The following is a 111,717-nucleotide window of genomic DNA, read 5'->3' on the forward strand; positions in this document are numbered from 1 at the left end:
CTCTCACACGATCATGGGACCTAGACACTCACATGATCAACAAGAGCCGTGCCCGCCCTGCAACCAACCCCAAAAGACTTTGCCGGAACCCTGCCCACCCTGGGGGCGACCCCGAAACCAGTCTACCGCCGGGGTACGACAAAACCCCGCGATCAAGGGCCGGCACCCGGATTCATCCACAACGCGAAACCCCTGTGGACAACTCACCCCGACGGTAGCGAAAGCGGCGTCAGAGCCCGTAGGTCTTCCCGATGATGTCCCGCTGCACCTCGCTCGTCCCACCGTACACAGTGGACACCACGGTCGCGCGCAGCAAGGCCTCCATGCCGTACTCCGTCGCGTACCCGTAGCCGCCGTGCATCTGCATCCCGTCCAGTGCCATGGCTTTCGCGAACTCGGTCGCCTTCAGCTTCGCCATCGACGCCTCGCGCGGGAACAGCTTTCCGGGATTCTCGTCGATCTTCTCGGCGACGTCGTGCACCAGCAGCCGCGTGCATTCCAGCTCGACGGCGTGATCGGCGAGGCGGTGCCGCAGCGCCTGAAAAGTCCCGATCGGACGGCCGAACTGCTTGCGCTCCTTGACATACGCCAGCGTGTCGTCGAACGCCCGCCGCGCGGTGCCGAGCATCACCGCGGCGAGGATCATCCGTTCCAGGTTCAGCCCGGCCATGAGCTGCCCCCACGCCTGGCCTTCGACCCCGACGACGGCGCCGGCCGGCAGCACGCAGTCGGTGAAGTAGAGGTCGTTGACCTCCTTGCCGCCCATGGTGTCGATGCCGTGCATCGTGAGCCCTTCGACGTCGGCCGGCACGACGAACATCGTGAGCCCGTCGTGTTTGCCGCCGCCGGTGCCGGTCCGCGCGACGAGCAGGATGTGATCGGCGATGTGGGCGTTGGAGCACCAGGTCTTCTGGCCGTTGACGACCCAGCCGCCGTCACGCTTCTCGGCCCGGCAGGTCAGCGCGCCGACGTCGGACCCCGCACCCGGTTCGGACATCGAGATCGCGAGCACCGAACCGTTCACCACCGCGGGCAGCAACGCGCGTTTCTGTTCCTCGGAGCCGAATTTCTCGATCGCCGCGGCCACAATGATCGTCGTGGTGAACCCGGTGATCGGCGCACGCCAGTATCCCGTCTCCTCCAGGAACAGGACGAGATCGACCATGCCCTGCCCGGAACCGCCGTACTCCTCGGGCAGCGAGATCCCGAGCCAGCCGAGTTCGGCGAGCTTGCCGTACAGCTCCCGGCTGTGCGGACCGTCCTTGGTGAGTTTCGCCCGCTGTTCGCGGTCCCCGGCCTCACGGCGGCAGAACGCGCCGAACGCGGAGACGAAATCCTGCTGTCCTTCGGTCAGCCGCAAAGCCATTGCCTTCCCTTCGGGCTAGACGAGCGGGCGCCCGGTGCGGATCCGCAGCCGGACGTCCCAGAGGTAGAAGTTGAACGGGAACTGCCGCAACGGCTTCGGCAGCCGCCGCACCACCGCGCCGATGGCCGCCATCAGCCGGTCGAACCGACGCTGCTGCCGCGAGGTCCACGAAAACCGCATCTGCTCCCGGAACTCCGGCGGCAGAAAGCCGATCGTCACGAACCTGACGAAGGGTCCAAAAAGGACACTCAGTGGTTTCGGCTGGAAGCGAAGTTCGGCGACGGCGGTGAGATGCTCACGGACGGTGTCGTCGATCGACACCCGTTTCAGCCCGTCCTGCCAGTATTTCCCGAATGCGTCCAAATCGGACGGCCAGCGGTCAGGCGGAACCTGCAGGGTGGTCCCGAACGTCGCCGAAGCGCGGTAGAACTCCTCCGCCAGCGCGCGATCGGGTTCGCCGACGAGTAGCCGATAGCTGTCCTCGAATCCTTTGTAGATACACGCCGCAACCCACAGCTGCAGCTCTTTGTCGAAAGCGTTGTACCGGACCGGGCTCGCGTCGGTCGAATACACCTGCGCGTGCGCCTTGTTGACCCCTCGCCGGAATGCCGCCTTGTCCTCGTCACTGCCGAGCGCCGCGACCGCCAGATAACTCAACGTCGTCCGGGTGCGCTTCGCCGGATGCTTGAACAGATTCCCGCTGTCCACCCGGCTTTCCACCACACCGTGGCCGACCTCCGGCCAGCTGAGCTGCATGATCACGTTCGCGCCACCCGCGAGGAACGCCGCCGCGCCGATGACGGCGTCGTCGAGGACATCCGTTCGTGTCGTCGTGCGCATCGGTGCGCCTCCCTGGCGGAATTCAGGACACGTTTCGCCTGCCATCCAGCTAACGCGCTTGTTGACGCCCTGTCAAGAGGTGCCGCTACAGCGGTAACGTCCGCCTCGCGAAATCGATCAGCGCCCGCCCCGCGGGGGCGATCGGCCCCTCCGCACGCCACGCGAGCGCGAGGCAGCCCCGCAGGTTCGGCCCGGCGACCCGCACCGTGCGTACCTGTTGCGCGTAGTACGCGGCGAGCGACTCCGGCACGATCGCCACACCGAGATTCTGCGCGGCGAGCTGCGCCAGCAGATTCGGGTCCCCGGCTTCGAAGGTGATCTTCGGTTGCAGTCCCCGGGACGCGAACCCGGCATCGAGCGCCGTCCGCAGCCCGGTCCCCTTCGGCAGGCTCATCAGCGACCGCTCGGCCAGCTCGGCGATCGTCACCTGCTTCCGCTCGGCGAGCGGATCGCGCGGCCCGGCGATAGCCACGAAGTCCTCTTCGCGCACCACCTTCGTCTCGATCCCCGACGGCGGATCACCGGCGATCCCGACCACCGCGACGTCGAGCTCGCCCTCGCGCAGCGACTCGATCAGCAGATCCGAATTCCCTTCCCGGAGCGTGATTTCGACCGCCGGATGCCGCTCGTGGAACATCGCCAGCAGCTCGGGCACCCGGACCGGCCCCGGCGAGGTCACCATGCCGAGCGCGACCTGGCCGCGGACCAGCCCGGCGAGCTCGTCGACGGCCTGCCGGACGCCGGCGACCGCGGCGAGCGCCGCCCGCGCGTGCGGCAACGCCGCCAGCCCGACGTCGGTCAGCCGCACGGACCGGCCGGACCGGTCGAGCAGTGGCTGCCCCAGCTCCCGTTCGAGCCTGCGGATCTGCGCGCTCACCCCTGGCTGCGCGACGTGCATCCGGGCGGCGGCCCTGGTGAAGTTCGCTTCCTCGGCCACCGCCACGAAGTACTCGAGCTGATGCAGTTCCATAAGTGTTCATTATAGCTAGTAGATGAACTAGATCTTGGACTTCTAGGTCGCGACTCGCGAAGCTGGAGGGGAACAAGGGAACGACAGGAGCAGGTCATGACGCAGGTTTCGGAGATCACGACGCTGACCGGGCAGGTGCACGGCCCGGTGTTCCAGCCCGGCCAGGACGGCTACACCGAGGAGGTCGCCGGCTTCCAGACGGGCGTGCCAAGCAGCCCCGCGGTGGTCGTCGGCGCGACACGGCCGGAGGACGTCGCCGCTGCGGTCCGGTTCGCGGCGTCGCACGACCTACCGGTCGCGGTGCAGTCCACCGGACACGGCCTGGTCACCGGCGCCGACGGTGGCGTGCTCATCAGCACCCGGCGGATGACCGGCGTCGAAATCGACCCGGCGACCTCGACCGCGCGAGCGGAAGCGGGCGTGCACTGGGGCGCGGTCATCACCGCGGCGGCCGAGCACGGACTGGCGCCACTGAGCGGGTCCGCCCCCGACGTCGGCGTCGTGGGCTACACCCTCGGCGGCGGTTTCAGTCTGATGGGCCGCAAATACGGCCGGGCGGCCGACCAGGTCCGCACGCTCGACGTGGTGACCGCGGACGGCGAACTCCGGCACGTCACCGCGGACACCGAGGCCGAGCTGTTCCAAGCTCTTCTGCTCGGCGGCCGCGACAACTTCGGGATCGTGACCTCGCTGGAGTTCGGGCTGGTGCCGGTGACCACGCTCTACGGCGGCGGTCTCTACTTCGGCCCCGAACACCTCGGCGACGTTCTGCGCGGCTGGCGCGACTGGGCCGCCACGGCGCCCGAGGAGGTGACGACGTCGGTCGCCATGGTCCCCATGCCGGATCTGCCGATGGTGCCGGAACCGTTGCGCGGCAAGCACATCGCGCAGATCCGGATCGCCTACCTCGGCGACGCGGACGCGGGCGAACGCCTCGTCGAGCCGCTGCGCGCGATCGGACCCCGGCTCATCGACTCACTCACCGAGATGCCGTTCACCAAGTCCGGCTCGATCGCCAACGAGCCGCCGCACCCGCACGCCTACCGCGGGGACAACACGACCACCCGCGAGCTGACCGACCCGATGATCGACACGATCCTGGAACTGGCCGGACCGGACGCGCCGGTCGAAACGGTCCTGCTGGTCGACCTGCTCGGCGGCAAGCTCGCCCTGGAGAACGACGCGGCGCGGTTCACCGTGCGCGCACTGTCCATCGTGGACAGCGAAACGGCGGGTGAGGTCAAGGCGGCACACGAGAAGCTGTTCACCGCTCTGCGTCCGTGGAGCACGGGCAAACTGCTCACGTTCGTCTACGGCGAGCACGACCCGCACGAGCAGGCGCCGGCGGCGTTCGGGGAACCCTGCCTGCGGCGGCTCACCGAGGTCAAGGCGAAGTACGACCCGTCGAACGTGTTCCGCCTCAGCCACAACATCCGTCCCAGCTGAGCGGCTACGCGGTCTCCGGCGCCCCCAGGAAACCGGAGACCGCGTAGTCACTTCTCCAGAACGACGACCGGGATGATCCGCTCGGTCTTCTGCTGATATTCGGCGAACTGCGGCATCTCCTCGGCCATCCGGGCATACAGCCGGTCCCGCTCCGGGCCTTCGGCATGGACGACGGCGGTGACAGGGAAGGCACCATCACCGAGATCGACCGTGACCTTCGGGTTCGCCAGAATGTTGTGGTACCAGGCCGGATGCTTGTCGGCACCGCCGTACGAGGCGATGACGACCATCCGCTCGCCGTCGCGCTGGTACGCCAGCGGCGAGATGCGCTCCTGACCGCTCTTCGCCCCGACAGTGGTGAGCAGCAGCAGGTCACGACCCTCGAACATCCCGCCGACCTTGCCGTGGTTGGCGCGGAACTCCTCGATGATCCCCTGGTTGAAGTTCTGGATCTCCTCCGACATCAGGCCTCCCCAGGGACACGATCGCCCGGATAGTTTTGATTTGCTTGCAAAACTACTTGCCTCCCCGCACCCTGTCAACGTCGTACTCATCGGACAGCAGCTGACGCAGGAACCACCTGATCTTCCCGGGTACCGCCGTCGACCCAGGTAGGCTCAAGTCGCTGGTGAGATGGTGGACGACGAACGCACCGAGGAGACAGGGGATCATGTCGACGGAGGCCGGACCGAGCGTCGAGGACGGGGTGCGTCAGCTGCTCCTGCTGATGCCACGCCTGATCGGCCGCGCGAAGCGGACTCCCGTACCGGAGGAGCTCAGCGGCCTCTCCCTGGCACCCCGGCATCTTTCCCTGCTGTGCCATCTCCTGTTCGACGGTCCGACGACCGTCACCGAACTCGCCGGGAAACTGGAGCTGGCACCCACCACCGCCAGCCTCATGGTCGGCGACCTCAGCCGCCAGGGCGTCCTCGAACGCACCGAGGACCCCGCCGACCGCAGGCGCACGATCGTCAGCATCGCCGAGGACAAGCGCTGCGCCGTCGATGCCTGGCTGGCCCGCGGCGCGCACGCGTGGACCCGCGCGCTGACCCCACTGTCCCCTGCCGAACGCAAGCTCGTGATCGACACCCTGCTCGCCTACGAACAGGACGTCTCCGGCTGCTGCCCGGAGTAGCCGGCGCTTTCAGCCCTCCCCACGTTTTTCGCGTGCGGCACGACGCTGCGCTTCGGCGCGCTCACGACATTTCCGGAGGAATTCCTCATCCGCCGCGGGATCCGTCGCGGCGAACCGCCCTGGACGGTTGTATTCGGGATACTCGGGCGCGTCCCTTTCGAAAAGCCCACGCGACGCCCGTGCTCGTCCTGCGGTCTGCGGCCGTCCGGCCACCAGCCAGACGATCGAACCGACCAACGGCACCAGCAGAACCAAGAGCAGCCACAGGCCTTTCGGCATGTTCCGGCACGACGACTCGTCCGTCACCACGACGTCGACCACGCAGAAAATCCACAGCCCGAGTGTGAGGAACCCGAGTAATCCATTGAAGTACCACATGGAAAGACCCTCCCAGTACGCCGGACCCTCCGCCGACGACGCGGTAAGTCTTAGCACAGGCCCCCGACAGAATCGTCTCGCACCACCGGAAGTGACACCGGGACGCGAATGTTCACACTCGGCTCGTAAGTGATTTCCCCGGGCACCACACGGAATCCGCGCAGTGCCGCGAGAATTCCCATGACCAGCGCGACCGCGTGCCCGCGACCGGGGCATTCCTTCGCGCCCGCACCGAAAGCGAGTTTCGCGGCCGCCAGATCCAGTGCGACGATCTCGCCGTCGACCACCCGCCGCGTCACCCGGACCGGGGGTTCGGCACCGGCCACACTTCCGCTCAACAGAGCCGAAGCCACCAGCCCGGCTGTCGCGTCGCAGGCTTGGATCAACAGGCCGATCCGCGCCGCGGCACGCTCGTCCGCGTCTGGGCCACAGGCCTCGACCAGCCGTGCGAGCGCGGCCTCCGCCTCCTCGTCCGGCTCGACATGCGGGTGATACGCCCGCGCGATCACGGCGACATCACGGGAAACGTCCGGCAGCCCCAACGCCTCCGCGAGCACCCCGACCGGCACCCGCCTGGCGATCAGGGCCATCACGTCCACCACCGGGCCCGTCTCGGACACGATTCCGCAAGTCCATTCAAAAGCCTTGTCACACAACGACTTCTCGTCGACCATGGCGAGTTCGGACAGCGCGAGCGCACGCCGCCGCGCGTGCGCTTCGCCGTTGCTGAACCGGGCGACAGCCGCCCGTAGCCACCGCACACCACTCGCGCCGTCCGGTACCGCGGGCACCTCCGCGGCCGGATCGGTCAGCACCGCGTGCACCTCGGCCCGCGTTGTCAGGGTTCTCATACCCGGGACGCTAGGCCGGGAACGCTTCGGCCTCCGCCGAACCGTGCCGGGCACGGAGCCACCCGGCCTGCGGACCCGCACAGGCCCGCGTCGCGCCGCTTCGATGTTCGTACCAACCGGCCTCGGTCACCCTGCCGTTCGGCAGCCGGTACGACGACGGACCGGGCACCCGGACAAGGCCGGCCGCCTCGAGCGAGCGGCCGCTCGCGACATTGCCGAGCTCGGCGCCCGCGCGCACCCGGTACAGCCCGAGATGCTCGTGCGCCAGCCGGACCCCGGCGGTGAACAGCACCCGGCCGACCCCGCGCCCGCGATAGTCCGGCACGAGATAGCCGCCGGTCTCCGGGCTGCCGTCCTCACCGCTGTGCACGCTGACCAGCCCGACACACCGCCTGGCCGCGACATCGATCGCGACGAGGTCGATCGACAGCGGATCCGGCGACGTCCAGTCCGGCCCCGTGCCCGGCACCACGCGCAACGCCTCGGCGCGTAACGGCTCGGCCACGATCGATTCGTCCAGCCAGCCGAGCCAGCGCTGCGCGGCCGGGTCGCTCCCGCAGGCGACAGCCGCGGCGTACTCCCACGCCGTCGGCGTCCGGAACAGGAATCCGGCCACCTCGAAAGCATGTCCGCGCGGGTCACACGTCCGCTTCGCCATCAGGCGACCACGGCGGGTGAACCGGTCGAAGAACACTACTTCCCCCTAGCAGCACGTCCGGAGAATGGTAACGAACCCGAAGCCCCGGTTGTTATGGTGGCCGGATGACGGTCGTACCGGAAGCAACCGAACTGGACGGGGGCGGCCGCGCCGCGCAACCCCGCCAGCTCATCGTGACGGTGTACGGCCTCTACTCGCAGACCGAGGGCGACTGGCTTTCGGTCGCCTCACTGATCGACCTGCTCGCCGCGCTCGGCGTCGACGAACCCGCCGTGCGCTCGTCCATCTCCCGCCTCAAACGACGCGGCATCCTCGAGGCGGTCCGCCGCGGGACGACCGCCGGATACGAGCTGTCCGGCCCGGGACGCGCGATCCTGCGCGAGGGCGATCAGCGCATCTTCCGCCGCGAACGCGCCAAGATCGACGACGGCTGGCTGCTCGCGGTGTTCTCCGTGCCCGAGGCCGAACGCCACAAGCGGCACCTGCTGCGCACCCAGCTGGCCCGCCTCGGTTTCGGCACCGTGTCCTCCGGCGTGTGGATCGCCCCGGCGCTGCTGCACGACGTCACCGAGCACACCCTGGGCGAACTGGGCCTTTCCGGCTACGCCGAACTGTTCCGCGCCGACCACATCGCGTTCGGCGAACTCGCCGGGAAGGTCCGCGAATGGTGGGACTTCGCCCAGCTCGACGAGCTCTACACCGCCTTCCTCGACGAGTACGGGCCCACCCTGCGCCGCTGGCAGCGCCGCAGGTCGGTAGCCGCCGACGAGGCGTTCACCGACTACGTCCGTGTCCTCACCGGCTGGCGCCGGATGCCCTACCTCGACCCCGGTCTTCCCGCCGAGCTGCTGCCGCCGGACTGGCCGGGGCTGCGCGCGAGCGACCTCTTCTTCACCCTGCACGCCCGGCTCGAAACCGCCGCGCGCGCGTTCGTCACGAGGACCGTCAGCGGGCCGGGATGACCGCGTAGCCCTGCACTTCCACCAGAGCCTCCGCATCCCACAACCGCGCGACGCCGATGCCCGCCATCGCCGGGTATTCCGTGCCGGCCAGCCGCCGCCACACCTTGCCGATCTCGCGGGCGTGTGCCCGGTAGTCGTCCATGTCGACGATGTAGATCGTGACGGCGCAGAGTTGTCCGGGCTCACCACCCGCCTCACGCAACGCCGTCAGCAGGTTCGACAGCGCCTGTTCGAACTGCGCCACGACGGTTTCGCCGACGATCTTGTTCTCCGCGTCCAACGCCGTCTGGCCGGCGAGGAACACGAACCGGCCCTCCGCCACGACGGCGTGCGAGAACCCCGATGGGCGGCCGAGTCCGGCCGGATTGACGCGCTCGATGACCATGGCGCTCAGCCTACGACATATTTCGCCTCCTTGACGGTCGTATCAACAGCGACATACTCTGACTGACGTGCGTATCGCGGTTCTCGGCGGCGGCCCGGCGGGGCTCTACCTCGCCGCGCTGGTGAAACAGCTCGACCCCGGTCACGAGATCACCGTGTGGGAACGCAACGCGCCCGACGACACCTTCGGCTTCGGCGTGGTGTTCTCCGACGAGACGCTGGGCGGGATCGAGCACGCCGACCCGGTGGTCCACGAGGCCATGCGTGCCGAATTCGCCCGCTGGGACGACATCGACGTCCACTACCGCGGCACCGTGACAACCTCGGGCGGGCACGGTTTCGCGGCGATGAGCCGCAAACGGCTGCTGGGCATCCTGCAGGAACGCTGCGCGGAACTCGGCGTCGACCTGCGCTTCCGCACTCCCGCACCGGACCCCGCCGCGCTGTCCGCCGGGTACGACCTCGTCGTGGCCGCGGACGGCGTCAACTCCGCCGTCCGCGAACGGTTCGCCGCGGCCTTCCGGCCTGAGATCGAAACGCGGCGGTGCACCTACATCTGGCTCGGCACAGACCTCGTGTTCGACGCGTTCAAGTTCCACGTCCTGGACACCCCGCACGGGATCATGCAGATCCACGGCTACCCGTACGGCCGCGACGGGAGCACGTTCATCCTCGAGATGCACTCCGACGTCTGGCGCCGCGCGTTCGGCCCGATCGCGGCGACCTCGCTCGCCCCCGGCGAGAGCGACGAGAAGTCGATCGAGCTGATCCGCGAACTGTGCGCGGACGTCCTCGACGGGCACCAGGTACTGGCCAACAACTCGAAGTGGACGGCGTTCGGCACGGTCCGCTGCGAGCGCTGGGTGCACGGCAACGTCGTCCTGCTCGGCGACGCCGCGCACACCGCGCACTTCTCCATCGGCTCCGGGACGAAGCTGGCCATGGAGGACGCGCTCGCACTCGCCGCCTGCCTGCACGAACAGTCCACTGTGGACGACGCGCTCGCCGCCTACGAAACCGAGCGGCGGCCGGTCGTCACCTCGACGCAGCGCGCCGCGCAGGCCAGCCTCGAATGGTTCGAGAACCTCGGCCAGTACACCCATCAGGAACCACCGCAGTTCGCGTTCAACCTGCTCACCCGCAGCCGCCGCGTCACCTACGACAACCTGCGGCTGCGCGATCCCGAGTTCACCGCGGAACTCGACACCTGGTTCGCCGGACGGCTCGGCACCGACGTCGCGCCGCCGATGTTCCAGCCCTACCGGATCGGCGAACTGGAACTCGCCAACCGCGTCGTCGTCTCCCCGATGGACATGTACTCCGCCGAGGACGGGGTGCCCGGCGACTTCCATCTCGTCCACCTCGGCGGCAAGGCGCTCGGCGGCGCCGGGCTGGTGATGACCGAGATGGTGTGTGTCTCCCCGGAAGGCCGGATCACCCCGGGCTGCGCGGGCCTGTACACGGCCGAGCAGGAACGCGCGTGGGCCCGCGTCGTCGGCTTCGTGCACGGCAATTCCCCGGCGAAGATCGGCGTCCAGCTGGGGCATTCCGGGCGCAAGGGGTCGACCAAGCTCATGTGGGACGGTATCGACGAGCCCCTGCCGGAAGGCAACTGGGAGGTCTGCGGTCCGTCGCCGATTCCTTATACCGCAAGGAATCAGACACCTCGCGAGCTTTCGGCCGAGGAACTGGGCGAAATCCGCGAGCAGTTCGTGAACGCCGCGGCGAGCGCCGCGCGGGCCGGGTTCGACCTGCTGGAACTGCACTGTGCGCATGGGTATCTCCTGTCCTCTTTCCTGTCACCGTTGACCAACCACCGCACCGACGAGTACGGCGGATCACTCGAGAACCGGCTTCGTTTTCCGTTGGAAGTCTTCGACGCGGTCCGCGCGGTCTGGCCTGCCGAACGGCCGATGACCGTGCGCATTTCCGCGACGGACTGGTGTGAAGGCGGGATCGACACCGGGGACGCCGTCGAGATCGCCCGTGCCTTCGCGGCACACGGGGCGGCGGGGATCGACGTGTCCACCGGGCAGGTGGTCAGCGAGGAGAAGCCGAAGTTCGGTCGGAGCTACCAGACACCATACGCCGATCGGATCCGCAACGAAATCGGGGTGCGGTATCCGATCGCGGTGATCGCTGTCGGCGCGATTTCTTCCTATGACGACGTGAATTCGCTGATCCTCGCCGGCCGCGCGGACCTGTGCGCGCTCGGCAGAACGCATCTCTATAATCCACAGTGGACACTGCACGCCGCCGCCGAACAGGGCTACCGCGTTCCGTGGCCGAAGCCGTTCGCCGCGGGAAGCCGGAAACCGCAGAGCGGCCGGACGGACGGACCGCCGCCTCGGCTCGAACTCGTCCGCTCGGGCGTACCGGGTACCGCGCACGCCCGCTGGCGACCGGAGGAATCACGATGAGCGCCTTCGCACTCGACGCCACCCAGAAAGCCTTCGCCGCCGAGGTTCGCGTCCTCGGCGCGGAACGGCTCCGGCCGCTCGCCGAGTCCGGTGTGGACGGTTCGGTGAACCGGCCGCTGCTGGAAACCATGGGCGAACTCGGCCTGCTCGCCCGGCTGTTCCCCGGTGTGTCGGGCGGGAACCCGACCCGTCAGGCCGCGGCGACCGAGCTGTGCATCCTGCGCGAAGCACTGGCGACCCAGTGCACCGAGGCCGAGACGGCACTGGCGTTGCAGGGCCTCGGCAGTTATCCGGTGCTGCAGTCGGCCCGTGACGAACAAGTACGGAAATGGCTGCCCGAGGTCGCCGCCGGGCGCGCCGTCGCGGCGTTCGCCCTCACCGAGCCGGACGCCGGTTCCGACGCCGCCGCCTTGTCGCTCGCGGCCGAGCGCGACGGCGACGGCTGGCGGCTGACCGGCGAGAAGATGTGGATCTCGAACGCGCCGGAAGCCGATTTCTACACGGTCTTCGCCCGCACCACACCGGGTGCGGGCGCACGCGGGGTGAGCGCGTTCGTGGTGCCCGCCGACCGTCCCGGGCTCTCCGGCGAACACCTCGAACTGGTCAGCCCGCACCCCATCGGGACACTCCGTTTCGACGGCGTCCCGGTACACCGCGACGAACTGCTCGGCGAGGAGAACCGCGGCTTCGCCGTCGCCATGCGGACGCTGGACCTGTTCCGCCCCAGCGTCGGCGCGTTCGCCGTCGGGATGGCGCAGGCCGCGCTGGAGGCCGCCGTCGAGCACACCGGGCAGCGCGTCGCGTTCGGCGGCCCCTTGGTACAGCAGCAAACCGTCGCGCACACACTCGCCGAAATGGCGACCCGCACCGAGGCCGCGCGGCTTCTCGTCTACTCCGCGGCCGCCGCCTATGACGCCGGAGAGAAGAACCTCGCCGGGCGTGCGGCGATGGCGAAGCTGTTCGCGACCGAAGCCGCCCAGTACGTCGTCGACGCCGCCGTCCAGCTGCACGGCGCGCGGGCGCTGCGGCGCGGGCACCTGCTGGAGCACCTCTACCGCGACGTCCGCGCGCCGAGGATCTACGAGGGCGCCTCGGAGATCCAGCGAACGATCATCGCGCGAGAACTGGCCGCCGGGCGGGTCGGCGCTCCAGCCACCACTGACTGACGACGAGCAGCGTGAACAGGCTCAGCGCGGCCGAAGTCGCGGACGAGACGTCGGTGAACCACTGGTCGTTGCCGCCGAACCTGGTGTCCTTCCCCGACCCGATGGCCATGAACACGAACGGCCCGTAGAACCGGGTCAGCAGGGTGTTCATGGCCATCGCGAAACTACGGATCATCCACTTCCGATGCTCGCCGAACCGGCGTTCCCGCGCCGCCTTCCACCCCGCGACCGTGAAGCCGAACCACAGCGACGCCGCGATGACGTCGAGCGTCGAAGTCGCCGGGCCGAACGGGCTCATCGCGCCGATCGTGCCCGCCATCAGCGCGGACGGGATCGCCCCGGCGAACACGTAGATCCGGCCGACGCGGCGATGGCCCACCGGATGCTTCCGGCGGAACCACGGCCAGATCTGGAGCAGGACACCCACGATCGCGACGGTGCCGAAAAGGACGTGAGCGACGAGAAACCAGTAGTGCGCGGCGAATCCTTCCGGTGCCGGGACACGCGACCGAGCCGGATCCATCGCCAGGTACGGCGGCAGCGAATACGCGAGGAACGCCACGACGAGCACGGCGAGCGGGCCGACCCACGGCCGTCTCCACCATCGCTTCGCCCGGGGTGTGGTTTCCGCCGGCGTCACCTGTTCAGGTGAGGTTTCGAAATCCGTTCCGAGTGCCATCCCCCAGGACCTTTCCCTTGCCCGCCAAGGAACTTTTCTCCCGAGGCTAGGGCGCGCGGCCGGGCCGGACCATCGGGTGAGCCACCCGGCTCCGGGTAGGGCTGCCCCCACCGAGCCCGAAATCGTCGTACCCTCGCTCTAGCGTTCGACGCATCGTGAACCGTCCTGAGTCATCCCCGATCCGCTGCCCGTCCGGGCACCAGCCGGGTCTGTCGCGAACCCCCTTCCGCCGCCGGCCCGTGCCGGCTCGATTCCCCTGGGGAAATCATGACCGTTCTTCCGTTCCGCCGTAGCGCCCTCGGTCTCGAGGCAAGCCCCGAGACCCCGAAACCGGACGGCTGCTGGCACGGCCCGATCTGGCTGTCCTCCGCGCGGACCGATCCGGCCACCTACGCGGCTTTCCTCGACGACGCACCGAAAACCGGCTTCTGGCCACTCGTCGTCCAGACCGCCGTGGAGGCTTTCGACGGGGCGCGCGCCCGTTCCGGGAGCAGACCTCTCGATCAGGAGGACCCGATACGGCTGGATCCCGCCGAAATCCTCGCGTGCTGGTGGCGGGCAGGCCAGCACGCGTTCCCGGCGGCACGGTTCCCCGGCCTCGTCCGGCGCTCCACCGCGCGGCGGGATCCGTTGCTGTACGCGATGCACTGCGGCACCGAACTTCTCATCCGTGACGGGGGCAGGCTCGGCCTGGCGAAGGTCCGGCTGTCGGCCGACGTGCCCTTCCGCATCGGCTGGCCGGGCGCCGGCCTGGTACGCGGCAAGGCTGACGCGGTGGCCGCCGTGCTGGGCAGCTGGGAACACCGCTTCGGTACCCGGCTCGTCGGCCTCGGGAGCACCGACCTCACCCTGTCCGTGGCCGCGCCCCCGACCACGTTGAACCGCGCATTGGCCGTCGCGGCCGAACATCGCGCGTTCTGTCCGCGGATCTGCGGCGAGGATCAGGAGGCCTACGCCCACAGTCTCCTCAACCACCACATCTGGCGGCTCCGATGGTCGTGAGCGCGGTCCTCCGCCGCCGGGCGCTAATCCAGCAGACGGCGAGCCACGATGTACCCGGACGCCCCGTTGACGCCGTGGCCCGGCCAGGTCGCGGCGCCCAGCATCCACAGCCCCGGGATCGGGGTGTGATGCGAAGGCTGCGCGGGAAGTGGCCGGAAAAGGTAGCTCTGCGCGAGATCGTGGCTGCCACCGTACGGATCGCCAGGGCCGCAGTTGCGGTTGGCGCGCGCGAGGTCGTCCGGCGCGATGACGTGCACGGCGAGGATCGCGTCCGGCAGGTTCGGCACGTGCCGGCCGGCCACCGCCAGCACCCGGTCCGTGAAGGCCTTCTTCACCTCGTCCGTCCACCCGTCACCGGCGTCGATCTCGCCCGCCGCGTCGCCACGCGGACGCGTCGGCACGTCAAGCAGTTGCAGGCGCGCCACCGCCTTTCCCGGCGGGCACCGACTGCTGTCCACAGTGGACGGAACGTCGAGGGCGATGGTCGGCTCGGCGGGGAGCAGGTCCCGCGTCGCCTCGTTGACCGAGCGCGACAACGCGTCGAGCCCACCGGTCAGATGGGGTTCACCCGCGCTCGCCAGCCGCTCGTCGGCGAACCGGGGCGGTTCGGAAAGCGCCAGGTGCAGCTGGAAGCAGCCCCTGCCGTAGCGATAGCGGCCGGCCTGGCCACGGATCACCGGCGGCACCGCTTCGGGCGCGTCGGCGAGCAGTTCGAGATACAGCTGATCCGGATTGACCGAGGCCAGTACGGCGCGCCGGGCGTGCACGATCTGCCCGTCCGTCACGCGGACTCCCCTGGCGCGGCCGTGCTTGAGCAGGATCCGGTCGGCTCGCCGTCCGGTCCGCACCTCACCTCCGTGCTTCTCGATCAACTCCGTCAACGTCTGGGCGAGCCGTTCACTGCCCCCTGCCGGGGTCGGCATCCCGGCCATGCCCAGCGCGACCTGGACGAGGATCACCCACAGCGCGCTGTTCACCTCGTCCGGACCGCGGCCGAGATGCAGGGCCCACGGGGCCAGGAGGCCGCGCAGCACCGGCGAGGAGAAGGTCCGGGTGAGCAGTTCACGCGCGGTGCGGGTGAACAGGTGCGCGAACTCGGAGAAGCCGCCGTCCTCGTCGTGCAGGAGCCGGTGCAGGCGGCGGCGGGCGGCCTTGGTGTTCAGGTCCGTGCCCATCAGGGCGAACACCGGCTGGATGTACGGCTCGAAGTCCTTGAGCAGCTTCGCGAACGCCTGCCCGTCGCCCGGTGCGAGACGTTCGGCCTCGGCCACGTTCTCCTCGACGGAGGAGGAGAGGACGGCGCTGCCCTCGCCGGGCATCGAGACTCCGGAGAAGTACCGCGGCTGCCGGTATTCGAGGCCCAGTTCGGTCAGCTCCGGGCCGAGCGCGGCGTAGGCGGGGCCGCCGGTGAACAGGGGATGCGCCGAGGAGAACACGTCGTGCCGGAAGCCGGGGAGCGTGAGCTCCTCGGTCCGCACCAGGCCACCGGGACGGTCGCGCTCCTCCAGTACCAGCACACTCCAGCCGTCCCTGGCCAGCATCGCTCCCGCGACCAGCGCGTTGTGCCCGCTGCCGATGATCACCGCGTCCCACGAGTCCATGGTCGGCATCCTGGTGGCCCGGCAGTCCCGGTCACCAGGGACCGCGGTCCCGGATCGCCCCGATCCGCCGGTGCCCCGCAGCACCCCGCCGAAAACCGCCAACGAAACGCTTGCCCACCTGGTTTAGACCATGCATACTTTGTTGCCGAGCACAACAAAACCCCCGGTTTGCTCGCAGAGAGGCGACAAAGATGTCCATCTCACGCTCCCTCCGGCGTCCTCGCTGGGCGGCCGCACTGGCCGCCGGCGCCGTCCTCACCCTCGGCCAGGCCGCGCTCCCCGCCACCGCTCCCGCATCCGGGGCGGGTACCGGCACCGCGGCGGCCGCCACGTTCACCGACGACTTCGACGGCCCCGCCGGAGGCGCGGTCAATGGCTCGAAGTGGCACTTCGAGACCGGCGACAACGTCAACAACCACGAGCGGCAGTGGTACACCTCCGGCACGAACAACGCGGCGCTGGACGGCCAGGGGCACCTGGTGATCACCGCGCGCAAGGAGAACCCGGGCAACTACAACTGCTGGTACGGCCGCTGCCAGTACACCTCGGCACGGCTGGCCACCCAGGGCCAGTTCACCCAGACCTACGGCCGTTTCGAATCGCGGATGAAGCTCCCCCGCGGACAGGGCATGTGGCCCGCGTTCTGGATGCTCGGCAGCGACATCGGCAACGCCGGTTGGCCGAACTGCGGCGAGATCGACATCATGGAGAACATCGGCAAGGAGCCGAACACCGTGCACGGCACCATCCACGGCCCCGGCTACTCGGGCTCAGGCGGGATCGGCGCGCCCTACAACGGCCCCAACTTCTCCGACGGGTTCCACACCTTCGCCGTCGACTGGGCACCCAACTCGATCCGCTGGTCGGTCGACGGGAAGGTCTACCAGACCCGGACCCCGGCCGACCTGCACGGCAACCGGTGGGTCTTCGACCACCCCTTCTACCTGCTCCTGAACCTCGCGGTCGGCGGGTACTGGCCGGGTGACCCGGACGGCGGCACCCAGTTCCCGCAGCAACTGGTCGTCGACTACGTCCACGTCACCACCGGCTAGCGCGGTACCGCCGGGGCGATCACCGGGCTGGGCGGAAGGCAGGCGAACGGGCTTGGGCTCATTCCGCCGACGGCATTTCCGCCCGGCCCGAGCCCATGACGACAACCACCGACCACAACTCCGCGAACGCCGCCGCCGTGGATCCGGCCCCGCACCGGCGGGTCGGCCAAAGGATCGGGCCCCGGCTCGGCCGGGGCCCTGCGTTCCCGCTGGGGGCGTCCGGAACGCAGGGCGGCCGTGGCAGGACCTCTCGACTGATCCATAGCCACGCTAACCATCAGGCGGGCCGAGCACGCCGCCACGCCGCCGGTTCGTCCCCCACGCGGACGATTCGTGCCCCTTCGGGCAATCTCCGGCGTTCCTACTCGGCCGGCTCGGCCCCGGCGGCACGCTCGCGGAAGGCCTCGACGAGTTGCTGTTCGGCGTCGCCGAGGTACTTCTCGAGCAGCGCCTCCGCGGCGGCACCGTCCCCGGCCTCGATACGGTCGAGGATCTGGTGGTTGCGCTTGAGGTACGGCTCATGGAACCGGCGCGGGTCGGCCATCATGTGGAAGGCCAGCCTCAGCTCGGCGCAGACGCCCTCCATCAGCTCCTTGATCCGCTCGCTTCCGCTGATCTCGGTGATCTCGGCGTGGAAGCGGATGTTCGCGGTGCCGAGGTCCCGCCATCGGCCGCTCTCCTGCGCGACGTCGCCGTCGGCGACCGTCCGCGCCAGCCTCGCGAACGTCGCGGGCTTCTCCGTGATCCCCCGGACCGCGGAACATTCGACGAGCTTGCGGACCTTGTAGAGATCGACGACATCGGCTTCGCTCAGCACCCGGACGAAGACACCGCGGTTGAGTTCGTGGCTCAGCAACCGCTCGTGCGTGAGCAGCCGGAACGCCTCGCGCAGCGTGTTGCGGGAGACCCCGAGCGCGGTGCCGATGTCCAGTTCGGACAGACGGACACCGGGCAGGAAGTAGCCCTCCGCGATCCGGGTGCGCAGCACGCCCGCGACGCGTTCGGCCGTGCTCGTGCGGCCGAGCAGGCCACGATCCGCTTCAAGCCCCTGGCTGCCGCCCTCGATGACCACGTCATCGATCCTACGCGCGGTCACGAGAACGATAAAATCAGAGTCTTGTGGGATTGTTCAACGATCCCTACAGTGACTAGGCGAGTCAGAAAGTGTGAGCCATGCCACGATGAGCACTCACCTGTGAGGTCCCGATGAACGCGATTGCCGACACCACCACCACGAAAGATCGCCCTTTCGCCTGGTTACGCAGCCTCGGCCCGAAGGGCAGGCGCGCTTTCCTCGGCGCGTTCGGCGGCTATGGGCTCGACTCGTTCGACTACCAGACGCTGCCGCTGGGGCTCGCCGCGATCATGGCCTACTTCGGCATCTCGTCCGGGCAGGCGGGACTGCTCGGCACGACGACCCTCGTCGTTTCGGCGATCGGCGGCGTCGGCGCGGGCATCCTGGCCGACCGCATCGGCCGCGTCCGCACGCTCCAGCTCACGATCGCCATGTACACGATCTTCACCGTGCTCTGCGGGTTCGCGCCGAACTTCGAGACGCTGCTGGTGTTCCGCGCGCTGCAGGGTCTCGGCTTCGGTGGTGAATGGGCGGCGGGCGCCGCGCTGGTCGCCGAGTACGCGCAGGCACGGTACCGGGGCCGGACCGTCGCGTTCGTGCAGAGCGCGTGGGCGGTCGGCTGGGGTTTGTCGGTGGTCGTCTACACCGTCGTGTACAGCATCACCGGCCCCGATCTGGCCTGGCGCGTCATGTTCTGGGCCGGCGTCATCCCGGCGCTGCTGGTGCTGTGGCTCCGCCGCAGCGTGCAGGACGCGCCGCGCGCGGCAGAACGTCGCACGTCGACCCGCGAGCGCGGCGCGCTGCTTCGGATCTTCCGGGGCGACCTGGCCCGCACCACGCTCTTCGCCTCACTGCTGGCCACCGGCGTCCAGGGCGGCTACTACACGCTCAACACCTGGTTGCCGGCGTACCTGAAGAACACTCGCGGGCTCAGCGTCATCAACACGGGCGGCTACATGGCGTTCCTGATCTGCGGCGCGTTCATCGGCTACGTCTGCGGCGGATATCTGACAGACCTGTTGGGGCGCAAGAAAACCTTCCTGCTCTTCTCCGTGCTCTCCGCGGTACTGATCGTCGCGTACGTGCAGATCCCGGCCGGCGCGAACGGCCTCGTGCTCGTGCTCGGTTTCCCGCTCGGCTTCTCGATGTCCGCGATCTTCAGCGGGTTCGGAGCCTTCCTCGCCGAGCTGTACCCGACCGCGCTCCGCGGCACCGGGCAGGGTTTCACCTACAACTTCGGCCGCGCGGTCGGCGCGGTGTTCCCGGGCCTCGTCGGGTTCCTCGGCGCCGGCGGTGGCATCGTCATCGGAGCGGCCGGTTACGTCCTCGCGGCGCTCGCGCTGCTCGGCCTTCCCGAAACCCGCGGCCGCGAACTGCTCGCCTAGGAGGTGCTTGACGATGACGACCTACGACGACCCGGCGACGTTGACCCCCGCCGAAGCACGCGCGGTGTTCCGCACCGGCACGGAGCGCCCGACGACGGGCTGGGCACGCGGCTACACCCAGACGAACCTCATCGCGGTGCCCGAGGACTGGGCCTACGACGTCCTGCTGTTCTGTCAGCGCAATCCGCAGGCCTGCCCGGTACTGGATGTGAGCGATCCCGGCGATCCAGGCAGCAGGCTCGCCTCGGACGCGGATCTACGCACCGACCTGCCGCGCTATCGCGTCTGGCAGAACGGCGCGCTCTCCGGCGAGGTCTCCGACGCCAGCGGACTGTGGCGCAGCGACATGGTGGCCTTCTCGATCGGCTGCAGCTTCAGCTTCGAATCGATACTGGCCGCCGAGGGCATCCCGCTGCGGCACAACGACCAGGGCCGCAATGTCGCCATGTACGTGACGAACGTCGAATGCGAACCGGCGGGCAGGCTGCACGGGCCGATGGTCGTCTCGATGCGGCCGATCCCGGAAGACCGCGTCGGCGACGCCATCCGGCTCACCCGCGCGATGCCCGCGGTGCACGGGGCGCCGGTGCACGTCGGCGATCCGCGTACGCTCGGCATCGAGGACCTCGACCGGCCGGACTTCGGTGACCCGATCGACGCCGAGCCCGGCGACGTCCCCGTGTTCTGGGCGTGCGGGGTGACCCCGCAGGCGGCCCTGATGGCCTCGCGGCCGCCGTTCGCGATCACGCACGCACCCGGCTACATGTTCATTTCCGACCGGCTCGACAGCGAATATCGGGTGGACTGATGGATCTCAACAGCGATCTCGGAGAAGGTTTCGGCGCCTGGCGGATGGGCGACGACGAGGCGATGCTCGACATCGTCACCAGCGCGAACGTCGCGTGTGGTTTCCACGCCGGGGATCCCGGGGTGATGCGGCGCGTGTGCGCGCTCGCGGCCGAACGCGGCGTGACCATCGGGGCGCATGTCGGCTACCGCGACCTGGCGGGTTTCGGCAGGCGGGCACTGGACATCACGCCCGAGGACCTGGCCGACGACGTGCTGTACCAGATCGGCGCGCTCGACGCGTTCGCGCGCGCGGCGGGCAGCCGTGTCCGGTACGTCAAGCCACACGGGGCGCTCTACAACACCGCGGCGGTCGACCCGGATCAGGCCGCCGCCGTGGTCGAGGCACTGCGCCGGTACGACCCCGGTCTCGCGCTGCTCTGCCCGCCAGGCTCGGAAATGCAGCGCCAAGCCGAAAAAGCGGGCATCGCGAGCTACGCCGAGGCGTTCGCCGACCGCGCTTACACCCCGGAGGGCCGCCTGGTGTCGCGCCGGGAGCCCGGCGCCGTACTGCACGAGGCGGACGCCGTGGCCGAACGCGCGGTCGCCATGGCCACCACCGGCACAGTGTCCGCTGTGGACGGACAGGTGCTCGCGCTGAACCCGGCTTCCCTGTGCGTGCACGGTGACACCCCGGGCGCGGTGGAGCTGGCGAGGCGGATTCGTGACGGGTTGACCGAAGCCGGGGTCAAGCCCGCACCGTTCGTGCCCGCCGGATGACCGGGAAGAACGTGGAAGTCCACATGCGACAGTGGCGGGTCTCGCCGTACGGCCGCCGGGCGGTGCTCGTCGATCTCGACGGGCAGGAGGACGTGCTCGGCCTGCACGACGCGCTCGAACAGGAGCAGCCCGACGGCGTGACCGAGCTCGTCCCGGCGGCACGGACGCTGCTGGTGCGGTTCGACCCGGACCGCACCAGCCACGAGCGGCTGACCGACGACCTGCTCCGGCACTCCACAGTGGACGTTTCCGCGCGGGCGGAGCGCGAGGTCGTCATCGAAGTCCGCTACGACGGCGAGGATCTGGGCGAGGTCGCTGAGTACACCGGGCTGTCGGTGGCCGAGGTGGTGGAACGCCACGAGCAGGGCGGATACGTCGCGGCGTTCTGCGGTTTCGCACCGGGTTTCGCCTACCTGACCGGGCTCGATCCGGTGCTGCACGTGCCGCGGCGGGCCACGCCGCGCACCCGGGTGCCCGCCGGGTCGGTCGCGATCGCCGGCGAGTACACGGCGGTGTACCCGAACTCGTCGCCCGGTGGCTGGCGCCTGCTCGGCCATACCGGACACCCGGTGTGGGACGTCGAACGGGCGCGGCCGAACCTGCTCACCCCAGGCACCCGAGTGCGGTTCGCCAGGACGCGCCGATGACCGCGAAGCTCGACGTACTGCGCCCGGGCCCGTTCGCCACCGTGCAGGATCTGGGCCGTCCCGGCCTGGCGGCGATCGGCGTCGGCCGCTCCGGCGCCGCGGACCGCGGTGCGCTTCGCCTGGCGAACCGGCTGGTCGGCAACCCCGAGGGGCACGCCGCGCTGGAGACCGCGCTCGGCGGGCTCGCCCTGCGGGCCTCGGAGACGGTGACCGTCGCCGTCACCGGGGCACCGTGCCCGATCACCGCCGGAGGCCGCGCGGCCGGGCCGAACGCGCCGATCGTCCTGCGTCCCGGTGACGAGCTGGCGCTCGGCACGCCGGAACGTGGTTTGCGGTGCTACGTCGCGGTTCGAGGCGGCCTCGACGTCCCCGCGATCCTCGGCGCCCGCGCGACCGACACCCTCGGCAAGCTGGGCCCGCCGCCGCTCGCGGCCGGGATGTCGCTGCCGGTCGGGAGTGTCGTGCTCGGCCCGCCCGCGGTGGATCTCGCACCACGCCCCGGCCTTCCGGCCGAGCCGTGCCTGCGGATCACCCCGGGACCACGGCTGGACTGGTTCACCGGCGACGCACTGTCCACAATGGTCTCGCGGCCCTACACCGTTACGTCCGATGTGGACAGAGTCGGCATCCGGTTCACCGGCCCGCAACTGAGCCGCGTCCGCGATGGCGAGTTACCACCCGAGGCGTGCGTGCCGGGCGCACTGCAGGTGCCGCCATCGGGCGCGCCGATCCTCTTCCTCGCCGATCACCCGGTGACCGGTGGCTATCCGGTGATCGCGGTCGTCGACGAGGACGATCTCGACCTCGCCGCCCAGCTCCGTCCCGGGATCTCGGTCCGGTTCACCGCCTCGGGCGCGTGAGCAGCCAGGCGAGGTTGACGACCGCGAGCGAGCCCCAGATCCAGCACAGCACCGTCGGCTCGAACTGCGCGACAACCGTCGCGAACGCGCCGAAGGCCACCGTGCCCAGCACGACCCCGGCACCACGACCGGCATCGAGCGCGCTGCGCAGGGGACCGGGTTCGGCCAGCCGCTCGGCGAGGTAGGCATCGAAGGCCTCGGCCACACGGTCGTCGATCTCGTCGCGCAGCACCGGGTCGAGACGCTCAGGCATGAGCCACCGCCAGCGGCCGCGTAGCCCGCGAAACGACAGCCGGCGCCGTCTTGCGCAGTGCGACGAAGACGCACACCGCGGCCAGCGGCAGTTCGAGCGCGAGCGCCATGATCAGCGACACCACGACGTCGCTGCCCGCGGTCAGCACGTCGAACCAGGCGTCCACGAACAGGAGCACCGCCGTCCCGATCGACGCGAGCGGCGCCCGGTGATCGCCCCGCCGGACCAGCCACGCCGTGGCGAGCAGCCCGAGGGCCTCCAGCAGGTCCAGCCCCACCCACGCGACACGCCAATGCTGCGCGGGGTAGGCGTCGGGCAACGTCGCCCAGAGCACGCCGATCCACGGCAGCAGGCCCGCTCCCGCGAGCAGGAACAGCCTTCCGGCCAGGTCTTTCCGCATGACAGCCCCCGATAGGTCGCGGCGCCGGTGCGCCTCGCCGACCAAGTTAGCCGATTGCAGAGACTTTTTGCAAACTTGCTTTGCAGTACTTCTCTGCAATACGGTGACCGCATGGCGGAACGTCCCGAGCGCCGCGTACTCACCGGCGCGGACATCAAGGCGCTGTACAAGGCGCTGTCCAATCCGGTGCGCCGCGACATCCTCAGCTACCTCGGGGACCACGGCGAAGCGAACTCGACCAGCGTCGCGAAGGCACTCGGCGAGAGCACCGGGACGACGAGCTACCACCTGCGCAAACTCGCGGATCTGAAGCTGATCGCCGAGATCGAGGAGCGCTCCACCGGGCGCGAGCGCTGGTGGCGGTCGCTGACGAAGGACATCTACACCCCGCCCGGCCTGGAAATGACCCCGGACGAGCGCGAGGCCGCGACCAAGCTCGGCGCGCTCAAGATGAGCCACGACCTCGGGCTCGTCGTCAGCGCGTACAGCGGCTACGACACCGCCGGAGGCTGGAACCAGATCTACCGCAGCGGGCTGCGGATGACCGAAGAGCAGATCACGTCGTTCGTCGAGGAGTACCAGAACCTCATCTGGAAGTACGTGAACGAGCCCGGCGAAAAGCCGCCCGGCTCACGGCAGATGGCCGTGCGGCTGTACATGCTGCCCGACGAGGGCCCGCACCCGACACCGCCCAAACTGGACGGCGACGAGGACTAATGCCGCCTCATCCCCTCCGCCCGCCCTCAACGGTGGAGCTACGCTCCCATGCCCAGCCCTGACACGCGGAGCGTCAGATTGAGCCTGCCGGTCAGGCCCAGCGCCGGTTCCGCCGTGCCCGGCAGGGTTTTCGGCACTCCGTGATAGGCGAGCCGCGACGCGCCACCGAACACGAACAGATCGCCCGAGCCGAGTTCGACGTCGGTGTACGGCTGCCCGCGATTCTCCGTGTTCCCGAAGCGGAACACACAGGTGTCGCCGAGGCTGAGGGACACCACAGGTTCAAGGCCGCGTTCGTCCTTGTCCTGATGCATCCCCATCCGCGCGGCGGCGTCGTAGAAGTTCACGAGCGCGACGTCCGGCCGGTAGTCCTCGGCGGGCGAGCCGTACGCGTCCGCCAGCCCGCGGCGCCCGAGATCACCGAGCCAGTCCGGGAACGGCAGCACCGGCGAGCCGTCGCCGTCGTCGATCGTGCGCGAATAGCGGTAGGGATACCAGTGCCAGCCGAGGCAAACCGTGCGCACGGACATCACGCCCCCGCTCGGCAACCGCGCCGACCGGTAGCCGCGCCAGCTCCGGCAGGCCTCGACCAGCTCACGCTGCGCGTCGAGATCGAGCCAGTCCGGCACGTGCACCGCGCCGGGTGCGATCTCGGCCCGTGGACGGGGAAGCAGCGCGTTCACCCCGGCGATTCTGCCACCGGGCACACCGCGTAGCCGCTCGCTATCCGCCGCGCGACGTTCGCACTTTTTCCGGCACCTCGGCTCGCCAGCCGAGCATTACCCGCTGACCCCGGAAAGCCACATTCGCCGCCACAAGCCTCCGCATTCCTCGCTCGAATGGCGCAGTCCCGAAGTCACGCAGCCGAGTTCCTCTGCTCTGCGTCACCATTCGTCCAAGACTGCCACAGAACTGTGATCCACGGCACACTCGATCGGCAACGAGGCGGTCACGTGACCAGTGACCGCCTCCCCGGCTACCGCGCGTGTTCATGAGGAAGGCCGCACGGGGTGGCCCTGCCCCGCGGCGGGCCGAGCAGCCGGATCAGCGAACCGCCCGGCACACCGAGGATGTCCTCGAGATTCCGCAACGCCCGCAACGATTCCGACCGCTCCGGCCGGCACCGTCCCGACTGCCAATGGCTCAGTGTGGCAAGGCTGAGCGAAGTCCCCCTGCTCCGCAAGCGATAGCGGATGCGATCGAGGCCGAGCCCTCTGGCCCGGATCGCCGCGCGCAACGCCTCGGCGAACGGGCCCGTTTCGAGCAACCGTTCCAGTTCGCTCCCCGTGCGTTCCCCCCGGTCGATGGTCCTTGGTCGTTGACCGGTCATGGTTATTTCGCTCCGAGCTACAGCTGGTGAGAACACTGGAGCGTAGGCGCCGCGCGGCAGGATCGGAAGGGTGCTCACCCAGGTGCTTCAGGCGAGCGCACGCAGCGATCGGGCAATGGCCGCGAAGGGCTGGAGATAGCCGGAATTGACTGTGGCGTACGAGATCCCCCACTTCTCTCGCCAGCCGAGAAGTGTGTCGGTGGCCTGTCCGGGATCGGCGGGGAGCACGGTCACCGCGCCGGACGCGGCGAGTTCCGGGACGTCGACTCCGGCGAACCGCGCGACGTGCGGTGCCGGCTCGTCCCCAATCGCCATCAGGTTCACCGCCAGCTCGATCTCGCCGAGCCGCGCACCAGCGAGCTCGCGGAACTTGTCCACAATGGACAGCGCTTCGTCCGGCGTGGTCCGTGGCAGCCACGAGAACGTGACGATGTCGGCCTCGCGGGCGGCCAGCGCGAGCATCTTCGGCCCCCGCGCGGCCATGAGCAGCTTCGGCCGGTCCGGCGTGCTCTTGATCAGCTCGATGGTGGCTTCCAGCCGCTCGATGCGCTGCGCCATCCCGGGGTAGTCCCTGCCCAGCGACCGGGCGTGGTCGTCGGCACCGGGACGGCCGGCGCCGAGGCCGAGTTCGAACCGGCCACCCGTCTGCCGATGCAGCGTCCGGACCTGCCAGTCGAGCTGGCGCGGGTCGCGGAACGGGTCGGCGAGCACGAACGTGCCCACCCGGAGCGTGCTGGTGACCGCGGCGGCGGCCGGGACGAGCGTGAGCGGGTCGGAGCCGGCGACCGGGTCGGTGGCCAGCATCGTGTCCAGGCCGAGTTCCTCGACCTGCTTCGCCTGCGCGGTCCACGCGGCCAGGTCCGGCGAGAACCCGGCGACGATCCCGAAGCGGAAGGGTTTCGATGTCATGCGGCCATCGTGGTCCTCGGGCGCGACCGGCACATCCGCTCCAGGACGTCAACCGCGGATACGTCCCGGTGCGCACGTGGGCTGAAGGGGACTTTCGTCTCATGCCATGCGAGGAACGTCCCCTTCACCGCGTCCTGCGCGAGGAAAGTCCCCTTCAGCGCAGGGCGACCGACAACGCCTGCGCGATCTCCTTGCCGATGGCGTGCGTGGCGGTGTCCGGCGGCGAGCCCACCTTGACGACCATCGGACCGCCGAAGGGCTGACGCTCGACGACCTCGATCCGTTTGCCGAGCCCGATGGCGTGCTCGGTCAGATACCGCAGCAGCTCCGGATCGGTGTCCCAGACCCGCACGATCTCGCCGACGGCTCCGGGCGGCAGATCGTCGAGGATCCGCATCGGCAGCTCCTCGACACTGCCGTCGGGTGCCGGGATGGGGTCGCCGTGCGGATCGCGCACCGGGTTGCCGAGCTTCGCCGCGATGCGTTCGACCAGCCTGTCGGACACCGCGTGCTCCAGCGCGTCGGCCTCGGCGTGCACCTCGTCCCAGGTGTAGCCGAGTTCGGACACCAGGTACGTCTCGATCAGCCGATGCCGCCGCAGCACCGACCGGGCCAGCTGCCTGCCCTCGCCGGTCAGCTCGATCCCGCGGTAGGGCACGTGCGCGACCAGGCCCAGCTGCGCGAGCTTCGTGACCATGCCCGAAGCCGACGACGGGCTCACCTCGAGCCTGCCGGCGAGCGAAGCGTTGGTGACCGCCTCACCCCGCTCGACCAGCCCGTAGATCACGCGGACGTAGTCCTCGACCGACGAAGACCTCCGGACCGAACCATCACCCATGCCGAATACGATACGGCGTGATCAGGGTCGCCAGCGGTAGCGGATCCATCCCGGCACCGGTTCGGCGCCGAGATCGGCGTAGAACGCTTCGCCCTTTTCGTTCCCCGCCTGCATGTCCCACTCGACCCGCCCGGTCGTCCGCGCGCGCAGCGCGTCGAGCAGCTCGCGGCCGAGCCCGTGCCGCCGGTACTCCGGCCGGATGAACAGATCGTCCAGCCAGATCCCCGGCCGGGCCTCCCAGGTCGAGAAGTTCCAGCTGCAGAACGCGAAACCCGCGACCTTGTCCGGGTCCCCCGGCACGGTGGCGATCAGCACCCACGCCTTGGGCTCCGGCCCGAACAGGTGACCGCTCATCTCGGCGCGGTCGAGCTTCAGCTCGGTGTTTCCCTCGTACTCCGCGTGTTCCTCGATGAGCGCGCAGATCTCCTCCGCGTCCTCGAACACCGCTTCCCGGACCGGCATCGGCCAGCACTCCTCTCGGTCGTCAGTTCGGGGCCTCGTAGCGCAGCTCGCCGCCGACGGCGGTGGCCAGCACCCGAGCATCGTCCATAGTGGACTCGTCGGTCGGGTCGGCCGACAGCACGGCGAAGTCCGCGAGCTTGCCGGGTGTCAGCGTTCCCAGATCATTCTCGGCGAAGACGGCGTACGCCGAGCCTTGGGTGTAGGCCCGCAACGCCTCGCGCGGGGAAAGCGCTTCCTGCGGACCGAACGGGGCACCGGAGGACGTCCGGCGCCGCACCATGTCGGCGAGCGCGAGCAGCGGGGCGCCGTTCACGACCGGGCGATCGGAACTCGCGGGCAGCACGCATCCCGCGTCGAGCAGGCTCTTCAGCCGGTAGCACCACGCGACCCGCTCCTCGCCGAGCGCGGCACGCATCCCGTCGCCGAGTTCGTTGACGAACCGGCCCTGCGGGGACGGGATCAGGCCGAGACGCGCCATCCGTGTCAGCTCGTCCGGCTGCAGGACCGCGCAGTGCTCGATCCGGTGCCGGTGATCGGCGCGCGGATGCGCGGCCAGCGCGGCCTCGTAGGCGTCGAGGACGACGGTGATCGCCCGGTCCCCGATCGCGTGCGTCGCGATCTGCCAGCCCGCCTCGTGCGCCCGCATGATCGTCCGCGCGAGTTCGTCCTCCGGCAGCTGGAAGTAGCCGCGGTTGTCCGGCTCGCCCGCGAACGGCTCGTGCATGGCGCAGGTTTTGCCGACCAGCGAACCGTCGGCGAACAGCTTCATCGGGCCGATGCGCAGCCACTCGTCGCCGAGCCCGGTGCGCAGACCAAGATCCAGGCCGAAACCCGCGCCGTCGCTCAGTTCGTGCAGTACCGGCGCGCCCACCATCACCGTGGCTCGCACGCGCAACAGCCCGCGTTCGCGAGCCAGCTGGTACGCCGCCAGTTCCGCCGGGGACTCGCCGACGAGCCCGCCGCCGATCCCGGCCTCCTGGACACTGGTGATGCCCTCGGACAGGTACACCTCGCTCGCCCGGCCGAGACCGCGAACCAGCGTTTCCGTCGGGGTCGGGTAGGTCAGCGGGTCCAGCAGCCGCTGGGCCTGTTCCCGCAACAGCCCGGTCGGCGAGCCGCCGTCGTCGAGCACGAGGTCCCCGCCCACCGGCACGTTGCCGACGTCCAGCCGGTCGAGCACCGCGGTGTTGACCACGCACATGTGCCCGGAAGTGTGCTTGAGCTGCACGAGCTTTCCCGGGGCCGCGCGATCGAGACCATGGCGGTCGGGATGGCCGCCGACGAGCTTGTTCTGGTCGTAGCCGCTGCCGACGACCCAGCTGCCGTCGGGCAGTTCGGCCGCCCGGCGCGCGATCGCGGCGTAGACCTCCTCGACGCCGCGGCAGTCGCTGAGCGGGACATGGTCGAGCGACATCCCGTACCAGGCCATGTGGTTGTGCGCGTCGTGGAAACCGGGGACGACCACCGAGCCGCCGAGGTCGACCCGCCGACGCGCCGACAACGCTTCGGCGTCCTCGCCGAGCGCCACGATCCGCCCGTGCAGGACGGCCAGCGCACTCGTCGTGGTTTCCCCGGTCAGCACCAGGGCGTTCTCGTAGACCGTGTCGACCCGCATGAATCGGACCCTATCGATCGATCGATCGAACGTCTAGGCTCGCCCTCATGAGCACCGTGGACCTCGCCGTCGCCGACGGCATCGCCCAGATCCGGCTGAACCGGCCCGAGCGGCTGAACGCCGTCGCCCCGGCACTGGTCGACGACCTGCTGGCCGCACTCGACGAGGTCGCGCGCGGCGACGCCCGCGTGGTCGTCCTGTCCGGGAACGGCCGCGCGTTCTGCGCGGGTCACGACCTGAAAGAGCCCACCCCGGAGGGTGATTCACGGGCCAGGCTCGATCGGTTGCAGGACGTGACGCGGCGGCTGCGCGCGTTGCGGCAGCCGGTGATCGCCGCGGTGCACGGCTACGCGATCGGCGCGGGCGCGGAGTTCGCGCTGGGCTGCGACCTGATTCTCGCCGCCGAGGACGCGGTGTTCCGCTTCCCCGAGGTCTCGCTCGGGCTGAGCGTCACCGGGGCGGCGTCGCGGCTGCTGCCGTTGCTGGTCGGACCGCTCAAGGCGAAGGAACTGCTGCTGCTCGGCGACCGGATCTCCGGAACGGAGGCGCACGAACTGGGGCTGGTCAACGCGGTCTTCCCGGCAAGCGAACTCCCGGAGCGCGCACTCGACTGGGCGGCGAAGATCGCCGCGCATCCGGCGGAGGCCGCCACGATGGCCAAGCGAGTCCTCGACTCGGGCATCGACAACGCGCTGGAATCCGCGCTGGAACTGGAAGTCAGCCACGCGCTGGTCACCGAGCACTCGGCCGCGGTGCGCGCGTCCACCGAAGCGTTCCGGAGCCGGGCATGACGCCGTTGCGCGAGTGCACCACCCTGGTCGAACTGCTCACCCGCGCCGCCGAACTCTGGCCGGAGCGGACCGCCTGGATCTTCGACGAAACGGGCGAGCGGCTCACCTTCGCCGAAGTCGACCGCCGCAGCTCACGGCTCGCGCTCACCCTGCTCGACCTCGGCGTCCGTGCCGGTGACCGGGTCGCGGTGATGCTGCGCAACCAGCCGGAATTCCCGCTCCTGTGGCTCGCGCTGGCGAAACTCGGCGCGGCGCTGGTGCCGGTGAACACGAACTACCGGGAGTTCGACGGCGCCCATGTGCTGCGCCATTCCGGCGCGCGATTCGCCGTCGTCGCGGCGGAATTCGCCGAACTGATCGGCCGTGTCGCACCGGAAACCGCACTCGAGCGGACGCTGACGATCGACGAACTCACCGCACTCACCCCTGGCATCGGCGCGGCCCGGTTCACCACCACCGCCGAGCGGCCGGTCAACATCCAGTACACCTCGGGCACCACCGGCGCGCCCAAGGGCTGCGTGCTGCCCAACCGGTACTGGACGACGCTCGCGATCAGCCTGGCCACCGACTTCCCCGCCGTCGGCGAGGACGACGTCTTCCTGACCGCGCAACCGTTCCACTACATCGATCCACAGTGGAATGTCGCGTTGGGACTCGCGGGCGGCGCAACGCTCGTTGTGCTGGACCGCTTCCACCCCACGACGTTCTGGTCGAAGGTCCGCGAATACGAGGTCACCTGGTTCTACTGCCTCGGCATGATGCCCGCGCTGCTGCTGCGCCAGCCTCCGCACGAGGACGACCGGAACCACCGGGTCCGCGCCGTCACCGCGTCGGCGATCCCGGTGGAGCTGCACGCGGAACTGGAGGAACGCTGGGGCGTGCCGTGGTACGAGGCGTTCGGGATGACCGAGACCGGCGGCGACATCCGGATGACCGCGGCCGACCACGACGAGACGGTCGGCACCGGCTGCCTCGGCCTGCCCAACGCCGCCCGCGAGGTGATGATCGCCGGCGACGACGACAAGCCGTTGCCACGCGGGGAAACCGGACAGCTGCTCATCCGCGGGGTCGGGCTGATGCACGGCTACCACGACGATCCGGAAGCGACCGCGCGTGCCTTCGCGGGCGGTTGGTTCCACACCGGTGATCTGGCCAAAATGGACGATCGGGGCCGGGTCTACTACGTCGGGCGCACCAAGGACATGATCCGCCGCAGCGGGGAGAACGTGTCCGCCGACGAGGTGGAACGCGCGCTGCTCCTGCATCCCGCGGTGAAGCTGGCGGCCGTCGTCGCGGTGCCCGACGAGTTGCGCGGCGAGGAGATCAAGGCCTATGTCGTCCGCGACGGCGATCGTCCCGAACCCGCCGAACTGGCCGAGTTCTGCGCGGAGAAGCTCGCCTACTTCAAGATCCCGCGGTTCTGGGCCTTCCCGGACGAACTGCCGCTGACGCCGTCCGAACGGGTCGCGAAGGGCGAACTGCGGAGGATCGCCGACCCGCGCGCGGGCAGCTGGGACCGGACGGCGGGCCGATGGCTGTGACCAGTCGCGAGCGCGTCCGCGCCGCGGCCGTCAAACTCTTCGCCGCCAAGGGTTTCCACGGCACCGGCATCCGGGATCTCGCGCAGGAGGCGGAACTGTCCTCGGCCAGCCTGTACCACTACATGGGCACCAAGGAGGATCTGCTCGTCGACATCATGACCACCGCGCTGCGCCGCCTGCTCGACGCCGCGCGCCAGGCCGTCGCCGAGTCCGCCGGCCCGGTCACCCGGGTACGCACGCTCGTGGCGCTGCACGTCCTCGCGCACGCGGTCCAGCCAGAGGAAACCCGGGTGGTGGACAACGAAGTGGACGCCCTGTCCGACGAATCACGCGAACGGGTCGTCGCGTTACGGGACGACTACGAAAAGCTCTGGTCCGACGCCATCGAGGAGGGCGTGGCGGCCGGTGTTTTCCACACCACACATCCGGCTGTCACCCGGTTGGCGCTCCTGGAGATGTGCAACGGCGTCGCCCGGTGGTATTCGCCACGCGGGCCGCTCTCCCTCGACCAGCTGGCCGCGCATTACGCCGAACTCGCGCTGCGGGTCCTCGGCTGTGAATGTCCGGCCGGTGTTTCGGAGTTGCGGCGGGAGCGCGAAATGGTCGCGAAAGTGTGGGGAGTGCCCGTTTAGCGGCGCTTTTACCACCGTACGCCTTGCCCCGGGCGCGTGTGTGGGGGACGCTCGAAGGGTGACTGAGCAAACGATCCAACTGGAACTGGACGACTCGGGTCTCGCACCTGGTCTGCCGACCCCGGCAAACCCCCGCGATCAGGTGCAGGACGTGCCTTACCGCCCCGTGGAGTTCCGTGACGACGACCTCCCCGCGGCACTGGAACGGTGTGCGGGCTGGCTACGTCAGGCCCAGGAGTGGCTCGGTGAGCCGCTGGACGTGCTGGCGATCCACCTCGACTACGACGAACGGCAGGGTTCGCCCTACTACGACGTCAAGCTGCTGTGCAACGAGGAGGACCTGGCGGGCGTCCCCATCGCGCTCCGGAACCAGAAGTAGGAACCTGAAGTGCCGTTAAGGCCACCTTACGGGCGTCAGACGCCCGTAAGGTGGCCTTAACGGCATGTGGGGCCCCGAAGTGGTAGGGCCTCAGCCCAGGACGCCGCCGAGCTTGACGTGACCCTTGAGCAGGTTGCGGGCGATGGTCCGGCGCTGGATCTCGTCGGTGCCCTCGTAGATGCGCAGCAGCCGCAGCTCCCGGTACCAGCGCTCGATCGGCAGCTCCCGCGTGTAGCCCATCCCGCCGTGGATCTGCAGGACACGGTCGACGATCTCGTTCGCCTTCACCCCGCCGTAGAGCTTCGCCATCGACTGCGCGTGCCGCGAGTCCATCTTCTGGTCGACCTGCCACGCCGCGTGCAGCACCAGCCAGCGCAGCGCTTCCAGTTCGACACCGGAGTCCGCGATCATCCACTGGATGGCCTGTCGCTCGGCGATCTTCTGCCCGAACGTCTCCCGCGTGTTGGCGTGCTCGATGGCCATCGACAGCAGCCGCTCGCACGAACCGATCGCGCGGGCGGGCAGCAGGTACCGGCCCTGGCCGATCCACTGCATCGCAAGTTCGAACCCACGTCCTTCCTCGCCGAGAATCTGCGACGAGGGCACGCGAACGTCCTGGAACACCAGCGAAGCCGGGCCCCACTCACCCATCGTGTCGATGTACTCGGACTTCCAGCCCATCTCACGATCGACGAGGAAGCACGTGACGCCGCCGTTCGCGCCCTTCTCTGGGTCGGTGATGGCGAACACCATGGTGAAGTCGGCCTCGTTGCCGCCGGTGATGAACGTCTTCTCGCCGTTGATGATCCAGTCGTCACCGTCCTTGCGGGCCGCGGTCCGGATCGCCTTCGCGTCCGACCCGGCACCCGGTTCGGTGATCGCGAAACAGGACTTCCGCTCACCCGAGATCGTCGGGAGCAGATAGCGCTCTTTCTGCTCCTCGTTGGCGTGGAACAGGATGTTGTCCGCCGAGCCACCGAACTTGAACTGCACGAAGGTGCGGCCGAGCTCGGCTTCGAGCAGCGCCGCCATCACCGCGGACAGCCCCATGCCGCCGTAGGACTCGGGCGTCAGCACACCCCAGAACCCGGATTCCTTGGCCTTGAGCTGAAGCTCGCGCAGTTCGTCGGAGGTGATCCCCGGCTGCCCGGCGCGCTCGCGGCGCAGGACCTCCGGCTCGAGCGGGATCAGCTCACGCTGGACGAAGGTGCGGACCCAGTCGCGCACTTCCCGTTCCTCGACGCTCAGGGTGAAATCCATGGCTACCTCTTCTGCGGAATTCTCTGCCCGACACGGTCGCGGCCGCGGAGGCGCCACGACGCTGGCTAAGCGCTTGCTTAGTTCAGGATACCCGTACTCCCGGTCACGTCTACCCCGTACGCGTGACAAGCGGGATCGGGCGCGGAAGGATCGAACGCAGGAGACAAAACTTGGGGGTTCCGGTGATGGAGATCGCAGTCCGGTGGTCGAGGCCGCTGCCGAACGAGGAGCGTTTCCTCCGGCTGCTCGACGACGTCGAGCTCGGACGGCACGAGGCATACCGGCAGGAAGCGGACAAGCGGCGCTTCCTCACCGGGCGGGTGCTCGCCAAGACCCTCACCGCCGAACGGCTCGGCCGCGACGTCGAGACGGTGCGGTTCGACGCGACGTGCGAGGACTGCGGGAAGCCGCACGGGCGGCCGCGGGTACCGGGCTCGGACCTGACGCTGACCATCTCGCACTCGGGCGACCTGATCGGCGTCGCGGCGACCGACGGCGTCCCGATCGGCCTCGACGTCGAGACGGCCACCCGCCGCGCGGACGACTCACTGATCGACTACGCGCTGAGCCCGGTCGAGCAGAAGGCGCTGGCCGGGCTGACCGCCGAGGAACGGGCCGCCGCGTTCTTCGTCTACTGGACCCGCAAGGAAGCCGTGATGAAGGCGACCGGCAAGGGCCTGAAGATCCCGCTGCAGAGCATCACGTTCTCCGGGCACGACGAGCCCGCGCGCCTGGTGTCCTCCGACGACGCGGCACTCGACCCGGCACTGACCCGCCTCGCCGATCTGGAAGCCACCGAGGGCTACCGCGCCGCCGTCGCGGTGCTGACCACGGAAGATCTCCAGGTCACCGAACACTTCTGGACCCCGGACGCCTGAGCAGCGGGAGCAAGGGACCTTTACTAGCGTTGCTTAGCGGAACTAACAAGCGTGAGCAAAGGTCCCTCGCCCACCTTCCGCAGGTCAGAGTGGGCCAGAGGGGGTGGACGAGCGCCCCAATGTGGCGTTCGGTGCGTTGGACGCACCCAATGCCACATTCGGGCGCATGAACCCCGGCTCAGACGTACGGGAGATTCGCGTCCGCCAGGCCCATCGCGCCCAGCAGCGTCCGGAACTTCGCGCTCGTCTCGTCCAGCTCGGCACGCGGGTCCGAGTCGGCCACAATGCCGCCACCGGCGTAGAGCCGCATCGACGTGTCGGCGACCTCGGCGCAGCGGATCGCAACCGCCCACTCGCCGTCCCCCGCGGCATCGACCCAGCCGACGGCACCGGCGTAGTAGTCCCGGTCGAACGGCTCCAGCTCGCTCACCAGCGAACGCGCGCCCTCGGTCGGGGTACCGCAGATCGCCGGGGTGGGGTGCAGCGCGGCGGCCAGGTCCAGTGCGGTGACGCCGGGATCGGCCAGCTCGCCCGTGATGGCGGTCCGCAGGTGCCAGATCGCCGGAGTGGACACCAGTTCCGGGCCGTCGGGAACGTCCAGCGAGCGGCAGAACGGCCGCAGCGCCTCCACGACGTAGTCCACGACGACCGCGTGCTCGATCTGGTTCTTGCGCGAGGTCCGCAACTCCTCGCCGTTGGCCCGGTCGGTCTCCGGATCGGCCGAACGCGGCATCGACCCGGCGTGCGGGAGGGTGAAAACGGAGCGTCCGGCGCGGGAGAGCAGCAGCTCCGGGGTGGCGCCGACGAGGGTGCGGCCGCTCGGCAGCTGGGCGGCGTAGGTGAAGTGGCGGGGGTTCTCCCTCGCCAGGTTGCGCACGATGTGCTCGGCACGCAGCGGTTCGGTGAACTCGAGGTCGAGGGCGCGCGCGAGGACCGCCTTGCTGAAACCCCGGTCCGCCAGCGCGGCGACCGTGGCGGCCACGGTGTCCATGTGCGCCTCGGGCGAGGGCACGGCGCGGACGTCCGACGGCCGCGGCAGCACCTCCCGTGGCAGGACAACGGCCGCGGAAGAATCATCCGCATCGGCGCGGAGCACCGTTCGCGGGAGTACGAGGTGCCCGGGGACACGCGTGCCGGAGCCGGTGTCGAAGGGCAGGACACCGACCGCCAGCGGCGCGCGGGCAGCCTTCAGCTGCCGGGACACCTCGGCGGCGAGCCGGCCCGGGTCGGTCTCGGTGACGGTCCGCTGGACACCCTGCGCGAGCAGGGCGCGGCGGGCCGTCGCGAGCAGGAAGTCACCCCGCTGGTAGCGGGCGGCGAGGTCGACCGGGGTCGCCGGCGCGGTACTGGTCGTCACGCCTCCAGCGTCCCAGGATCCGGGAGGTCCGCGGGGAAAGTGTTGCCGGGGCAACACCGTGTCCAGGCTCCTGCCGCAGGCAGGATCACACCTTCCCCGCGGGGACTCCCCGACGGCTACTTGAGCGCGTCGATGAGCGCCTCACGCTGGCGCTCGCCGAGGCCGGCGGCACGCCGGTCGGGGTCGATGCCCGCCTGCTCGAGCAGGGCGGCGACCTTGACAGCGCCCAGGCCGGGGACGGCCTTCAGCAGCTGGGTGACCTTCGTCTTCCCGATGGTCTTGTTCTCCTTGGCCTGCTTGAGCACCTTCTCGATGCTCTCCTTGCCGGACTTGATCGACGCAAGCAGCTCGGAACGCGCCTTACGTGCCTCGGCCGCCTTCGCGAGGGCCTCGGCGCGCTGCTCCGGAGTCAACGTGGGCAGAGCCAACGTAGTAGTCCTTTCCTCATCAGGTCTCCGCTTTCGCGGCCGACGGCCTTATCCCCATGCTTGCAGGTGCAAGCGCTGGCCAGCCGTCTCTTACCACCGCCCCAGTAAACGCCACGACGTTCACGGACGTACAACCGACACGCACTTATTACCCCTCGACCACCCGGTGGGCAACCCGTCGCCTCCCCGCTCCAGCCTGCGGAAACGTCCACCCGACACGCTTCGCAGCCGGGTTCGCTCACTCGAAAGTGCGGCGCATTTCACCCGCTATGGGTGACTACTTTCGTTCCCACATAAGGAAAATGTTGAAAATTGATGATCTTGTACCGGTTTACGTGGCCACCCGTTAGCGGGACGTCGTAACCGAAGAGTTGCCTGAGTTGACCATGCTCGGAACGCCCGTTCCGCATTAGAGTCGGCGGCACCCAGACCACCGGCGAATGAGTCCACGGGAGTCCCCCATGTTGAGCACGATGCAGGACCGGCCGCTGTCGCTGGCCACGCTGCTCCGCCACGGCACCTCGGTGCACGCGGGGAGCGAAGTCATCACCTGGACCGGTTCAGAAGCCCGCCGCGAGAGCTACGCCGAGCTCGGCAAGCACGCCGCCCGGCTCGCGAACGCCCTCCGGAGCCTCGGGGTGACCGGCGATCAGCGCGTCGGCACATTCATGTGGAACAACGCCGAGCACCTCGCCGCCTACCTCGCCGTCCCCGCGATGGGCGCGGTGCTGCACACGCTGAACATCCGGCTGTTCCCCGAGCAGCTGACGTTCGTGGCCAACCACGCCGAGGACCAGGTCGTCATCGTGGACGGCACCCTGGTCCCACTACTGGCGAAGCAGCTACCAGGGCTAAAGACGGTCAAACACGTCATCGTCGCGAACGGCGACGCCGCCGCGCTGGAGGCGCCGGCCGGGGTCCAGGTGCACTCCTACGACGCGCTGCTGGCCGCCCAGCCCGACGAGTTCGACTGGCCGCTGGTCGACGAGCGCTCGGCCGCCGCGATGTGTTACACCTCGGGCACGACCGGTGACCCCAAGGGCGTCGTGTACTCCCACCGCTCGATCTGGCTGCACTCGATGCAGGTCTGCATGACCGACAGCATGCGGCTGGCCCAGCACGACAAGGCCCTCGCCATCGTCCCGATGTTCCACGCGATGGCCTGGGGCATGCCCTACGCCGCGCTGATGGTCGGCGCGTCCCTGCTCATGCCGGACCGTTTCCTCCAGCCCGCCCCGATCGCCGCGCTGCTCGCCGCCGAGAAGCCGACGTTCGCGGGCGCGGTGCCGACGATCTGGCAGGGCCTGCTCGCCCACCTCGACGCGAACCCGCAGGACATCTCCCACCTGCGCGAGGTCGTCGTCGGCGGCTCGGCGGCACCGCCGTCGCTGATGCACGCCTTCGAGGACCGCTACAACGTGCCGATCCTGCACGCGTGGGGCATGACCGAGACGTCGCCACTGGGCAGCGTCGCGCGGCCGCCGGCGTCGGCGACCGGCGAAGAGCACTGGGCCTACCGTTACACGCAGGGCCGCTTCCCCGCGTCGGTCAGCGCGCGGCTGATCGGCGACAACGGCGAAGTCCTGCCGTGGGACAACGAGGCCGTGGGCGAGCTGGAGGTCCAGGGGCCGTGGATCGCGGCCGCCTACCACGGCGGCGCCGAGGTCGACCCGGACAAGTTCCACGACGGCTGGCTGCGCACCGGCGACGTCGGCAAGATCAGCCCGGACGGCTTCCTGACCCTGACCGACCGGGCGAAGGACGTCATCAAGTCCGGCGGCGAGTGGATTTCCTCGGTCGATCTGGAGAACCAGGTCATGGCGCATCCCGCGGTCGCGGAGGCCGCGGTGATCGGCATCCCGGACGAGAAGTGGGACGAGCGGCCGCTGGTCGCCGTCGTGCTCAAGGAGGGCCAGAACGTCACCGCCGAGCAGCTGCGCGAGTTCCTGGCCGACAAGGTCGCGAAGTGGCAGCTGCCGGAGAACTGGACTTTCGTGGACGAGGTGCCGAAGACCAGTGTCGGCAAGTTCGACAAGAAGCGGCTGCGGGCGTTCCACTCCGAGGGAAAGCTCGACATCTCACAGCTCTAACGGGTAAACATCCGGCGAGTCAGATGGTCCGTGGGGGCCTCCCTGAGGGAATCTAGGTCCCTCAGGGAGGCCCCCACGGGCTTGTGGCAGATGGGACTGGGGATGCAGCAGCGCAGCAGGCGGAACTTCTTCGCACTGGCGGGTATGGCGGCGGCGGGCGTGACCGCGGCCGCGTGCGGGTCGAACACGGGCAGGCAGGGCAATCCGCCGCCGTCGACGGCGTACTCGGCGGCGCCGCCGGAACCGGCGAAACCCACGCTGCAGCAGTGGTATCACGCGTACGGCGAGGACGGCGTCCAGGACGCGGTGAAGCGCTACGCCGCCGCGTACCAGAAGGCCAAGGTCTCCGTGCAGTGGAACCCGGGCGACTACGACTCGAAGATCGTGACGGCCCTGCAGAACAGCCCCGTGCCGGACGTCTTCGAGGCACAGGTCAAGATCGACTGGGTGCGGCAGAACCAGGTCGTCCCGCTCGACGACCTCATCGGCCCGGTGAAGAGCGACTTCACCCCGGCGCTGCTCGCCGCGAACACGGTCGAGGGCAAGGTCTACGGCATCCCGCAGGCCATCGACACCCAGGTTCTCTTCTACCGCAAGAGCCTGCTGTCCGCCGCGGGCGTGCAGCCGCCGCAGACCGTCGACGAACTGATCGACGCGGCGGCGAAACTCACCAAGGGCGGAGTGAAGGGCTTGTTCGTCGGCAACGACGGCGGCGTCTCGACGCTGACCGGCCCGCTGCTGTGGTCGGCAGGGCTCGACTACCTGAAGAACGACAACCGCGAGGTCGGCTTCGACGACCCGCGCGCGGCGACGGCGTTCGGCAAGCTGCGCGCGCTCAACACGAACAACTCGCTGCTGCTCGGCGCGCCGACGGACTGGTCGGATCCCGCCGCGTTGATCGACGGCCTCGCCGCGATGCAGTGGACCGGGCTGTGGAACGTGCCGAAGATCCAGGCCGCGCTGAAGGACGACTTCGGCGTGCTGGCGTTCCCGAAGCTCGACGGCAGCGGCGCGCCGTCGGTTCCGGTCGGCGCGTACGGCGCGATGGTCAACGCCAAGAGCCCGAACGTGGCCGCCGCCAAGGACTTCGTGAAGTGGCTGTGGATCGACCAGACGGCGGATCAGCTGGAGTTCGCCACGAAGTTCGGCTTCCACGTGCCGGCCCGGCAGAGCCTGGTGGACAAGGCGGACAACCTGAAGTCCGGCCCCGCCGCCGACGCCGCCCGGTTCGTCAAGGAGAACAGCCACCTCATCGGCGGCCCAGTGTGGACCCAGCCGTCGAACACCGCGCTGAGCGACGCGGTCGCGAAGATCGCCAAGGAAACCGCCGACCCGGCGGCCGAGACGAAGAAGGCGGTCGACGTCGCGAAGGCCGAGCTGAAGCGCCTGTTCGGCTGATGCGGTCGCGCAAGGCCCGCGACACCGCGGTCTTCTGGCTGTTCGTGGGGCCGCTCCTGATCGGGCTGATCGTGTTCGCGTACCTGCCGATCGGCTGGAGCGCGTACCTGTCCTTCTTCGACGCGCGCAACACGGTCACCCCGAGCACGTTCGTCGGGCTGGACAACTACGCGCACATGCTGACCGACGAACCGTTCTTGTCCAGCCTCGGGACGTTCAGCGTGTTCGCGGTGTTCATCGTGCCGCTGACCTTCGTGCTTTCACTGGCGCTGGCGGTCGGGGTCAACCAGCTGAAATTCGCCCGCGCGTTCTTCCGTTCGGTGTTCTTCCTTCCCTTCGCCTGTTCCTACGTGGTGGCCTCGCTGATCTGGAAGACGTCGTTGTTCTCCGGTGTCCGATATGGACTGGCGAACTCGGTGCTGGGCTTGTTCGGCGCCGACCCGGTGGCCTGGACCGGGACCGTGCATCCGCCCTTGTACTGGGTCGTGCTGGTGACCGCGCGGCTGTGGTTGCAGCTGGGTTTCTACATGATCCTGTTCCTCGCCGCGCTGCAACGAATCCCGAAGCATCTCTACGAGGCGGCGTGGCTCGACGGCGCGAAACCCGGCTGGCAGGTGTTCCGGCACATCACGCTGCCGCAGTTGCGCGCGACGTCCGTCGCGGTGCTGCTGCTCAACCTCATCAACGCGTACCAGGCGTTCGACGAGTTCTACAACATCATGGGCGATTCACGCGGCTATCCGCCGTTCGCCAGGCCGCCGCTGGTGTACCTCTACTACACCTCGCTCGGCTCCGGCGGTCAGGACCTCGGGCGCGGCAGCGCGGGCGCGGTGATCCTGGCGCTGATCATCGCGCTGGTGACCCTGTTGCAGGGCAGGGTGTTCCGGTTCGATCGGGAGGCGGTGTGAAAGCGCTCGCGCGGTGGACCGCGCTCCTCGTCGCGACGGTGCTCTTCCTGCTGCCGTTCTACCTGCTGCTGCGCAACGGCCTGTCGACCCGCGCCGAGATCACCGCGCCCGGCTGGACGTTCTTCCCCTCGACGGTGCACTGGGAGAACATCGGCGACCTGTTCTCGCTGCAGGACGTCCCGTTCGCGCACAGCCTGCTGACGTCGGCCGTCGTCGCCGTGGTCCAGACCGCCGGCGTGCTGCTGGTGTGCTCGCTCGCGGGCTACGGACTGGCCAGGATTCCTTACCGGCACTCGAAAAAGGTGCTGTACGCGGTGATCGCGACGTTGATGATCCCGACATCGGTCACCTTCGTGCCCAGCTTCGTGGTGGTGTCCACCCTCGGCTGGGTCTCGGATCTGCGCGGGCTGGTGATCCCCGGGATCTTCAGCGCCTTCAGCGTGTTCCTTTTCCGGCAGCATTTCGTGGACTTCCCCCGCGAACTGGAGGAAGCGGGCCGGATGGACGGGCTGAGCCGCTGGGGCGTGTTCTGGCGGATCGTGGTGCCGAACTCGCGCGGGTTCTTCGCGGCGATCGCGGTGATCACCGTGATCGGCAGCTGGAACGCGTTCCTGTGGCCGCTGGTGATCGCGCAGTCGCCGGACTCGTGGACCGTCCAGGTGGCATTGTCCGGGCTGCTCACCTCGCAGAATCCCCAGCTGAACCTGCTGTTCCTCGCCGCGGCGATCTCGATCCTGCCGATCGTGCTCCTGTTCGTCTTCCTGCAGCGTTACCTGGTGCGCGGCGTCGCCGAATCCGGCCTCAAAGGATAGTCACTCCCAGGAGTCGGCCTGATTAGCCCGAATGGCGGCACTATGAGGCATTAACAAATGTGACCCTGTGCGCTCATCATGGAACGCGGGGCGGACAACAGACGACGGGTCCATGGCTGCTCCGCAAGATCGACTGAGACCGGAGCCCGTTCGAGGGGGAACGCCATGGCCACCTGGTGGATCGACTACAGCGCAGCGAAACTCTCCGCCGCCACGATAAAATCGGCCAAGATCGGGTCGAACGGCGAGACCGCGACCGGCGTCATCCGCTACATCGACGCGCCGAATCTGCTCGGCACCAAGCACACGAACGCGTCCGAGTACCGCGACCAGTTGAATTCCGGCCTCGGCCTCGCCATGTACTTCGAGGTCGACCAGGACGACGCGATAGGCGGGTACGCGCAGGGGCAGGAAAACGCGCGGCGCGCGCTCGCCGGGTGCAACTACCTCGGCTTTCCCGGCGTGATCTTCTTCTGCGCCGACCGGTGGTTCAACGCTCCAGGGCGGCCGGTCATCACGGCCGCCCTGTGGCAGGCCTATCTCGACGGCGCGGTGAGCATCCTTGGCCGGGGCCGGGTCGGCGCATACGGATTCGCCGACGCGATGGACGCCGGCCGCGGCCACGTCGACTACTTCATCCAGTGCGGGGCCTGGGAAGCGGCCCGCGGCTTCATCAACGGCTGGCAGGACAACAACTATCAGCCCATCGTCGGGGGCATCCAGACCGACCGGGTCCTGATCCTGCGCCCGATCCCCTTCACCCCCGGTGGAGGTTCGTCCGCGTTCATGAACGACGAGGAGTGGAACATGCAGCTACAGTCCGGAGAGCGACGCAGCATGTCGTTCGACATCCCCGCCGGGGCCAGCCAGATCCGCGTCAACTGCCCGGTCGACTTCATCATCGTGCACGGGATCTGGCAAGCCGGTGAAGGGCTTCCCGAGGGCGACAAGTTCGACTACAAGTGGAGCAACGAAGCCGACTTCCACATCGACCGGCTCCGGCCGTGGAAGATCGACGTGGCGCCCGGCGCGACGCAGGGATCCATCATCTACACCTATTCCCCGGGGCATCCGGAACGAACGGCTTCCCTTTCGTTCCGCTGATCCCGCTTTCCGCCGAGCCAGCGGAAAATCAGGACGAACGACAGCACCAGCGCGCCGCCGTCGGTGAGCAACGACGGCAGGAGCCCGGCAGGACCGTAGAGTTCCAGTGACGCGCGGAAAACCGCGGGCGGGATCGCGATCACGCCCGCCGCCTGGGTGATGTTGACGATCAGCACCAGCCAGAAGATCCGCGCACGCGGCCACAGCGCCAGGAGACCGAGCAGGTTACCGGCCAGGTAGAGATCCCCTACCAGCCGGAGCACGGTGAGGAATCCTGGCGCTTCGGCCCGCGCCTCGGCGGGTGACTTCCCCGCCAGCCGCATGGCCGTTTCGATCATGTGCGGGTCGATGACGACGAAGTTCTGCAGTGCCGTGCCGATCGCGAACACCGCCGAGCACACCGCGACCACCAGCCGCAGTCTCGGCGTCCACGTTTCCCCGGTATCTGCCATGACTCCCCCTGTTCTCTATCACCGATAGAGAACAATCTATCACTGATAGAGTGCTCGGGTGGCACGCAAAGGCACGCTCGACCGTGAGCAGATCACCGAGGCCGCACTGGGCCTGCTCGACGAGGTCGGACTGGCCGAACTCAGCACGCGCAAACTGGCCACCCGCCTCGGGATCAGCTCGCCGACGCTGTACTGGCACGTCCAGGACAAGGGACAGCTGCTCGATCTGCTCGCGGAGGCCATCTGCGCGGACGCGTTCGAGATCGACGGCTCGCTGCCGTGGCGCGAGCAGCTGGCGAGCGGACTCCGGCAGTTCCGCGCCCTGCTGCTACGCCATCGCGACGCCGCGACACTGCTCCGCGAACGCCCGCCGACCGGGCCGCATCGGCTGGGGCACATCGAGACGACAGTGCGCATCCTGCTCGACGCGGGCTTCTCCGCCGACGAGACCGCCGGGATCGCCCGTCTGCTCGCCGCGCACGTGCTCGCCTCCGTCGAACAGTTGCCATCGGTCTCCAAGGACGCCAAGAACCCTTTCGCCGCAGGCGAAATCGACAAGCCCACCCCAGCGAGTTCCGGGGACTACCCGAATCTGCGCGGCCTCGCTCCCGCGTTCGCTCGTCTATCCACAGAGGACTTGTTCGAACTCGGCATCGACATCATCCTCGACGGCCTCGACCACCGCCGCCGCCGAACCCGCCGGAAACGCTAGCGCCCCACTGCCGGCCACCCGGGTACCGAATGCGAGATTTCTTCGTGTTTCCCTTCCCTGCCGTTCACCGTCCCGCTAACCTCATGCGGCACCGTGCACAACGGCCCGGAATCCAGGCAGCAGGGAGCACAAGATGGCCGAACTGACCAGGCGCGCGTTCACCACGGCGGGCGTCACCGGCCTCGGGCTGCTGCTGTGCACCCCTGCTTCGAACGCGCTCGACCGCGCGCTGCGGCTGACCGGCACCCGCACGGTGTCGACGTCCGGCACCACGCTCGAATCCGTCGCCACCCCGGTGACCGCGGGTCCCGGCTACACCCGGCTCACCGCGGGCCCCGGCTGGCCGCTCAAGGTCCGCGACGAACTGGCCACGGCGAAGGCGGGCCGGGACGACCGGCGCCGCGCGCTGAGTTCGTTCGTGCAGTTCACCGATCTGCACATCACCGACACCGAGAGCCCGGCAAGGTTCGAATACCTGCACGCTTTCGCCGGCGGCGCGCACCGCCCGCAGGAGACGCTCGGCGCCGTCGCCACCAACGCGCTGGTGCGCCGCGTGAACAGCCTGCGCGCCGGGCCGTTCACCGGACGGCCGTTCGACCTCGTGGTGACCACCGGCGACAACACCGACAACCACGAACACCTCGAACTCGACTGGTTCCTCACGCTCCTCAACGGCGGCTCGGTGACCCAGAACTCAGGCGACCCGCATCGCTACGAGGGCGTTCAGAACTCCGGCAACAAGCAGTACTGGAATCCCGGGATCCCGCTCGACGACGCGTATTCGAAGAAGGGTTTCCCGCAGCTGCCCGGCCTCCTCGAAGCGGCGGGCGGCACCTTCGCCGCGAGCGGCCTCGACGTCCCGTGGTACTGCACGTTCGGCAACCACGACGACAGCATCGTGGGCACGCTGCCGGACCTGCCAGGCCAGGAAGCCTGGTACACCGGCAGGTACAAGGTGATCGGGAAGGACGAGAGCACCACCCGCAAGCTCGCCGCGGCGCTCGCGAAACCCGGCGCCACGGTGCCGGTCGGCGAACTGTTCGGTGGCTCGGGCACGATCCGCGAGGTCACCCCGGACGAGCGGCGCCGCCCCTTCAGCACCGCGGAATTCGTGCGCGCGCACCTGGACACCGCGCACACCGGGCCGGGCCCGGTCGGGCACGGTTTCGGCGAGAACAACGCCGACGGCCGCAACGTCTACTACACGTTCCGCATCGCGCCGGGGATCACCGGCATCAGCCTCGACACCACGACGCTCGGCGGTTTCGCGGACGGGTCGATCGGGCTCGGCCAGTTCACCTGGGTCGAGTCGATCCTCAAGCGCGGCAGCTCGACCTACTACGATTTCTTCGGCAACCGGGTCACCCAGCAGGTCACCGACGAGCTGTTCATCCTGTTCAGCCACCACACCAGCACGTCCATGGGCAACCTGCTGCCCGACCGGCGGCACCCGCTGGAGCTCCGGCTGAACGGCGACACGTTCGCCGGCCTGCTCAACCGCTTCCCGAACGTCCTGGCCTGGGTCAACGGACACACCCACGAGAACAAGATCACCCCGCACCGCGGCAAGACACCGGCGCAGAGCTTCTGGGAGATCAACACCGCGTCGCACATCGACTTCCCGCAACACGCCCGCGTCATCGAGGTCGCCGACAACGCCGACGGCACGCTGTCTCTGTTCACCACGCTCATCGAGGCCGAATCGCCGTACGCCGCCGCCTACGGTGACCACGGCGCGGACGCGCTGGCGTCGCTGTACCGGGAACTGTCCTACAACGACGTCCAAGCCGTACCGGGCCGGGTGGGCACGGACGCGGACCACAACACCGAGCTGCTGCTCCTCAATCCCCTCGCCTGAGCCCTCGCTGTGCCAAAGTGAGGCATGGACATCGAGCTGGCGGACGCCGTCGCGAGCGTGCGGGACGAATTGCTGACAGCGGCGGCACAGGGTGCGGGCGCGGACCTCGAGTTCGTGGTCGGGCCGATCGAGCTGGAGTTCGCCGTCGAACTGCGCAAGGATGCCAAGGCCAAGGCGGGTTTCAAGGCGTGGGTGGTGTCCGCCGACGTCGAAGCCGGCGTGGTGCGCGGACGCACGCACAAGGTGAAGCTGACGGTCACCCCACGGCTCCCGGACGGCGGTGACGTCGTCGTCGCCGGAGCGGCGTCCCGTCCGGCAGGGCCGGGAGACGTGTCGGAATACGTGGGCCGCTGAGAGTTCCCTCGTGGAATGGGCACGCGTCGCCGCGGTCACCGGTCCCGGTGGCCCCGGCTCGGGCTACGTCGTCGCGCCGCGGCTGGTGCTGACGTCGGCCCACGTCGTGCACGCGACGGGTGATGCGGTGACGGTGTTCCGCCCGGGTCGGGCCGGGGAGTTCACCGGGCGAGTGGTGTGGTGCGGAACGCCGGCGGGCCGTGACGACGCGGCGTTGGTCGAGGTGGGCGACGAGGCGTGGGAACCGATACCCGGCGCCGTCGCGTGGGGCCACACGGTCACTCATCGGACCGGAATCCCTTGTGTCACTTGGGGTTCACCCGACCTGGTGCAGCGCGCGGGGCGGCCGGCCGAGGTGGCGCAGGTGTCCGGGACGTTCAACGCCGGGGACCGCATGGTCGGCGACCGGTACGTGCTGAACCTCGACATTCACCCGCCCGCGCCGACGGGTCCCGGCACTTCGCCGTGGGGAGGCCTGTCCGGCGCGGCGCTGTGCTGCGGCGAGCTGGTCACCGGGGTCATCGCGACGGATCCGGCCGGGCGCGGGCATTCCGCGCTCGAAGCTGTCCCGATGTACGTGCTGCTGCGCGATCCCGCCTTCGCCACGCTCGTCGGTGACGCCACGCTCGACCCCGTCGAACTGCGGGACCTGACCGATCCACAGGCGCGCGTCCAGGTCGGCGGGACGGTCACGTCGCCTGCCGGTCTGCTGCCCGCGCGCCGCGCCATGGTCCCGTTCCGCGGCCGTGAGGACCTGCTCGGCGAACTCCGGGCCTGGGCGGAATCGCCGGGTTCGAGCCTGTGGCTGCTGCACGGCCAAGGTGGCCAGGGCAAGACCAGGCTGGTGCACGAGTTCGCCGCCCGGCTCGGCTGGACAGCACTGTGGCTCGACGCCGCCGCTGCGGATCTCGGCGTCCTCTCGGACACGGTCGTACCGCTGCTCGTGGTCGTCGACTACGCCGAGACCCGTATCGACCAGCTGGCCACGTTGCTCGACATCGTGGCGCGACGCCGCTCGAACACGCCGGTGAAGATCGTCGCGCTGGCGCGGACAGCGGGTTCGTGGTGGCAGCAACTGGCGAGCGAGAACGACGTCGCGGGTGACATGGTCGACGTCGCGACGGTGCGCGAGCTGCCGATCCTGGACGCCACCGCCTCCGGTCAAGACGACATGTACCGCGCGGCGGTGGACGCCTTCGCCGCCGCGCTCACTTCCGCGCCGAACTTCGGCGGCGTGGACTGGGCTTCGGCCGCCGCCGGGTGTTCCCCGCCGACGACGTCCGGCGACGAGACGGTCCTGTCGGTGCAGATGACAGCGCTTTCCGACCTGCTCGACGCCGCGCGTCCCGGCCAGGGCACCGGGACACGCGGCCCGGAGGACCGGCTGCTCGATCACGAACGCCGGTACTGGGAAAGCACCGCGCGGGCCCACGGCCTGCTGCCCGCCCTGAGCATGGCGACGTTGACCGACGCGATCACCGCGGCCGCCCTGATCGGCCCGCCAAGGCATGAGGACGCCGACAAGTTCCTGACGCTGATCCCGGGCCTGGCCGACCAGCCGCTGGACCGCCGCGACACCGTCCGTGCCTGGCTGACGGACCTCTACCCGTCCGACGGGCAAACCGCTTTCGCCTACCTGCAACCGGATCGGCTCGCCGAACGGCTCATCGGACGGTTCGTCCTCGACCGCACCCGCAACGGCCTGATCGACGCGCTGATCCCCGCACTCGTCAAAGGCGCGGCCGAGGATCTGCTGACGTTCTGCACGCGTGCGGCCGCGCACAGAGTTTTCGGTGACGCGGTGCGCGAGTACGTAACGTCGTTGTGCCTGCGGTACGCCGATGTGCTGGCGGTACCCGCGATCGACGTCGCCACGCAGGTGGAGGATCCGCGCCCGCTCGTCGCCGCACTCGACCGCATCGCGACCGATCCCGCCACCGAAACCGAACGTCTCGTCGCCTGGTCGAAGGCGCTGCCCGAACACAGTACGGCGCTGGCGGAAACGACCATCCACATCAGACGGTCGCTGGTCGCCAGGTTCCGTGCTTCGGCGGGCCGGAACGGAATGGGAGGCAGGGCAAGGCTCGCGAGCGGTCTCCACAATCTCGCCATCAGCCTGGATACGCCGGAGCGGTGGCCGGAAGCCCTAGCGCTCCTCACCGAAGCCATAGCGGCCTACCGTGATCTCGCCGCCGCATACCCCGCCAAGGTCCTCCCTGAACTCGCTAACGGGCTCAACAGCCTTTCGAATCTGCAGGCACACCTCGGACAACGAGCAAACGCACTCGACACCTGTACCGAAGCCGTGGAAATCTATCGACGGCTGGCCGACAGCGAGCCCGAGACATTCATGCCCCTCTTCGCCAGAACGCTGAGCAACCTCGCTTCCTGCCAGGCAGCCCTCGGCCGCCGTACCGAAGCTCTCGAATCCATCACCGAGTCGGTGAAAATCGAACGGCGATTGGCCGAGGAAGAACCCGATGTGGTCAACGCTCACCTGGCGAACGCTTTGCACAATCTCGCCCTCCGTCAGGCGGCCGTAGGCAGGTTGGCCGCCGCGCTCGCCACCACCACCGAAACCGTCGACCGGTATCGCGAACTCGCCGCCCTGCGACCGGATGCCTACACCTTCGATCTCGCGGCGAGCCTCAGCAACCTCGGGCTCAGGCTGGAACGCTTCGCGCACCACAACAAAAGCTTGTACGCATGTAACGAAGCGGTCGACCTCTACCGACGGCTTGTCGCGAAAAGACCTGCCGCCACTTTCCTCTCACACCTGGCTAGCGGCCTAATCAATCTCTCACGCATGCAAGAAAAAATTGGCCTCCGAGAAGAGCCCTTAGCCACAGCGGCCGAGGCGGTTGAACTTTTGCGGCAGCTTGGGAAAAGCCAGCCGAACGCATTCCTTCCTGCGCTCGCCACAAGTTTCGACAACCTGTCAAGCAGACAGGAGAGTGTCGGCCATACAGCAGAGGCTCTTTCTTCCAGCACGGCAGCGGTGGAGATCTCCCGGCGGCTCGTCGAGTCCGAACCGGACGCGTTCCTTCCCGGCCTCGCCGCCCACTTGAACACCCTCGCCCATCGTCAGGCAAACATAGGGCAACAAGAGGCGGCATTGGCCTCCGTCACCGAAGCCGTCGAGATCACCCGGCACCTCACCAAAACCGAACCTTATGCACATCTGCCAGACCTCGCCAGCTACATAAATGACCTCGGCAACCACCAAGCCGGTACCGGGGACCTGTCTGCAAGTATCGCTTCACTCACTGAAGCCGCAGTCATCTGGCGTCGCCTCACCGAGGCTGAACCGGCACATCTGCCCAACCTCGCCCGTACCCTGAACACCCTCGGCAACCACCAATCCACCTCCGGCGCCCCTGAGGCGGGCAGCGCCACCCTTGCCGAAGCCGTCGCCATCCGTACCCAGCTCGCCCAGGCTAACCCGTTGAAGCACCTGCCCGGCGTCGCCGAGAGCCTGCACAACCTCGCCCTCGTCCAGAGCGATCTCGGGCGCCACGACGAAGCCTTTGCCTCCGTCACCGAGGCAGTCGAGATCTACAGACCACTGGCCACTGGAGACCCTGGCAGGTTCCGGTTCCCCTTCGGATGTTCGCTCCACGAACTCGCGAACCATCAGCTGGACCGAGATCTGCACCAGGAAGCGCTGGACACGCTCAGTGAAGCCGTCGCCATCCGCTGCGAGCTGGGTACCTCGGACAGCAGGCTCACCGACCTCGGGGACAGCCTAAACAACCTCGCTCTCTGCCACGAGGCGCTCGGCCAACGGGACGAGGCACTACGAGCCATCGACGAAGCGGCCAAGATCTTCCAACGGCTGGGCAGCCACGAGGACGAACTCGAACGTGCTCGGCGGATCCGAAAGCGGCTCCAGGGCGACGCCTGAGCGGCATTACCTCCGGGGTAATCGACGTCGCGCACGCCATGGGGCAGGCTCCACGGCATGACCGACCCCGAAGGCACCCAGCTGTTCCACCGGACCATGCCCTTCAGCGAACGGCTCGGCATCGAGGTGCTGGAGCACGGCCCCGAGCTGGTCCGCAGCCGGCTCGAGCACGCCGAAGACCTCTGCACACTCGGCGGCGTGCTCCACGGCGGCGCTCTGATGGCGCTGGCCGACTCGACGGGCGCGGTGTGCGCGTTCCTCAATCTGCCCGAGGGCGCTCAAGGCACGACGACCGTCGAGTCGAAGACGAACTTCCTGCGTGCCATCCGTTCGGGCTACGCGGTTGCGTCGTCCAGGCCACTGCACGCGGGGCGGAAGTTCGTCGTGGTGGAGACGGAGATCCACGACGACGCCGGCAAGCTGGTCGCGAAAGTGACACAGACGCAGGCAGTCTTGTAGACAACTGTTTACATACCCGGCCTGACCGGCGAAAATCTCTCGCTACTGGGTGGGTGCCGAGGGATGGAGCCGGAATGCGGGTGCGCGGGTTGTTCACGTTACTGTCCATCGCCATGTTGACCGCAGTGACCGCGCAGGTCGCCGAGGCGCAGCCGGGGCGACCCGGTGACGACGAGGCGATCGACTACCACGAATGGTCGAACTCGCACGGCTTCCGCCACGGCGACGCGGCAGGCGTCGGGATCGAGCACGACGGGCTGCGCATCACCCGGCCGGTGGGCACGATCCAGCACGCCGAGCCCGGGCTGGGCACCAACCGGACGTACGAGTACGGCAGCTGGACGTCGCCGATGTACGCCCAGGGCTTCGACGCGACGCAGCTGATCGCGTCGTGGAACGCGAAGACGCCCGCGAAGACGTGGCTGCAGGTCGAGGCCAAGGGCCGCACGGCAGCCGGGGCCGAGACCACGTGGTACGTGATGGGCCGCTGGGCGAGTGGCGACGGCGACATCCAGCGGACCAGTGTCAACGGCCAGGACGACGCCAACGCGAGCGTGGACGTCGATACGCTCGGCACGAAGAGCGGTGTCACGCTGCGGTCCTACCAGCTGCGGATCACGCTGTACCGCGAGGCAGGCTCGCGCGTCACCCCGGTGGTGACGTCGCTGGGCGCGATGACGTCCGCGGTGCCCGACCGTTTCGACGTCCGGACGACGAAACCGGGCCGTGCCACCGGGATCGAGCTCGACGTCCCGCCGTACGCCCAGAACCTCCACAAAGGACAGTTCCCGCAGTACGGCGGCGGCGGGGAGAACTGGTGCAGCCCGACCGCGACGGAGATGGTCGCCGAATACTGGGGCAAGCGGCCCAAGCCCGCGGACATGGCCTGGATCCCGGCGGACTACGTCGATCCGTCCGTGGCCTACGCGGCGCGCTACACCTACGACTACGCCTACGAGGGCACCGGGAACTGGCCGTTCAACACCGCCTACGCCGCCTCGCTCGGGCTGCGCGGGCACATCACCCGGCTGCATTCGCTCAACGAGCTGGAAAACTACATCGCCCGCGGCATCCCGGTCATCACGTCGCAGTCGTTCGAGTCCAGCGAACTCGACGGCGCGGGGTACGGCACCGCCGGGCACATCATGGTCGTCATCGGGTTCACGAAGGACGGTGACGTCATCACGAACGACCCGGCGTCCAACAGCAACGACAACGTCCGCACCGTCTACAAGCGCGACCAGTTCGAAAAGATCTGGCAGCGCACCCAGCGGCACACCGCGGACGGCAGTGTCGCGAGCGGGCCCGGTGGCGTCGTCTACCTGATCACCCCGGCCTGACCGGCGTCACCCCGGCCACGCATGCGGGAGTCGCCATGTCCGCATGATCCGTGGCAAGCTGCGAGTACCAGCACCAGCACCGCAGCCGAAAGGTGGTCGAGGCATGCCGTACGAGGTCCAAGGTGTCGTCGCACGTGCGAAGGGTGAGCCGGTCACGCTGGAGACCGTGCTCGTCCCCGACCCGGGCCCCGGCGAGGCGGTGGTCTCGGTGCAGGCCTGCGGCGTGTGCCATACCGACCTGCACTATCGCGAAGGCGGCATCAACGACGAGTTCCCGTTCCTGCTCGGCCACGAAGCCGCCGGACGTGTCGAGCGGGTCGGCGAGGGCGTCACCGATCTCGAACCCGGCGACTACGTCATCCTGAACTGGCGGGCCGTCTGCGGCACCTGCCGGGCCTGTCGCCGCGGCAAACCGTGGTACTGCTTCTCGACGTTCAACGCCGCTCAGCCGATGACGCTGTCCGATGGCACGAAGCTCAGCCCGGCACTCGGCATCGGCGCGTTCCTCGAGAAAACGCTTGTCCACAGTGGACAGTGCACGAAGGTCGACCCCGAGGCCGAACCGGCGGTGGCCGGGCTGCTCGGCTGCGGCGTCATGGCAGGGATCGGCGCCGCGCTCAACACGGGTGCGGTGAGCCGGGGCGATTCGGTGGCCGTGATCGGCTGCGGCGGGGTCGGGAACGCCGCGGTAGCCGGGGCGAAGCTCGCCGGCGCGACTACGATCGTCGCAATCGACACGGACGACCGCAAGCTCACCTGGGCACAGGAGTTCGGCGCGACCCACACGCTCAACAGCAAGGGCCTCGATGAGGGCGAAGTGGTCGAGACCATCCGGGAGGCCACCGGCTCGTTCGGCGCGGACGTGGTCATCGACGCCGTGGGCAGGCCGGAGACCTGGCGTCAGGCCTTCTACGGCCGCGATCTCGCCGGGACGGTCGTGCTGGTCGGGGTGCCGACGCCGGAAATGCGCCTCGACGACATGCCGCTCATCGACTTCTTCTCGCGCGGCGGGTCGCTCAAATCGTCCTGGTACGGCGACTGCCTGCCCTCGCGGGACTTCCCGCTGCTGGTGGACCTCTATCTGCAGGGCAAGCTCCCGCTGGACAAGTTCGTCACCGAACGAATCGGCGTGAACGACGTCGAATCGGCGTTCGGCCGGATGCACCGCGGCGAGGTGCTGCGCAGCGTGGTGACGTTCTGATCCTCTTCACCGACGCCGAGTATCCGGCCGATCCCTACCCCGGGGCACGGCCGGGATGTTCGTTCGTCCATTCGGACGGTGCGGGGCGTCCGCTCGACACGGCGCCGCCGGGCTGGCGGGACCGTCAGGCGGTGCTGGCCTACGGTTCCAACGCCTGCCCCTCGAAAATCACCTGGCTGCGCACCGAACTGGGACTGAACGGACCGGTCGTGGTGGTGAAGGCGCGCTGTACCGGGCTCGGCGCGGTGTGGGCGTCCGGCCTCCGGAAACGCGACGGTCAGCGGCCCGCCACCCTGACCGCGCTGCCGGAAGTCGTCGAGGAGCACGCCGTCTGGTTCGTGACTCCCGACCAACTCGCGATTCTCGATATATGCGAAGGACGCGGCGAACGTTATCACCTGGCCCGGTTGGGGAACCCGGACATCACACTGGAAGACGGCTCGCGGCCCGCGGAGGTGCTCACCTATGTCGGCGCCTCGGACATCCGGTTTCCGTTGCTGGTCAACGGCTCGCCGGTCCGTGTCGCCGACGTCGGGCAGCGGGAGGCGGCCGCACTTCGCGGTGTCGCGGCGACCTCGCACGGCGTATCCTGCACCATCTTGTATTAAGACAGCAGCGCGCGTATTGAAGCATCAGCGCGCTGCGTCACAACGCTACGACGCTCAGCCATTCTTTCCAACAAAACAAGGTTCACGTTCCACGCGGCCGCTGAACCGATACCCTGGCCGAGCCATCCCACGGCCCCGCCGCGACGGTCTTTCCCTGCCGCCTCGGGCCCGGCGATTCCGATGGCTTACCGGTTCCTGCACGAACTCATGTTGTTTCTGGAGGTGAATCGTCACATCATGCCGAGTGCCCCCTCCGCTTTGGCGGACACCCGCAACCGGCAGGCGGCGACGAGAGTTCCGGACGACGTACTCATGGACGCGGCACGCCAATGCGTGCTCGCGGTCGGAGTGCGCCGCACCACACTCGCCGAGATCGCACGGACGGCAGGCGTCAGCCGGATGACCGTCTACCGGCGCTTTCCCGACGTTCGCAGTGTGCTCAGCGCGTTGATGACCCGTGAATTCGGCGGGTTGCTGCGGCACGCCGGCGAACAGGGCTCCGGTGCGAAGAACAGCAGGGAACGGCTGGTGCTCATCGCCGTCAGCGGAATTCGTTCCCTGGCAGGCGATCCGCTGTTCCGCACCCTGCTCGACGTCGATCCCGAACTGTTGCTGCCCTACATCGTCGAACGACTGGGCCGGACCCAGCGGTTCGCCGAAAAGGTTGTCCACCAACTGCTCGCCGCCGGACACCGCGACGGCTCGATACGCCGGGCCAACGTCGGCGCCCAGGCGAGATCGGTGCTGCTGCTGGTCCAGTCGTTCGCGTTCTCCCTGCGGCCCGCCACGACGGACATCGAAGAAGCCGCCCTCATGGCGGAATTCGCGCACGTGCTCGACGCGTCGCTGCGCCCCTGATCTTCGGGGCCCCCTTCGGGGGCTCGCGCATATCCTCCCTCGCCTGCACAGGCACTTTCCCGTGCATCCTCCGCTGCGCCCGGCACACCCCTCGGCGTGGACAACTTGACGAGTCGTTGGGTTTTTGCAACAGTACGTTGTATGAGTCCGGTGCGACGCGGCAAGGAGCTGCCGATCTACAACCGGCTCCCCGTGCTCCGAGCGGAGCGCGGGCTGAGCAGGGCCGCGCTGGCGACGGCGGTCGAGGTCAACCCACAGACCATCGGCGCGCTCGAACGCGGTGACCACTACCCGAGCCTGGACCTGGCGTTCCGGATCTGCGCGGTGTTCGACCTCCCGGTCGAGGCGGTGTTCAGCCGCGAGCCGTTCGCGCCACTGTCCACTCAGGTCTATCGCGAGGGGGGAGCATGAACAGCAGGCCGGGACGCTTCGCCGCGTATTGGGAACGGCAGCTGGACAGGCTGGACGAACAGGAGCGGCGTCGGGAGCGCAGGCTGCCGGCCTGGCGAACCCGGCGGCGACGTCGGCAGCTGGTGGTCCTGGTGCTTCTCGGCGACCTCGTGCTGATCGCGAGTGCGGCGAGCTTCAAGCTCGCACCCCCGTGGTTCGCGCTCGGCACCTGGTTCGGCGGATTCGCCATCGGTGCCATCGGGTTCGTCCTGCTCCGGATCCTGACCGGCCGGATGAGCGGCGGCTTTTCCCGCCTGCTCGACGAGCGTGAGCGCGAATGGCGGCACCGGATCACGTTCGTCGCCTACCTGACGCTGACCTTTCTGATGGTCGTGGCGATGTTCTACGGGCTGCTGATCTCACAACAGCACGACAGCGGGGTGCGGGGCGCGATGATGCTCGCGGCGCTGCTCGTCACCGGGAGCACGGTGCCGACGATCGTGCTCGGCTGGTTGCTTCCGGACGACGATCCCGAGGATTTTCTCGAGGAGGGGAATGGGGATGAGTGACAAAACCTTGGAGATCGACGGGATCTCCAAGCGCTACGGCGCGAAGGTCGCGCTGGACGGCGTGAGTTTCGACGTCCGCGCGGGCGAGCTGTTCGGTTTCGTCGGCAGCAACGGCGCGGGCAAGACCACGACGATGCGGATCGCGCTGGGCGTACTGGCCGCGGATGCGGGCGAAGTCCGCTTCGACGGGAAGCCGATCACGCACGAAGCCCGCACGCACATCGGGTACATGCCGGAGGAACGCGGGCTGTACCCGAAGATGAAAGTGCTCGACCAGCTCGTCTATCTCGCCGAGCTGCACGGGCTGTCGGCGAACGAGGCGCATCGCAACGCCGAGAACTGGATCGCGCGGCTCGGGCTTTCCGAGCGGCGCAAGGACGAGGTCCAGAAGCTGAGTCTCGGTAACCAGCAACGGGTTCAGCTCGCGGCGGCGCTGGTGCACGATCCGCTGGTGCTCGTGCTGGACGAACCCTTCTCCGGCCTGGACCCGCTCGCGGTCGACGTGATGAGCGCGGTGTTGCGGGAGAAGGCGTCGACCGGCGTGCCGGTGGTGTTCTCCAGTCACCAGCTCGATCTCGTCGAGCGGCTGTGCGACCGGGTCGGCATCATCCGAAGTGGACGGATGGTGGCGGCGGGGCCGGTGGCCGAGCTGACCGGGAACGCGGGCAGCAAGCTCGTGGTGACCGCGCCTTCGGCGCCGCCGGGCTGGGCGGCCTCGCTGCCGGGAGTCCGGGTACTGGAAAACCACGGCCCGACAAGCGTTCTCGACCTGGCGCCGAGCGCCGACGACCAGGCCGTGCTCGCCGCGGCACTGGCCACCGGACCGGTCACCGAGTTCAGCAGGCAACGGCGGACGCTGACCGAGCTGTTCCGGGACGCGGTCTCCGATCAACCACGAGCCGAAGGGGAAACGGCGTGAGGACACTCAGCGCGCGACGGGCGATCTGGCTCGTCATGAAGCGGGAACTGAACACGCGACTGCGGACACGGTCCTTTGTGGTCGGTACCGCGGTGATGTTGGTGCTGCTGATCGGTTTCGTCGCGTTCCAATCAGGACTGGCGGGCTCGTCGAGCAAGAGCACCGTGGGGTTGACGGGTCAGTCGACGGGGATCGCCCAGCAGCTTCAGGCCGCCGGTGCGCAGACCGGCCAGACGATCAAGACCGTCTCGGTGACCGACGCGGCCGAGGGCAGGACGAAGGTCGAAAACGGCGATTTCGACGCACTGGTGTCCGGCAGCGCGTCGGACCTCAAGGTGCTCGTGAAGTCCACTTTGGACTCCAAGTTGCGCACGGTGCTCGATCAGGTGGCCCGGCAACAGGTGCTGGACGCGAAGATGTCCGAGGCGGGCCTGGATCCGGCGCAGGTGATGCGCGCGGTGTCTTCCACCGCTGTCGGCGTCGACGCGATCAAGCCGCAGGATCCGGACAGCGGGAAACGGCTCGTCGTCGGGCTCGTCGTGGTGGTGCTGCTCTACATGAGCATCGTGACGTACGGAATGCTGGTGGCCCAAGGGGTCGTGGAGGAGAAGTCCAGCCGGGTCGTGGAGATCCTGCTGTCGAGCGTGCGACCGTGGCAGTTGTTGCTGGGCAAGGTGATCGGGCTCGGTCTGGTCGGGCTGACACAGCTGGCGATCCTCGCCGCGGCCGGCGCTGTCGTGGCGTCGGCGACCGGGGTGTTCACGCTGTCCGGCTTCGCCACCGGCGCGCTGGTGTGGGGCCTGGTCTGGTATCTGCTCGGTTTCCTGTTGTACGCCACCATTTACGGCGCGATGGGGTCGCTGGTCTCCCGGCAGGAGGACACGCAGTCGGTGGTCGGGCCGGTGAACATGGTGCTGATCGTCGGGTTCATCGTCGGCTTCAACCTGCTGATCCAGTCACCGGACGGAACGACGACGAAGGTGCTTTCGCTGGTACCGCTGTTCTCGCCGATCCTGATGCCCGCCCGGATCTCGACCGGCGCGGCGGCGGGCTGGGAAATCGCGGCCTCGCTGGTGCTGACCGGTGTGCTCGTCGCGCTGCTCACCTGGCTCGGCGGGAAGATCTACGGCAACAGCGTCCTGCGCCTCGGCAGCCGCATCAAACTCTCCGAAGCCCTCCGCGGCTGAGCCCTTCGCCGCCATGCCGTTAAGGCCACCTTACGGGCGCCAGACGCCCGCAAGGTGGCCTTGACGGCACTTCCCTCGCCCCTCCCGACCTCGCGTTCTTGTCGGCCCCCTCGCCTAGAATGTTCGGCAAGGGGGGCCTCGATGTGTCGCGAACGACGCGTTGGGGACGTTGATCGTCGCGAACGGCGCGATCGGGACGTGGCCGTGTGTCCTCTGTGGCCAGTGCCTCGCTCGCGCCGCCGCCCTCGGCAATGCGCTGCGAACCCGGCCCCGCAAACGCCGAAGGCCACCCCGGGACGAACCCGGGATGGCCTTCGAACGAGAACCGAGGAGCAGCAGCGACTTACCGCTCGGACAGCGACGTGTAGTCGCGCGACGTGTGTCCGGTGTAGATCTGCCGCGGGCGGCCGATCTTGGTGGCCGGGTCCTGGATCATCTCGCGCCAGTGCGCGATCCAGCCGGGCAGCCTGCCGAGCGCGAACAGCACGGTGAAGAACTTCGTCGGGAACCCGAGCGCCCGGTAGATGAGCCCGGTGTAGAAGTCCACGTTCGGGTACAGCTTCCGCTCGACGAAGTAGTCGTCGGAAAGCGCCGTCTCCTCGAGCTTCTTCGCGATGTCGAGCAGCTGGTCGCCGCCCTTCAGCTTGCCGAGGATCTCGTCCGCGGTGTTCTTGATGATCTTCGCGCGCGGGTCGTAGTTCTTGTAGACCCGGTGCCCGAAGCCCATCAGCTTCACGCCCTTTTCCTTGTTCTTCACGCGCTCGACGAACTTGGCGACGTCGCCGCCGTCGGCCTGGATGCCCTCCAGCATGTCGAGGACCGCGGCGTTCGCCCCACCGTGCAGCGGGCCGAACAGCGCGTTGATCCCGGCCGAAATCGAAGCGAACAGGTTCGCCTCGGACGAACCGACCAGGCGCACGGTCGAGGTCGAGCAGTTCTGCTCGTGGTCGGCGTGCAAGATGAACAGCAGGTCGAGCGCCTTGACGACGTCCGGGTCGACGTCGTACGGCTCGGCCGGGAAACCGAACGTCATCCGCAGGAAGTTCTCGACGAGGCCGAGCGAGTTGTCCGGGTAGAGGAACGGCTGCCCGACCGACTTCTTGTAGGCGTACGCCGCCAGGGTCGGCACCTTGGCCAGCAGGCGGATGGTGGACAGCTCGACGTTCGGTTCGTCGAACGGGTTGAGCGAGTCCTGGTAGAAGGTCGACAGCGCGGAGACGGCGCTGGAGAGCACCGGCATCGGGTGCGCGTCGCGCGGGAAGCCGTTGAAGAACAGCTTCAGGTCCTCGTGCAGCAGCGTGTGCCGCTGGATCTTCTCGCTGAAGTCGGCCAGCTGGGCCTCGGTCGGCAACTCGCCGTAGATGAGCAGGTAGGAGACCTCGATGAACGTCGACTTCTCGGCCAGCTGCTCGATCGGGTAACCGCGGTAGCGCAGGATGCCCGCGTCACCGTCGATGTAGGTGATGGCCGAAGAGGTCGACCCGGTGTTGACGAAACCGGGGTCGTAGGTGACGTACCCCGTCGTCGCCAGCAGCTTCCCCAGCTCGATCCCGGGCGCACCCTCGACCGGGTGGACCACCTTGAACTCGTGTTCGCCACTCGGCAGGCGCAGCGTCGCGGTGTCGCCGGGCTGCCCCGCAGTCGTCGCGTCGGACATGCAGGTCCCTCTCACATCTGGCACGGGACGGCGGCGCCTGTAGGTTCCACAGGTAGCCACGTGTTCACCGCGAGAACCTGACGCCTCGCTGCACACCGCCCCGCTGGGGTATGAATTCCCCTCTACGCTAGTCGAGGTAGGGGGCAACGCGCAGCCGATGCGTTGCCCGTAACGGCCCCTTTGGGACCAGGTTCACACGGTGGATGCCATTTCTTCCGCCGTCGGCGGTTCGGCACCGCTGCGGGAAACCGTGATCGACGCCGCTTTCGCCGCGAATCCCAGTGCCTCGTGCCACTCATCGGCACCGAGTTCGCGCAGCTGGGTCACCCCTCGCGAATGCAGCCACGCCACCAACGCGCCCTGCACGGTGTCGCCCGCCCCGATCGTGTCGACGACGTCCACCCGGCGGGACGGGACGTGGGCCAGCTCACCCGCGTCGGTGATCACAACGAGCCCGTCGGCGCCGCGAGTCAGCACGACGGCGTCCACACCGGACTCCACCCAGGTTTTCGCGGCGGCGACCGGGTCCGCGCCCTCGGCGAGCCAAGCGGCGTCGTCGTCGGAGATCTTCAGCAACCGGACGTCCGGCAGCCACGAAGCGAAACGTGCCCGATACGCGGCGGGGTCGGCGATCAGCGCCTCGCGGATGTTCGGGTCGAGCACGGTCAGCACGCCGCGCGCGGCTTCGCGGCGCAGCATCGCTTCGTACGCGCTCGCGCCGGGTTCGAGGACCATGCCGAGCGTGCCGAGGGAGAGCGCGGTCACGCTGTCGGGCAGCGGCCCGGGGTCGGTGACGAGCCGGTCGGCCGTGCCTTCGGTGTAGAAGGTGTAGTGCGCCGAGCCGTGCTCGTCGAGCGCGACGACGGCGAGGGTCGTCGGCTCGTCGCCGCGCTGCACGAACGTCGTCCCGACGGACGAGGCGTGCAGCCGATCGACCAACGCGCCGCCGAACCGGTCGGTGGACACACGGGACAGAAACTGGACAGGAACGCCGAGGCGTCCAGCCGCGAGCGCGACGTTGTACGGACCACCCCCAAGGCGTGGTAACAACGCGCGCAGCCCACCGTCCACAGTGGAATCCAACGGTTCACCGGGTACGAGGTCGACCAGCGCCTCTCCACCAACAACGATCACGATGCGGAAGATACCGGGTTATTCCGGCTGTGTCGCCAGTCCGCCGAGCAGAAGTTCGGACAGTGCGGTGAAGGCCTTGGCGTCGGAGACGGATGTCCGCTCGCCGAGCACCCCGGTCTGGATGCCCTCGATGATCAATCCGGCCATTTCCGCGACGAGTCGCGCGTGGACGTCGCGGAAAACGCCGTCGGCCACGCCTTTGTCAATAAATGTCCTGATGCGCCCGGCGGCCGCGCGGCTGTTGAGCTGATAGGTGTCGCGGGCCGGGCCGAAGCTCCCGATGTCGGTCATGAACGCCGACGAGGCGCGCTCGAGATGTTCCGAGACGCCGGCGAGGTACTCGCCGATCAGCTTGCGCGCGTCGTCGATTCCGGAGATACGCTCCTCGATCCGCTCCGCGGCGCCCTTGAAGAAGTGCGCGACGACCTTGACCGCGAGCTGCTCCTTGCTCGGCGCGAGCGTGTAGAGCGTCGACTTCGAGCAGCGGAGGCGGGCGGCGAGGTCGTCGAGGGTGAACTGCGCGAAGCCCTCGGCGAGGAACAGGGTCTCGAGCTGGGTGAGCAGCGCACGCTGCCGTGCCGTTGGCCGCCGGGCCTCACGGAAGGAGGCCTGCGCCCTGGACGGCGCGTCGCTGTCGGACATCGGACCACTATCCCTCATCGGCCGGTGTGCCCCAGCTCACCACTACTGTACTGTAAATTGCCCTAGAGTACTGTTTTCAGTACAGCTGTCTTGGAGGGGACATGCCCGCGGAACGCCTGCTGCCCAGCTCAGAGGCCGAGGACCTCGTCGCCCTGGCTGCCGAAATCGCCCGTGACGAACTCGCGCCGCGCGCCGGTGAGTACGAGGAAGCCGAGCGCTTCCCGCGCGAGCAGTTCCGGCTGCTCGGCAAGTCGGGGCTGCTCGGGCTGCCGTACTCGGAGCGCTGGGGCGGCGGCGAAGTGCCGTACGAGGTGTATCTGCAGGTCCTGGAAGAGATCGCGGCCGCGTGGATGTCGGTCGGCGTCGGCCTCTCGGTGCACACGATGTCCTGCTACGCGCTGGCGCACTACGGCACGGACGCGCAGCGTGACCGCTGGCTCCCCGACATGCTCGAAGGCGACCTGCTCGGCGCATACGCGCTGTCCGAGACGCAGGCGGGTTCCGACGCGGCGGCGCTGTCCACCCGTGCACGGCGCGACGGCGACCAATACGTCGTCAACGGAACCAAGGCCTGGATCACCCATGCGGGTGAAGCCGACTTCTACACCACGATGGTCCGCACGAGCGACGACGGCGGCCGCGGCATCTCGTGCCTGCTCGTCGACGGCAAGACAGACGGTGTCTCGGCGGCGCCGAAGGAGCGCAAGATGGGCCTGACGGGGTCCACCACCGCGCAGATGATCTTCGAAGACGCGCGTGTGGACGCCGACCGGCTGCTCGGCTACGAGGGGCACGGCCTGAAGATCGCGCTGTCCTCGCTCAGCTCGGGACGGCTCGGGATCGCGGCGTGCGCGGTCGGCCTCGCCCAGGCCGCGCTCGACGAAGCGGTGGCCTACGCGAAGACGCGCAGGCAGTTCGGGAAGGCGATCATCGACTTCCAGGGCGTCGAGTTCCTGCTGGCCGACATGGCCGCGACGGTCGAGTCCGCCCGCGCGACCTACCTCGACGCCGCGCGCCGCCGCGACCGCGGGATGCCGTTCCAGCGCCAGGCGTCGATCGCGAAGCTCGTCGCCACCGACGGGGCGATGAAGGTGACCACCGACGCCGTCCAGGTGCTCGGCGGCGCCGGCTACACCCGCGACTTCCCGGTGGAGCGCTACCTGCGCGAGGCCAAGGTCCCGCAGATCTTCGAGGGCACCAACCAGATCCAGCGCATGGTCATCGCCCGCGAACTGATCAGCGGCGTAACTCATGAGTCGCGCCGCTGATCACGCGAGATCTCCGTCCAAGCACGCGAGTTGTCCATCCAGGCACGCGAGTTGCGCCGCTGATCACGCGAGTTCGCCGGAACGTGACGTGTGAAGGCGTCCTTACCGGAGCCCCAGGCCGGTAAGGACGCCTTCTCCCCCTCAAATCCCCCCTGTGCTACCGGTTGTCGCCGTCCTGCGGGACGGACGCCGGAACCGGCGGGCTCACCCGGTTGATGTCACCGCTCAGCACCCACGCACGCTGGCTGGGCGCGAAGCGCGGCGAGAGCAGGCCGTCGTTGATCTCGCGAGTGACCGCGACGCGGTTGTACGCGGTCGCGGGCAGGTACAGCCGGTCGTTGGACTGGCCGCCGTCGGACGTTCCTTCGAGGTCCGCTTCCACGGCGTCGACGATGCCGTCGTGGTTGGCGTCGACCCGCGCGACTTCGGCCGCGTACGCGTCGAAGATCCGCTGGCTCAAGTCGTACACGTAGGGCTCGAAGGACGCGGTACGCACGTAGACGTCCAGCAGCACCTCATTGCTCAGCCCGCTCGGGATGAACCGAAGCCGCTTCTCCTTGTGGTCGTCGTTGTTCGGCATCGGCCGGTCCGGATCGTCCGGACTGGTGTTGAGCAGGCGGTCCGGGTCGCGCGGGATGTTCGGGTTGTCGCCGTCGACCTGTGGCTTGTTCTTGACGCCAGACGGGCCCGAGCCGGGCACGATCGAGGACAGCGCGCCGATCTTGCCCTTCTCGAACGTGCCGGGAAGCCCGCCGGTGAAGGGAAGTTCGTACGTCGGCGGCGTCCAGTTGGTGTACTGGTTGAGTTCCCAGTACGAGTGCAGGTCGCTCTGTTGCGTGGCGTTGTAGGCGCCCAGCGACAGCTGCACCGGCACGAGGTTCGACACCTTGTCCGGCCAGTGGTCGTTCGCGGACGGCTCGTGCGGGGCCTTGCCGTCGGTGGTGAACACCGCGCCGGGTTTGTTGTGGTAGTCGCCCATCTTCGCGAGCGCGGCGGCGTCGGCGGCGGTGATCTTGCCGAAGGCGGCGTGCCCGTCCTTCCGCGGCGCCGCGACGTCCGGCACCGTGACGTCGTGGATCATCCAGCCCTCGTACCAGCCGGATTCGTTGTTGATGACGAACAGGCCCGAAATGTCGGTGAACATGTCGACGAACGAACCGGGATCATTCGGATCGATCGGAAGTCCCGGCTTGGGTTCGACGACCACCCGAATGCCGCCAATGGTCGGAATGTCGTGATTGGGGCCGGTCGCGGTGGGCGCGACCCCGTCGTTGATCCCCGGAATCGTCGTGGTGAACACATTTGGTTGGAAATTCTTCGTGTCGAGCAGGTAGTACTGGAATAACTGGCTGGGTGTCGGCGCCTCGGAAAACGCCGTCATCGGCTCGAACGTGGTTGGTCTTCCGGCCAGCACGGCGAGTCTGTCCTTCAACGGCTGCGGCAGGAACTTGACGTCCCCACGATCGGTGAAAAGCCCTTGTGGCGCAACGGCTCCCGCCGCCCCCGAGAACGACGTGGTCGCCCCGAGAGCCAGCACCGCGGCCACCGCGGTCACGGCTTTCCGCTTGTTCTGCATGATCACTCCTCGCTTGAACGGGCGCTCCCCGCGTTCGCCGGCTGGACGCGGAGGAGAAATCAAGGGGCCCCTCGACCGGAGATATGCACCCGAGTTACAGCCCGGTAGCACGGCCTTATGGGTGTACCGCGGACGCTCCATCGGTCCTATCCTCGGTACGCGTCGGAGCGAGGGATATGGAGTCCCGATGGCGGGGAAGTCCCAGCAGGGCTGGGAAACGATTTACCGGGAGAATGTCCGGTGGGTGCACCGGCTCATGCTGGCCAAGGTGGGAAACCGCGCGGACGCCGAGGATCTCACCACCGAGGTCTTCCTGGCCGCGTTGAAGCCCCTGCGTACCAACGCGACCGCGGAGGAGGTCCGCGCCTACCTCGTCGCGACGGCCAGGACGGTCCTCGCCGCGCACTGGCGACGCCTCTTCGGCCGCGAGATCACCACCATCGGCCTCGACGAAGCCAGCGAAATCCCCGACACCGAGAGGGAAAACGGCAACGGATCGAGCGGGATCACCGCACATCACCGGCTGGAGGCCATCCTCGCCGAACTGCCCGAACGCGCGCGTACGGTCTTGCGGCTGCGGTTCCTGGAGTCATACTCCTTGCAGGACGCGGCCGACGAGCTGGGCGTGACACTGGCCAACGTCAAGGTCATCCAGCACCGGGCGCTCAGGCTCGCCGCGCAGGCCGCGGCACGGATCGAGGAGCGGACATGAACGACGTCAGCCGCTTCGTCGACAGCATCATCGGCCAGCGCACGCCCGAACCCTTCCGCCCGGACGACGACGAGGCCGAAGCGATGCGCGCGGCCATCGAGCTCCAGGCGGCACGAACCGCCGACACCGCGCCGGACGCCGAGTTCGTCGCACGCCTCGAAAGCGAACTCGCCGAGCAACTCGGCGCACGATCCGCGAAGGACAAGCTCGCCACCCGCCGGCGCGTGGTCCAAACCGCGGGCATCGCCGCCGCCTCGCTCGCGGCGGGCGTGGCCATCGACCGGGTCGTGCGCGACGGCTCGACGACCGGGCAACCGAGGCCCGCGGGTACCTGGCAGACCGTCGCCGCCAGCGGAGACCTGAAGGAAGGCGACGTGCACGAGTTCGAGCTGGACACCTTCGCCGGATATGTCACCCGGACCCGCGACGGGTTGCAGGCGGTGTCCTCGACCTGCACCCACCTCGGCTGTCATCTCCAGTTCGACGCCGCGGCGCGACAGCTGACCTGCCCCTGCCATCCCGCCGTCTTCGCGCTCGACGGTGACGTCGTCCGCTACGACCTCCCGATCGAACTCCCGCCTCTGCCCCGCGCCGAAGTCCGGGAACGCGCCGGGTTCATCGAGATCTTTGTGCCGCTGAAGCGCGTCTGAGCACACCTGTCAACCGTGCGACTGTCAGCGGCGAGATGTCACAAATATCGTTAGGGCAAACGGAGGACAGTAAGCTCACACGCGGTGACCAACCGGACGGCGCTTGAAACCGAAGTTCATATTGCCGGACAATGGCGCGCACAATGCGCCACATCGAACCACGTCTCACGGTGGCCTTCCGAAAGGAGCGACTGCACGTGAGCACTCCGGAAGCCGGCCCGATCGCCACCAAGCTCAACGCCCTCATCGAGGAAAAATGGCGGCATCGGCCGAAACCGCCGGGCAACGCGGCCATCGCCAGGGCGATCCGCGAGGAGACCGGGCTGTCGATCTCCACCGGCTACCTGTGGATGCTCCGCGCCGGTGAACGAAAGAACACCACCGGCCCGCGGCTTCAGGCACTGGCCAAGTTCTTCGGTAAGCCCGCCGGATACTTTCTCGACCAGGACATCACTTCCGAAGACATGGATCTGGCCACCGCGCTGCGATCGAGCGGCGTCCGGACCATCGCCCTGCGTTCCGACGGCCTGTCCGAACGGAGTCAGCGCGCTATTCTGGACATGATCGAACACGCGCGGGAAATCGAACGGCTCGACCACGACGACGATGACTGACCGCGGCCATGAATGCGCGGCGGAAGACCCGGCACCGTGTCGTCGCCTTTTCCCGATGTCCCGTCCTGAGCCCTGCGCGGACCGAGCACGCCGTGGAACCAGAGGTGGGTGACGTGATCGGCAAGCAGATCCGGAATCGCTGCCAGGCGCTGGTCGAAGCGGTGGACGTCACCCAGCCCTTCACCGCGCGCTCCCTGTGCGTGATTCTCGCCGAGCAGCGCGGGCGCAAGCTCTACGTTCACCCTCTGCCAAGGGACATGAACGACGAGGGAACACCGTGCGGGGTCTGGCTGGCCACCGACGCCGCCGACCACATCTTCTTCGAGGAACACACTTCGCCGTTCCACCAAGAGCACATCATCATGCACGAGCTGGCCCACATGATCTGCGGCCACACCATCGCCGACCTGCCCGCGCGGATACTGGACGACACCACCGGCCCCGAGGAGATCCAGCAGATCCTCCTGCGCACGAACTACAGCACCGACCAGGAGCAGGAGGCCGAACTGGTTGCGACACTGCTGCTCGAGAAATCCTCGCGGCTGGGCAGCAAACCGGGTAACGCCCAGGAACTCCGGCTCAGCTCGGCACTGGGCCTCGAGCGGTGAGCTTCGACCCGCTTCGCCTCGTCCTGCTGATCGCCTGCTGGACAGTCATCCTCGTCCGGCTCCCAGCGCTGCGCTCGGCCGAACAACGCCTGATCTGGTTCATCCTGCTGCTGCTCGGCGGGGGCATGCTGATGCTCCAGAACCCCGTGGGAAAGGCACTCGAGCACGTCGGGATCCCCAACCTCGAAAGCCTGCTGTCCAGCCTGATGGCGATCGGGGTCGCCACGCTCCTGTTGAGCCTGGCACTGCACGTCGCGGGACGGGACGAGTCACGACGTCCGTCGTGGCGCAGGCCGCGCCTGCTGTGGTGCTGGGCGACGATCGCGATCATGATCAGCGCCTTCGCCGCGGTCGACGTCCTGAAAATCCCCACCAGGACACGTTTTCTCCCCGTTCCCGGCGCCTTCACCGCGCACACCGCCTACTGGATCACGTACCTGCTCTACATGGTGGTCATCACCGCGTGGACCGGCGTCGTACTGCTCCGGCACTTGAAGAGCACCCGTAGCGCTGTGCTCCGCCTCGCCGTGTTCCTGCTCGCCGTCGCGATGGCCGCGTTCCTGATCTTCCTCGCCACCCGCGTCGCCTCCCTGTTCTCCGCGACGGCGTTGCTGCCGACGGCGGGCAAGTACGTCTCGTCCCTGCACACGATCGGCATTCTCGCCGGGTGTTCGCTGGCGGCGCTCCTGCCGCTGTGGCATGCCATCGTGAACCTCTGGCACGGCCAGAAGCTCTACCCGCTGTGGAAAGCCTTGTGCGAAGCCATTCCGCACGTCGCGCTGCAACCGCCGCGGGGCAGGCTCACCGATCTGCTGCGGTTCACCGACACCCGGTTGCGCCTCAACCGGATGATCATCGAGATCCGGGACGGGCTGCTGGTCATGCGCGAATGGGTCACCCCGGCCGACCTGGACGCCATCGGCACGGCACTGCGCGACGTTCCCGAGGAGCGGGCCGAAGTGGTTAAAACGGCGTGCTGGCTGAAAATCGCCTTGCACGCGAGGGAAACGGGCCGCCCGCGCGCGGAGGAACCCCTCGATCTCGTCTACCACGGCGGCGTGGACATCGAGAGCGAACTCCGCTGGCTGCGCCGGATCGCCGCGGCCTGGAACTCGCCGACGGTCACGGCGTATCCGACGTCAGCTCAGAGCTCCACCCGCTGACCTGCCCGGTACACCGCGACCACCGAGCGCAACGCACCGAGATCCTCGCCCGGATCCCCCGACACCGCAACGAAATCCGCGTCGGACCCCGCGCGCACCCGCCCCTTCCGATCCCCGACCCCGCACGAATCCGCCGCCAGACCGGTCACCGTCGCCAGCACTTCGACCGGCGAGATGTCCACAAAGGACCGAAACTCCTCCAGCCCATACGGAAGGCAGTCGTGCGGCTTCTCAACGACGACACCGGCGTCGGACGAACACACCAGCCGCACACCCTCCTCACGCATTCGCGGCAACAGCTTCCGAGCCGCGATGACACGCGGGGACAGCGGAGCGCCACCGAGCACCCGACCCGCGGTCACCCCGACGTACACGCCGCGTTCAGCCATCACCCGGACGACGTCCCAATCCGCGACGGCTCCGTCCGCGGTCATGAACGTGCCGTGTTCGACGCCGTCAACGCCCGCGTACACCGCGTCCGCGATTCCACCGGTCCCGTGCGCATGCGCGGTGACCATCATCTGCGCCGAGTGGGCTGCTTCGACAACGACGCGCAGACGTTCGACGTCGTACTGCGACTCGTACGGAGCGCTGCCCGGGGTGATGCCGCCACCGGTCGCCATCACCTTGACCACGTCGACACCCCGGTCGACGCGCTCGGCCACCGCCGCTCGCAACTCCTCCGGCGAGTCGGCCTCTCCGCCGAGGAACCAGCAATGCCCGCCGGTGCTGGTGATCGGCGGCCCCGACGCCAGGATCTCCGGCCCGAGTCCACCGCCGGCGGCGAACCCGTCCCGGATCTCCAGCGCCAGGTAGTCCCAATCCCCCAGGTCCCGCACGGTGGTGACCCCGGCCCGCAACGCCTGTTCGGCGTGACGGCGCATCCGTGCCGCGAGCGCCTCCCTGGCCTCGACGTCATCCGCGCGCAGCGGCCGGGGATCCAGCGCGCCCGGTTCGAAACCCAGGTGCGTGTGCGCGTCGACCAAACCGGGCAACAAGGTCGCCTCGCCCAGGTCGACCACCGGGAGATCGTGCGCGGGGTGAGCGCCGGAGAGGTCCACCGCCACGACCGAGCCCTCGCGGATCACCACCAGCGGCGAGCCGTGGTGCAGCGCGGCTCCGTCGAACAGCCGCGCCGCACGCAGTGCCCACGGCTGGGTCACTCGCGATACCGCCGGTCCTTCGCGACACCGGCCCCCTGCGACTCGTCGAAGTGGTACACCTCGTCACCCCGCACGAACACCCGCAACGCCCGGTTCATGACGTCCAGCGGGTCGCCCGACCACAGCACGACGTCGGCGTCCAAGCCCGGCTTGAGCGTGCCGATCCGGTCGTCGAGGCCGAGAATCTCCGCCGGGTGCGCGGTGAGCGAGCGCAGCGCCGTCACCGGGTCGAGCCCGTCCTTGACGGCCAGAGCCGCTTGGTAGACAAGGAAGTTGATCGGGATGACCGGGTGGTCGGTGGTGATCGCGAACTTCACCCCGGCCCGCGCGAGGATGCCCGGCCCCCGCAGTGTCCGGTTGCGAAGCTCCACTTTGGACTTCGTGGTGAACAGCGGGCCGAGGATGATCGGCACGTCCCGCTCGGCCAGCAGGTCGGCGATGAGATGGCCCTCGGTGCCGTGGTTGATCACCAGCTTGTAGCCGAACTCGTCGGCCAGCCGGATCGCGGTCACCATGTCGTCCGCGCGGTGCACGTGCTGGTCCCAGTACAGCTCGCCGGCCAGCACCCTGGCGAGCGTCTCCTTCGTCAGGTCGACGTCGAACGGCTTGCCCTCGTCGTGCGCGTAGTCCCGCTGCGCCTGGTAGTTGCGAGCCTTGGTGAACGCCTCACGCAGGATCGCCGCGACCCCCAGCCGGGTCGACGGCGTCTGGTTCTTCTCGCCGTACACCCGCTTCGGGTTCTCGCCGAGCGCGCTCTTGACGCTCACGTGCTCGGCGAACGTCATGTCCAGAATGCTGCGGCCCCAGGTCTTGACGCCGATCGTCTGGCCGCCGATCGGGTTCCCCGACCCAGGCTTGATCACCACGCTCGTGACGCCGCCGGACAGCGCGTCGTCGAACCCGGGCTCGTACGGATCGATACCGTCGATCGCGCGGAACCGCGCCCCGTTCGGATCGGTCATCTCGTTGGTGTCGTTGCCGGACCAGCCTTCGCCGTCCTCGTGGACGCCGAGGTGCGCGTGCGCGTCGATGAAGCCGGGCAGCACCCACGTCCCGGCCGCGTCGATGATCTCCGCGTCGTCCGGGACGTCGACGTCGGCCTCCGCCCCCACGGCGACGATCCGGCCGTCCTCGATGAGCACGATGCCGTCGTCGATCGGATTACCGTCGATGGGGACGACGTAGCCCCCCACAATCGCCTTAGCTGACATAGGTTCGAAGTACTCTTTCCCGCCGAGAACCCATCAATACAGTGACACGCTAACGAACCGAGGCGCCGTCACGCACGCGGCTTCGCGAAATGGACCAGCTCGTGATCGTTCTCGGGTGTCCGATGTGTCTCGCGATATCCCAACCTCGGGTAGAGGTACAGCGGCCCGCCGCTCTTCGACCCGGTGTTCAGCCGGAACGTCGTCACCTCCGGCGGCGCGGCGACCTCGGCGGCGAGCAGCAGCGCGCTACCCAGCCCCTCGCCCTGGCGATCAGGCGCGACGACGAGCCGGTATAGCCGGCACTCCACCCCGTCGACCACCGCCCGGATACTCGCGATCAGCCGCCCGTCGTCACGCACACCCCAGGTGGTCGAGGCGGGATCCGCCAGCGCCGCGCGGGTGTCCTCGAGCGTGTCGCGCACTGGCGGTAAGTCGACATCGCGATAAATCCGGACCTCGTCCAGGTACGCGGCCCGTTGCAACGTCAGGAGTTCACCCGCGTCGGCGACGGTCAGCCGGACGGGCGTCACGGGACCCGGATCCCCCAGCTCCCCGTCCAGGAGGACGCGGGCTCGAGTTCGATCAGGTCGGTGCCGGTGTTGAGCGCGTCGGCCGGACAGGTCATCGGCTCGATCGCGACCGCCCGGCCGCGCCCGACGAGGTCATCCGGCGTGAACACCTGCGCCCAGCGGAAATCGCGTCCGGCCCAGACGACGAGATGCTTGTCGTCGTGACTGAGGACGTGGTGGTACTGCCCGTCCTCGGCGAAGTCCAGCCCGCCGAACGCTGTGTCGAGATCGACGCCCCGCAGCGGTTTGCCGTAGCGGAAGTCGTACTCGGTGCCCTCGACGTCTTGCTCTTCGCCGTACGGCATCTGCTCGTCGCCGAGATAAGGCCGGACCCGGGTCGCGGACAGTGTCAGTGTGAGCTCGTCGGTCGGCACGTCACCGATGCGGAAGTACGGATGCGTCCCGACGCCGACGCCGATCGGCTGCTCGCCCTCGTTGCGGATCTCGTGCGTGATGGTGAGTTCGCGCGGCGCGATCTCGTAGGTGATCGTCGCGCGCAGCGGCACCGGCCAGCCGGGCTGGACCTCGACGTCGATCGCGAGGGTGATCGACGATTCGGCGTGTTCGAGGAGTTCCCACTCCTTGCGGCGGGTCAGGCCGTGGATGGCGTTGCCCCTGGCCTCTTCGGTGATCTCGAGCTGCTGCTCCTCGCCCTGAAAGGTCCATTTGCCGCCCTTGGTGCGGTTGGGCCACGGGAGGAGGACCTGACCGGCAGCCTTCGGCGGCTTCTCGTCCTCGGGGAACTCTTCGACGTACGGGACGCCGTTGACCTCGAACGCGCGCAGGCCCGCGCCGATCTCGGTGACGACGGCGCGTGCGTTGCCGCGGGTGATCTCGAACTGCTCTCCGGTCGGGTTGCCCATGCGGACGACCCTACCGGCGGGCGGACTCCAGGAACGCGATCCACGCGGCGGCGGAGACGGACAGGTTCGAGACAGGCGCTTTGGAGTCGCGGACCCCGACGACCTGGGGAGACGCGGCTACCTCGACACAGTTCCCGCCGGTGCCATCACTGCTGTAACTGCTCTTACGCCACCCCACGGCCGAGGCCACCTCGACGCAGTTGCCACCCGTACCGTCTTCGCTGTAACTGCTCTTCCGCCAAGCCACAGTCGAGAAGTCCACAGTAGACACCGGTCGCCCTCCACCTTCGGCTACAGGCGTCCGATGAACGCGATCGTCTCCTCGGACGACAACGCAACCAAACGCAAGCGGTCGAATACCAGGGTAGCCTCCTTCACCTCCTCGGCGTTCTCTGTCTGCGAAGAACCCACGACCTTGCCCATATAAAGCATGTCCGGATCCTCGTCATGCTCGAATCGCAAGATCGTGAAGGCACCCCGCATCCCCTGATGCTCACCACGGTCATACGGCACCACCTGCAGGCCGACCGTCGGCAGCTCCACGATCTCCCGCAAGTAGTCCAACTGGGCGCGCATCACGTCGACGCCACCCACCGGCCTCCGAAGGACAGCTTCGTCGACGATCGCAGTCAGCCGAAGCGGCCTCTCCATGTCGGCAAGGCGCTCCTGACGGCGCAATCGCACGGTCACATCGTTGCGGATGCTCTCCTCGGAACGCGGATGCCCACCCCGGAAGAGTGCGCGCATGTAGGACTCGATCTGCAGAAGCCCCGGCACATACATGACTTCCCAGTTGTGCGCCTCGGCAGCCTCGGTTTCCAGAGCGGTGTAGCCCAGCCCTTTGAGCCCGTAGTCCTGCCACCAGCCCCGTTGCTTCGCTCGCCGGGCGAGGTCGATCAGCTCGTCATCGCGACAGTCGCAGACATCCATCGCCGAACGCACGAAGTGCACGTTGGCGTAAGCCACCCCGGTCTCCATCCGCTGCAACGAGCTTCGAGGAGTGTCGAGCAAGACGGCCGCCTCGTCCAAGCTCATCCGCGCATGCAGACGCAACCTCCGAAGCCGTCGCCCCAGCCGCTGCTTGGCCAGCACGGGACTCGTCCATCCGGCCATCCATTACCTCCCGTACATGAATGATCACCGGATGCTGCCACCTGGGACCGACAATCCGGGAATCCCACCATAAACGCGAAGTGACACAAAAAGTAAACTCATTGCACTTATGAACTGACTACTGATTCACTGGTGTCCTCGACCGACGGAAGGAACCACCGTGAGCATCAGCATCATCGGCGCCGGGCCGGGCGGCCTCACCTGCGCGCGCATCCTGCAGCGGCACGGCATCCCGGTGACCGTGTACGACCGGGATCCGGACGCGATCTCCCGCAACCAGGGCGGCTCCCTCGACCTCCACGAAGAAGACGGTCAGCTCGCACTCCGCGAAGCGGGCCTGCTGGACGAGTTCTTCGCGCTCGCCAGGTTCGAGGGACAGGAAATGCGCATGCTCGACACGACTGGGCGCGTCCTGGCCCGCCACCTGCCGGAGGAGGGCGAGATGATCGCCCCCGAGATCGACCGCGGCCAGCTTCGCGATCTCCTGCTGCGTTCACTCGCCCCAGGAACGGTCCATTGGGGACGCACCCTCGAATCGGTGAGCGGACCGTCCGACGGGTCGCGAACGCTGACCTTCGCCGACGGAACGACCGTCGAGACGGATCTCGTGATCGGCGCGGACGGTGCCTTCTCCCGCGTCCGCGCAGCGGTGTCGTCCGCGACGCCACAGTACGTCGGGATCAGCTGCCTCGAAGCGTGGTTCGACGACATGGAGACCGCCCACCCCGAACTCGCCGAACTGGTCGGGGAGGGCGGCGCCCACATCGCCGACGGCGAGCGCGGACTTTTCCCGCAGCGCAACAGCGGCGGCCACATGCGGGTCTACATCATGCAGCGCGTCCCGGCGGACTGGATCGCGGCGAACGGGCTTCGTCCCGAGGACACCGACGGCATCCGCGCGTACCTGCGGAACGAGTTCGCGACCTGGTCGCCGGAGGTGCGCCGGCTGGTCACCGACAACGACGGTCCCTACGTCGATCGCCCGCTCTTCGCCCTGCCGGTGCCGCACACCTGGGAGCACTCGCCCAGCCTGACGCTCCTGGGAGACGCCGCGCACCTCATGCCGCCGCTCGGCGTCGGCGTCAACCTGGCCATGCTCGACGCCAGCGAACTCGCGCTCGCGCTTGCCCGCTCCGCCACCATCGACGACGCGGTGCACGCCTACGAGAAGACGATGCTCCCGCGCTCGATCGAAACAGCCCAGCGGCTCGAAGGCGGGGCCGACGATCTGCTGGCCGCGCACGACCCCGACGAGATCGGCCAGTTCGTAACCGGCGAGGCCCGCTCCTGAACCCTGCCCAAGCCGTGAAGGCCTCCTTACCGGCGTTGAGCACCGGTAAGGAGGCCTTCACTACCTCCAGGTCCACAAAGGACACCCAGCCGAGACCTCGCCGTACGCGCCGGGGCCGGGTGCCGAGGGACGCCCTGGGTGCGTTGAGTGCGACAAGGGCGTCCCTCGGTGCATCGAGCGCACCGAAGGCGTCCCTCGGCACGTCCGGCACCGCGCCCGAAGTTACTAGACCGGTCGTCATAGTTTGGGTTACAGTCGAGCACATGGTTCGTCGCACCGATACCCGGCAGCGGATGCTCGACACCGCCGCCGACCTGTTCCACGCCCAGGGCTACCACGCCACCGGCCTCACCCAGCTCACCACCGTGGGCGGCGCACCGAAGGGCTCGCTCTACTTCCACTTCCCCGGTGGCAAGGAACAACTCGCCGCCGAGGCGCTGCGCCTGTCCAGCGAACGACTGCGCGAGGCACTCCAGACCATCGTCGAGCAGGCACCGGACGCTGCGACCGCGATCGATCGCGTCGTCGACGCCATCGCCGAAATCCTGCAGGCTTCGAACTTCCAGCGCGGGTGCCCACTCGCGACAGTCGCACTCGACGCCGCTCAGGAGAGCGAAACCATCCGCGAGGCGTGCACCGACGGCTACACGTCCTGGCAGACCTTGCTCGCCGATTACCTTGTAGATCAAGGATTCCCGCACCATCGAGCGCAGGATCTCGCCACTGTCGTCCTCGCGTCCATCGAGGGCGGCATGTTGCTCGCCAAGACCCAGCGCGACGTCGCGCCGTTGCGCGCTGTCGCCGGTCACCTGCACAACACCATCGAACGGGAGTTGCCCTGATGCGCGTCCACCACCTGAACTGCGGAACCATGCGCCCACCGGGCGGGCGCCTCATCGACGGCGAGCCGGGCTTGTTCCGCCGCGCCACCATGGTTTGCCACTGCCTGCTGCTGGAGACCGGCACCGGGCTCGTCCTCGTCGAGACCGGCACCGGCACCCCTGCCGTCGAAAACCCCGCGGGCTGGCTCGGCTCGGCGTTCGTCCGGCTAACCGGCGCGGTCGCCGACCCGGAACTGACCGCGGTCCACCAGATCCGCGAACTCGGCTTCGATCCCGCCGACGTCCGCGACATCGTGCTGACCCACCTCGACCTCGATCACGCGGGCGGGCTCGTCGACTTCCCGCACGCGCGCGTGCACGTCTACGCCGAGGAACTCCGTGCCCTGCAAGCACCACACGACCGCCAGGAGCGAAACCGTTACCGGCGCGTCCAATTCGCCCACGGTCCACTGTGGAAGTCCTATTCGGACTCCGGGGATCCGTGGTTCGGTTTCGACGCCGTCCGCGAGCTGGAGGGCCTGCCACCGGAGATCCTCCTGATCCCACTCGCCGGGCACACCAGAGGCCACGCGGGCGTCGCCGTCGACACCGGTAACGGCTGGCTGCTCAACGCGGGTGACAGTTACTTCTTCCCCGGCGAGCTGGATCCGGAGCCGAACTGCCCACCGGCGCTTGCCCTGTTCGAGGGATTCATGCAGACGGTGAAAGGCCCCAGACTGGACAACCAGCACCGGTTGCGCCAGCTTGTGAAGGAGCACGGGGACGAGGTCACGGTGTTCTCCGCGCACAACTCCGTGGAATTCGAGCGGCTGAGCGGGAGGAGCAGGGTATGAAGGTGCACCACCTGAACTGCGGGACCATGCTGCCGCGCGGCGGTCGCCTGCTGGACGGGCAGCCGGGGCTGTTCCGGCGTTCCCCGATCGTGTGCCACTGCCTGCTGATCGAAACCGGCGAAGGCCTGGTCCTGGTCGACACCGGTTTCGGCACCCAGGGCGTCGCGCGCCCCGCCGAATGGCTCGGCAGGATGTTCCTCGCGATGACCGGCCCGCGGACAGTAGCCGAGGAAACCGCCGTCGCGCAGATCAAGGCGCTCGGCCTCGACCCCGCCGACGTCCGGCACATCGTCGTCACGCATCTCGACGTCGACCACGCGGGTGGCCTCGCCGATTTCCCGAACGCCGTCGTACACCTGCGCACCAAGGAACACGACATGGCGACGTCGCCGAGCAACCTCGCCGAGAAGAACCGCTACCGCGCCGTCCAGTTCAGCCACCGTCCACTGTGGAGCACCTACGACGAGGCCGGCGACGATTGGTTCGGCTTCCAAGCCGTCCGCTCGCTGAAAGGCCTGCCGCCGGAAATCCTGCTTGTGCCGCTGAGCGGCCACACCCACGGGCACAGCGGCGTCGCGGTCCGCGTGGGCGACGGCTGGCTCCTGCACGCCGGCGACTCGTATCTTTTCCACGGTCAACTGGACCCGGCGGGGCCGCACTGCCCGCGCGTTTCGAGCGCTTACCAGAGCATGCTGCAGATGGACCGTCGCGCCCGGCTGGAGAACGTCGCGCGCCTGCAGGAATTGACGCGAGACCATCAGGACGAGATCAAGGTCTTCTCCGCGCACAGCCCCGTCGAACTCCAGGCCCTACGCCGCGGCTGAGCGCGGCCGCGGCTGCCTTTTCGGGCTCGCACGAACACAAAAAAGGGCAATCGATCAGGCGCGCACGCCGTTGACCAGGGGAAGTAATTCCTATCCGCTCTCCGATAACGACGTTGCCCGCCAGTGTTCCAGATCACAGTCACGCACCCTTTCGAAGTCTCGGACATCTCTATTTGCGAAGACACAAACACACCAGCAAATACGCGATCTCCATTTCGAGGGGCTGATTATGAACATCACCAAGAAGACGATTCAGCGGGCCACGATGGCGATCGCCGCGGTGGCGGCGGTCGGCGCGCTGGGGGCGTGCTCGACCGGCAACGCCGCACCGGCACCGCAGGGCTCCGGCGGCACCGGGGGCGGGATCGGCGCCGCGCCGAACGCCGGGACGGCCAAGGACACCAGCGCGCAGGGCGGCGCGGACGGCGCCACCGGCTCACAGCGGACCGGCGCGGGCAAGAGCACCCCGGGCACTCCGGCCAACTGCCTGAACCTGAATGTGGCGTGGTTGAACCCGAACCCGCTCAACAGTGAAAGCACGCAGTGGAAGCTCCCGATCGTCCTGACCAACAAGACCAACACGACCTGCGTCGTGCGAGGCTTCCCCGGCGTCCGCCTCAACGGCGAGGACGGCACCACCTGGGATCTGGTCCGCACCAACGACGCCATCACCCCGGTCCAGCTCGGCCCAGGCGAGCGCGCCACCGCCGACGTCACCTACTCCACCGCCGTCGCGCTCAACCCGGAGACGGGATCGGGCGGCGGTGACCCCTCCGGCTGGCACGTCGCCAGCGTGTCGATCACCCCGCCCAACAGCACCAACACCCAGACCCTGCCCTGGGTGAACCCCATCGGCCTGGTCAAGCAGGACGGCGCCACCCACCCCGGCACCTACGTCGGCGCCGTCCGCCGCGGCGAATAACGGCCGCACCACAACGAAAATGCCCTGGGAACCAGTGGCTCCCAGGGCATTTTTCGTCGTCCGTGTCCGGTCGAAGCCACACCGTCCGCCGGAGCCCGCCGGTCACCTATGGTCGGCTGGTGGCCCGACGACTGCTCCTCACGCTCCTCGCCGTCCTCGCTCTCGCCGGGTGCGGCAGCACGGTGGAAGGTGCGGCCCAACCGCAACCGGAGACCGAAGTGTCAGCCTTCCTCGGTAAAGCGGCCACTCCCGAAGTGGTTGCCGCAATGCAGCGCAGAGCTGCCAAGACGCAGAGCGTGCTGGCCGTCCGGTACTCGGCCGGGCAACAGGCGTATGAGCGCTACCAACGGCTGACCGCCGGAAAACCCGGCTACGGTCCACCACTCACGTCCGACTCCGTGACCGGGGCACTTGTGGTACGCGTAGCGAACGCCAGCGCGGCCGACGCCGTGAAGCAGGCGCTCACCAGCTTGCCCGGCGTGACCCAGGTCCTGCCGTGAAGGCCTCCTTACCGGCACTCAGCGCCGGTAAGGAGGCCTTCACGGACCGGCGATTCAGCGGGACGTCAGCCACTGGTGCAACGTCGAGGCCAGGGCGACCGGCTGGTCGAGCTGGATGAGGTGACCGGCGTTGCCGATCAGGCGAAGACGCGCGTCCGGGATCAGCGAAGCCAGCCGGTGCGCGCGATCCACCGGTATCCATGTGTCGTTTTCGCCCCACACAACAAGAACCGGCAGATCCACCTTCGGATACAAACCCTCGACCTCGTCGGTGTAGACCTGATCGGCTTGCGCGATCTGGCGGTAGAAGGCGGCTCGCCCCTCATCACCACGCCAGGGCACGACGAGCATTTCGAGGTGTTCCGCTGTCAGGCCGCGAGCACTCGCTCCGGAAATGTAGGCCCGCAGCATGCCCTCGTGCATCGCTTCCGGAACCGCGGCGAAGACGCCGGCGTTCTCCCTGACCAGCCGGAAGAACTCCGAGCCCCACGGCGCGAGCGCGACGACGTCGACCAGGGCCAGTGACGCGTAGGCCCGGCCGTGCAGCAGATGCGTCCGCAGCGACACCGCGCCGCCGTAGTCGTGCGCCACCACGTGCGGCGACCGCAAATCCCAGTGCGCCAGCAGGTCCGCGAAGAGTTCACTTTGGACATCCAGGGACACCCGGTGTTCCGCGTCCTTGGAGGAACTCCCGTAGCCGGGCATGTCCCACAGGTGCACGGTGAACTCCTCGGCCAGCGCCTCGGCGTAGGGGCGCCACAGCTGCGAGGACCACGGCGTCCCGTGGCAGAAAACGACATCCGGACCGGAACCCGCCCGCCCCCAGCGAACTCGACGCCCCCGCCATTCGAATACTTCGGTCAGCTCCACGACGCCGACCCTGCCAAGATCCGCACCGTCACGCAACCGTCGCGCGGTTACGGCGCATCAGCGCCCAGTTCACCGCCCACAGCAGCAGGCCGACGGCGAGCAGGATCCCGGCGACGACGTAGTCACGCGCGGGACGCCCGGACAGCGGACTCGCCAGATACACGCAGAAGACCGCCGCCAGCGCCGGAATCACCGTCGGCGCCCGGAAATGGTGATGCGGCACATGATCGCGGCGCAGCACCAGCACGGCGACGTTGACGATGGCGAACACCGCCAGCAGCAGCAACGCCGTCGTCCCGCCGAGCACGCTGATGTCCACAGTGGACACCAAGCCGATCGCGATCAGGCTGGTGAAGACGATCGCCACCCACGGCGTCCGGCGCCGGGGATGCACCCGGCCGAACCGGCGCGGGATGATGCCCTCGTTCGCCATCCCGTACAGGAGCCTGCTCGCCATCAGCATGTTGATCAGTGCCGAGTTGATGACGGCGAACAGGCCGATCGCCGAGAAGACCTCGCGCGGGAAGCCGGGAGCACCGACGTCAAGCACCTTCAGCAGGGCGTCGCTCTTCGCCGCCGCCAGGTCGCCTGCCGGGACGAGCAACGACGACGTGATCGAGACGAGCACGTAGATCGTGGCCGCGACGACCATGCCCCACAGCATCGCCTTCGGGAAGATCCGCACCGGGTCGTGGCATTCCTCGGCCATGTTGACCGAGTCCTCGAAACCGACCATCGCGAAGAAGGCCAGCGACGTCGCCGAGGTGATCGCGACCAGCCACGTCCGGTCCGCGGTGTCGATCTGCACCAGCCGCGAGGCGTCACCATTGCCGTTCAGCACCGCCCACACCCCGACGCCGATGATGATCAGCAGCCCGGAGATCTCGATGCAGGTGAGCACGACGTTGGCCTTGACCGACTCGCCGACGCCGCGGAAGTTGATCACCGCGAGCCCGGCGACGAACACGATCGCGACCAGCACCGTCGGCAGTTTCACGAACGCGGCCAGGTACGTCGCGCCGAACGCGACGGCGGCCGACGACGCCGACGTGATCCCCGAACACATGACCGCGAACGCGACCATGAACGTGAGGAACGGGATCCCGAAGGCACGGTGGGTGTACAGCGCCGCGCCCGCGGCCTTCGGGTATTTCCCGACCAGCTCGAGATAGCTGAACGCCGTCATGAACGCGACGACGAACGCGAGCAGGAACGGCAGCCACAACGCGCCGCCGACCCGGCCCGCGACCTGCCCCGTCAGCGCGTAGACGCCGGTGCCGATGATGTCCCCCGCGACGAAGAACAGCAGCAGCTTCGGGCCCATGACCCGTCGCAGTGCCGGTTCGCCCGCCTTCGCTTCCGTGCGCACGTCCGTCATGCGGGCACAGTCTGCCTCGTCCCGCTACGAACGGAAAGTCCGATAGCGCCTATTACGGCTCAGTTCGCCGCGAGCGCCGTCTTCACCAGCGGGGCCATCATCTCGGCGGTCATCTTCGTCGGGCCCGCGTAGTCGATCAGCGTCGGCACGCCGTTCGAAACCTTCCCGGCGACCAAGAACGCGGTCTTCTGGCCTTCGGTGTAGTACACCGCGCCGTCGGAGAAGCCGCTGACGTCCTGCGCGCCGACCTTGTCCTTCTTGATCCCCGCGATCATTTCGGACGGCTTGGCCTTGCTCGCGTACTGCGTCACCTTCAGCTCACCGGCGGGTTTGCCCTCGACGAGATACTGGCACGCACGCGATTTGCCGCCGTTGGCCGCGTTCTCGACCTGTCCGGCCTTCGTCGTCACGCCCTGCTTGGAGATCGCCTTGCCGACCTCCTCAGCGGACAGCAGCGTGCACGGGTCCTTGAGTTCCGCGGCCTTCGACGCGGCGGGCGCCGAGGAAGGCGGGCGATGCGGGGCAGGCGCGGGTGAGGAACAGGCGACGGTGACGGCGGCGAGCCCGCCGACCACGGTGAGTACGGAAAGGGCGCGGAAAGTTCGCATACCAGACACTGTACCTACGCTGAACGGATCAAGCCGTCGGCGCGAGATACCGCCAGAACGCCGGGAGCAGCAGCATCGAGGCCAGCACCAGGACGATCACCAGCAGGCCACCGCCCGACGCGGCGACGGCGGTGCCGAAGCCGGCGGCCGCCCACCCGTGCGTGACATCGGCGATGCGCGGCCCGCCCGCGACCACGACCGTGAACACGCCCTGGAGCCGTCCGCGCATTTCGTCGGTCGTCGCGACCTGGAGGATCGCCATCCGGTAGATCGCGCTGACCATGTCCGCGGCGCCGGCGAGGGCCATGAACAGGACACCGAGCCACAGCGAATGCGCGATCCCGAACGCTGCCACCGCTGCACCCCACGCGCAGATCGCGACCACGACCGCGACGCCCTGGCGGCGCACTCGCGTCAGCCAGCCGGAGAACAGGCCGATCAGCATCGCCCCCGCCGGGATCGCCGCGTACAACCAGCCCAGCGCGGGACCGCCGCCGGGCGGATCACCGAAGGTGCGTTCGGCCATTTCGGGAATGAGGGCGCGGGGCATTCCGGCGACCATCGCGATGATGTCGACCACGAACGACGCGAGCAGCACCTTCTGCGTCGCGAGGTAACGGAAGCCGTCGATGACGTCACTGACGCCCGCGCGCCGTTTCTGGTCGCCCAGCGGCGGAATCGACGGCAGCCGCCAGACCGCGAACAGCGTGATGGTGAGCGCGACGACGTCGACCAGGTACAAAGTGGACAGTCCGATGACCGGGATCAGCGCACCGGCCAGCAGCGGCCCGAACACCGCGCCGAAGGTGGACATCGTCGCGTTCAGCGCGTTCGCCGAGGGCAGCAGTTCGGGCGGGACGAGGCGGGCGATGACGGCGCCGCGGGTGGGCATGTTGATCGCGAAGAACGCCTGGTTGATCGCGAGCAGGGTGAGCACGAGCCACACCGAGCCGAAGCCCGCGAACGCTTGCAGCCACAGGAGCGCCGAGGTCACGGCGACGCCGACGTTGGTGACGAGGAGCAGCTTGCGCCTGTCCACGGCGTCCGCGACCGCGCCACCCCACAGCCCGAACACCAGCAGCGGCACCAGCGCGACGGCGCCGGTGAGCCCGACATACCCGGACGAACCGGTCAGATCGAAGACCTGTTTCGGCACCGCGACGGCTGTCAGCTGCGTGCCGATCGCGGTGACCACTGTGGACGACCACAGCCTGCGGAAGGCCGGGATCTTCAGCGGGCGGATGTCGACGACGATGCGACCGAGCAGCTTGCGTACCCCGGTTCGGGGCGGCAGCGTCCCCGTATCACCACTCACAACCGACCAGGTTAGCTGTGCTAACTATCTGGGCGCAGGTGATTTTCCTCGCGCGGGTTCGGGGGTGGGGCGGGTGCCCCGATGAGGTTGTTCGCTGAGGGCTCCGCAGTCGTGGGCACTGCGCGTTTGTGCTGGAGCACCTTCGGTCCGCCGGGCTTGTGAGTGCGACAAGAGCGTCGCTGGGTGCGTTGGGTGCTACGGGGGCGTCCCTCGGTGCGGTGGATGCACCCAGGGCGTCCCTCGGACTTCCCCCGCGCACGGCCGCCAGCATCGTCCGGTGTCGCGAATGGGACATTGGGGACGTTGAACGTCGCCAATGTCGCATTCGCGACACCGCTGAAGGAATGAACGGAAGATTCAGAACACCCTGAGCGCCCCTACCAAAAAGCCTACGAGCGAGGTCCGACAAAACCCGGTGGCGAGAAGTGACCCCGCCTCCCAGCGGCCAACAGGAGCCGACGGGGCCAAGCCAGAGGTCCGGGATCCCCGAGCCCCAATGCCGTTAAGGCCACCTTGCGGGCGTCAGACGCCCATAAGGTGGCCTTAACGACATCGCGGCGAAGATCAGGGGGCGACGCGTTCGATGTGCCAGCCGTCGTCGGTACGGACGTAGCGGAGCCGGTCGTGCATGCGGTCGGCGCGGCCCTGCCAGAACTCGACGACGTCGGGGCGGATCCGCCAGCCACCCCAGTGCGGCGGCGCCGGGATGTTCTCGACGTCGGCGAAGCGGCGTTCGATGCCGTGCAGGGCGTTGTCGAGCGCACGGCGCCCGTCGACGACGCGGGACTGCGGCGACGCCCACGCGCCCAGCTGCGAACCCCGCGGCCGCTGCGCCCAGTACTCCGCGGTCTCCTTCGGACCGACCTTCTCGACCTCGCCGCGCACCGACACCTGCCGGTGCAGGCCGTACCAGGGGAAGGTGACCGAGGCGTAGCGCGTCGCGATCAGATCGTGGCTCTTGTTCGAGGTGTAGTTCGTGTAGAACACCACCCCACGCTCGTCGAGCCCCTTGCACAGGACCGTGCGGGAGGACGGACGGCCCTCACTGTCCGCGGTCGCCAGCACCATCGCGTTGGGTTCGGGGACACCCGCCGAGTCGGCGTCGTTCAGCCAGGCCTGCAACTGTTCGGTCCAGGTGGCCGCCAGCGCGGACTCGTCGAACGGGCGCCCGTCATAGGCGACCCGCATCCCGGGCAGCCGCACAACGGCGTCCGCTACGTCAACGTCGTCGATCTCCGGCGTCATCGCCAAACCTCCACACCCGGTCGGGGCATCTGTCACTTCGGCTATCCGCCGACGTTATTGCCTCGCGAGCTGCGGCGAAACCCACTGAACGGTGACTCCTGCCACCCCGTCGCCGCCATCACCTGGTAACCGCAGGGCGACAAGCCGTAACGCGGGGTTTACCGCGCGGACCCTGATCGATAAAGGAGCGATCTACCGTCGGCCTGCTCCGCCAGCCGTTCCCCACCGACTCGGAGGCAGGTATGACCGACACCCTGTCCGGCCAGCAGGAATCCCCTGCTCCACCCCGCCGGCGCTACGCCCCGCTCGCGGCCAACGAGAACCGCGAAGACTACTCCCTCCGCTTCGCCGCGCACTCGTTCCGCCGCTGGTCACCCTTCGTAGTCGCGACCACCGCTTTGGGCGGCATCGCCTACCTCGCCGACTTCGCCATCGGCGCCAGCATCGTCCTGTCCTACGGGTTCACGTCCGGGGTACTCGCGATCCTCGCGGCCGCCGTGGTCATCTTCGTGACCGGCGTCCCGATCGCGTCGGCCTGCGCGAAGTCCGGTGTGGACATGGACCTGCTGACCCGAGGCGCCGGCTTCGGCTACTTCGGATCGACGCTGACGTCGCTGGTGTACGCGAGCTTCACCGTCATCTTCTTCTCTCTCGAGGGTTCGATCATGGCGCAGGCCTTCGAACTCGCCGTCGGACTGCCGCTGCCCATCGGGTACCTGCTCGCGACCCTGATCGTGCTGCCGTTCGCGCTCTACGGCATGGGCGCGGTCGCGAAGATGCAGACCTGGACGCAGCCGCTCTGGATCGCGGGCCTCGTCCTCCCCTTCGTCGTGGTCGCGATCCGCGAGCCCGGCAAGTTCGCCGAATTCGCGTCGTTCGGCGGCAACGAGGGCGCCGGGTCCGGCTTCTCCGCGATCGGCTTCGGCTTCGGCATGGGTGTGGCGCTGTCGCTGATCGGCCAGATCGGCGAGCAGGCCGACTACCTGCGATTCATGCCCGAGAAAACTGCCTCGAACAAACGGGCCTGGTGGGGCGCGGTGCTCGCGGCCGGCCCCGGCTGGGTCGTGCTCGGCGCAGCGAAGCAGATCGGCGGCGCGCTGCTGGCGTTCCTCGCTCTCGGCGTCGTCGGCAAGACACACGCGCTGGAGCCGATCGCGCCGTACCTCGAAGCCGTGAAACCCGCGCTCGGCCCGGTGGCGCTGACGTTCGCCGCGCTGTTCGTCGTCGTCTCCCAGATCAAGATCAACACGACGAACGCGTACTCCGGCTCGCTGTCGTTCGCGAACTTCTTCTCCCGCGTGCTGCACCGGCACCCCGGCCGCGTCTGGTACGTCCTGGTGAACTGCGGGATTGCGCTGGCACTAATGGAATTCGGCGCGTTCACATTCCTGAACAAGATTCTCGGCTTCTACTCCAACGTCGCGATCGCCTGGATCGGCGCGGTCTGCGCGGACCTGGTGATCGCGAAACCGCTGGGGCTTTCACCCCGCTACATCGAGTTCAAACGGGCCTATCTGCACAAGATCAACCCGGTCGGGTTCGGTTCGATGGTGATCGCGTCGGCGGTCTCGATCGTGGCGTACTTCGGCGCGTTCGGACAGTTCCTGGCGGCGTTCAGCCCGCTGCTGGCGATGGTCATCGCGCTCGTCCTGGTGCCCGCGCTCGCGATCCTCACGAAGGGCAAGTACTACCTGGCAAGGCCGAACACCGTCGCGGGCCCCGGCGTCACGGCGGACCTCCGCGCCACGCACACCTGCTCGGAATGCGGCGACCCGTACGAGCTGCCGGACATCGCGGACTGCGCGAAACGGCAGGGGCCGATCTGCTCGCTGTGCTGCACCCTCGACAACTCCTGCCACGACGTATGCCAGACCACCGGCCCCGTCCCCCTCCCGATGCCCACCGCCCGCGTGAGCTGAAGGGGACGTTCGTCGCGTAAGACGCGCTGAAGGGGACTTTCGTCGCATGGCATGCGAGGAAAGTCCCCTTCAGCTCACGCCGGGCGCAGGATCGCCGACAGCATCATGGCACGCAGTTCGGCGGAGACCTCGGCCACCGGCAGCGGCGGATCATGCGCCTGCCACTCCCGCAGCAACCCGGTCGCCGCGCCGACCAGCGCGATCGCGGTCAGCCGGTAGTCACGGCGTGGCGCCGCGCCGTCCCGCGCGGCGCGCAGCGCCTCCTGCTCGATGAACGTCGCCCACCGGTCGACCCACACCTGGTGCTGCGCCTCCAGTTCGGCGCTGACCCCGACCGCCTCGACGTAGTTCAGCCGCGGCATCCGCGGATCCGCCGTCACGGTCGCCACGAAGACGTCGAGCAGCGTCGAGATCCGCTCGACCGCGTCCACGCCCTCGACCTGGTCGAGCGCGGCGGTCACGTGCGTCATGGCGAGGCTGTTGATGTGGTCGTGCAGCGTGCGGAGTACTTCCTCCTTGCCGCCGAACTCCTCGTAGAAGTTGCGAGTGGACACTCCCGCCCTGGTACACAGATCGGTGATCTTGGCCTGCCGGAACCCGGTCGAGGTGAACAGCTCCAGCGCCGCGGCGAGCAGTCGCTCACGACGCTCCGCGCGACGTCGCTCCGGCGTCACGCCGCCGTAGTTCCGGGCCATCAGTCCCCCTCTCCGCTCTCCGGTATTGCCAGATCGTAGCCACGGGCCTACTTTGTGAAAATCCTAATTACCAAAATACCGGAGGCAACGATGCTTCGCCGGGTCCTGGTTTCCGTCCTCAGTACCATCCTCACCGCCGCGCTCGTGGCCGCGCCCACCGCTCGCGCCGGGACCGCGCCCGCGCCCGGCGACCTCCTCGAACAGCGCCCCGTCACCGTCAAGGTCGCCGTCTTCCCGGCACCCGTGCAGGCCTGGCACCTGCTCTACCGCTCGACCTCGGCGACCGGCGCCGCCAACGCCGTCTCCGGCACCCTGCTCGTCCCGCCTGTCCCGTGGACGAAGGGGCCGCGCCCGCTGGTCAGCTACGCCGTCGGGACCCACGGGCTCGGCGACCAGTGCGCGCCGTCGAACCTGCTCGCCAACGGCATCGAAAACGAGGTCGCCCTCATCGGGCAGGCGCTGTCCCAAGGCTGGGCCGTGGTCCTGACCGACTACGAGGGCCTCGGCACCCCCGGCGATCACACCTATGCCGTCGCGCAGTCCGAAGGCCGAGCCGTGCTCGACGCCGCCCGCGCGGCCGCGCGCGTGCCGGGCGCCGGGCTTTCGACGTCCGGGCCGGTCGGTGTCTTCGGCTACTCGCAGGGTGGGCAGGCCGCGGCAGCCGCCGGTGAACTCCAGGCGACCTACGCGCCGGAGCTGAACCTCGTCGGCGTCGCCGAGGGCGGGGTGCCCGCGGATCTCAAGCAGGTCATGAAGTTCAACGACGGCAACGCCGGCTTCAGCCTCGTGCTCGGTGCCGCCACCGGATACGCCGCCGCGTATCCCGAGCTGCCGTTCAACGACATCCTCAACGCCCGCGGCAAGGCCCTGGTGCCGAAGGTCAAGGAGATGTGCACCGTCCAGCTCGCCCTCGCGGCACCGTTCGGGCATCTGTCCGACTACACCACGGTGCCCGACCCCGCCGCCGACCCGCGCTGGCAGGCCCGGCTCGACCAGAACTACCTCGGCCGCGTCAAGCCGAAGGCTCCGGTGTTCCTGTACCACGCGTCGGCCGACGAGCTGATCCCGCTCTCGATCGGCACCGGCCTGCGGGACCGCTACAAGGCACTCGGCGCGAACGTCACCTGGCAGGAATTCCCGCTGCTGGAACACATCGGCGGCGTCGCCGTGGGTGGCCCCGTCGCGATGACCTGGCTGGGCACCAAGTTCTGAGAGGTCCGTGAATGCCACATTGAGGGAGTCAGAGTCCCTCAATGTGGCATTCACGGACTCGCGTGCCCGAGGTGACGCAGCGCGGTGACGGCATCGGGGGCCAGTGACGTGGTGAGGGTGCCGCCCGCGGCGAGGGGGCTGCGGGACCACCACTCACCCGAGGCGGCGGGGAGCTCGGGGCCGCCGACGACGAGATCCGTGGCGAGCACCCGGTTCCCCGCCAGCTGCGCCAGGCTGCTGTCCAAAGTGGAATCACCGATGGTCAGAGTCTGGTGCAACACCGGCACCGCCCCGCGCGTCACGTGTTGCGACGTCGTCAGCTCGCCGGGACGTTCCCCCGCGCGGCCGAGCACCAGCACCTCCCGGGTGTGGAAGTACCCTCCGGGCGCGACGGACGCACGCAGCACCGCGGTGTGCCGCGCCCGCGCGGTGACCACCGTCGGCTCGGGCAGGTACTCCAGCACGCCACCGGCCGCCACCTCGATGTCCACAGTGGAGTGACTACGCTCGCCGCGCGGTCCGGGCAACGCGAGTGTCGCGGCGACCCCGGAAAGCCGGAGCGCCGCGCCGGGACCGACGTGCACGGTGAGCGTCAGCTCGTCGCCGCCCAGCGGGGACGTCGCCGAGTTGACCAGATGGACGACCGCCGCGGCGCCGGAACCCCGGCGGGGATACAGCATGAGCGGCGCGACAGAACACAGCTCACGCAGGATCGTGCGTTCCCCGTCGCGGCAGACGACCAGCCGGGCGTGTGCCTTCACCCCGCGCGGACCGGCACGAGCGAACGAACCCAATCGGCGACGGCCGGTGCGTCCGGAGTGTCCACAAGGGACTGCGCGATCACCGGAAGCTCGCCGCGCATGCGGTGCGCGTCCGAGGTCATCACGTCCATGTCCGCGCCGACCAGGTGCGCGATGTCGATCTTGTTGATCACCAGCAGATCGGCGGTCGTGACACCGGGGCCACCCTTGCGCGGCACCTTGTCCCCGCCCGCGACGTCGACGACGAACACCTGACTGTCCGCGAGTCCCCGGCTGAACACCGCGGTCAGGTTGTCGCCCCCGCTTTCGATGATCACCAGGTCCAGCCCGGGGAACTTCTCCTCGAGCCGCTCGACGGCGTCGAGGTTCGCGGTGATGTCGTCCCGGATCGCGGTGTGCGGGCACGCGCCGGTCTGCACCGCCTCGATCCGCGCCGGATCGAGCACCCCCGCCCGGCGCAGGAAGTCGGCGTCCTCGGTGGTGTAGATGTCGTTGGTGACCACCGCGAGGTTCAGCTCGTCGCCGAGCGCGCGGCACAGCGCGGCGGTCAGCGCCGTCTTGCCGCTGCCGACCGGGCCACCGATCCCGATCCGGTACGCCCGCCCGGCCGTCGGGGCGGCGTCGTAGTGATCCGGCTCCGCGACCGTCGGATCGAAGTTGACCGGGTGCACGTGCCCGTGGCCATGACCGTGGCTGTGCTCAGCTGGCAAAGAGACGCACCTCTTCCTCGTGATGCCGGGCGTGGGCCTCGGCGAACAGGTCCAGCGCCGGAGACCCCGGCGAGGGAAGCTCGGCGGGATCGCCCCCCGCGACGGCGGCGGCTCGCGACGACACGTACCGGACCTCGGCCGCCAGCCGCGCGACGACGGCGTTGACCGCGAACGGATCGAGCCCCAGCAGCCGTACGGCCGCGCTCGCCGGGCCGCTGATCGCGAGATACGCCACCGCCATCGCGGCGTCGAACGGCGAACCGCCCGCGACACCGACGAGCGCGCCGAGCACCACGGGATGATGCGGCCTCGGCGTTTCGGCGAGCAACGCCGACAACACCGACGACGGCCACGCGACCCGGCCCGCACGCGCCGTCCCTCTGCCCTGCGCCCGCGACGCCTCCCGCTGCGCGAGCGACGGCGTCCGCGCGTCCAGCTCGATGTCCAGCCGCAGCCAGTGTCCCTTGTGGACATCGCGAGCAGCGGCGTGCGCGGACGCGGCGGCGAACACCGCCGCCAGCAGACCGGCCGTGCGCAACCGTCCACTCAGGAACCCCGGCAGATCCCGTTCGTGCGTGACCAGCTTGCGCGCGATGACCTCTTCCAGCCCGCCCGAGTGGACATGGCCGCCGCCGGGGAAGCGGGAGTCGGCGAGGATGAGCGCGGAGAGGTCCATCAGAACAAGCTCCATCAAAACAAGAAATATCGTTGTGCCATCGGCAGTTCCGCCACCGGCCGGGGTTCGATCAGGTCACCGTCCACATGCACCGCGAAGCTGTCCGGGTCGACCCGGACGTCCGGCGTCGCGTCGTTGAGCACCATGTCCGCCTTGGTCCGCCGCCGCATGTTCGACACCGGCGCGAGCCGGCGGGTGATACCGAACTGGTCCGCGACAGCGCTTTCCAACGCCTCAGGCGCTACAAAGTGGACACTGCTCGCCGCCGCGACCGAGGGAACCGCGCCGAACATGGGCCGCGCGAGCACCGGCTGCGGCGTCGGGATCGACGCGTTCGCGTCGCCCATCGCGGCCCACGCGATGAACCCGCCCTTCAGTACGACGTGCGGGCGGACACCGAAGAACTTCGGCTCCCACAACACCAGATCGGCGAGCTTGCCCACCTCGACCGAGCCGATCTCCGCCTCCATCCCGTGCGCGATGGCCGGATTGATCGTGTACTTGGCGACATAACGACGCGCCCGCAGGTTGTCGGCGGCGCCGTCGCCGGGCAGCGTGCCGCGGCGGCCCTTCATCACGTGCGCGGTCTGCCAGGTCCGGATGATCACCTCGCCGATCCGGCCCATCGCCTGGGCGTCCGAGCTCATCATCGAGATCGCGCCCATGTCGTGGAGCACGTCCTCGGCGGCGATCGTCGTCGGCCGGATCCGGCTTTCGGCGAACGCCAGGTCCTCGGGCACCGACGGGTTGAGGTGATGGCACACCATGAGCATGTCGAGGTGCTCGTCGAGCGTGTTCGCGGTGTGCGGCCGGGTCGGGTTGGTCGAGGAGGGCAGGATGTGCGGCAGGCCGACGACCTGGATGATGTCCGGCGCGTGCCCGCCGCCCGCGCCCTCGGTGTGGTACGCGTTGATCGACCGGCCGCCGATGGCGTCCACAGTGGACTCCAGGAACCCGGCCTCGTTGAGCGTGTCGGTGTGGATCGCGACCTGCACACCGGATTCGTCGGCCACGGTCAGGCAGGCGTCGATCGCGGCGGGTGTCGAGCCCCAGTCCTCGTGCAGCTTGAATCCGCCCGCCCCGGCGGCGAGCTGCTCACGCAGCGCGTCGTGCCGGACGGTATTCCCCTTGCCCAGCAAGAGGACGTTGACCGGATATCCGTCCATCGCGGACAGCATCCGGCCGAGGTTCCACGCGCCGGGGGTGACCGTGGTGGCCTTGGTGCCCTCGGCGGGCCCGGTGCCGCCACCGACCAAAGTGGTCAGTCCGGCGGCGAGCGCGGTGTCGACCAGCTGCGGGCAGATGAAGTGGACGTGGCAGTCGATCCCGCCCGCGGTGAGGATCTTCCCGTTGCCCGAGAGCACCTCGGTGGACGGGCCGATCACCAGCGCCGGATCTACACCGTCCATGGTGTCCGGATTGCCCGCCTTGCCGATCCCCACGATCCGGCCGTCCCGCACCCCGACGTCGGCCTTGACCACACCCCAGTGGTCGAGGATCACCGCGCCGGTGATGACCAGGTCCGGCGCGCCCTCGGCACGGGTCGCCATGCCCTGGCCCATCGACTCGCGGATCACCTTGCCGCCACCGAAGAGCACCTCGTCGCCGCTGCCCGCACCACGGCTGCGGTCTTCGGTGATCTCTATCAGCAGGTCGGTGTCGGCGAGCCGGACCCGGTCGCCGACGGTCGGGCCGAACAGCTCGGCGTACCGCTCACGATCGATCGAGGTCATCAGAACTCCCCGGAGAATTCGGACCGCAAGCCCGGCACGCGCCGGTTCCCGGCGAGCGGGACGAGGTCGACTTCGCGCTCGACGCCCGGTTCGAAACGGACGGACGTCCCGGCCGGGACGTCGAGCCGGTGTCCGCGCGCGGCCTCGCGGTCGAACTCGAGGCCGGGGTTGACCGCCGCGAAGTGGTAGTGCGAGCCGACCTGCACCGGCCGGTCGCCGACGTTGCGCACGAACAGCCGTACCCGGGCGCGGCCAGGGTTCAGCTCGACCGGCTCGTCGCCGGGAAGGATCTCGCCTGGACGCACTGGGCTCCCCTTCAGACGATCGGGTCGTGCACGGTGACGAGCTTCGTCCCGTCCGGGAAGGTGGCCTCGACCTGAACGGAGTCGACCATCTCGGGCACCCCGTCGAGCACCTGCGCCCGCGAGAGCACCGTCCGTCCACTCGCGACCAGCTCGCTGACCGTGCGGCCGTCGCGGGCGCCCTCCAGCACGTGCTCGGTGATCAACGCGACCGATTCGGGGTAATTGAGCAAAACCCCACGTTGCAAACGTTTGCGCGCTATGTCCGCCGCTACGTGGATCAGGAGCTTGTCGCGCTCCTGCGGGCTCAGGTGCATGCCCTCAGGTCTATCACCCGGCACCCCCTGCCGCCGGTTTCGGCAACACAGGATTTACGTGTCGCGCCGCCTGTCGGCCACCGCCCGTGCACGGCGATGTCACACCTCGAAGTGAAAGGTTTTCGGATGAGACCCCTACCAGGACTGAATCGTTCTCGTAATCGTGACCGAAACCACCGCTTCTTTCGATTGCCAGCCGTCGGCCGGAGGAGGAAGGTTTGTCCATCCGTGCGATGAGGCGCGCGTTCGCTGCGTGTATCCCGTCTGCGCGACAGAACACCTAGCCGGGGAAATTGCGCACCGAAAGGTTTCGCGAAAGTGACATCCACGATCAGCAAGCCACAGCCGTCCGGACAACCCGACGACGGCTTCCGTCCTGGCCTGGAGGGCGTCGTCGCCTTCCACACCGAGATCGCCGAACCCGACCGGGACGGCGGTGCGCTGCGCTACCGCGGCGTCGACATCGAAGACCTCGCCGGCAAGGTGACCTTCGGTGACGTCTGGGGCCTTCTCGTCGACGGCCGCTTCGGCCACGGCCTCCCGCCCGCCGAGCCGTTCCCCCTTCCGGTGCACACCGGGGACGTCCGCGTCGACGTCCAGGCCGCGCTCGCGATGCTCGCGCCGATCTGGGGCTACCAGCCGCTGCTGGACATCACCGACGAACAGGCACGCGACCAGCTCGCCCGCGCCTCGGTCATGGCGCTGTCCTACGTTGCGCAGTCCGCGCGCGGAATAGGGCAGCCCGCCGTCCCGCAGGACCGGGTCGACGAGGCGAAGTCGATCACCGAGCGGTTCCTGATCCGCTGGCGCGGCGAGCCCGATCCCGCGCACGTCAAGGCACTGGACGCCTACTGGGTCTCGGCCGCGGAGCACGGCCTGAACGCCTCGACGTTCACCGCGCGCGTCATCGCCTCCACCGGCGCCGACGTCGCGGCGGCGATGTCCGGCGCGATCGGCGCGATGTCGGGCCCGCTGCACGGCGGCGCGCCGGCGCGGGTGCTGCCGATGATCGCCGAGGTCGAGAAGACGGGCGACGCGGCCGGCCTGGTCAAGGGCATCCTCGACCGCAAGGAGCGGCTGATGGGCTTCGGGCACCGCGTGTACCGCGCGGAGGACCCGCGAGCTCGCGTGCTGCGGCGGACCTGCCAGGAGCTGGGCGCCGAACGGTACGAGGTCGCCGCGGCGCTGGAGCAGGCCGCGCTCGCCGAGCTGCGCGACCGGCGCCCGGATCACCCGATCGAGACCAACGTCGAGTTCTGGGCCGCGGTCATCCTGGACTTCGCCCAGGTGCCGCCGCACATGATGCCCGCGATGTTCAGCTCGGCCCGCACCGCAGGCTGGGCCGCGCACATCCTGGAGCAGAAGCGGACCGGACGCCTCGTGCGCCCGTCGGCCAAGTACATCGGCCCCGGCCCGCGTCGTCCGGAAGAGGTCGAGGGCTGGGCGTCGATCGGCCACTGAGTTCCGCGGCCCAAGCGCCCCAATGCCGCATTGGGGCGCTTGGGCTCAATCCCGGGGCCGCAACGGGTGTTCGTCGTCGCGAGGCGGGCGGACGTGCGCGAGGTCGCGATCCCGGCAGGCACCGAAGCGCTCGAAGTTCGCCCGTGCCTGGGCGAGGCTCAAGGCGCCGTTCGGGCCGCCACGTACCTCGTCGGCGTCGTGGACGTCCTGGCCGTCGTCCTCCCAGAAACAGACCGGGCAGATCTGGTGCCCGCCCCGCTCTTCGAGCGTGAGATAGCCGCAGCACGGACAGGCGTGCGGACCGCCCTCAGCGGGACGCTTGACGTTGTGCACCCGGTCATTGTGCCCGCGCCACGACCGGCACGGTCGGGTCGTGGGCGGCGGTGGCCGAGAGCATGGCGGCGAGCTGGTCGACGAGCCAGCCGTCGAGGTCCTCCCGCGCCACCGTGCGTTCCTGCAGCCAGCTCAGCAAGGCGCCTTCGACGACCGCGGTCCAGCAGCGCAGCGTCAGCAGCAGCATCGGCGACGGCTCGCCGACGCCCAGCGCGTCCAGGATCAGCTCCACCGCGCGGTTGCGGACGTGGTCGATCGCCGCGTTCGTCTCGGACGTCGCGATCACCGAACCGCTGCGCAGCAAGGCGATGTACCCGGCGCGGTAAGAATCCGCGACGTCGATGAGCCCGCGCACTGCGGCCCGCAACCGTTCCGGCGGCGGGCCCTCCTCCAGGCCGGCGAGCCGGTCGATCAGGCCGTCGGTGACCGTCCGCAACGCCTCCACCTGCAGCTCGCGCAGGCTGGAGAAGTACCGGTAGAACAGCGGCCGCGAAACCTCCGAGCGCGCGACGATGTCGTCGACGGTGACCAGTTCCGGCGCACGGCTGCCGAAGAGGTCCAGCGCCGCCCGGATGAGGTCGTCCCGGCGTGCCTGCGGCGACATGCGCCGGGGCTTGCTCACGGAGTGACGTCCAGTTTCGCCGCCGCGCGGAGGAGTCCGGGGGTCAGTCGCGAAAGGACCAGCGCCGCCTTGGCCTCCGGCGTCGACGGCGCGATCGCGGTGTTCCGCTCGACGGCCTTCAGAATGTCGCGCGCCACCTTCTCCGGCCCGAACCCACGCCGCGCGTAGAGCTTCGAGCTGGCCCGCTGGAGCCGTCGCTGCTCCTCGGCGTCCACCCCGACGAACCGCGTCGTGTCGGTGATGTTGGTCTTCACGATGCCGGGACAGATCGCGGTGACCCCGATCCCTTCGGCAGCCAGTTCCGCGCGCAGGCACACCGAAAGCGTCAGCACGGCGGACTTCGTGGTGGCGTAGGCGGAAAGGATCTTCGACGGCAGGTAGGCCGCCAGCGAGGCCAGGTTCACGATCTGGCCGCCCTCGGACCGCTCGACCATCTGCGCGGCGAACGCGCGGCACCCGTGGATGACACCCCACAGATTGACGTCGACGACCTTCTCCCAGTCCTTTTCGGACGTGTCGAGGAAGGAGCCGGACATGCCGATCCCGGCGTTGTTGATCACGATGTCCGGGACTCCGAAGTCGGCACGGACGAGCTCCGCGAACCGCGCCACCGCCTCGCCGTCCGAGGAGTCCACTGTGTACTCACCGACGTTCGCACCCTTGTCCAGCAACAGCTTCGCTGTCTCGGCGGCGGCGTTCGCGTCGATGTCGGTGATGACGACGTCGGCGCCCTCGCCTGCGAAGGCCAGCGCGGTCGCCCTGCCGATCCCGCTGCCCGCACCGGTGATCACGACGAGCTTGTTCGCGAACCGGCCCCCTGCTTGCACATCAGACACAGTGTCCACTGTGTTCAATTCAGACACCCGGGCCCGTTTGAGCGCACGGGTTTCCTCGCCACCCTCGACATGGTCGATCAGCTCGGCCGCGGCGCCGGCGATGACCTTCGGCTTGCTGCGCGCGACCCAGTGCGTGCCGATGATCCGCCGGACCCGCAGATCCGGGACCCAGCGCGAGATCTCGGTCTGCAACGGCGTGGTGACGAACGAATCGCCGCTGGGTGCGAGCACCTGCACCGGGATCTCGGCGGCACGCGGCGCGGGCCGGGACAGCCGAGGAAGCATGTTCGCGCGGTAGAGGTTGAGGCCGTGCACGCCGTCGGCGGTCTCCGGCGCGGCCTCCGCCGGCTCCATCCGCCGGATGATCGCGCGCATCGCCCCGACGCGCCACAACAGCTGCGGCAGCAGCGGGATCTGGAAGAAGCCGATGTACCAGGAGTGCAGGCCCTGACCCAGCGCATGCCGAAGCCGCCGCGGCGTCGGCTTCGCGACCTGCGCGCGGAACCACGCGCCCGCGTGATCGAGGCTCGGCCCGGAAATCGACGTGTACGAGGCGAGCCGCCCGCGCAGCTCGTCGCCGGTCACCGCGTGCCAGGCCTGGATCGAGCCCCAGTCGTGGGCGATCAGGTGGACCCTGCCGGTCGGCGCGACCGCGTCGACGACGGCCTTGAGGTCACTGGCCAGCTGGTCCAGCCGATAGGACCGGCGTCCTGACGGTTTGTCCGACTGACCCGCGCCCCGCACGTCGTAGACCACGACGCGGTAGCGGGCGTCCAGCTCGGCGGCCACGCCGTCCCACATCGAGCCGTTGTCCGGATAGCCGTGCACAAGCACGACCGTGGGTCCGTCCTCGTTGCCGGTCACCTGGACCGAGAGGCGGACACCGTCGCTGGCGGTCACCCACTTGTGAGACATTCTGTCATGTTAGACAGTTTGTCAACAAGCGCGCGAGCGCAGCGCGAACCGGCCCCAGGTCCACACCGTGTCGAGCAGCAGAAGGGCGGTCCAGATCCGGCCCGCGTTCAACAGCCAGTGACCACTCCAGTTCCAGAACCAGCCCGCGTCGTGCGGGCCGCCGAAGACCGCTTCGACCGGCCAGCTGTACCCAGCGAACGCCAGCACGCCCTGCACGAGGACGAACACGGCCAAGTGCACGCCCCAGTTCGCGAGCGGCTTCGCGCGAGTGTTCGTTTCGCGCTTCACCGGGTTGGCCTCTTGTGGCCGGACGTCGATCACTCCGGGCACCATGACAACGGGTTCAGAGGCCGGTTTTTCCTTTTGTGACGGCGTTTTCGCCTGTTCCACGGGAAACTCCGCGACTCCGATCCGCCGCACCGCACCCCGGACGACGAGCGCGCCGAGCACGAGCAGACCCGCCGCACCGAAGCACGCGATCCGCCAGCCGGCGTCCCCGGAACCATAGAGCTGCCCGGCCGCAAAGGTGCCGATGGTCGCTCCGAGTAACGTCGCGCTCTCGTAGATCCCCATGCCCCGGCCGAGGCTGCCCCCGGCCGCTTCGGCCACCACGGCCTGTTCCACCGGCACGGCGGCGGCGAACGCGGCGGCCGAGAGGATCCACATCACCGCGATCGTCACCGGATCCGGCGCGAACGCGAGCCCGGCCGCGAAGACGGCGCTCGCCAGCATCGCCAGCGCGAGGACCCGCGTCCGGCCGAGCCGCCGGACGAACCCGTGCAGGTACCCCGGCAGCACGCTGTAGACGATGAACCCGGGCAGGAACACGGCGGCGATCCGGCCCAGTTCCAGGTGATGACCGCGCTGCAGATGCAGCAGGAGCAACAACGCGACGCCGCCTTCCGCGAGCGCCGTCAGCGCCACCAGGCCGAGCATCGGCCGCAGCCGCCTGCTCACCTGCCCGAGGCGTGGCGCTTCGGGAACAGGCTCGGCACGTTTCACCCGCGAGAAGCCCAGCAACACCGCGGCGACCACGCAGGCGACCGCGCCGAGCGCGAAAACGCCCCGGTAGTCGAGCCACTTGACCAGCGTCATCGCGACGACGAACGCGATCCACGTCCCGCCACCCTCGGCGGCGAACAGCCTGCTGAACACACTGTCGTCCGTGGACAGTCCCTCGCCGACTCTCGCGCGCAGTGCCACCCAGAACAACGCGCCACCCGCGCCGCCGAGTACCGCGCCCGCGTAGGCGACACCGATGCCCGGCGTCACCCCGTACGCCACAAAGGACAGTCCATAGAGGACAGCACCGATCGCGGCGACCCGACCCCGATCGGCGCGGTCGGCCAGCACCCCGGCCAGCGGCCGTACCAGGAACGAAACCAGCGTCTCCAGCGCGGTCAGCGCGCCGACCTCCGCCGCCGAGGCGCCCAGCTGGATCCCCACCCACAACGGCAGGAAGAAATCCAGCACCTCGGCCGGCCCTTTGACCAGCGCCGCCGCGAGCTCGTTCTCCTCGCGGCGGCGCACCCCCTGTTCGGCCACCCTCCCCCCTTTCGAGATACGAGCGTATCCTAAAACCGTCACGGGCACACCACCTCCGCCGAAAGTAGGATGCGCCAGTGCCGAAGATCGTGGACCGGGCCGAGCGCCGCCGGGAAATCGCCGACGCGCTGCTGCGCCTGGTCGCCGCGGGCGGCGTCGAGGCGGTGAGCGTGCGATCCGTGGCCGCCGAGGCCGGGGTGTCCGCGGGCGCGGTACAGAAGTACTTCTCCACCAAGGAAGAACTGTTCCGGTTCGCACTCGACCTCACCGGCGAGTTCGTGGAGCAGCGCTGGACGCGGATCGACTACACCGGGAACCTTCTGGAGGTGCTGATCCGGCTGGTCGGCGAGACGCTGCCGCTCGACGAGCAGCGCCGTGCCGAGTCGATCGTCATCAGCGCCTTCACCGCCCGCGCGGCGGTGCGTCCCTCGTGGACGGACTTCGTCCGCGAAGGCTACGACGAACTCCACGACATGACCGTGGACTTCCTCGACACCGCCCGCGACGCCGGACACATCCGGACCGACCTGCCGACCGGCCAGCTCGCCGACGTCGTGATCGCGCTGGGCGACGGATTCGCCCACCGCATGCTGACCTGCGAGGATCCGCACGCGCTCCAAGCCTCGCTCACCCTCGCGCTGCGTGAGCTGCTGACTCCTCGCTGAGCCCGTGTCCGTCGATCGGTGGACAACCGGATTCCACTTCCCGGACGTCCCTGAGGCGCCCCCGACGGCAGCAGACTCGAGCCATGACCACAGCAGTGAGCGTGCGCGGCTTGTGCAAGGAGTATCCGGGGCACGTCGCCGTGGCCGGGCTCGATCTCGACATCCGGCGCGGCGAGGTGTTCGCGCTGCTCGGGCCGAACGGCGCGGGGAAGACGACGACCGTCGAGATCCTGGAGGGGCACCGCGACCGGACGGCCGGTGAGGTCAGCGTGCTCGGCGAGGATCCCGGACGCGCGGGCAGGGCCTGGCGGGCGCGGCTGGGCATCGTCCTGCAGACCGCGACCGACGCGGCCGAGCTGTCCGTCGCCGAAACCGTGCGGCACTTCGCGAAGTACTACCCGAATCCCCGGGATCCCGAGGAAGTGATCGACAAGGTCGGGCTGACCGAGAAGGCGGGAGCGCGGGTGAAGTCGTTGTCCGGTGGGCAACGCCGTCGGGTGGACGTCGCGCTGGGCATCGTCGGCCGTCCCGAACTGCTCTTCCTCGACGAGCCGACGACCGGATTCGATCCCGAAGCGCGTCGCCAGTTCTGGGCCCTGATCGCCGGGCTCGCCGAGGAAGGCACGACGATCCTGCTCACCACGCATTACCTCGACGAGGCCGAGGCCCTCGCCGACCGGGTCGCGGTGATCGCCCGCGGCCGCATCGTCGCCGAGGACACTCCACGGGACCTCGGCGGCAGGGCCGGAGCGGAGGCCACCGTGCGCTGGGTCGACCAGCGCGGCGAACACGTCGAGCGCACCGCGTACCCGACCAAGCTCATCACCGAGCTCTCCACTGGGGGTGGGGAGCTCGGTGAGCTGACCGTGACCAGGCCGAGCCTGGAGGACGTCTACCTTGACCTGATCGGAGACACGGAATGACCACGCTCGCCCTGCCCGGCACGTTCTCGCTGGGGCTGCTCCGCGGCGGCGCGGAACTGCGCCAGTTCTTCCGCAACAAGGAACAGGTGATCTTCACCTTCTCCCTGCCCGCGATACTGATGATCCTGCTCGGGTCCATTCTGGACGGTCCGACCGCGCAGGCGTCGGTCAGCTCGGGCCAGCTGCTCGCCGCGGGCATGATCGGCGCGGGCATCGTCTCGACGTCGTTCAACAGCATGGGCATCGGGCTGGCCGCCGACCGCGAGACCGGTGCGCTCAAACGCCTTCGCGGGACACCGATGTCCGCCGGGTCGTACTTCATCGGCAAGATGGTGCTGGTGGCGGTGACCAGCGCGGCCCAGTCGGTGTTGATGATCGCGGTGGCCGTGCTGTTGTTCAAGTTGCATCTGCCCGCCGACCCCATTCAGTGGCTGACGCTGTTCTGGGTGTTCGCGCTGGGAATCGTGTCCTGCACGCTGCTCGGCATCGTGATCAGCTCGGCGGTGCGCTCGACGAACGGCGTGGTCGCGTTGGTCAACCTGGTGTATTTGGTGCTGCAGTTCATGTCCGGGGTGTTCGTCACGCCCATCACGCATCTGCCGAAGGTTATGGTCTACGTCGCGTCGGTCTTTCCGCTGAAGTGGGTGTGCCAGGGGTTCCGTTCGGTGTTCCTGCCCCCGGAGGCCGCGGCTCAGGAGATGGCGGGGACATGGGAACTTCCGATGGTGGCGCTGGTGCTCGGCGCCTGGTGCGTGGCGGGGCTGTTGCTGGCGAAGCTGACGTTCCGCTGGACGAACGAGAGCCGGTGAAACCCCCGAGGCGGGACGCCTGGGACCGGTTCCACTGGCTGTGGGACGTGGTGTTCGGCGTCGCGTACCTCGGCACGGCCGCGTACATCCTGACCGACAACGCGGAGCCGGCAGCGAAACTGGTCGCCGTCCTCGCGCTGACCGGGATCGCGCTCGCCTACCTGCTGCAGGGTCGTCGCGTTCTCTTCGCCGAGGACAGCGACCCCCAGCGGTGGCTGTTCGCCGGTGTCCTGCTGGTCCTCATCGCCGTCGCGATGTTCGCCGACTCCACGGCGAGCTTCGGCCTGTTCATCGTCTGCCCGCTGGTGTACATCACGCTGGACTTCAAACCGGCCGCCGTGCTCACCACCACGGCGATAGTGCTGAGCCCGGTGTCCTCGATCGTCCACGACGGGCTGGACAGCGCGATACTGCGGTTCCTGGTGCCGATGCTCGCGATCATGATCGTGTTCAGCATGCTGATCGGGCGGTACATCACCCGGATCATCGAGGAGAGCAGCGCCCGCGCCGAGCTGATCGAGCGGCTGGAGGCCAGCCAGGCCGAGGTGGCCCGCCTCTCCCGGGAGGCGGGCACGGCCGCCGAACGGGAACGGCTCGCCCGCGAGATCCACGACACGCTGGCGCAGGGGTTCACCAGCATCGTCACCCTCACCCAGGCGATCGAGTCCGAAATGGACACCGACCCGGCGGCGGCGAGGCGGCACCTCGAACTCGCGGCCCGCACCGCGCGCGAGAACCTGGACGAGGCTCGGACGATGGTAGCGGCGCTCGCCCCGGCCGAGCTCACCACGGGTTCGCTGGACGATGCCTTGCGACGTCAGGTCGAACGGCTGGCCGATGAGACCGGCGTCGAGGCTTCGTACGAAGTGGACGGTGCGGTGCCACCGCTGCCGATGGCGGCCGAAGTGGTCCTTTTGCGGGCGGCGCAGGAGGCGTTGACGAACATACGCAAGCACGCGGCCGCGTCGACGGTGTCCGTCCAAGTGTCCGTTGTGGACGATTCGGTACGGTTGCTGGTGCGGGACAACGGCGTCGGATTCGATCCGGATGACCCGTCGGACGGGTTCGGCCTGCCAGGGATGCGGTCGCGGGCCGAGCAGGTAGGCGGGCGGCTGACCGTCCGCAGTGGACGTACCGGCGGGACGGAACTGACAGTGGAGGTGCCCGCGTGATCCGGATCATGCTGGTCGACGATCACCCCGTGGTACGCGAGGGACTGCGCGGGATGCTGGAGTCCGAAGCGGACTTCAGCGTCGTCGGTGAGGCGGGCTCCGGCGACGAGGCCGTCGCACTCGACAGCGTCAAGCAGCCCGACGTCATCCTGATGGACCTGCGGATGCCCGGCCTCGACGGTGTCGGTGCGACCAGGAAGATCCTGCGGCAGACGCCGGGTCGGCGGATTGTCGTGCTGACCACCTACGAAACGGACGCGGACATCCTGCGTGCCGTCGAGGCCGGTGCGTCCGGGTACCTGCTCAAGGACGCGTCGCGGGCCGAGCTGGCCGGGGCGATCCGGGCGGCGGCACGGGGCGAGACGGTACTGGCGCCGTCGGTGGCCGGGAAGCTGGTGAAGCGCGTGCGGAACCCGGAGTCGCCGCCGTTGTCGGCGCGGGAGGCGGAGGTGCTGCGGCTCGTCGCGAAGGGCGGGACGAACGCGGACATCGGACGGGCACTGCACATCAGCGAGGCCACGGTGAAGACGCATCTGCTGCGGGTGTTCGGGAAGCTCGGCGTGTCCGACCGGACCGCGGCGGTGACCACGGCGATGGAGCGGGGCCTCCTCGGCTGATGTGATTAGGCGGCGCACTCGCGTGATTGGGCGGCGATCTCGCGTGTCTGGATGGAGAACTCGCGTGATCGGATAGAAGGTACTAGGGGCAGAATGCTCTTCATGCTTGCTTCGACCGAACTCGCCCTGCTGCGCCGAGTGGCGCACGAGCAGGCCGTTTGCCGTGCTCCGTCCCTGGTCGCCGCTGTTGTGCGGGACGGGCAGGTCGTCTGGTCCGGGGCTCGCGGGCAGGTTGGCGACGCGCGCCCGGACGACGACACGCAGTACCGGCTGGGCTCGATCACCAAGACGATGGTCGCCACCGCCGTCATGCGGCTGCGTGACGAGGGCGCACTTGACCTCAACGACCCGCTCGAACAGCATCTGCCGGGCACCGCGTTCGGCGGCGCGACCATCGCGCAGCTGCTCTCGCACACCTCCGGGCTGACTTCCGAATCCCCAGGCCTGTGGTGGGAACGCACGCCGGGCGCGGACTGGGAGGCCCTCGTCGGGAGCCTGGCGACCGGCGCGACGAAGCTTCGTCCCGGTGCGAAGTTCCACTACTCGAACGTCGGCTACGGCGTGCTCGGCGAGCTGATCGCGCGCAAGCGCGGGAGCGATTGGCTCACCGTGCTGCGTACGGAGATCCTCGGCCCGCTGGGCATGTCCCGCACCACGCCGCATCCCGAGGGCGCGCACGCGGAGGGTTTCGCCGTGCACCCGTTCGCGGACCTGCTGCTGCCGGAGCCGTCACCGGACGCGGGCGCCATGGCCCCGGCCGGGCAGCTGTGGTCGACGGTCACCGACCTCGGCCGCTGGACGGCGTTCCTCGGCGGACAGGGCAGCGGCGACGTCCTGAGCGAGGACACGCTCGCCGAGATGCGAACCATGGTCACCGTCGACGACGCCGACAACTGGACCACCGGGTTCGGGCTGGGCCTGATGGCACTGCGCTACCAGGGACGCAGGCTGACCGGGCACACCGGGTCGATGCCCGGCTTCCTGGCGGTCACGCTGAGCGACCCGGCCACCGGCACCGGCGCGCTGGTGCTGACGAACTCGACCGGCGGCGTCGGCATCACCCAGCTGTGCCTCGACCTGATCACGACGAGCGACGAGCTCGAACCCGCGTTCCCCGCGGAGTGGCTTCCGTCCACTGTGGACCCGAAACTGCTGGAGCTGACCGGGCTCTGGCACTGGGGTCCGACGCCGTATCACCTGCGGCTGCTGCCCGACGGCTGCTTCTCGCTGTACCCGGCCGACGGCGTCGGCCGCGCGTCGCGGTTCCGGCCGGTCGACAGCGACACCTGGCTCGGCCTCGACGCCTACTACGCGGGCGAGACGCTCACCGTCGGCCGCGACGCCGACGGCGTCCCGAACCACCTCGACCTGGCGACGTTCATCTTCACCCGTACGCCGTACGACCCGGCCGCCCCGATCCCCGGCGGCGTCGACCCCGACGGCTGGCGCTGAGTGTTCCAGATGGTGGGCAGTGCGGTACCGGAGGGAGCTGGGGCGTCCCGGCCTGAGAGACTGCGCACATGACCGACGCAGCTGAGTTGACCATCCCCGCAGAGCTCAAGCCGGCCGACGGCCGCTTCGGCTGCGGACCGTCGAAGGTCCGCGGCGAGCAGCTGAGCGCGCTGGCGGCCTCCGGCTCCACCTACCTGGGCACGTCCCACCGCCAGAAGCCGGTCAAGTCCCTCGTCGGGCGCGTCCGCGCGGGCCTGACCGAGCTGTTCTCCCTGCCCGAGGGCTACGAGGTGATCCTCGGCAACGGCGGCACGACCGCGTTCTGGGACGCCGCCGCGTTCGGCCTCGTGCGCGAGCGGGCCCAGCACTTCACCTACGGCGAGTTCTCCTCGAAGTTCGCCACCGTGACCAAGGGCGCCCCCTTCCTCGCCGACCCGATCGTGGTCAAGGCCGACCCGGGCAGCGCGCCCGAGATCGCCTACCAGTCCGGCGCCGACCTGGTCGGCTGGGCGCACAACGAGACCTCGACCGGCGTCGCGGTGCCGGTCCGCCGTCCGGAGGGCAGTGAAGGCGCGCTCGTCGCGATCGACGCGACGTCCGGCGCCGGCGGCCTGCCGGTCAAGGCCGAGGACTTCGACGTCTACTACTTCGCGCCGCAGAAGTCGTTCGCCTCGGACGGCGGGCTGTGGATCGCGCTGGCCTCGCCCGCCGCGGTCGAGCGGATCGGCGAGATCGGCGCGAGCGACCGCTGGGTGCCGGAGTTCCTGTCGCTGACCACCGCGCTGGACAACTCGCGCAAGGACCAGACGTACAACACCCCGGCGGTGTCGACGCTGTTCCTGCTGGCCGACCAGATCGAGTGGATGCTCGGCCAGGGCGGCCTCGACTGGACGACGGCCCGCACCAAGGAATCCTCGACCCGGCTGTACGAATGGGGCGAGAAGACCGCCTACACCACGCCGTTCGTGACCGATCCGGCACTGCGCTCGCAGGTCGTCGGCACCATCGACTTCGCCGACGAGGTGGATGCCTCGGCGGTGGCGAAGGTGTTGCGCGCCAACGGGATCGTCGACACCGAGCCGTACCGCAAGCTGGGCCGCAACCAGCTGCGCGTCGGCCTGTTCCCGGCCATCGACCCGGACGACATCAGCAAGCTCACGCAGAGCGTCGAGTACGTCGTCGAGCGGCTGTCCTGACCCTCAGCAGCAGTCCCGCTTCGGTGCCCCGGTCCTCACGACCGGGGCACTGGTCTGTACGGCCCTTTCGACGTCGGCGAGCACCTTCGCCCGCTTCGCGCGGTCGAGGATCCTGCCACGGCTGATCACCGTGTCGATCCGGCGCACCGCACCGATGCCGTCGAGCGGATTCGCGTCGAGCACCACGAGATCGGCGACCTTGCCCACGGTGACCGTCCCCGCGGTGTCCTGCCTGCCCAGGTAGCGTGCCGCGTCGCGGGTCACCGTCTGCAGGGCCTGCATCGGCGACAATCCCGCCTTGACGAGAAATTCGAGATCGTCGTGCAGGCCGAACCCGGGGAACGAGTACGGATTCGGGCAGTCGGTGCCGCCGATGACGCCGACACCCGCGCGGTACGCGTCGCCCAGCAATCCGAGCAGCGCCTGGAAATACGCCTCCCGCTCGGCGATCTCTCGCGGGGTGACCGGCGCGAAGACCTTGATGCGTTCCTTCCAGTAATCCCGCAGTGACGGCGGTACGTACCGCAACCGGGGATCGTGCGCGTAGGTCTCCGCGGGCGCGGAAATGACGCGGTTCACGATCAGCGTCGGGGACAGCCACGATCCATTGTGGACCAGCAACTCGAACAACGCCTGTGCGCGGGCGGGGCTGTGGCTGAGCGTGCCCTGGCGATCGAGCTCGGCGACCAGGTTGTAGAACGCGCGCGGCGCGGCCGGGTCGAACGGCTGGCCCGCGAGCCGCGCGAGGAATTCATCCCGCCGGGTCGAGGTGTGGATTCCCATGCCGTACAGGTGCTCGAAACTCCGCTGGCCCGCGGCACTGGCCTCGGGAATGGTGACGCGGTACGGCCAGTGCCCGCCGAACGGGAGGCCCTGCCGCGCGCACTCGTCGGCGACCGCGGCGAAGGTGTCCCGGCCCAGGTACGAATAGACCTTGACGAACTCGGCGCCCTCGGCCTTCGCGGTGCGTACGGCCGCCCTCGCTTCGTCCTCTGTGGACACCCGGACGACCGGGGGCTCCAGCAGGGACACCGGTCCGTCGATGATGCCGCTGGCCAGCACCATCCGGGGGCCCAGCAGCTCACCGCGTTCGATCCGGTCCCGGACGACCCGGTTCTCGGGATAACCCCACATCTCGCGGATCGTGGTCACGCCGTTGACCACGTGCAGCTCCGGGACCGCGACCATGTCGGCGCCGTGGGTGTGCATGTCGCACAGGCCGGGGATGACGTACCTGCCGCGACCGTCGAGCACCCGGGCGCCCTCGGCCGGCGGCAGGTCGGCGGGCGGCCCGATCCAGGCGACGCGGTCGCCGACCAGCACGATCGCGACGTCGGAGCGGGCCGGGGCACCGGTCGCGTCGATCACCGTCACCGGCGTCAGCACCACGACGTCGGAACCCGCCGCCGCGGCTTCCTGCGCGAACACGGCAGGCGCGAGGCCCGCCGCCGCGAGTCCGGCTCCACTCATCGCCAGCCAGCGCAGGAAGTCACGCCTGCCCACCTCGCACGCCACCACAGGCCACCCTTCAGCATGATCCCTGCGCCCATTGAACCGGGCTTGCAGGGGGCGTGGGTTCTTCTATCGTGCTGAATCGCCCGCACGCCTTCCCTCGTGCGGAACTGCGCAAGCTCCGAGGGGCCTCACGGCGAGGCCCCTCGGAACGTCAGGCGAGGGCCTGGGTGGGCGGCAGGCGGGCGGCCCGCATGGCGGGATAGGCACCGGCGATGGCGCCGACGGCGGCGGACACCGCGACCCCGCCGACCAGCGCGACGGGCGGAAGCACGGCGGGCCAGCCCTGACTCAGCGCGTACCCTGCCGTGACCGCGACGCCGAGCAGTACGCCGACGAGCCCGCCGAGGCCGGACAGCAGCACCGATTCGGCGAGGAACTGACCCCGCACCTGACGCTTCGTCGCGCCCAACGCCCGCCGCAGCCCGATCTCGCGACGGCGTTCCAGCACCGAGATCACCATCGTGTTGGCCACCCCGACCCCGCCGACGAGCAGCGCCACCCCGCCGAGGCCGAGGAACAGCGCGTCGTAGGTGGTCCTGGTCAGCTGCTGCGCGGCGAGCGCGTCGGACGGCCGCTGCACCTCGACCTCGTTGGGCGCGGCCGGGTTCAGCGTCGCGCCGAGCACCGACCGCACACTGTCCACTTCGGACTCACTCGCCCGGACGTACACGGTGCCGGGGTGCCCGTCGAAGCCGAGCAACGCCTTCGCGGCGTCCCAGCCGACCAGCACCGACCGCTCTACCTCCGGCGCGAGCGGCATCGGGTCGAGCACCCCCGCCACGGTGAACCAGACGTCGCCGATCAGCACCTGCGGCGGCCGCTCGGGATCCACGTGGTCGACCCCGAGCCGCGCGGCGGCCTCGGAACCGAGCACGGTCACCGGGTACCGCTGGTTCGCCGCGTTCAGGAACTGCCCTGCCCGCACCTTGCCGCCGAGCACCGACAGCAGGTCCGGACGCGCGGCGAACACCGCGAGCCCGGACGTGTCGTCCTTCGGGATGTGGTCGTTGCGCCGCACCTTCGCGTCGACCCTGCCGGTCTCGACCGCCCCGGTGACCGGGCTGATCCGCCGGACCATCGGGATGACACCGTCCGGGAGCGTCGCCTTCTTCCCGAACAACGTCTGCCCCGGTCCCGCCTTGAGCAGGTTCGTGCCCATCGCGGCCAGCCTGTCCTGCAACGCCTGCGCCGCCGACGCCGGGACCGCGAGCACGGCGACCATCGCCGCGACGCCGATCGCGATGCCAAGCGCCGACAGCATCGCCCGCACCGGCCGGGTGCGCATCCCATGCGCGCCAAGGGAAACCACGTCCGACGGCCTGAGCCGCACGGGCGGCGGCGGGGCGACCGGCGCGCTCACCGCGGCACCCCGGTCCTCGAACCGGCCATCGGCCCGGTCATCGAACCGGTGTCGAGCCGCACCGCCCCGTCCAGGATCTCGATCCGTCTCGGCAAGCCGGCGGCGATCTCGCGGTCGTGCGTGATGATCACGATCGTGGTGCCGTCGGAACTCAGCTGCCCCAGCAGGCCGAGCACCGCCGCGCCGTTGCCGGTGTCGAGGTTCCCGGTCGGCTCGTCCGCGAGCAGAATCGGCGGAGTGTTCACGACGGCACGCGCGATCGCGACCCGCTGCCGCTCCCCGCCGGACAACTCCCCGGGGAAGTGCGAGGACCGGTGTGCCAGCCCGACCCTGTCGAGTGCGGCAAGCGCTTTCTCCCGCCGTTTCCGTTTCGGCACACCGCTGTAGAGCAGGCCCGTGCACACGTTGTCCACCGCGCTGACACCCTCGCTGAGGAAGAACTGCTGGAACACGAACCCGATCCACCGCGAGCGCAGCGCCGAGAGCTTCCGGTCGGGCAACTCCGCGACGTCGTTCCCGCGGATCTCGATCCGGCCGGTACTCGGCCGGTCGAGTGTGCCCATCAGCTGCAGCAGGGTGGACTTCCCGGAGCCGGAAGGTCCGACGATCGCGACCATCTCACCGTCCGATAAGGACAGTGAGACGTCACGCAGCGCGGTGACCCCGCCGGGATACGTACGCGACACCTCGTGCACGGCGAGTACCGGCGTCACGACGTGACCACCACCCGCATACCCTCGCGCAATCCGTCCCCGCTGACCTCGACCTTGCCGCCGCTGAACGATCCGGTCTTGACCCCGATCAGCCTGCGTTGCCCGTTTTCGTCCACCTCGACGGCGTAGCCGCCTTCCGCGAGCGCGAGCAACGCACCGACCGGCACCGTGAAGACTCCTTTGTGGACACTCTTCGTGAACCGGACGGTCGCCGGGGCGGTATCGAGGGAACCCGCGACTCCGGGATCGTCCAACGTGACCCGGACGACGATCTTCGGCTTGCCGTCGTCCTGCCCCTGCGCGTCCTTGCCGTTCTCGGCGGCCCGGCCGACTTCGGCGACCGTGCCGGTCGACGTGCGACCGTTCACCACGACGTTGACCTTCGCGCCCCGTGCTGCGAGGCTCTGCTTCGCGACATCGAGTTTGACCTCCACGACGCGCCCGGTACCGCTGTACTTGAGCACGTCACCCGCGGCGGGGCCGCCGAGCTGCGCCGACACCGACGCCACGCGAATCTCGCCCGGCGCGAGGACGACGTCGCCCTGGCCGAACGTCCCGGTCTGCTCGAGCCCGAGCGATTTCTGCCACCGCTTCACCGCCGCGGCCGTGGCCGCCGTGAACTTCTCGTCCGGAGCACCGAAGCCGCCGAAACCCAGCGCCTGCAGGTTTTCCTCCAGCTCCTTGACATCCGGCCCCTTGTCCACCCCGTCGGAGAGGTCCCGATAGAAGGGCAGGCTCCCGTAGAACAACGGCACCGGCTTGGCGTCCACGTGGTACACCGGCTTTCCCCTGCCGATGGTGTCCCCTGTGGACGGTAACGCGGTGACCGTGCCGTTCTTTCTGCCCGACACGGGATTTTCCTTGCCGTACCCGAGTTGCCCGTCGACGTCCTGTTCCTCGCTCAAGTCGGTCTTGACCACTTCGGCGGTAGCGACGGGTTTCGGTGGCGGCGTCGCGCTCGGGCTGCCGGAGGCGACCTGGGTCATGATCACCACGGAGGTGGTGCCGAGTACCACGATCGCGGCCGCCGCCGCGATGAACCATCGCGTCCGTCGCCGTGTCCTGTGCTGGTTCATTTCCGCGCCGACATCCCGATCCCGAGGCCACACGCCTTCGCCGCCTCTTCGAACTTCGAGCCGTCGCCCCCGTCGATCGTGATGCCCTGGCTGTCACCGTCGGTGGTCGGGTCGGACATGTTCACGCCGTGCTCACGCATGCACTTGGCCTGCTGCCGCTGTTTGTCCAGCTCCTCGGGCGTCGGCTTCTTGACCTCGCCGCCGTTGGGCAGCAGCTTCTTACAGGCCGCGGTCGCGCCTTCCAGCTTCGTGTCGCCCGGCGTCATCGCGGGGAGCGACATCATCCCGCCGTCCGTCGGGTCGGGCATGTCGACGCCGTGTTCGCGCATACACTTCGCGTAGGAGCGCATCGCGTCCATATCCGCGGCTTTGTCGGTCTGCCCATTGCCGCCCGCCGCGGGCGCCTGGCTCCCGCTTTTCGGCGGCGTCGAAATCGAAGCGACCTTCGAGCCGCCGTCACCGGACGAACAGCCGGCCAAAACGGCCAGTGCCACCCCGGCACCGAGGATCGCCATCCGCGTTTTCATCCGCATCTCCCTTTCGGTCGAAGGGCGGGTCCGGCCCCCGACGAACCGGACCCGCCTCGGCCCGGATTTCTACGGGCCGGGTGATTTCCGCGCGTTAAGCGAAGTTGTTTATCCGGTGCTTATGTCCCCGCGGTGCAGACTGACCGGTGTGCGTGTGCTGGTTGTGGAGGACGAGCTGCTGCTCGCGGATTCGATCGCCGAAGGACTGCGCCGTTATTCGATGGCGGTCGACGTCTGCTACGACGGCGAACAGGCGCTGGAACGCGTCGGCGTACACGGCTACGACGTCGTCGTCCTCGACCGCGACCTGCCCAAGGTGCACGGCGACGACGTCTGCTCGGCGGTGGTCGCGGCGGGCGGCGAGGCACGGGTGCTGATGCTCACCGCGGCCGCCGAGGTCACCGACCGGGTCCGCGGCCTCGGTCTCGGCGCGGACGACTACCTCACCAAGCCGTTCGCCTTCGCCGAGCTGGTCGCCCGGGTCCAGGCACTGGCCCGGCGCGCCCGCCCCGCCCTGCCGCCGGTGCTGGAAAGCGACGGCGTCGTGCTCGACCTGCCCCGGCACCAGGCCTCCCGCGACGGCCGTTTCCTGCCGTTGTCGCCGAAGGAGTTCGCGGTGCTGGAGGTACTCATGCGCGCGAGCGGCACGGTGGTCAGCCCGGAGGATCTGCTGGAAAAGGCGTGGGACGAGCACGCGGACCCGTTCACCAACGCCGTCCGGGTCGCCGTGATGACGCTGCGGCGCAAGCTGGGCGAACCCCCGGTCATCGAGACCGTGCCGGGCGCGGGCTACCGGTTCGGAGGGGCACGGTGAAGCGCGTCCGGCTGTCGGTGCGCACCCGGCTCACCGCGCTCTACGGCGGCCTGTTCCTGCTGGCGGGCGTGGCCCTGCTGGTGATCAACTACCTGCTGGTCGACAGCTCCCTGCCCGAGCCTGCGAAATACGCGAGCACCGCCGTGGCGGCCCGCCTGCCTCTGGCCGAGACGCTCCCGCCGTCGACGACGCTGGAGGTCAGCCAAGCCGGGGTGGTCGCGGGCGTGGCAACCGACGTCGTCGACGGCTACCGCAGCTCGACACTGTCCACTTTGGTACTCGGCTCCGCGGTGGCGCTGCTGGTCGCGGCCGCGCTCGCGGTGCTCTTCGGCTGGCTGATGGCGAGCAGGGCGCTGCGTCCGCTGCACGACATCACCTCGACCGCGCGGAAGCTGGAGGCGGGCAAACTCGACCGGCGCATCAACCACGACGGCCCGCACGACGAGCTCAAGGATCTCGCGGACACCTTCGACGGCATGCTCGACCGGCTCGCCGAGTCGTTCGACAGCCAGAAACGGTTCGTCGCCAACGCGTCCCACGAGCTGCGGACACCACTGGCCGTGCAGCGCACCCTGATCGAGGTCGCGCTCGCCGATCCGGAGGTGACCCCGGAACTCCGCAAGCTCGGCGCCCATCTGCTGCACACCAACGAGCGCAGCGAGCGGATGATCGAGGGCCTCCTGGTACTGGCACGCAGCGATCGTGGCCTGACCGCCCGCGCGCCGGTGCGGCTCGACGAGGTCGTGCGCTCGGTCGTCCGGACGACGTCGGCGCAGGCCGAGGCGGCCGGGGTGACGGTGGAGACGCGGTTGCGGCCAAGGACCGTCGCGGGCGATCCGGTGCTGCTCGAACGGCTGGTGACGAACCTGGTGAGCAACGCGATCGACTACAACGTCCGTGGCGGCTGGGTGCACGTCGACGTCAGCGGCGAACCCGCGCTGAGCGTGCGGAACTCGGGCCGGCCGGTGCCCGCGGAAAGCGCCGCGGAGCTGTTCGAGCCATTCCGGCGCGGCACCCCCGAACGCACCGGCTCGGCCGCGCACGCCGGGCTGGGGCTGTCGATCGTGCGGTCGGTCGCCGAGGCACACGGTGGCGCCGCCGCGGCGCGGGCGAATCCCCGCGGCGGCCTGACCGTCGACGTCCGGCTGCCCGGGTGACCACCGAAGTACACCCAATCGTGACGCACAGTATTCGGCGCGTCACACACACCGGTTTCGCTACGGTGACAGAGGATGCGTGACACAAAGATCAAGAGTGAAACAGGTCGGTCAAGGCTCGGCGCGCCTCGCACGTCAAGCCGACGCGCCGTTCTAACGTAAGCACCCACAAAGGTGAAGAATCGGGGAGGCGAACAATGCGCGCGCTACGGGTGGTCGGGCTGCACGAGGACGGAAAGTCCATCGTGTGCGAAGACCCGGCGAGCCGTACGCGCTTTCTGCTCCCGGCCGATGAGAGACTGCGCGCGGCGGCGAGGGGTGACATCACCCGGCTGGGCCAGATCGAAATCGAGTTGGAGAGCCAGATGCGGCCACGCGAGATCCAGGCGCGAATCCGGGCCGGTGAGTCCGTCGAGCAGGTGGCGAGCAGTGCCGGGGTGCCGGTGCAGCGCGTCGAGCGCTTCGCCTACCCCGTGCTGCTGGAGCGGTCCCGCACCGCCGAACTCGCCCAGAGCGCGCACCCGGTCCGTGAGGACGGCCCCGACGTGCAGACGCTCGGCGAGGTGATCGCCTACGCCTTCGGGGTCCGTGGTCACGACTACACGCAGGCCAAGTGGGACTCCTGGCGCGGTGACGACGGCCGCTGGGTCGTCGTGCTGCAATGGAAGGCGGGCCGTTCGGACAACCGCGCGCACTGGTCGTTCTCGCCGGGGGCGCACGGCGGCACCGTGCACGCGCTGGACGAGAACGCCGAGGG

The 111,717-nt window shown here is 68.9% G+C and carries 114 protein-coding genes and 2 pseudogenes (1 of these 116 only partly in view); 62 read left to right on the top strand and 54 right to left on the bottom strand.

Annotated features, from left to right (window positions below; genetic code table 11):
• Window positions 1-229 precede the first annotated feature (229 nt).
• From ACFW0G_RS24475 to ACFW0G_RS24485, 3 genes are all read right to left on the bottom strand, one after another.
• A complete protein-coding gene (locus tag ACFW0G_RS24475) occupies window positions 230-1,366 on the bottom strand; it encodes an acyl-CoA dehydrogenase family protein (protein WP_378327703.1) in 1,137 nt (378 codons plus the stop codon).
• Between the two features lie 15 nt (window positions 1,367-1,381).
• Window positions 1,382-2,206, bottom strand: coding sequence for an oxygenase MpaB family protein (locus ACFW0G_RS24480; protein ID WP_378327704.1), 825 nt, complete (start codon window positions 2,204-2,206; stop codon window positions 1,382-1,384).
• A gap of 85 nt (window positions 2,207-2,291) precedes the next feature.
• Window positions 2,292-3,176: a LysR family transcriptional regulator gene (locus ACFW0G_RS24485; RefSeq protein WP_378327705.1), complete on the bottom strand. Its 885-nt coding sequence runs from the start codon at window positions 3,174-3,176 to the stop codon at window positions 2,292-2,294.
• Window positions 3,177-3,272: 96 nt separating this feature from the next.
• On the opposite strand from ACFW0G_RS24485, the gene ACFW0G_RS24490 reads away from it, so the two are divergent.
• Entirely contained in the window at window positions 3,273-4,622 is a 1,350-nt protein-coding gene (locus ACFW0G_RS24490) for an FAD-binding oxidoreductase (RefSeq protein ID WP_378327706.1), read from the top strand.
• Between the two features lie 47 nt (window positions 4,623-4,669).
• On the opposite strand, the gene ACFW0G_RS24495 is transcribed toward ACFW0G_RS24490, so the two are convergent.
• A complete protein-coding gene (locus ACFW0G_RS24495) occupies window positions 4,670-5,086 on the bottom strand; it encodes a nitroreductase family deazaflavin-dependent oxidoreductase (protein WP_378327707.1) in 417 nt (138 codons plus the stop codon).
• A 206-nt stretch (window positions 5,087-5,292) separates the two neighbouring features.
• On the opposite strand from ACFW0G_RS24495, the gene ACFW0G_RS24500 reads away from it, so the two are divergent.
• Window positions 5,293-5,757 carry a MarR family winged helix-turn-helix transcriptional regulator gene (locus ACFW0G_RS24500; protein ID WP_378327708.1) on the top strand — a complete coding sequence of 155 codons (465 nt, stop codon included), beginning with the start codon at window positions 5,293-5,295 and terminating at the stop codon, window positions 5,755-5,757.
• A gap of 9 nt (window positions 5,758-5,766) precedes the next feature.
• Here ACFW0G_RS24500 and ACFW0G_RS24505 read toward each other — a convergent pair whose 3' ends face one another.
• From ACFW0G_RS24505 to ACFW0G_RS24515, 3 genes are read right to left on the bottom strand one after another with little or no spacing between them, the layout of a single operon-like run.
• On the bottom strand, window positions 5,767-6,135 hold the full coding sequence (locus ACFW0G_RS24505; RefSeq protein ID WP_378327709.1) for a PLDc N-terminal domain-containing protein: 369 nt from the start codon (window positions 6,133-6,135) through the stop codon (window positions 5,767-5,769).
• 50 nt (window positions 6,136-6,185) lie between these two features.
• The gene (locus tag ACFW0G_RS24510; protein WP_378327710.1) at window positions 6,186-6,986 is read right to left on the bottom strand and encodes a hypothetical protein; all 801 of its coding nucleotides are present in this window, start codon (window positions 6,984-6,986) and stop codon (window positions 6,186-6,188) included.
• A 10-nt stretch (window positions 6,987-6,996) separates the two neighbouring features.
• Entirely contained in the window at window positions 6,997-7,602 is a 606-nt protein-coding gene (locus tag ACFW0G_RS24515) for a GNAT family N-acetyltransferase (RefSeq protein WP_378327711.1), read from the bottom strand.
• Window positions 7,603-7,748: 146 nt separating this feature from the next.
• Between ACFW0G_RS24515 and ACFW0G_RS24520 the strand changes: the two genes are divergently transcribed.
• Entirely contained in the window at window positions 7,749-8,606 is an 858-nt protein-coding gene (locus tag ACFW0G_RS24520; RefSeq protein WP_378327712.1) for a PaaX family transcriptional regulator C-terminal domain-containing protein, read from the top strand.
• On the opposite strand, the gene ACFW0G_RS24525 is transcribed toward ACFW0G_RS24520, so the two are convergent.
• Window positions 8,590-8,991, bottom strand: coding sequence for a RidA family protein (locus ACFW0G_RS24525; RefSeq protein WP_378327713.1), 402 nt, complete (start codon window positions 8,989-8,991; stop codon window positions 8,590-8,592). The genes ACFW0G_RS24520 and ACFW0G_RS24525 overlap by 17 nt on opposite strands.
• A gap of 67 nt (window positions 8,992-9,058) precedes the next feature.
• Here ACFW0G_RS24525 and ACFW0G_RS24530 point away from each other — a divergent pair, with 67 nt between their 5' ends.
• Both ACFW0G_RS24530 and ACFW0G_RS24535 read left to right on the top strand, forming a co-directional pair.
• Window positions 9,059-11,410, top strand: coding sequence for a bifunctional salicylyl-CoA 5-hydroxylase/oxidoreductase (locus ACFW0G_RS24530; protein WP_378327714.1), 2,352 nt, complete (start codon window positions 9,059-9,061; stop codon window positions 11,408-11,410).
• Window positions 11,407-12,576: an acyl-CoA dehydrogenase family protein gene (locus ACFW0G_RS24535; protein ID WP_378327715.1), complete on the top strand. Its 1,170-nt coding sequence runs from the start codon at window positions 11,407-11,409 to the stop codon at window positions 12,574-12,576. The genes ACFW0G_RS24530 and ACFW0G_RS24535 overlap by 4 nt, the downstream gene beginning before the upstream one ends.
• Here the strand turns inward: ACFW0G_RS24535 and ACFW0G_RS24540 are convergent.
• Window positions 12,521-13,216, bottom strand: a complete 696-nt coding sequence (locus ACFW0G_RS24540; RefSeq protein WP_378327716.1) for a DUF2306 domain-containing protein — start codon at window positions 13,214-13,216, stop codon at window positions 12,521-12,523. The two genes, ACFW0G_RS24535 and ACFW0G_RS24540, sit on opposite strands and share 56 nt — an antisense overlap.
• 306 nt (window positions 13,217-13,522) lie before the next feature.
• Between ACFW0G_RS24540 and ACFW0G_RS24545 the strand changes: the two genes are divergently transcribed.
• Complete coding sequence (locus ACFW0G_RS24545) at window positions 13,523-14,257, top strand: DUF4253 domain-containing protein (RefSeq protein WP_378327717.1); 735 nt, start codon at window positions 13,523-13,525, stop codon at window positions 14,255-14,257.
• Between the two features lie 23 nt (window positions 14,258-14,280).
• Here ACFW0G_RS24545 and ACFW0G_RS24550 read toward each other — a convergent pair whose 3' ends face one another.
• Window positions 14,281-15,858 carry a phytoene desaturase family protein gene (locus ACFW0G_RS24550; RefSeq protein ID WP_378327718.1) on the bottom strand — a complete coding sequence of 526 codons (1,578 nt, stop codon included), beginning with the start codon at window positions 15,856-15,858 and terminating at the stop codon, window positions 14,281-14,283.
• Between the two features lie 191 nt (window positions 15,859-16,049).
• On the opposite strand from ACFW0G_RS24550, the pseudogene ACFW0G_RS24555 reads away from it, so the two are divergent.
• Window positions 16,050-16,907, top strand: a pseudogene (locus ACFW0G_RS24555) (family 16 glycosylhydrolase); the annotation flags it as partial.
• Window positions 16,908-17,271: 364 nt separating this feature from the next.
• On the opposite strand, the gene ACFW0G_RS24560 reads toward ACFW0G_RS24555, so the two are convergent.
• Entirely contained in the window at window positions 17,272-17,937 is a 666-nt protein-coding gene (locus ACFW0G_RS24560; RefSeq protein WP_378327806.1) for a GntR family transcriptional regulator, read from the bottom strand.
• 179 nt (window positions 17,938-18,116) lie between these two features.
• On the opposite strand from ACFW0G_RS24560, the gene ACFW0G_RS24565 reads away from it, so the two are divergent.
• The 5 genes from ACFW0G_RS24565 to ACFW0G_RS24585 are packed head-to-tail and all read left to right on the top strand — an operon-like array spanning window position 18,117 to window position 22,443.
• Window positions 18,117-19,370 (top strand): MFS transporter, encoded by a 1,254-nt coding sequence (locus ACFW0G_RS24565; RefSeq protein WP_378327719.1) that lies wholly within the window; start codon window positions 18,117-18,119, stop codon window positions 19,368-19,370.
• A 13-nt stretch (window positions 19,371-19,383) separates the two neighbouring features.
• A complete protein-coding gene (locus ACFW0G_RS24570; protein ID WP_378327720.1) occupies window positions 19,384-20,178 on the top strand; it encodes a putative hydro-lyase in 795 nt (264 codons plus the stop codon).
• Window positions 20,178-20,936, top strand: coding sequence for a LamB/YcsF family protein (locus ACFW0G_RS24575; protein ID WP_378327721.1), 759 nt, complete (start codon window positions 20,178-20,180; stop codon window positions 20,934-20,936). Before ACFW0G_RS24570 ends, ACFW0G_RS24575 begins: the two co-directional genes overlap by 1 nt.
• Window positions 20,937-20,959: 23 nt before the next feature.
• On the top strand, window positions 20,960-21,583 hold the full coding sequence (locus ACFW0G_RS24580) for an allophanate hydrolase subunit 1 (RefSeq protein ID WP_378327722.1): 624 nt from the start codon (window positions 20,960-20,962) through the stop codon (window positions 21,581-21,583).
• Window positions 21,580-22,443 carry a biotin-dependent carboxyltransferase family protein gene (locus ACFW0G_RS24585; RefSeq protein ID WP_378327723.1) on the top strand — a complete coding sequence of 288 codons (864 nt, stop codon included), beginning with the start codon at window positions 21,580-21,582 and terminating at the stop codon, window positions 22,441-22,443. Before ACFW0G_RS24580 ends, ACFW0G_RS24585 begins: the two co-directional genes overlap by 4 nt.
• Here the strand turns inward: ACFW0G_RS24585 and ACFW0G_RS24590 are convergent.
• Both ACFW0G_RS24590 and ACFW0G_RS24595 read right to left on the bottom strand, forming a co-directional pair.
• Entirely contained in the window at window positions 22,424-22,696 is a 273-nt protein-coding gene (locus tag ACFW0G_RS24590) for a hypothetical protein (RefSeq protein WP_378327724.1), read from the bottom strand. The genes ACFW0G_RS24585 and ACFW0G_RS24590 overlap by 20 nt on opposite strands.
• The gene (locus tag ACFW0G_RS24595) at window positions 22,689-23,096 is read right to left on the bottom strand and encodes a hypothetical protein (protein ID WP_378327725.1); all 408 of its coding nucleotides are present in this window, start codon (window positions 23,094-23,096) and stop codon (window positions 22,689-22,691) included. The genes ACFW0G_RS24590 and ACFW0G_RS24595 overlap by 8 nt, the downstream gene beginning before the upstream one ends.
• Window positions 23,097-23,207: 111 nt before the next feature.
• On the opposite strand from ACFW0G_RS24595, the gene ACFW0G_RS24600 reads away from it, so the two are divergent.
• Window positions 23,208-23,813 (top strand): ArsR/SmtB family transcription factor, encoded by a 606-nt coding sequence (locus ACFW0G_RS24600; RefSeq protein ID WP_378327726.1) that lies wholly within the window; start codon window positions 23,208-23,210, stop codon window positions 23,811-23,813.
• A gap of 38 nt (window positions 23,814-23,851) precedes the next feature.
• Here the strand turns inward: ACFW0G_RS24600 and ACFW0G_RS24605 are convergent, their stop codons facing one another.
• From ACFW0G_RS24605 to ACFW0G_RS24630, 6 genes are all read right to left on the bottom strand, one after another.
• Window positions 23,852-24,496: an alpha-ketoglutarate-dependent dioxygenase AlkB family protein gene (locus ACFW0G_RS24605; RefSeq protein WP_378327727.1), complete on the bottom strand. Its 645-nt coding sequence runs from the start codon at window positions 24,494-24,496 to the stop codon at window positions 23,852-23,854.
• Window positions 24,497-24,789: 293 nt separating this feature from the next.
• Complete coding sequence (locus ACFW0G_RS24610; protein WP_378327728.1) at window positions 24,790-25,143, bottom strand: transcriptional regulator; 354 nt, start codon at window positions 25,141-25,143, stop codon at window positions 24,790-24,792.
• Window positions 25,144-25,230: 87 nt separating this feature from the next.
• The gene (locus ACFW0G_RS24615; RefSeq protein WP_378327729.1) at window positions 25,231-26,052 is read right to left on the bottom strand and encodes an LLM class flavin-dependent oxidoreductase; all 822 of its coding nucleotides are present in this window, start codon (window positions 26,050-26,052) and stop codon (window positions 25,231-25,233) included.
• A 154-nt stretch (window positions 26,053-26,206) separates the two neighbouring features.
• Window positions 26,207-26,890, bottom strand: coding sequence for a metal-dependent transcriptional regulator (locus ACFW0G_RS24620; protein WP_378327730.1), 684 nt, complete (start codon window positions 26,888-26,890; stop codon window positions 26,207-26,209).
• Between the two features lie 21 nt (window positions 26,891-26,911).
• Window positions 26,912-27,352, bottom strand: coding sequence for a GNAT family N-acetyltransferase (locus tag ACFW0G_RS24625; RefSeq protein WP_378327731.1), 441 nt, complete (start codon window positions 27,350-27,352; stop codon window positions 26,912-26,914).
• A 22-nt stretch (window positions 27,353-27,374) separates the two neighbouring features.
• Window positions 27,375-28,967 carry an amidohydrolase gene (locus tag ACFW0G_RS24630; RefSeq protein WP_378327732.1) on the bottom strand — a complete coding sequence of 531 codons (1,593 nt, stop codon included), beginning with the start codon at window positions 28,965-28,967 and terminating at the stop codon, window positions 27,375-27,377.
• Between the two features lie 47 nt (window positions 28,968-29,014).
• On the opposite strand from ACFW0G_RS24630, the gene ACFW0G_RS24635 reads away from it, so the two are divergent.
• From ACFW0G_RS24635 to ACFW0G_RS24650, 4 genes are read left to right on the top strand one after another with little or no spacing between them, the layout of a single operon-like run.
• Window positions 29,015-29,758 carry an enoyl-CoA hydratase/isomerase family protein gene (locus ACFW0G_RS24635; protein WP_378327733.1) on the top strand — a complete coding sequence of 248 codons (744 nt, stop codon included), beginning with the start codon at window positions 29,015-29,017 and terminating at the stop codon, window positions 29,756-29,758.
• Entirely contained in the window at window positions 29,755-31,299 is a 1,545-nt protein-coding gene (locus ACFW0G_RS24640; protein WP_378327734.1) for an AMP-binding protein, read from the top strand. Before ACFW0G_RS24635 ends, ACFW0G_RS24640 begins: the two co-directional genes overlap by 4 nt.
• Window positions 31,290-31,931, top strand: a complete 642-nt coding sequence (locus ACFW0G_RS24645) for a TetR/AcrR family transcriptional regulator (RefSeq protein WP_378327735.1) — start codon at window positions 31,290-31,292, stop codon at window positions 31,929-31,931. Before ACFW0G_RS24640 ends, ACFW0G_RS24645 begins: the two co-directional genes overlap by 10 nt.
• Window positions 31,932-31,989: 58 nt before the next feature.
• Complete coding sequence (locus ACFW0G_RS24650; protein ID WP_378327736.1) at window positions 31,990-32,310, top strand: hypothetical protein; 321 nt, start codon at window positions 31,990-31,992, stop codon at window positions 32,308-32,310.
• Window positions 32,311-32,400: 90 nt separating this feature from the next.
• Here the strand turns inward: ACFW0G_RS24650 and ACFW0G_RS24655 are convergent, their stop codons facing one another.
• The gene (locus ACFW0G_RS24655) at window positions 32,401-33,570 is read right to left on the bottom strand and encodes an acyl-CoA dehydrogenase family protein (RefSeq protein ID WP_378327737.1); all 1,170 of its coding nucleotides are present in this window, start codon (window positions 33,568-33,570) and stop codon (window positions 32,401-32,403) included.
• Window positions 33,571-33,752: 182 nt separating this feature from the next.
• Between ACFW0G_RS24655 and ACFW0G_RS24660 the strand changes: the two genes are divergently transcribed.
• Window positions 33,753-34,448 (top strand): 4'-phosphopantetheinyl transferase family protein, encoded by a 696-nt coding sequence (locus ACFW0G_RS24660; protein WP_378327738.1) that lies wholly within the window; start codon window positions 33,753-33,755, stop codon window positions 34,446-34,448.
• A gap of 178 nt (window positions 34,449-34,626) precedes the next feature.
• On the opposite strand, the gene ACFW0G_RS24665 is transcribed toward ACFW0G_RS24660, so the two are convergent.
• The gene (locus tag ACFW0G_RS24665; RefSeq protein WP_378327739.1) at window positions 34,627-35,805 is read right to left on the bottom strand and encodes an isochorismate synthase; all 1,179 of its coding nucleotides are present in this window, start codon (window positions 35,803-35,805) and stop codon (window positions 34,627-34,629) included.
• Between the two features lie 116 nt (window positions 35,806-35,921).
• Window positions 35,922-36,233: an integration host factor, actinobacterial type gene (mihF, locus tag ACFW0G_RS24670; protein WP_051767699.1), complete on the bottom strand. Its 312-nt coding sequence runs from the start codon at window positions 36,231-36,233 to the stop codon at window positions 35,922-35,924.
• 461 nt (window positions 36,234-36,694) lie between these two features.
• Here mihF and ACFW0G_RS24675 point away from each other — a divergent pair, with 461 nt between their 5' ends.
• From ACFW0G_RS24675 to ACFW0G_RS24695, 5 genes are all read left to right on the top strand, one after another.
• On the top strand, window positions 36,695-38,323 hold the full coding sequence (locus ACFW0G_RS24675) for a long-chain fatty acid--CoA ligase (protein WP_378327740.1): 1,629 nt from the start codon (window positions 36,695-36,697) through the stop codon (window positions 38,321-38,323).
• A gap of 102 nt (window positions 38,324-38,425) precedes the next feature.
• Window positions 38,426-39,721, top strand: a complete 1,296-nt coding sequence (locus ACFW0G_RS24680; RefSeq protein ID WP_378327807.1) for an extracellular solute-binding protein — start codon at window positions 38,426-38,428, stop codon at window positions 39,719-39,721.
• On the top strand, window positions 39,721-40,629 hold the full coding sequence (locus ACFW0G_RS24685) for a carbohydrate ABC transporter permease (protein WP_378327741.1): 909 nt from the start codon (window positions 39,721-39,723) through the stop codon (window positions 40,627-40,629). The genes ACFW0G_RS24680 and ACFW0G_RS24685 overlap by 1 nt, the downstream gene beginning before the upstream one ends.
• Window positions 40,626-41,441: a carbohydrate ABC transporter permease gene (locus ACFW0G_RS24690; protein WP_378327742.1), complete on the top strand. Its 816-nt coding sequence runs from the start codon at window positions 40,626-40,628 to the stop codon at window positions 41,439-41,441. The genes ACFW0G_RS24685 and ACFW0G_RS24690 overlap by 4 nt, the downstream gene beginning before the upstream one ends.
• A gap of 165 nt (window positions 41,442-41,606) precedes the next feature.
• Entirely contained in the window at window positions 41,607-42,545 is a 939-nt protein-coding gene (locus ACFW0G_RS24695; protein ID WP_378327743.1) for a glycoside hydrolase domain-containing protein, read from the top strand.
• Here ACFW0G_RS24695 and ACFW0G_RS24700 read toward each other — a convergent pair.
• Window positions 42,497-42,997, bottom strand: coding sequence for a hypothetical protein (locus ACFW0G_RS24700; protein WP_378327744.1), 501 nt, complete (start codon window positions 42,995-42,997; stop codon window positions 42,497-42,499). The two genes, ACFW0G_RS24695 and ACFW0G_RS24700, sit on opposite strands and share 49 nt — an antisense overlap.
• Before the next feature lie 58 nt (window positions 42,998-43,055).
• Between ACFW0G_RS24700 and ACFW0G_RS24705 the strand changes: the two genes are divergently transcribed.
• The 14 genes and pseudogenes from ACFW0G_RS24705 to ACFW0G_RS24770 all read left to right on the top strand — a co-directional run bounded on the left by ACFW0G_RS24705 (window position 43,056) and on the right by ACFW0G_RS24770 (window position 57,356).
• Window positions 43,056-43,709 (top strand): TetR/AcrR family transcriptional regulator C-terminal domain-containing protein, encoded by a 654-nt coding sequence (locus ACFW0G_RS24705; protein ID WP_378327745.1) that lies wholly within the window; start codon window positions 43,056-43,058, stop codon window positions 43,707-43,709.
• A 133-nt stretch (window positions 43,710-43,842) separates the two neighbouring features.
• The gene (locus tag ACFW0G_RS24710) at window positions 43,843-45,567 is read left to right on the top strand and encodes a TIGR03767 family metallophosphoesterase (RefSeq protein ID WP_378327746.1); all 1,725 of its coding nucleotides are present in this window, start codon (window positions 43,843-43,845) and stop codon (window positions 45,565-45,567) included.
• A gap of 24 nt (window positions 45,568-45,591) precedes the next feature.
• A complete protein-coding gene (locus ACFW0G_RS24715) occupies window positions 45,592-45,921 on the top strand; it encodes a trypco2 family protein (RefSeq protein WP_378327747.1) in 330 nt (109 codons plus the stop codon).
• A 10-nt stretch (window positions 45,922-45,931) separates the two neighbouring features.
• Window positions 45,932-46,372, top strand: a pseudogene (locus ACFW0G_RS24720) (trypsin-like peptidase domain-containing protein); the annotation flags it as partial.
• A gap of 120 nt (window positions 46,373-46,492) precedes the next feature.
• Window positions 46,493-49,825: a tetratricopeptide repeat protein gene (locus tag ACFW0G_RS24725; RefSeq protein WP_378327808.1), complete on the top strand. Its 3,333-nt coding sequence runs from the start codon at window positions 46,493-46,495 to the stop codon at window positions 49,823-49,825.
• A gap of 57 nt (window positions 49,826-49,882) precedes the next feature.
• Window positions 49,883-50,284: a PaaI family thioesterase gene (locus tag ACFW0G_RS24730; protein ID WP_378327748.1), complete on the top strand. Its 402-nt coding sequence runs from the start codon at window positions 49,883-49,885 to the stop codon at window positions 50,282-50,284.
• 74 nt (window positions 50,285-50,358) lie between these two features.
• Window positions 50,359-51,624, top strand: coding sequence for a peptidase C39 family protein (locus ACFW0G_RS24735; protein ID WP_378327749.1), 1,266 nt, complete (start codon window positions 50,359-50,361; stop codon window positions 51,622-51,624).
• A 103-nt stretch (window positions 51,625-51,727) separates the two neighbouring features.
• Window positions 51,728-52,825: an S-(hydroxymethyl)mycothiol dehydrogenase gene (locus tag ACFW0G_RS24740; protein ID WP_378327750.1), complete on the top strand. Its 1,098-nt coding sequence runs from the start codon at window positions 51,728-51,730 to the stop codon at window positions 52,823-52,825.
• Entirely contained in the window at window positions 52,822-53,433 is a 612-nt protein-coding gene (locus tag ACFW0G_RS24745; protein ID WP_378327809.1) for a gamma-glutamylcyclotransferase, read from the top strand. The genes ACFW0G_RS24740 and ACFW0G_RS24745 overlap by 4 nt, the downstream gene beginning before the upstream one ends.
• Before the next feature lie 237 nt (window positions 53,434-53,670).
• Window positions 53,671-54,291: a TetR/AcrR family transcriptional regulator gene (locus tag ACFW0G_RS24750; protein ID WP_378327751.1), complete on the top strand. Its 621-nt coding sequence runs from the start codon at window positions 53,671-53,673 to the stop codon at window positions 54,289-54,291.
• 141 nt (window positions 54,292-54,432) lie between these two features.
• Window positions 54,433-54,702, top strand: a complete 270-nt coding sequence (locus ACFW0G_RS24755) for a helix-turn-helix transcriptional regulator (protein ID WP_378327752.1) — start codon at window positions 54,433-54,435, stop codon at window positions 54,700-54,702.
• Window positions 54,699-55,250 (top strand): hypothetical protein, encoded by a 552-nt coding sequence (locus ACFW0G_RS24760; RefSeq protein WP_378327753.1) that lies wholly within the window; start codon window positions 54,699-54,701, stop codon window positions 55,248-55,250. The genes ACFW0G_RS24755 and ACFW0G_RS24760 overlap by 4 nt, the downstream gene beginning before the upstream one ends.
• A complete protein-coding gene (locus tag ACFW0G_RS24765; protein ID WP_378327754.1) occupies window positions 55,243-56,169 on the top strand; it encodes an ABC transporter ATP-binding protein in 927 nt (308 codons plus the stop codon). Before ACFW0G_RS24760 ends, ACFW0G_RS24765 begins: the two co-directional genes overlap by 8 nt.
• Window positions 56,166-57,356 carry an ABC transporter permease gene (locus ACFW0G_RS24770; protein ID WP_378327755.1) on the top strand — a complete coding sequence of 397 codons (1,191 nt, stop codon included), beginning with the start codon at window positions 56,166-56,168 and terminating at the stop codon, window positions 57,354-57,356. The genes ACFW0G_RS24765 and ACFW0G_RS24770 overlap by 4 nt, the downstream gene beginning before the upstream one ends.
• Before the next feature lie 343 nt (window positions 57,357-57,699).
• Here ACFW0G_RS24770 and ACFW0G_RS24775 read toward each other — a convergent pair whose 3' ends face one another.
• The 3 genes from ACFW0G_RS24775 to ACFW0G_RS24785 all read right to left on the bottom strand — a co-directional run bounded on the left by ACFW0G_RS24775 (window position 57,700) and on the right by ACFW0G_RS24785 (window position 60,789).
• On the bottom strand, window positions 57,700-59,013 hold the full coding sequence (locus tag ACFW0G_RS24775; protein WP_378327756.1) for a citrate synthase: 1,314 nt from the start codon (window positions 59,011-59,013) through the stop codon (window positions 57,700-57,702).
• Between the two features lie 192 nt (window positions 59,014-59,205).
• Window positions 59,206-60,147, bottom strand: coding sequence for a carbohydrate kinase (locus tag ACFW0G_RS24780; RefSeq protein ID WP_378327757.1), 942 nt, complete (start codon window positions 60,145-60,147; stop codon window positions 59,206-59,208).
• 18 nt (window positions 60,148-60,165) lie between these two features.
• Window positions 60,166-60,789, bottom strand: coding sequence for a TetR/AcrR family transcriptional regulator (locus ACFW0G_RS24785; RefSeq protein ID WP_378327758.1), 624 nt, complete (start codon window positions 60,787-60,789; stop codon window positions 60,166-60,168).
• 101 nt (window positions 60,790-60,890) lie between these two features.
• On the opposite strand from ACFW0G_RS24785, the gene ACFW0G_RS24790 reads away from it, so the two are divergent.
• Window positions 60,891-62,057 carry an acyl-CoA dehydrogenase family protein gene (locus ACFW0G_RS24790; RefSeq protein ID WP_378327759.1) on the top strand — a complete coding sequence of 389 codons (1,167 nt, stop codon included), beginning with the start codon at window positions 60,891-60,893 and terminating at the stop codon, window positions 62,055-62,057.
• 157 nt (window positions 62,058-62,214) lie between these two features.
• Here ACFW0G_RS24790 and ACFW0G_RS24795 read toward each other — a convergent pair whose 3' ends face one another.
• Window positions 62,215-63,633, bottom strand: coding sequence for a hypothetical protein (locus tag ACFW0G_RS24795; RefSeq protein ID WP_378327760.1), 1,419 nt, complete (start codon window positions 63,631-63,633; stop codon window positions 62,215-62,217).
• A 187-nt stretch (window positions 63,634-63,820) separates the two neighbouring features.
• On the opposite strand from ACFW0G_RS24795, the gene ACFW0G_RS24800 reads away from it, so the two are divergent.
• The 5 genes from ACFW0G_RS24800 to ACFW0G_RS24820 all read left to right on the top strand — a co-directional run bounded on the left by ACFW0G_RS24800 (window position 63,821) and on the right by ACFW0G_RS24820 (window position 67,380).
• Window positions 63,821-64,345 (top strand): RNA polymerase sigma factor, encoded by a 525-nt coding sequence (locus ACFW0G_RS24800; RefSeq protein WP_378327761.1) that lies wholly within the window; start codon window positions 63,821-63,823, stop codon window positions 64,343-64,345.
• Entirely contained in the window at window positions 64,342-64,995 is a 654-nt protein-coding gene (locus ACFW0G_RS24805) for a ubiquinol-cytochrome c reductase iron-sulfur subunit (RefSeq protein WP_378327762.1), read from the top strand. The genes ACFW0G_RS24800 and ACFW0G_RS24805 overlap by 4 nt, the downstream gene beginning before the upstream one ends.
• Before the next feature lie 197 nt (window positions 64,996-65,192).
• Entirely contained in the window at window positions 65,193-65,609 is a 417-nt protein-coding gene (locus tag ACFW0G_RS24810; RefSeq protein ID WP_378327763.1) for a hypothetical protein, read from the top strand.
• 104 nt (window positions 65,610-65,713) lie between these two features.
• The gene (locus tag ACFW0G_RS24815; RefSeq protein WP_378327764.1) at window positions 65,714-66,217 is read left to right on the top strand and encodes a hypothetical protein; all 504 of its coding nucleotides are present in this window, start codon (window positions 65,714-65,716) and stop codon (window positions 66,215-66,217) included.
• Window positions 66,214-67,380: an MAB_1171c family putative transporter gene (locus tag ACFW0G_RS24820; RefSeq protein WP_378327765.1), complete on the top strand. Its 1,167-nt coding sequence runs from the start codon at window positions 66,214-66,216 to the stop codon at window positions 67,378-67,380. Before ACFW0G_RS24815 ends, ACFW0G_RS24820 begins: the two co-directional genes overlap by 4 nt.
• On the opposite strand, the gene ACFW0G_RS24825 is transcribed toward ACFW0G_RS24820, so the two are convergent.
• The 6 genes from ACFW0G_RS24825 to ACFW0G_RS24850 form a co-directional block, all read right to left on the bottom strand.
• The gene (locus tag ACFW0G_RS24825; RefSeq protein ID WP_378327766.1) at window positions 67,362-68,543 is read right to left on the bottom strand and encodes an amidohydrolase family protein; all 1,182 of its coding nucleotides are present in this window, start codon (window positions 68,541-68,543) and stop codon (window positions 67,362-67,364) included. The two genes, ACFW0G_RS24820 and ACFW0G_RS24825, sit on opposite strands and share 19 nt — an antisense overlap.
• The gene (locus ACFW0G_RS24830) at window positions 68,540-69,754 is read right to left on the bottom strand and encodes an amidohydrolase (RefSeq protein ID WP_378327767.1); all 1,215 of its coding nucleotides are present in this window, start codon (window positions 69,752-69,754) and stop codon (window positions 68,540-68,542) included. The genes ACFW0G_RS24825 and ACFW0G_RS24830 overlap by 4 nt, the downstream gene beginning before the upstream one ends.
• A gap of 68 nt (window positions 69,755-69,822) precedes the next feature.
• Window positions 69,823-70,314, bottom strand: a complete 492-nt coding sequence (locus ACFW0G_RS24835) for a GNAT family N-acetyltransferase (protein ID WP_378327810.1) — start codon at window positions 70,312-70,314, stop codon at window positions 69,823-69,825.
• Window positions 70,281-71,186, bottom strand: a complete 906-nt coding sequence (locus ACFW0G_RS24840; protein WP_378327768.1) for an aldose 1-epimerase family protein — start codon at window positions 71,184-71,186, stop codon at window positions 70,281-70,283. The genes ACFW0G_RS24835 and ACFW0G_RS24840 overlap by 34 nt, the downstream gene beginning before the upstream one ends.
• A gap of 10 nt (window positions 71,187-71,196) precedes the next feature.
• On the bottom strand, window positions 71,197-71,457 hold the full coding sequence (locus tag ACFW0G_RS24845; protein ID WP_378327769.1) for a DUF397 domain-containing protein: 261 nt from the start codon (window positions 71,455-71,457) through the stop codon (window positions 71,197-71,199).
• 20 nt (window positions 71,458-71,477) lie between these two features.
• A complete protein-coding gene (locus tag ACFW0G_RS24850; RefSeq protein WP_378327770.1) occupies window positions 71,478-72,278 on the bottom strand; it encodes a DUF5753 domain-containing protein in 801 nt (266 codons plus the stop codon).
• A gap of 181 nt (window positions 72,279-72,459) precedes the next feature.
• Here ACFW0G_RS24850 and ACFW0G_RS24855 point away from each other — a divergent pair, with 181 nt between their 5' ends.
• The 6 genes from ACFW0G_RS24855 to ACFW0G_RS24880 all read left to right on the top strand — a co-directional run bounded on the left by ACFW0G_RS24855 (window position 72,460) and on the right by ACFW0G_RS24880 (window position 77,511).
• Window positions 72,460-73,590, top strand: a complete 1,131-nt coding sequence (locus tag ACFW0G_RS24855; RefSeq protein WP_378327771.1) for an FAD-dependent oxidoreductase — start codon at window positions 72,460-72,462, stop codon at window positions 73,588-73,590.
• A gap of 263 nt (window positions 73,591-73,853) precedes the next feature.
• Window positions 73,854-74,432, top strand: a complete 579-nt coding sequence (locus tag ACFW0G_RS24860) for a TetR/AcrR family transcriptional regulator (RefSeq protein ID WP_378327772.1) — start codon at window positions 73,854-73,856, stop codon at window positions 74,430-74,432.
• Window positions 74,432-75,265 (top strand): MBL fold metallo-hydrolase, encoded by an 834-nt coding sequence (locus ACFW0G_RS24865; protein WP_378327773.1) that lies wholly within the window; start codon window positions 74,432-74,434, stop codon window positions 75,263-75,265. Before ACFW0G_RS24860 ends, ACFW0G_RS24865 begins: the two co-directional genes overlap by 1 nt.
• On the top strand, window positions 75,262-76,089 hold the full coding sequence (locus tag ACFW0G_RS24870; protein WP_378327774.1) for an MBL fold metallo-hydrolase: 828 nt from the start codon (window positions 75,262-75,264) through the stop codon (window positions 76,087-76,089). The genes ACFW0G_RS24865 and ACFW0G_RS24870 overlap by 4 nt, the downstream gene beginning before the upstream one ends.
• Window positions 76,090-76,318: 229 nt before the next feature.
• Window positions 76,319-77,011: a DUF4232 domain-containing protein gene (locus ACFW0G_RS24875; RefSeq protein ID WP_378327775.1), complete on the top strand. Its 693-nt coding sequence runs from the start codon at window positions 76,319-76,321 to the stop codon at window positions 77,009-77,011.
• A 218-nt stretch (window positions 77,012-77,229) separates the two neighbouring features.
• A complete protein-coding gene (locus ACFW0G_RS24880; protein WP_378327811.1) occupies window positions 77,230-77,511 on the top strand; it encodes a permease-like cell division protein FtsX in 282 nt (93 codons plus the stop codon).
• 54 nt (window positions 77,512-77,565) lie between these two features.
• On the opposite strand, the gene ACFW0G_RS24885 is transcribed toward ACFW0G_RS24880, so the two are convergent.
• The 5 genes from ACFW0G_RS24885 to pdxH form a co-directional block, all read right to left on the bottom strand.
• A complete protein-coding gene (locus tag ACFW0G_RS24885) occupies window positions 77,566-78,381 on the bottom strand; it encodes an alpha/beta fold hydrolase (protein ID WP_378327776.1) in 816 nt (271 codons plus the stop codon).
• A gap of 28 nt (window positions 78,382-78,409) precedes the next feature.
• Entirely contained in the window at window positions 78,410-79,759 is a 1,350-nt protein-coding gene (locus ACFW0G_RS24890) for an APC family permease (protein ID WP_378327777.1), read from the bottom strand.
• 59 nt (window positions 79,760-79,818) lie between these two features.
• Entirely contained in the window at window positions 79,819-80,367 is a 549-nt protein-coding gene (locus ACFW0G_RS24895; RefSeq protein ID WP_378327778.1) for a DUF3558 domain-containing protein, read from the bottom strand.
• Between the two features lie 28 nt (window positions 80,368-80,395).
• Window positions 80,396-81,661 (bottom strand): MFS transporter, encoded by a 1,266-nt coding sequence (locus ACFW0G_RS24900; RefSeq protein ID WP_378327812.1) that lies wholly within the window; start codon window positions 81,659-81,661, stop codon window positions 80,396-80,398.
• Window positions 81,662-82,246: 585 nt separating this feature from the next.
• Window positions 82,247-82,927, bottom strand: coding sequence for a pyridoxamine 5'-phosphate oxidase (gene pdxH / locus ACFW0G_RS24905; protein ID WP_378327779.1), 681 nt, complete (start codon window positions 82,925-82,927; stop codon window positions 82,247-82,249).
• Between the two features lie 242 nt (window positions 82,928-83,169).
• On the opposite strand from pdxH, the gene ACFW0G_RS24910 reads away from it, so the two are divergent.
• On the top strand, window positions 83,170-84,846 hold the full coding sequence (locus tag ACFW0G_RS24910) for a purine-cytosine permease family protein (RefSeq protein ID WP_378327780.1): 1,677 nt from the start codon (window positions 83,170-83,172) through the stop codon (window positions 84,844-84,846).
• Window positions 84,847-84,920: 74 nt separating this feature from the next.
• Here ACFW0G_RS24910 and ACFW0G_RS24915 read toward each other — a convergent pair whose 3' ends face one another.
• Complete coding sequence (locus ACFW0G_RS24915) at window positions 84,921-85,541, bottom strand: TetR/AcrR family transcriptional regulator (protein ID WP_378327781.1); 621 nt, start codon at window positions 85,539-85,541, stop codon at window positions 84,921-84,923.
• Window positions 85,542-85,631: 90 nt separating this feature from the next.
• On the opposite strand from ACFW0G_RS24915, the gene ACFW0G_RS24920 reads away from it, so the two are divergent.
• Window positions 85,632-86,753, top strand: a complete 1,122-nt coding sequence (locus ACFW0G_RS24920) for a lipase family protein (protein ID WP_378327782.1) — start codon at window positions 85,632-85,634, stop codon at window positions 86,751-86,753.
• Between the two features lie 50 nt (window positions 86,754-86,803).
• Here ACFW0G_RS24920 and ACFW0G_RS24925 read toward each other — a convergent pair whose 3' ends face one another.
• From ACFW0G_RS24925 to ACFW0G_RS24950, 6 genes are read right to left on the bottom strand one after another with little or no spacing between them, the layout of a single operon-like run.
• Entirely contained in the window at window positions 86,804-87,514 is a 711-nt protein-coding gene (locus tag ACFW0G_RS24925; protein ID WP_378327783.1) for an urease accessory protein UreD, read from the bottom strand.
• On the bottom strand, window positions 87,511-88,224 hold the full coding sequence (ureG, locus tag ACFW0G_RS24930; RefSeq protein WP_378327784.1) for an urease accessory protein UreG: 714 nt from the start codon (window positions 88,222-88,224) through the stop codon (window positions 87,511-87,513). Before ureG ends, ACFW0G_RS24925 begins: the two co-directional genes overlap by 4 nt.
• Window positions 88,214-88,900 carry an urease accessory protein UreF gene (locus tag ACFW0G_RS24935; RefSeq protein ID WP_378327813.1) on the bottom strand — a complete coding sequence of 229 codons (687 nt, stop codon included), beginning with the start codon at window positions 88,898-88,900 and terminating at the stop codon, window positions 88,214-88,216. The genes ureG and ACFW0G_RS24935 overlap by 11 nt, the downstream gene beginning before the upstream one ends.
• 14 nt (window positions 88,901-88,914) lie before the next feature.
• Window positions 88,915-90,633 carry an urease subunit alpha gene (locus ACFW0G_RS24940; protein WP_378327785.1) on the bottom strand — a complete coding sequence of 573 codons (1,719 nt, stop codon included), beginning with the start codon at window positions 90,631-90,633 and terminating at the stop codon, window positions 88,915-88,917.
• Complete coding sequence (locus ACFW0G_RS24945; RefSeq protein ID WP_378327786.1) at window positions 90,633-90,938, bottom strand: urease subunit beta; 306 nt, start codon at window positions 90,936-90,938, stop codon at window positions 90,633-90,635. The genes ACFW0G_RS24940 and ACFW0G_RS24945 overlap by 1 nt, the downstream gene beginning before the upstream one ends.
• Window positions 90,939-90,949: 11 nt before the next feature.
• A complete protein-coding gene (locus ACFW0G_RS24950; protein ID WP_378327787.1) occupies window positions 90,950-91,252 on the bottom strand; it encodes an urease subunit gamma in 303 nt (100 codons plus the stop codon).
• A 318-nt stretch (window positions 91,253-91,570) separates the two neighbouring features.
• Between ACFW0G_RS24950 and ACFW0G_RS24955 the strand changes: the two genes are divergently transcribed.
• Entirely contained in the window at window positions 91,571-92,713 is a 1,143-nt protein-coding gene (locus ACFW0G_RS24955) for a citrate synthase 2 (RefSeq protein ID WP_378327788.1), read from the top strand.
• Window positions 92,714-92,758: 45 nt separating this feature from the next.
• On the opposite strand, the gene ACFW0G_RS24960 is transcribed toward ACFW0G_RS24955, so the two are convergent.
• From ACFW0G_RS24960 to ACFW0G_RS24975, 4 genes are read right to left on the bottom strand one after another with little or no spacing between them, the layout of a single operon-like run.
• Entirely contained in the window at window positions 92,759-93,046 is a 288-nt protein-coding gene (locus ACFW0G_RS24960; protein WP_378327789.1) for a CPCC family cysteine-rich protein, read from the bottom strand.
• 4 nt (window positions 93,047-93,050) lie between these two features.
• The gene (locus tag ACFW0G_RS24965) at window positions 93,051-93,650 is read right to left on the bottom strand and encodes a TetR/AcrR family transcriptional regulator (protein ID WP_378327814.1); all 600 of its coding nucleotides are present in this window, start codon (window positions 93,648-93,650) and stop codon (window positions 93,051-93,053) included.
• Between the two features lie 14 nt (window positions 93,651-93,664).
• Window positions 93,665-95,404, bottom strand: coding sequence for an SDR family oxidoreductase (locus tag ACFW0G_RS24970; protein WP_378327815.1), 1,740 nt, complete (start codon window positions 95,402-95,404; stop codon window positions 93,665-93,667).
• Between the two features lie 36 nt (window positions 95,405-95,440).
• Window positions 95,441-96,964, bottom strand: a complete 1,524-nt coding sequence (locus ACFW0G_RS24975; protein WP_378327790.1) for an MFS transporter — start codon at window positions 96,962-96,964, stop codon at window positions 95,441-95,443.
• Between the two features lie 77 nt (window positions 96,965-97,041).
• Here ACFW0G_RS24975 and ACFW0G_RS24980 point away from each other — a divergent pair, with 77 nt between their 5' ends.
• The 7 genes from ACFW0G_RS24980 (at window position 97,042) to serC (ending at window position 103,798) form a co-directional block, all read left to right on the top strand.
• On the top strand, window positions 97,042-97,629 hold the full coding sequence (locus tag ACFW0G_RS24980; protein WP_378327791.1) for a TetR/AcrR family transcriptional regulator: 588 nt from the start codon (window positions 97,042-97,044) through the stop codon (window positions 97,627-97,629).
• 83 nt (window positions 97,630-97,712) lie between these two features.
• On the top strand, window positions 97,713-98,552 hold the full coding sequence (locus ACFW0G_RS24985) for an ABC transporter ATP-binding protein (protein WP_378327792.1): 840 nt from the start codon (window positions 97,713-97,715) through the stop codon (window positions 98,550-98,552).
• Window positions 98,549-99,361 (top strand): ABC transporter permease, encoded by an 813-nt coding sequence (locus ACFW0G_RS24990; RefSeq protein WP_378327793.1) that lies wholly within the window; start codon window positions 98,549-98,551, stop codon window positions 99,359-99,361. The genes ACFW0G_RS24985 and ACFW0G_RS24990 overlap by 4 nt, the downstream gene beginning before the upstream one ends.
• On the top strand, window positions 99,358-100,533 hold the full coding sequence (locus ACFW0G_RS24995) for a sensor histidine kinase (protein ID WP_378327794.1): 1,176 nt from the start codon (window positions 99,358-99,360) through the stop codon (window positions 100,531-100,533). Before ACFW0G_RS24990 ends, ACFW0G_RS24995 begins: the two co-directional genes overlap by 4 nt.
• Entirely contained in the window at window positions 100,530-101,150 is a 621-nt protein-coding gene (locus tag ACFW0G_RS25000) for a response regulator (RefSeq protein WP_378327795.1), read from the top strand. The genes ACFW0G_RS24995 and ACFW0G_RS25000 overlap by 4 nt, the downstream gene beginning before the upstream one ends.
• A gap of 102 nt (window positions 101,151-101,252) precedes the next feature.
• Window positions 101,253-102,602, top strand: a complete 1,350-nt coding sequence (locus ACFW0G_RS25005; protein ID WP_378327796.1) for a serine hydrolase domain-containing protein — start codon at window positions 101,253-101,255, stop codon at window positions 102,600-102,602.
• Between the two features lie 68 nt (window positions 102,603-102,670).
• Complete coding sequence (serC, locus tag ACFW0G_RS25010) at window positions 102,671-103,798, top strand: phosphoserine transaminase (RefSeq protein ID WP_378327797.1); 1,128 nt, start codon at window positions 102,671-102,673, stop codon at window positions 103,796-103,798.
• Window positions 103,799-103,801: 3 nt separating this feature from the next.
• Here the strand turns inward: serC and ACFW0G_RS25015 are convergent, their stop codons facing one another.
• The 5 genes from ACFW0G_RS25015 to ACFW0G_RS25035 form a co-directional block, all read right to left on the bottom strand.
• Window positions 103,802-105,313: an amidohydrolase family protein gene (locus ACFW0G_RS25015; protein ID WP_378327798.1), complete on the bottom strand. Its 1,512-nt coding sequence runs from the start codon at window positions 105,311-105,313 to the stop codon at window positions 103,802-103,804.
• Window positions 105,314-105,464: 151 nt separating this feature from the next.
• A complete protein-coding gene (locus tag ACFW0G_RS25020; protein WP_378327799.1) occupies window positions 105,465-106,673 on the bottom strand; it encodes an ABC transporter permease in 1,209 nt (402 codons plus the stop codon).
• Window positions 106,670-107,386 carry an ABC transporter ATP-binding protein gene (locus tag ACFW0G_RS25025; RefSeq protein WP_378327800.1) on the bottom strand — a complete coding sequence of 239 codons (717 nt, stop codon included), beginning with the start codon at window positions 107,384-107,386 and terminating at the stop codon, window positions 106,670-106,672. Before ACFW0G_RS25025 ends, ACFW0G_RS25020 begins: the two co-directional genes overlap by 4 nt.
• Window positions 107,383-108,462, bottom strand: coding sequence for a peptidoglycan-binding protein (locus ACFW0G_RS25030; RefSeq protein WP_378327801.1), 1,080 nt, complete (start codon window positions 108,460-108,462; stop codon window positions 107,383-107,385). The genes ACFW0G_RS25025 and ACFW0G_RS25030 overlap by 4 nt, the downstream gene beginning before the upstream one ends.
• Entirely contained in the window at window positions 108,459-108,989 is a 531-nt protein-coding gene (locus ACFW0G_RS25035; protein WP_378327802.1) for a hypothetical protein, read from the bottom strand. The genes ACFW0G_RS25030 and ACFW0G_RS25035 overlap by 4 nt, the downstream gene beginning before the upstream one ends.
• A 148-nt stretch (window positions 108,990-109,137) precedes the next feature.
• Between ACFW0G_RS25035 and ACFW0G_RS25040 the strand changes: the two genes are divergently transcribed.
• From ACFW0G_RS25040 to sepH, 3 genes are all read left to right on the top strand, one after another.
• Entirely contained in the window at window positions 109,138-109,803 is a 666-nt protein-coding gene (locus tag ACFW0G_RS25040) for a response regulator transcription factor (protein ID WP_378327803.1), read from the top strand.
• Window positions 109,800-110,960 (top strand): ATP-binding protein, encoded by a 1,161-nt coding sequence (locus ACFW0G_RS25045; RefSeq protein WP_378327804.1) that lies wholly within the window; start codon window positions 109,800-109,802, stop codon window positions 110,958-110,960. The genes ACFW0G_RS25040 and ACFW0G_RS25045 overlap by 4 nt, the downstream gene beginning before the upstream one ends.
• 197 nt (window positions 110,961-111,157) lie before the next feature.
• Window positions 111,158-111,717 carry the 5' portion of a septation protein SepH gene (gene sepH / locus ACFW0G_RS25050; protein WP_378327805.1) on the top strand. It continues 310 nt past the right edge of the window, so the window shows 560 of its 870 coding nt (coding positions 1-560); its start codon is at window positions 111,158-111,160; its stop codon lies off the right edge, out of view.

It is taken from the genome of Amycolatopsis sp. NPDC058986 (assembly GCF_042741125.1).
Lineage (GTDB): Bacteria > Actinomycetota > Actinomycetes > Mycobacteriales > Pseudonocardiaceae > Amycolatopsis.

What these genes read in the sequence shown, in the direction of transcription:
- ACFW0G_RS24475 (WP_378327703.1), bottom strand. Translation starts at nt 1,366, where the DNA reads ATGGCTTTGCGGCTGACCGAAGGACAGCAGGATTTCGTCTCCGCGTTC.
- ACFW0G_RS24480 (WP_378327704.1), bottom strand. Translation starts at nt 2,206, where the DNA reads ATGCGCACGACGACACGAACGGATGTCCTCGACGACGCCGTCATCGGC.
- ACFW0G_RS24485 (WP_378327705.1), bottom strand. Translation starts at nt 3,176, where the DNA reads ATGGAACTGCATCAGCTCGAGTACTTCGTGGCGGTGGCCGAGGAAGCG.
- ACFW0G_RS24490 (WP_378327706.1), top strand. Translation starts at nt 3,273, where the DNA reads ATGACGCAGGTTTCGGAGATCACGACGCTGACCGGGCAGGTGCACGGC.
- ACFW0G_RS24495 (WP_378327707.1), bottom strand. Translation starts at nt 5,086, where the DNA reads ATGTCGGAGGAGATCCAGAACTTCAACCAGGGGATCATCGAGGAGTTC.
- ACFW0G_RS24500 (WP_378327708.1), top strand. Translation starts at nt 5,293, where the DNA reads ATGTCGACGGAGGCCGGACCGAGCGTCGAGGACGGGGTGCGTCAGCTG.
- ACFW0G_RS24505 (WP_378327709.1), bottom strand. Translation starts at nt 6,135, where the DNA reads ATGTGGTACTTCAATGGATTACTCGGGTTCCTCACACTCGGGCTGTGG.
- ACFW0G_RS24510 (WP_378327710.1), bottom strand. Translation starts at nt 6,986, where the DNA reads ATGAGAACCCTGACAACGCGGGCCGAGGTGCACGCGGTGCTGACCGAT.
- ACFW0G_RS24520 (WP_378327712.1), top strand. Translation starts at nt 7,749, where the DNA reads ATGACGGTCGTACCGGAAGCAACCGAACTGGACGGGGGCGGCCGCGCC.
- ACFW0G_RS24525 (WP_378327713.1), bottom strand. Translation starts at nt 8,991, where the DNA reads ATGGTCATCGAGCGCGTCAATCCGGCCGGACTCGGCCGCCCATCGGGG.
- ACFW0G_RS24535 (WP_378327715.1), top strand. Translation starts at nt 11,407, where the DNA reads ATGAGCGCCTTCGCACTCGACGCCACCCAGAAAGCCTTCGCCGCCGAG.
- ACFW0G_RS24545 (WP_378327717.1), top strand. Translation starts at nt 13,523, where the DNA reads ATGACCGTTCTTCCGTTCCGCCGTAGCGCCCTCGGTCTCGAGGCAAGC.
- ACFW0G_RS24550 (WP_378327718.1), bottom strand. Translation starts at nt 15,858, where the DNA reads ATGGACTCGTGGGACGCGGTGATCATCGGCAGCGGGCACAACGCGCTG.
- ACFW0G_RS24565 (WP_378327719.1), top strand. Translation starts at nt 18,117, where the DNA reads ATGAACGCGATTGCCGACACCACCACCACGAAAGATCGCCCTTTCGCC.
- ACFW0G_RS24570 (WP_378327720.1), top strand. Translation starts at nt 19,384, where the DNA reads ATGACGACCTACGACGACCCGGCGACGTTGACCCCCGCCGAAGCACGC.
- ACFW0G_RS24575 (WP_378327721.1), top strand. Translation starts at nt 20,178, where the DNA reads ATGGATCTCAACAGCGATCTCGGAGAAGGTTTCGGCGCCTGGCGGATG.
- ACFW0G_RS24580 (WP_378327722.1), top strand. Translation starts at nt 20,960, where the DNA reads ATGCGACAGTGGCGGGTCTCGCCGTACGGCCGCCGGGCGGTGCTCGTC.
- ACFW0G_RS24585 (WP_378327723.1), top strand. Translation starts at nt 21,580, where the DNA reads ATGACCGCGAAGCTCGACGTACTGCGCCCGGGCCCGTTCGCCACCGTG.
- ACFW0G_RS24590 (WP_378327724.1), bottom strand. Translation starts at nt 22,696, where the DNA reads ATGCCTGAGCGTCTCGACCCGGTGCTGCGCGACGAGATCGACGACCGT.
- ACFW0G_RS24595 (WP_378327725.1), bottom strand. Translation starts at nt 23,096, where the DNA reads ATGCGGAAAGACCTGGCCGGAAGGCTGTTCCTGCTCGCGGGAGCGGGC.
- ACFW0G_RS24600 (WP_378327726.1), top strand. Translation starts at nt 23,208, where the DNA reads ATGGCGGAACGTCCCGAGCGCCGCGTACTCACCGGCGCGGACATCAAG.
- ACFW0G_RS24610 (WP_378327728.1), bottom strand. Translation starts at nt 25,143, where the DNA reads ATGACCGGTCAACGACCAAGGACCATCGACCGGGGGGAACGCACGGGG.
- ACFW0G_RS24615 (WP_378327729.1), bottom strand. Translation starts at nt 26,052, where the DNA reads ATGACATCGAAACCCTTCCGCTTCGGGATCGTCGCCGGGTTCTCGCCG.
- ACFW0G_RS24620 (WP_378327730.1), bottom strand. Translation starts at nt 26,890, where the DNA reads ATGGGTGATGGTTCGGTCCGGAGGTCTTCGTCGGTCGAGGACTACGTC.
- ACFW0G_RS24625 (WP_378327731.1), bottom strand. Translation starts at nt 27,352, where the DNA reads ATGCCGGTCCGGGAAGCGGTGTTCGAGGACGCGGAGGAGATCTGCGCG.
- ACFW0G_RS24630 (WP_378327732.1), bottom strand. Translation starts at nt 28,967, where the DNA reads ATGCGGGTCGACACGGTCTACGAGAACGCCCTGGTGCTGACCGGGGAA.
- ACFW0G_RS24635 (WP_378327733.1), top strand. Translation starts at nt 29,015, where the DNA reads ATGAGCACCGTGGACCTCGCCGTCGCCGACGGCATCGCCCAGATCCGG.
- ACFW0G_RS24640 (WP_378327734.1), top strand. Translation starts at nt 29,755, where the DNA reads ATGACGCCGTTGCGCGAGTGCACCACCCTGGTCGAACTGCTCACCCGC.
- ACFW0G_RS24645 (WP_378327735.1), top strand. Translation starts at nt 31,290, where the DNA reads ATGGCTGTGACCAGTCGCGAGCGCGTCCGCGCCGCGGCCGTCAAACTC.
- ACFW0G_RS24655 (WP_378327737.1), bottom strand. Translation starts at nt 33,570, where the DNA reads ATGGATTTCACCCTGAGCGTCGAGGAACGGGAAGTGCGCGACTGGGTC.
- ACFW0G_RS24675 (WP_378327740.1), top strand. Translation starts at nt 36,695, where the DNA reads ATGTTGAGCACGATGCAGGACCGGCCGCTGTCGCTGGCCACGCTGCTC.
- ACFW0G_RS24680 (WP_378327807.1), top strand. Translation starts at nt 38,426, where the DNA reads ATGCAGCAGCGCAGCAGGCGGAACTTCTTCGCACTGGCGGGTATGGCG.
- ACFW0G_RS24685 (WP_378327741.1), top strand. Translation starts at nt 39,721, where the DNA reads ATGCGGTCGCGCAAGGCCCGCGACACCGCGGTCTTCTGGCTGTTCGTG.
- ACFW0G_RS24695 (WP_378327743.1), top strand. Translation starts at nt 41,607, where the DNA reads ATGGCCACCTGGTGGATCGACTACAGCGCAGCGAAACTCTCCGCCGCC.
- ACFW0G_RS24700 (WP_378327744.1), bottom strand. Translation starts at nt 42,997, where the DNA reads ATGGCAGATACCGGGGAAACGTGGACGCCGAGACTGCGGCTGGTGGTC.
- ACFW0G_RS24710 (WP_378327746.1), top strand. Translation starts at nt 43,843, where the DNA reads ATGGCCGAACTGACCAGGCGCGCGTTCACCACGGCGGGCGTCACCGGC.
- ACFW0G_RS24715 (WP_378327747.1), top strand. Translation starts at nt 45,592, where the DNA reads ATGGACATCGAGCTGGCGGACGCCGTCGCGAGCGTGCGGGACGAATTG.
- ACFW0G_RS24725 (WP_378327808.1), top strand. Translation starts at nt 46,493, where the DNA reads ATGTACGTGCTGCTGCGCGATCCCGCCTTCGCCACGCTCGTCGGTGAC.
- ACFW0G_RS24730 (WP_378327748.1), top strand. Translation starts at nt 49,883, where the DNA reads ATGACCGACCCCGAAGGCACCCAGCTGTTCCACCGGACCATGCCCTTC.
- ACFW0G_RS24735 (WP_378327749.1), top strand. Translation starts at nt 50,359, where the DNA reads ATGCGGGTGCGCGGGTTGTTCACGTTACTGTCCATCGCCATGTTGACC.
- ACFW0G_RS24740 (WP_378327750.1), top strand. Translation starts at nt 51,728, where the DNA reads ATGCCGTACGAGGTCCAAGGTGTCGTCGCACGTGCGAAGGGTGAGCCG.
- ACFW0G_RS24750 (WP_378327751.1), top strand. Translation starts at nt 53,671, where the DNA reads ATGCCGAGTGCCCCCTCCGCTTTGGCGGACACCCGCAACCGGCAGGCG.
- ACFW0G_RS24755 (WP_378327752.1), top strand. Translation starts at nt 54,433, where the DNA reads ATGAGTCCGGTGCGACGCGGCAAGGAGCTGCCGATCTACAACCGGCTC.
- ACFW0G_RS24760 (WP_378327753.1), top strand. Translation starts at nt 54,699, where the DNA reads ATGAACAGCAGGCCGGGACGCTTCGCCGCGTATTGGGAACGGCAGCTG.
- ACFW0G_RS24765 (WP_378327754.1), top strand. Translation starts at nt 55,243, where the DNA reads ATGAGTGACAAAACCTTGGAGATCGACGGGATCTCCAAGCGCTACGGC.
- ACFW0G_RS24775 (WP_378327756.1), bottom strand. Translation starts at nt 59,013, where the DNA reads ATGTCCGACGCGACGACTGCGGGGCAGCCCGGCGACACCGCGACGCTG.
- ACFW0G_RS24785 (WP_378327758.1), bottom strand. Translation starts at nt 60,789, where the DNA reads ATGTCCGACAGCGACGCGCCGTCCAGGGCGCAGGCCTCCTTCCGTGAG.
- ACFW0G_RS24790 (WP_378327759.1), top strand. Translation starts at nt 60,891, where the DNA reads ATGCCCGCGGAACGCCTGCTGCCCAGCTCAGAGGCCGAGGACCTCGTC.
- ACFW0G_RS24795 (WP_378327760.1), bottom strand. Translation starts at nt 63,633, where the DNA reads ATGCAGAACAAGCGGAAAGCCGTGACCGCGGTGGCCGCGGTGCTGGCT.
- ACFW0G_RS24800 (WP_378327761.1), top strand. Translation starts at nt 63,821, where the DNA reads ATGGCGGGGAAGTCCCAGCAGGGCTGGGAAACGATTTACCGGGAGAAT.
- ACFW0G_RS24805 (WP_378327762.1), top strand. Translation starts at nt 64,342, where the DNA reads ATGAACGACGTCAGCCGCTTCGTCGACAGCATCATCGGCCAGCGCACG.
- ACFW0G_RS24830 (WP_378327767.1), bottom strand. Translation starts at nt 69,754, where the DNA reads ATGTCAGCTAAGGCGATTGTGGGGGGCTACGTCGTCCCCATCGACGGT.
- ACFW0G_RS24840 (WP_378327768.1), bottom strand. Translation starts at nt 71,186, where the DNA reads ATGGGCAACCCGACCGGAGAGCAGTTCGAGATCACCCGCGGCAACGCA.
- ACFW0G_RS24860 (WP_378327772.1), top strand. Translation starts at nt 73,854, where the DNA reads ATGGTTCGTCGCACCGATACCCGGCAGCGGATGCTCGACACCGCCGCC.
- ACFW0G_RS24865 (WP_378327773.1), top strand. Translation starts at nt 74,432, where the DNA reads ATGCGCGTCCACCACCTGAACTGCGGAACCATGCGCCCACCGGGCGGG.
- ACFW0G_RS24870 (WP_378327774.1), top strand. Translation starts at nt 75,262, where the DNA reads ATGAAGGTGCACCACCTGAACTGCGGGACCATGCTGCCGCGCGGCGGT.
- ACFW0G_RS24875 (WP_378327775.1), top strand. Translation starts at nt 76,319, where the DNA reads ATGAACATCACCAAGAAGACGATTCAGCGGGCCACGATGGCGATCGCC.
- ACFW0G_RS24890 (WP_378327777.1), bottom strand. Translation starts at nt 79,759, where the DNA reads ATGACGGACGTGCGCACGGAAGCGAAGGCGGGCGAACCGGCACTGCGA.
- ACFW0G_RS24895 (WP_378327778.1), bottom strand. Translation starts at nt 80,367, where the DNA reads ATGCGAACTTTCCGCGCCCTTTCCGTACTCACCGTGGTCGGCGGGCTC.
- pdxH (WP_378327779.1), bottom strand. Translation starts at nt 82,927, where the DNA reads ATGACGCCGGAGATCGACGACGTTGACGTAGCGGACGCCGTTGTGCGG.
- ACFW0G_RS24910 (WP_378327780.1), top strand. Translation starts at nt 83,170, where the DNA reads ATGACCGACACCCTGTCCGGCCAGCAGGAATCCCCTGCTCCACCCCGC.
- ACFW0G_RS24915 (WP_378327781.1), bottom strand. Translation starts at nt 85,541, where the DNA reads ATGGCCCGGAACTACGGCGGCGTGACGCCGGAGCGACGTCGCGCGGAG.
- ACFW0G_RS24920 (WP_378327782.1), top strand. Translation starts at nt 85,632, where the DNA reads ATGCTTCGCCGGGTCCTGGTTTCCGTCCTCAGTACCATCCTCACCGCC.
- ACFW0G_RS24935 (WP_378327813.1), bottom strand. Translation starts at nt 88,900, where the DNA reads ATGGACCTCTCCGCGCTCATCCTCGCCGACTCCCGCTTCCCCGGCGGC.
- ACFW0G_RS24940 (WP_378327785.1), bottom strand. Translation starts at nt 90,633, where the DNA reads ATGACCTCGATCGATCGTGAGCGGTACGCCGAGCTGTTCGGCCCGACC.
- ACFW0G_RS24950 (WP_378327787.1), bottom strand. Translation starts at nt 91,252, where the DNA reads ATGCACCTGAGCCCGCAGGAGCGCGACAAGCTCCTGATCCACGTAGCG.
- ACFW0G_RS24965 (WP_378327814.1), bottom strand. Translation starts at nt 93,650, where the DNA reads ATGTCGCCGCAGGCACGCCGGGACGACCTCATCCGGGCGGCGCTGGAC.
- ACFW0G_RS24985 (WP_378327792.1), top strand. Translation starts at nt 97,713, where the DNA reads ATGACCACAGCAGTGAGCGTGCGCGGCTTGTGCAAGGAGTATCCGGGG.
- ACFW0G_RS24990 (WP_378327793.1), top strand. Translation starts at nt 98,549, where the DNA reads ATGACCACGCTCGCCCTGCCCGGCACGTTCTCGCTGGGGCTGCTCCGC.
- ACFW0G_RS25005 (WP_378327796.1), top strand. Translation starts at nt 101,253, where the DNA reads ATGCTTGCTTCGACCGAACTCGCCCTGCTGCGCCGAGTGGCGCACGAG.
- serC (WP_378327797.1), top strand. Translation starts at nt 102,671, where the DNA reads ATGACCGACGCAGCTGAGTTGACCATCCCCGCAGAGCTCAAGCCGGCC.
- ACFW0G_RS25030 (WP_378327801.1), bottom strand. Translation starts at nt 108,462, where the DNA reads ATGAACCAGCACAGGACACGGCGACGGACGCGATGGTTCATCGCGGCG.
- ACFW0G_RS25035 (WP_378327802.1), bottom strand. Translation starts at nt 108,989, where the DNA reads ATGAAAACGCGGATGGCGATCCTCGGTGCCGGGGTGGCACTGGCCGTT.